Annotated in this window: 111 protein-coding genes, 1 tRNA gene, 2 pseudogenes and 2 riboswitches (2 of these 116 only partly in view); of the genes and pseudogenes, 51 read left to right on the top strand and 63 right to left on the bottom strand. The window is 64.9% G+C overall.

Annotated features, from left to right (window positions below; translation table 11 throughout):
- A protein-coding gene (locus JEY66_RS18790; RefSeq protein ID WP_026192958.1) for a hypothetical protein crosses the window boundary here: on the bottom strand, window positions 1-9 show its 5' portion. It extends 291 nt beyond the left edge of the window; only the first 9 of its 300 coding nucleotides appear in the window; the start codon lies at window positions 7-9; its stop codon lies off the left edge, out of view.
- An 87-nt stretch (window positions 10-96) separates the two neighbouring features.
- Between JEY66_RS18790 and JEY66_RS18785 the strand changes: the two genes are divergently transcribed.
- The gene (locus JEY66_RS18785; protein WP_018272329.1) at window positions 97-351 is read left to right on the top strand and encodes a hypothetical protein; all 255 of its coding nucleotides are present in this window, start codon (window positions 97-99) and stop codon (window positions 349-351) included.
- A 4-nt stretch (window positions 352-355) separates the two neighbouring features.
- Here JEY66_RS18785 and JEY66_RS18780 read toward each other — a convergent pair whose 3' ends face one another.
- Together JEY66_RS18780 and JEY66_RS18775 are read right to left on the bottom strand one after the other, a co-directional pair.
- Window positions 356-886 (bottom strand): gamma carbonic anhydrase family protein, encoded by a 531-nt coding sequence (locus JEY66_RS18780; protein WP_018272330.1) that lies wholly within the window; start codon window positions 884-886, stop codon window positions 356-358.
- Between the two features lie 192 nt (window positions 887-1078).
- Window positions 1079-1408 carry a DUF6949 family protein gene (locus JEY66_RS18775; RefSeq protein ID WP_016840676.1) on the bottom strand — a complete coding sequence of 110 codons (330 nt, stop codon included), beginning with the start codon at window positions 1406-1408 and terminating at the stop codon, window positions 1079-1081.
- A gap of 219 nt (window positions 1409-1627) precedes the next feature.
- Between JEY66_RS18775 and JEY66_RS18770 the strand changes: the two genes are divergently transcribed.
- The 3 genes from JEY66_RS18770 (at window position 1628) to JEY66_RS18760 (ending at window position 3729) form a co-directional block, all read left to right on the top strand.
- The gene (locus JEY66_RS18770; protein ID WP_026192959.1) at window positions 1628-2338 is read left to right on the top strand and encodes a hypothetical protein; all 711 of its coding nucleotides are present in this window, start codon (window positions 1628-1630) and stop codon (window positions 2336-2338) included.
- A 195-nt stretch (window positions 2339-2533) separates the two neighbouring features.
- Window positions 2534-2878, top strand: coding sequence for a hypothetical protein (locus JEY66_RS18765; RefSeq protein WP_170198527.1), 345 nt, complete (start codon window positions 2534-2536; stop codon window positions 2876-2878).
- A gap of 104 nt (window positions 2879-2982) precedes the next feature.
- Window positions 2983-3729, top strand: coding sequence for a sulfite exporter TauE/SafE family protein (locus JEY66_RS18760; RefSeq protein WP_018272332.1), 747 nt, complete (start codon window positions 2983-2985; stop codon window positions 3727-3729).
- 142 nt (window positions 3730-3871) lie between these two features.
- On the opposite strand, the gene JEY66_RS18755 is transcribed toward JEY66_RS18760, so the two are convergent.
- Window positions 3872-4084 (bottom strand): DUF3126 family protein, encoded by a 213-nt coding sequence (locus JEY66_RS18755; protein ID WP_021077729.1) that lies wholly within the window; start codon window positions 4082-4084, stop codon window positions 3872-3874.
- A 150-nt stretch (window positions 4085-4234) separates the two neighbouring features.
- A complete protein-coding gene (gene cysE, locus JEY66_RS18750) occupies window positions 4235-5062 on the bottom strand; it encodes a serine O-acetyltransferase (RefSeq protein WP_018272333.1) in 828 nt (275 codons plus the stop codon).
- Window positions 5063-5244: 182 nt separating this feature from the next.
- Here cysE and JEY66_RS18745 point away from each other — a divergent pair.
- Window positions 5245-6639, top strand: a pseudogene (locus tag JEY66_RS18745) (hypothetical protein); the annotation flags it as partial.
- Here the strand turns inward: JEY66_RS18745 and JEY66_RS18740 are convergent.
- Together JEY66_RS18740 and JEY66_RS18735 are read right to left on the bottom strand one after the other, a co-directional pair.
- Window positions 6640-7392 carry an alpha/beta fold hydrolase gene (locus tag JEY66_RS18740; protein WP_075969139.1) on the bottom strand — a complete coding sequence of 251 codons (753 nt, stop codon included), beginning with the start codon at window positions 7390-7392 and terminating at the stop codon, window positions 6640-6642.
- A 57-nt stretch (window positions 7393-7449) separates the two neighbouring features.
- Window positions 7450-8583, bottom strand: coding sequence for a hypothetical protein (locus JEY66_RS18735; RefSeq protein WP_018272337.1), 1134 nt, complete (start codon window positions 8581-8583; stop codon window positions 7450-7452).
- Window positions 8584-8817: 234 nt separating this feature from the next.
- Here JEY66_RS18735 and JEY66_RS18730 point away from each other — a divergent pair, with 234 nt between their 5' ends.
- Entirely contained in the window at window positions 8818-9063 is a 246-nt protein-coding gene (locus JEY66_RS18730) for a zinc-finger domain-containing protein (protein WP_018272338.1), read from the top strand.
- A gap of 7 nt (window positions 9064-9070) precedes the next feature.
- On the top strand, window positions 9071-10273 hold the full coding sequence (locus JEY66_RS18725) for an FAD-dependent monooxygenase (protein WP_018272339.1): 1203 nt from the start codon (window positions 9071-9073) through the stop codon (window positions 10271-10273).
- Window positions 10274-10312: 39 nt separating this feature from the next.
- On the opposite strand, the gene JEY66_RS18720 is transcribed toward JEY66_RS18725, so the two are convergent.
- Window positions 10313-10747 (bottom strand): hypothetical protein, encoded by a 435-nt coding sequence (locus JEY66_RS18720; protein WP_016843796.1) that lies wholly within the window; start codon window positions 10745-10747, stop codon window positions 10313-10315.
- A gap of 224 nt (window positions 10748-10971) precedes the next feature.
- On the opposite strand from JEY66_RS18720, the gene JEY66_RS18715 reads away from it, so the two are divergent.
- Window positions 10972-11058: transfer RNA gene (locus tag JEY66_RS18715), tRNA-Leu, on the top strand.
- A 564-nt stretch (window positions 11059-11622) separates the two neighbouring features.
- On the opposite strand, the gene JEY66_RS18710 is transcribed toward JEY66_RS18715, so the two are convergent.
- Complete coding sequence (locus JEY66_RS18710; RefSeq protein ID WP_026192960.1) at window positions 11623-13242, bottom strand: ABC transporter substrate-binding protein; 1620 nt, start codon at window positions 13240-13242, stop codon at window positions 11623-11625.
- A gap of 265 nt (window positions 13243-13507) precedes the next feature.
- On the opposite strand from JEY66_RS18710, the gene JEY66_RS18705 reads away from it, so the two are divergent.
- The 10 genes from JEY66_RS18705 to JEY66_RS18660 all read left to right on the top strand — a co-directional run bounded on the left by JEY66_RS18705 (window position 13508) and on the right by JEY66_RS18660 (window position 26105).
- Complete coding sequence (locus JEY66_RS18705; protein WP_026192961.1) at window positions 13508-14638, top strand: M20/M25/M40 family metallo-hydrolase; 1131 nt, start codon at window positions 13508-13510, stop codon at window positions 14636-14638.
- A gap of 91 nt (window positions 14639-14729) precedes the next feature.
- Window positions 14730-14836: riboswitch (glycine riboswitch) on the top strand.
- 3 nt (window positions 14837-14839) lie between these two features.
- Window positions 14840-14954, top strand: a riboswitch (glycine riboswitch).
- A 65-nt stretch (window positions 14955-15019) separates the two neighbouring features.
- Window positions 15020-16378, top strand: coding sequence for a D-amino acid dehydrogenase (locus JEY66_RS18700; protein ID WP_018272342.1), 1359 nt, complete (start codon window positions 15020-15022; stop codon window positions 16376-16378).
- Between the two features lie 160 nt (window positions 16379-16538).
- Window positions 16539-17480, top strand: coding sequence for an ABC transporter permease (locus tag JEY66_RS18695; protein ID WP_018272343.1), 942 nt, complete (start codon window positions 16539-16541; stop codon window positions 17478-17480).
- Window positions 17481-17483: 3 nt separating this feature from the next.
- Window positions 17484-18371, top strand: coding sequence for an ABC transporter permease (locus JEY66_RS18690; RefSeq protein WP_018272344.1), 888 nt, complete (start codon window positions 17484-17486; stop codon window positions 18369-18371).
- Window positions 18368-20032, top strand: a complete 1665-nt coding sequence (locus JEY66_RS18685) for an ABC transporter ATP-binding protein (protein ID WP_018272345.1) — start codon at window positions 18368-18370, stop codon at window positions 20030-20032. The genes JEY66_RS18690 and JEY66_RS18685 overlap by 4 nt, the downstream gene beginning before the upstream one ends.
- Before the next feature lie 245 nt (window positions 20033-20277).
- Entirely contained in the window at window positions 20278-21798 is a 1521-nt protein-coding gene (locus JEY66_RS18680) for a M81 family metallopeptidase (RefSeq protein WP_016846359.1), read from the top strand.
- Between the two features lie 7 nt (window positions 21799-21805).
- Window positions 21806-22978, top strand: coding sequence for a M20 aminoacylase family protein (locus JEY66_RS18675; RefSeq protein WP_018272346.1), 1173 nt, complete (start codon window positions 21806-21808; stop codon window positions 22976-22978).
- A complete protein-coding gene (locus tag JEY66_RS18670) occupies window positions 22971-24389 on the top strand; it encodes an amidase (RefSeq protein WP_018272347.1) in 1419 nt (472 codons plus the stop codon). Before JEY66_RS18675 ends, JEY66_RS18670 begins: the two co-directional genes overlap by 8 nt.
- 142 nt (window positions 24390-24531) lie before the next feature.
- Window positions 24532-25422: a crotonase/enoyl-CoA hydratase family protein gene (locus JEY66_RS18665; RefSeq protein WP_018272348.1), complete on the top strand. Its 891-nt coding sequence runs from the start codon at window positions 24532-24534 to the stop codon at window positions 25420-25422.
- Complete coding sequence (locus JEY66_RS18660) at window positions 25419-26105, top strand: esterase/lipase family protein (protein WP_018272349.1); 687 nt, start codon at window positions 25419-25421, stop codon at window positions 26103-26105. The genes JEY66_RS18665 and JEY66_RS18660 overlap by 4 nt, the downstream gene beginning before the upstream one ends.
- 97 nt (window positions 26106-26202) lie before the next feature.
- On the opposite strand, the gene JEY66_RS18655 is transcribed toward JEY66_RS18660, so the two are convergent.
- From JEY66_RS18655 to JEY66_RS18640, 4 genes are all read right to left on the bottom strand, one after another.
- Window positions 26203-27129, bottom strand: a complete 927-nt coding sequence (locus JEY66_RS18655; RefSeq protein WP_018272350.1) for a ketopantoate reductase family protein — start codon at window positions 27127-27129, stop codon at window positions 26203-26205.
- A 127-nt stretch (window positions 27130-27256) separates the two neighbouring features.
- Entirely contained in the window at window positions 27257-28234 is a 978-nt protein-coding gene (locus JEY66_RS18650) for an NADPH:quinone oxidoreductase family protein (RefSeq protein ID WP_018272351.1), read from the bottom strand.
- Entirely contained in the window at window positions 28234-28845 is a 612-nt protein-coding gene (locus JEY66_RS18645) for a 2-hydroxychromene-2-carboxylate isomerase (protein ID WP_018272352.1), read from the bottom strand. The genes JEY66_RS18650 and JEY66_RS18645 overlap by 1 nt, the downstream gene beginning before the upstream one ends.
- A 99-nt stretch (window positions 28846-28944) precedes the next feature.
- On the bottom strand, window positions 28945-29649 hold the full coding sequence (locus JEY66_RS18640; RefSeq protein ID WP_018272353.1) for a glutathione binding-like protein: 705 nt from the start codon (window positions 29647-29649) through the stop codon (window positions 28945-28947).
- A gap of 99 nt (window positions 29650-29748) precedes the next feature.
- On the opposite strand from JEY66_RS18640, the gene JEY66_RS18635 reads away from it, so the two are divergent.
- Window positions 29749-30771: a methionine synthase gene (locus JEY66_RS18635; protein ID WP_018272354.1), complete on the top strand. Its 1023-nt coding sequence runs from the start codon at window positions 29749-29751 to the stop codon at window positions 30769-30771.
- Between the two features lie 16 nt (window positions 30772-30787).
- Here JEY66_RS18635 and JEY66_RS18630 read toward each other — a convergent pair whose 3' ends face one another.
- The 3 genes from JEY66_RS18630 to JEY66_RS18620 all read right to left on the bottom strand — a co-directional run bounded on the left by JEY66_RS18630 (window position 30788) and on the right by JEY66_RS18620 (window position 32875).
- On the bottom strand, window positions 30788-31411 hold the full coding sequence (locus JEY66_RS18630; protein ID WP_018272355.1) for a hypothetical protein: 624 nt from the start codon (window positions 31409-31411) through the stop codon (window positions 30788-30790).
- A 177-nt stretch (window positions 31412-31588) separates the two neighbouring features.
- Entirely contained in the window at window positions 31589-32116 is a 528-nt protein-coding gene (gpt, locus tag JEY66_RS18625; protein ID WP_018272356.1) for a xanthine phosphoribosyltransferase, read from the bottom strand.
- A gap of 6 nt (window positions 32117-32122) precedes the next feature.
- Window positions 32123-32875 carry a competence/damage-inducible protein A gene (locus JEY66_RS18620; RefSeq protein WP_018272357.1) on the bottom strand — a complete coding sequence of 251 codons (753 nt, stop codon included), beginning with the start codon at window positions 32873-32875 and terminating at the stop codon, window positions 32123-32125.
- 225 nt (window positions 32876-33100) lie between these two features.
- On the opposite strand from JEY66_RS18620, the gene JEY66_RS18615 reads away from it, so the two are divergent.
- From JEY66_RS18615 to JEY66_RS18600, 4 genes are all read left to right on the top strand, one after another.
- Window positions 33101-34519, top strand: a complete 1419-nt coding sequence (locus JEY66_RS18615; protein WP_018272358.1) for a circularly permuted type 2 ATP-grasp protein — start codon at window positions 33101-33103, stop codon at window positions 34517-34519.
- Window positions 34520-34694: 175 nt separating this feature from the next.
- Window positions 34695-35639, top strand: coding sequence for an alpha-E domain-containing protein (locus tag JEY66_RS18610; protein ID WP_018272359.1), 945 nt, complete (start codon window positions 34695-34697; stop codon window positions 35637-35639).
- Between the two features lie 158 nt (window positions 35640-35797).
- Window positions 35798-36643, top strand: coding sequence for a transglutaminase family protein (locus JEY66_RS18605; RefSeq protein ID WP_018272360.1), 846 nt, complete (start codon window positions 35798-35800; stop codon window positions 36641-36643).
- Window positions 36644-36830: 187 nt separating this feature from the next.
- Entirely contained in the window at window positions 36831-37256 is a 426-nt protein-coding gene (locus tag JEY66_RS18600; RefSeq protein ID WP_018272361.1) for a carboxymuconolactone decarboxylase family protein, read from the top strand.
- 30 nt (window positions 37257-37286) lie between these two features.
- Here the strand turns inward: JEY66_RS18600 and JEY66_RS18595 are convergent, their stop codons facing one another.
- Genes JEY66_RS18595 through pdhA form a run of 3 tightly spaced genes read right to left on the bottom strand, consistent with a single transcriptional unit; the run spans window position 37287 to window position 40475 of the window.
- Window positions 37287-38384 carry a dihydrolipoamide acetyltransferase family protein gene (locus JEY66_RS18595; RefSeq protein WP_018272362.1) on the bottom strand — a complete coding sequence of 366 codons (1098 nt, stop codon included), beginning with the start codon at window positions 38382-38384 and terminating at the stop codon, window positions 37287-37289.
- A gap of 20 nt (window positions 38385-38404) precedes the next feature.
- Entirely contained in the window at window positions 38405-39385 is a 981-nt protein-coding gene (locus tag JEY66_RS18590) for an alpha-ketoacid dehydrogenase subunit beta (RefSeq protein WP_026192963.1), read from the bottom strand.
- On the bottom strand, window positions 39378-40475 hold the full coding sequence (gene pdhA, locus JEY66_RS18585; protein WP_129965125.1) for a pyruvate dehydrogenase (acetyl-transferring) E1 component subunit alpha: 1098 nt from the start codon (window positions 40473-40475) through the stop codon (window positions 39378-39380). Before pdhA ends, JEY66_RS18590 begins: the two co-directional genes overlap by 8 nt.
- A 169-nt stretch (window positions 40476-40644) precedes the next feature.
- On the opposite strand from pdhA, the gene JEY66_RS18580 reads away from it, so the two are divergent.
- Window positions 40645-40863 carry a hypothetical protein gene (locus JEY66_RS18580; RefSeq protein WP_016846381.1) on the top strand — a complete coding sequence of 73 codons (219 nt, stop codon included), beginning with the start codon at window positions 40645-40647 and terminating at the stop codon, window positions 40861-40863.
- A gap of 349 nt (window positions 40864-41212) precedes the next feature.
- Window positions 41213-41506: a GYD domain-containing protein gene (locus JEY66_RS18575; protein ID WP_026192964.1), complete on the top strand. Its 294-nt coding sequence runs from the start codon at window positions 41213-41215 to the stop codon at window positions 41504-41506.
- A gap of 111 nt (window positions 41507-41617) precedes the next feature.
- On the opposite strand, the gene JEY66_RS18570 is transcribed toward JEY66_RS18575, so the two are convergent.
- A complete protein-coding gene (locus JEY66_RS18570) occupies window positions 41618-43213 on the bottom strand; it encodes an ABC transporter substrate-binding protein (RefSeq protein ID WP_018272365.1) in 1596 nt (531 codons plus the stop codon).
- Window positions 43214-43523: 310 nt separating this feature from the next.
- Between JEY66_RS18570 and JEY66_RS18565 the strand changes: the two genes are divergently transcribed.
- Window positions 43524-44285, top strand: a complete 762-nt coding sequence (locus JEY66_RS18565) for a proteasome-type protease (RefSeq protein WP_018272366.1) — start codon at window positions 43524-43526, stop codon at window positions 44283-44285.
- Between the two features lie 12 nt (window positions 44286-44297).
- Entirely contained in the window at window positions 44298-45059 is a 762-nt protein-coding gene (locus JEY66_RS18560; RefSeq protein ID WP_016846385.1) for an SDR family oxidoreductase, read from the top strand.
- A 406-nt stretch (window positions 45060-45465) separates the two neighbouring features.
- Here JEY66_RS18560 and JEY66_RS18555 read toward each other — a convergent pair whose 3' ends face one another.
- Window positions 45466-46689 carry an MFS transporter gene (locus JEY66_RS18555; RefSeq protein ID WP_018272367.1) on the bottom strand — a complete coding sequence of 408 codons (1224 nt, stop codon included), beginning with the start codon at window positions 46687-46689 and terminating at the stop codon, window positions 45466-45468.
- A gap of 116 nt (window positions 46690-46805) precedes the next feature.
- Between JEY66_RS18555 and JEY66_RS18550 the strand changes: the two genes are divergently transcribed.
- From JEY66_RS18550 to JEY66_RS18540, 3 genes are all read left to right on the top strand, one after another.
- Window positions 46806-48062 carry a NupC/NupG family nucleoside CNT transporter gene (locus JEY66_RS18550; RefSeq protein ID WP_018272368.1) on the top strand — a complete coding sequence of 419 codons (1257 nt, stop codon included), beginning with the start codon at window positions 46806-46808 and terminating at the stop codon, window positions 48060-48062.
- A gap of 397 nt (window positions 48063-48459) precedes the next feature.
- Window positions 48460-49263, top strand: coding sequence for a hypothetical protein (locus tag JEY66_RS18545; RefSeq protein ID WP_018272369.1), 804 nt, complete (start codon window positions 48460-48462; stop codon window positions 49261-49263).
- A 234-nt stretch (window positions 49264-49497) separates the two neighbouring features.
- On the top strand, window positions 49498-50988 hold the full coding sequence (locus tag JEY66_RS18540; RefSeq protein WP_018272370.1) for a gamma-glutamylcyclotransferase family protein: 1491 nt from the start codon (window positions 49498-49500) through the stop codon (window positions 50986-50988).
- Window positions 50989-51368: 380 nt separating this feature from the next.
- Here the strand turns inward: JEY66_RS18540 and JEY66_RS45465 are convergent, their stop codons facing one another.
- Window positions 51369-51605: an MGMT family protein gene (locus JEY66_RS45465; protein WP_080650378.1), complete on the bottom strand. Its 237-nt coding sequence runs from the start codon at window positions 51603-51605 to the stop codon at window positions 51369-51371.
- A 372-nt stretch (window positions 51606-51977) separates the two neighbouring features.
- Here JEY66_RS45465 and JEY66_RS18535 point away from each other — a divergent pair, with 372 nt between their 5' ends.
- The gene (locus tag JEY66_RS18535; protein ID WP_018272371.1) at window positions 51978-52577 is read left to right on the top strand and encodes a sll1863 family stress response protein; all 600 of its coding nucleotides are present in this window, start codon (window positions 51978-51980) and stop codon (window positions 52575-52577) included.
- Between the two features lie 304 nt (window positions 52578-52881).
- Here JEY66_RS18535 and JEY66_RS18530 read toward each other — a convergent pair whose 3' ends face one another.
- Together JEY66_RS18530 and JEY66_RS18525 are read right to left on the bottom strand one after the other, a co-directional pair.
- The gene (locus JEY66_RS18530; RefSeq protein WP_018272372.1) at window positions 52882-53448 is read right to left on the bottom strand and encodes a cupin domain-containing protein; all 567 of its coding nucleotides are present in this window, start codon (window positions 53446-53448) and stop codon (window positions 52882-52884) included.
- 99 nt (window positions 53449-53547) lie between these two features.
- The gene (locus JEY66_RS18525) at window positions 53548-53838 is read right to left on the bottom strand and encodes an usg protein (protein ID WP_026192965.1); all 291 of its coding nucleotides are present in this window, start codon (window positions 53836-53838) and stop codon (window positions 53548-53550) included.
- 395 nt (window positions 53839-54233) lie between these two features.
- Here JEY66_RS18525 and JEY66_RS18520 point away from each other — a divergent pair, with 395 nt between their 5' ends.
- The 4 genes from JEY66_RS18520 to JEY66_RS18505 all read left to right on the top strand — a co-directional run bounded on the left by JEY66_RS18520 (window position 54234) and on the right by JEY66_RS18505 (window position 57391).
- A complete protein-coding gene (locus JEY66_RS18520) occupies window positions 54234-54548 on the top strand; it encodes a co-chaperone GroES (protein ID WP_018272373.1) in 315 nt (104 codons plus the stop codon).
- 45 nt (window positions 54549-54593) lie between these two features.
- Window positions 54594-56234: a chaperonin GroEL gene (groL, locus tag JEY66_RS18515; protein ID WP_018272374.1), complete on the top strand. Its 1641-nt coding sequence runs from the start codon at window positions 54594-54596 to the stop codon at window positions 56232-56234.
- 703 nt (window positions 56235-56937) lie between these two features.
- Window positions 56938-57153: a hypothetical protein gene (locus tag JEY66_RS18510; RefSeq protein ID WP_016840464.1), complete on the top strand. Its 216-nt coding sequence runs from the start codon at window positions 56938-56940 to the stop codon at window positions 57151-57153.
- 40 nt (window positions 57154-57193) lie between these two features.
- Window positions 57194-57391 carry a hypothetical protein gene (locus tag JEY66_RS18505; protein ID WP_018272375.1) on the top strand — a complete coding sequence of 66 codons (198 nt, stop codon included), beginning with the start codon at window positions 57194-57196 and terminating at the stop codon, window positions 57389-57391.
- A 17-nt stretch (window positions 57392-57408) separates the two neighbouring features.
- Here the strand turns inward: JEY66_RS18505 and JEY66_RS18500 are convergent, their stop codons facing one another.
- From JEY66_RS18500 to JEY66_RS18485, 4 genes and pseudogenes are all read right to left on the bottom strand, one after another.
- Window positions 57409-58146 carry a Crp/Fnr family transcriptional regulator gene (locus JEY66_RS18500; RefSeq protein WP_018272376.1) on the bottom strand — a complete coding sequence of 246 codons (738 nt, stop codon included), beginning with the start codon at window positions 58144-58146 and terminating at the stop codon, window positions 57409-57411.
- 337 nt (window positions 58147-58483) lie between these two features.
- Window positions 58484-61846: an adenylate/guanylate cyclase domain-containing protein gene (locus JEY66_RS18495; RefSeq protein ID WP_018272377.1), complete on the bottom strand. Its 3363-nt coding sequence runs from the start codon at window positions 61844-61846 to the stop codon at window positions 58484-58486.
- A gap of 227 nt (window positions 61847-62073) precedes the next feature.
- Window positions 62074-62478, bottom strand: a pseudogene (locus JEY66_RS18490) (SPFH domain-containing protein); the annotation flags it as partial.
- A gap of 113 nt (window positions 62479-62591) precedes the next feature.
- A complete protein-coding gene (locus tag JEY66_RS18485) occupies window positions 62592-63431 on the bottom strand; it encodes a LysR family transcriptional regulator (protein WP_018272379.1) in 840 nt (279 codons plus the stop codon).
- Between the two features lie 123 nt (window positions 63432-63554).
- Between JEY66_RS18485 and JEY66_RS18480 the strand changes: the two genes are divergently transcribed.
- Window positions 63555-64148 (top strand): cysteine hydrolase family protein, encoded by a 594-nt coding sequence (locus JEY66_RS18480; RefSeq protein WP_018272380.1) that lies wholly within the window; start codon window positions 63555-63557, stop codon window positions 64146-64148.
- Window positions 64149-64171: 23 nt separating this feature from the next.
- Here the strand turns inward: JEY66_RS18480 and JEY66_RS18475 are convergent, their stop codons facing one another.
- From JEY66_RS18475 to JEY66_RS18430, 10 genes are all read right to left on the bottom strand, one after another.
- Window positions 64172-65668, bottom strand: a complete 1497-nt coding sequence (locus tag JEY66_RS18475) for an AMP nucleosidase (RefSeq protein WP_018272381.1) — start codon at window positions 65666-65668, stop codon at window positions 64172-64174.
- A 108-nt stretch (window positions 65669-65776) separates the two neighbouring features.
- Entirely contained in the window at window positions 65777-66127 is a 351-nt protein-coding gene (locus JEY66_RS18470) for a DUF779 domain-containing protein (RefSeq protein WP_018272382.1), read from the bottom strand.
- 63 nt (window positions 66128-66190) lie between these two features.
- Window positions 66191-67708, bottom strand: coding sequence for an aldehyde dehydrogenase (gene adh / locus JEY66_RS18465; RefSeq protein WP_018272383.1), 1518 nt, complete (start codon window positions 67706-67708; stop codon window positions 66191-66193).
- Window positions 67709-68087: 379 nt separating this feature from the next.
- The gene (locus JEY66_RS18460) at window positions 68088-69044 is read right to left on the bottom strand and encodes a helix-turn-helix domain-containing protein (RefSeq protein ID WP_026192968.1); all 957 of its coding nucleotides are present in this window, start codon (window positions 69042-69044) and stop codon (window positions 68088-68090) included.
- A gap of 217 nt (window positions 69045-69261) precedes the next feature.
- Window positions 69262-70404, bottom strand: coding sequence for a DUF2778 domain-containing protein (locus tag JEY66_RS18455; RefSeq protein WP_018272385.1), 1143 nt, complete (start codon window positions 70402-70404; stop codon window positions 69262-69264).
- 427 nt (window positions 70405-70831) lie between these two features.
- Window positions 70832-71527, bottom strand: a complete 696-nt coding sequence (locus tag JEY66_RS18450) for a DUF899 family protein (RefSeq protein WP_018272386.1) — start codon at window positions 71525-71527, stop codon at window positions 70832-70834.
- A gap of 78 nt (window positions 71528-71605) precedes the next feature.
- Entirely contained in the window at window positions 71606-73108 is a 1503-nt protein-coding gene (locus tag JEY66_RS18445; RefSeq protein ID WP_018272387.1) for a glycosyltransferase family 39 protein, read from the bottom strand.
- A 7-nt stretch (window positions 73109-73115) separates the two neighbouring features.
- Complete coding sequence (locus JEY66_RS18440; RefSeq protein WP_018272388.1) at window positions 73116-74249, bottom strand: glycosyltransferase; 1134 nt, start codon at window positions 74247-74249, stop codon at window positions 73116-73118.
- 247 nt (window positions 74250-74496) lie between these two features.
- Window positions 74497-74703 carry a hypothetical protein gene (locus JEY66_RS18435; protein ID WP_026192969.1) on the bottom strand — a complete coding sequence of 69 codons (207 nt, stop codon included), beginning with the start codon at window positions 74701-74703 and terminating at the stop codon, window positions 74497-74499.
- 67 nt (window positions 74704-74770) lie between these two features.
- The gene (locus JEY66_RS18430; RefSeq protein WP_018272390.1) at window positions 74771-75142 is read right to left on the bottom strand and encodes a hypothetical protein; all 372 of its coding nucleotides are present in this window, start codon (window positions 75140-75142) and stop codon (window positions 74771-74773) included.
- A gap of 140 nt (window positions 75143-75282) precedes the next feature.
- Between JEY66_RS18430 and JEY66_RS18425 the strand changes: the two genes are divergently transcribed.
- Both JEY66_RS18425 and JEY66_RS18420 read left to right on the top strand, forming a co-directional pair.
- Window positions 75283-76116: a DUF72 domain-containing protein gene (locus JEY66_RS18425; RefSeq protein WP_026192970.1), complete on the top strand. Its 834-nt coding sequence runs from the start codon at window positions 75283-75285 to the stop codon at window positions 76114-76116.
- Window positions 76117-76126: 10 nt separating this feature from the next.
- Window positions 76127-76588 (top strand): DUF488 domain-containing protein, encoded by a 462-nt coding sequence (locus JEY66_RS18420; RefSeq protein ID WP_018272392.1) that lies wholly within the window; start codon window positions 76127-76129, stop codon window positions 76586-76588.
- Here the strand turns inward: JEY66_RS18420 and JEY66_RS18415 are convergent.
- From JEY66_RS18415 to JEY66_RS18390, 6 genes are all read right to left on the bottom strand, one after another.
- Window positions 76585-77502: a PhzF family phenazine biosynthesis protein gene (locus JEY66_RS18415; RefSeq protein ID WP_018272393.1), complete on the bottom strand. Its 918-nt coding sequence runs from the start codon at window positions 77500-77502 to the stop codon at window positions 76585-76587. The two genes, JEY66_RS18420 and JEY66_RS18415, sit on opposite strands and share 4 nt — an antisense overlap.
- Window positions 77503-77634: 132 nt before the next feature.
- Window positions 77635-78876 (bottom strand): adenylate/guanylate cyclase domain-containing protein, encoded by a 1242-nt coding sequence (locus JEY66_RS18410; RefSeq protein ID WP_080650437.1) that lies wholly within the window; start codon window positions 78874-78876, stop codon window positions 77635-77637.
- A 210-nt stretch (window positions 78877-79086) separates the two neighbouring features.
- The gene (locus tag JEY66_RS18405; RefSeq protein ID WP_016840430.1) at window positions 79087-80250 is read right to left on the bottom strand and encodes an ABC transporter permease; all 1164 of its coding nucleotides are present in this window, start codon (window positions 80248-80250) and stop codon (window positions 79087-79089) included.
- Window positions 80251-80295: 45 nt separating this feature from the next.
- Window positions 80296-81255 carry an ABC transporter ATP-binding protein gene (locus JEY66_RS18400; RefSeq protein WP_018272395.1) on the bottom strand — a complete coding sequence of 320 codons (960 nt, stop codon included), beginning with the start codon at window positions 81253-81255 and terminating at the stop codon, window positions 80296-80298.
- The gene (locus JEY66_RS18395; RefSeq protein WP_016840428.1) at window positions 81252-82049 is read right to left on the bottom strand and encodes an HlyD family secretion protein; all 798 of its coding nucleotides are present in this window, start codon (window positions 82047-82049) and stop codon (window positions 81252-81254) included. The genes JEY66_RS18400 and JEY66_RS18395 overlap by 4 nt, the downstream gene beginning before the upstream one ends.
- Complete coding sequence (locus tag JEY66_RS18390; RefSeq protein ID WP_018272396.1) at window positions 82046-82780, bottom strand: TetR/AcrR family transcriptional regulator; 735 nt, start codon at window positions 82778-82780, stop codon at window positions 82046-82048. Before JEY66_RS18390 ends, JEY66_RS18395 begins: the two co-directional genes overlap by 4 nt.
- Before the next feature lie 3 nt (window positions 82781-82783).
- On the opposite strand from JEY66_RS18390, the gene JEY66_RS18385 reads away from it, so the two are divergent.
- Window positions 82784-83923 carry a bestrophin-like domain gene (locus JEY66_RS18385; RefSeq protein WP_244620877.1) on the top strand — a complete coding sequence of 380 codons (1140 nt, stop codon included), beginning with the start codon at window positions 82784-82786 and terminating at the stop codon, window positions 83921-83923.
- Between the two features lie 29 nt (window positions 83924-83952).
- On the opposite strand, the gene JEY66_RS18380 is transcribed toward JEY66_RS18385, so the two are convergent.
- The gene (locus JEY66_RS18380; RefSeq protein WP_018272398.1) at window positions 83953-84363 is read right to left on the bottom strand and encodes a DUF2000 family protein; all 411 of its coding nucleotides are present in this window, start codon (window positions 84361-84363) and stop codon (window positions 83953-83955) included.
- 312 nt (window positions 84364-84675) lie between these two features.
- On the opposite strand from JEY66_RS18380, the gene JEY66_RS18375 reads away from it, so the two are divergent.
- Window positions 84676-85893: an NAD(P)/FAD-dependent oxidoreductase gene (locus tag JEY66_RS18375; protein ID WP_018272399.1), complete on the top strand. Its 1218-nt coding sequence runs from the start codon at window positions 84676-84678 to the stop codon at window positions 85891-85893.
- Window positions 85894-85940: 47 nt separating this feature from the next.
- Here the strand turns inward: JEY66_RS18375 and JEY66_RS18370 are convergent, their stop codons facing one another.
- From JEY66_RS18370 to JEY66_RS18330, 9 genes are all read right to left on the bottom strand, one after another.
- Complete coding sequence (locus JEY66_RS18370; protein ID WP_050994039.1) at window positions 85941-86297, bottom strand: DUF4189 domain-containing protein; 357 nt, start codon at window positions 86295-86297, stop codon at window positions 85941-85943.
- 272 nt (window positions 86298-86569) lie between these two features.
- Complete coding sequence (locus JEY66_RS18365) at window positions 86570-88174, bottom strand: NTP transferase domain-containing protein (protein WP_018272400.1); 1605 nt, start codon at window positions 88172-88174, stop codon at window positions 86570-86572.
- Window positions 88171-88884 (bottom strand): XdhC family protein, encoded by a 714-nt coding sequence (locus tag JEY66_RS18360; protein ID WP_016840421.1) that lies wholly within the window; start codon window positions 88882-88884, stop codon window positions 88171-88173. Before JEY66_RS18360 ends, JEY66_RS18365 begins: the two co-directional genes overlap by 4 nt.
- A gap of 2 nt (window positions 88885-88886) precedes the next feature.
- Window positions 88887-89210: an XdhC family protein gene (locus JEY66_RS18355; protein WP_018272401.1), complete on the bottom strand. Its 324-nt coding sequence runs from the start codon at window positions 89208-89210 to the stop codon at window positions 88887-88889.
- Window positions 89211-89238: 28 nt separating this feature from the next.
- Window positions 89239-90441, bottom strand: a complete 1203-nt coding sequence (locus JEY66_RS18350; RefSeq protein WP_026192974.1) for a vWA domain-containing protein — start codon at window positions 90439-90441, stop codon at window positions 89239-89241.
- 120 nt (window positions 90442-90561) lie between these two features.
- Window positions 90562-91470, bottom strand: a complete 909-nt coding sequence (locus JEY66_RS18345; protein ID WP_016840416.1) for an AAA family ATPase — start codon at window positions 91468-91470, stop codon at window positions 90562-90564.
- 48 nt (window positions 91471-91518) lie between these two features.
- Window positions 91519-92325: an FAD binding domain-containing protein gene (locus tag JEY66_RS18340; RefSeq protein WP_016840415.1), complete on the bottom strand. Its 807-nt coding sequence runs from the start codon at window positions 92323-92325 to the stop codon at window positions 91519-91521.
- Window positions 92326-92381: 56 nt separating this feature from the next.
- Window positions 92382-92867 (bottom strand): (2Fe-2S)-binding protein, encoded by a 486-nt coding sequence (locus tag JEY66_RS18335; RefSeq protein WP_016840414.1) that lies wholly within the window; start codon window positions 92865-92867, stop codon window positions 92382-92384.
- A gap of 168 nt (window positions 92868-93035) precedes the next feature.
- On the bottom strand, window positions 93036-93482 hold the full coding sequence (locus tag JEY66_RS18330) for an SRPBCC family protein (protein ID WP_016840413.1): 447 nt from the start codon (window positions 93480-93482) through the stop codon (window positions 93036-93038).
- A 210-nt stretch (window positions 93483-93692) separates the two neighbouring features.
- Here JEY66_RS18330 and JEY66_RS18325 point away from each other — a divergent pair, with 210 nt between their 5' ends.
- The 3 genes from JEY66_RS18325 (at window position 93693) to JEY66_RS18315 (ending at window position 96474) form a co-directional block, all read left to right on the top strand.
- Entirely contained in the window at window positions 93693-95048 is a 1356-nt protein-coding gene (locus tag JEY66_RS18325) for a 3-carboxy-cis,cis-muconate cycloisomerase (protein ID WP_026192975.1), read from the top strand.
- Between the two features lie 83 nt (window positions 95049-95131).
- Window positions 95132-95914, top strand: coding sequence for a 3-oxoadipate enol-lactonase (gene pcaD / locus JEY66_RS18320; RefSeq protein ID WP_026192976.1), 783 nt, complete (start codon window positions 95132-95134; stop codon window positions 95912-95914).
- 167 nt (window positions 95915-96081) lie between these two features.
- Window positions 96082-96474: a carboxymuconolactone decarboxylase family protein gene (locus JEY66_RS18315; protein WP_016840410.1), complete on the top strand. Its 393-nt coding sequence runs from the start codon at window positions 96082-96084 to the stop codon at window positions 96472-96474.
- Here the strand turns inward: JEY66_RS18315 and JEY66_RS18310 are convergent.
- A complete protein-coding gene (locus tag JEY66_RS18310; protein WP_016840409.1) occupies window positions 96454-96981 on the bottom strand; it encodes a hypothetical protein in 528 nt (175 codons plus the stop codon). The two genes, JEY66_RS18315 and JEY66_RS18310, sit on opposite strands and share 21 nt — an antisense overlap.
- Window positions 96982-97151: 170 nt before the next feature.
- On the opposite strand from JEY66_RS18310, the gene JEY66_RS18305 reads away from it, so the two are divergent.
- Window positions 97152-97910: a hypothetical protein gene (locus JEY66_RS18305; protein WP_016840408.1), complete on the top strand. Its 759-nt coding sequence runs from the start codon at window positions 97152-97154 to the stop codon at window positions 97908-97910.
- Between the two features lie 94 nt (window positions 97911-98004).
- Here JEY66_RS18305 and JEY66_RS18300 read toward each other — a convergent pair whose 3' ends face one another.
- Window positions 98005-98151, bottom strand: coding sequence for a hypothetical protein (locus JEY66_RS18300; RefSeq protein WP_016840407.1), 147 nt, complete (start codon window positions 98149-98151; stop codon window positions 98005-98007).
- 369 nt (window positions 98152-98520) lie between these two features.
- Here JEY66_RS18300 and JEY66_RS18295 point away from each other — a divergent pair, with 369 nt between their 5' ends.
- The 6 genes from JEY66_RS18295 (at window position 98521) to JEY66_RS18270 (ending at window position 104809) form a co-directional block, all read left to right on the top strand.
- Window positions 98521-99438 (top strand): ABC transporter permease subunit, encoded by a 918-nt coding sequence (locus JEY66_RS18295; protein ID WP_018272404.1) that lies wholly within the window; start codon window positions 98521-98523, stop codon window positions 99436-99438.
- A gap of 10 nt (window positions 99439-99448) precedes the next feature.
- The gene (gene livM / locus JEY66_RS18290) at window positions 99449-100774 is read left to right on the top strand and encodes a high-affinity branched-chain amino acid ABC transporter permease LivM (RefSeq protein WP_026192977.1); all 1326 of its coding nucleotides are present in this window, start codon (window positions 99449-99451) and stop codon (window positions 100772-100774) included.
- Window positions 100771-101604: an ABC transporter ATP-binding protein gene (locus tag JEY66_RS18285; protein ID WP_016843131.1), complete on the top strand. Its 834-nt coding sequence runs from the start codon at window positions 100771-100773 to the stop codon at window positions 101602-101604. Before livM ends, JEY66_RS18285 begins: the two co-directional genes overlap by 4 nt.
- The gene (locus JEY66_RS18280) at window positions 101601-102350 is read left to right on the top strand and encodes an ABC transporter ATP-binding protein (protein WP_018272406.1); all 750 of its coding nucleotides are present in this window, start codon (window positions 101601-101603) and stop codon (window positions 102348-102350) included. Before JEY66_RS18285 ends, JEY66_RS18280 begins: the two co-directional genes overlap by 4 nt.
- Window positions 102351-102516: 166 nt before the next feature.
- Complete coding sequence (locus tag JEY66_RS18275) at window positions 102517-103635, top strand: branched-chain amino acid ABC transporter substrate-binding protein (RefSeq protein WP_018272407.1); 1119 nt, start codon at window positions 102517-102519, stop codon at window positions 103633-103635.
- Between the two features lie 178 nt (window positions 103636-103813).
- Entirely contained in the window at window positions 103814-104809 is a 996-nt protein-coding gene (locus tag JEY66_RS18270) for a P1 family peptidase (RefSeq protein WP_016843134.1), read from the top strand.
- A gap of 126 nt (window positions 104810-104935) precedes the next feature.
- Here JEY66_RS18270 and JEY66_RS18265 read toward each other — a convergent pair whose 3' ends face one another.
- A complete protein-coding gene (locus JEY66_RS18265; RefSeq protein WP_016843135.1) occupies window positions 104936-105733 on the bottom strand; it encodes an EF-hand domain-containing protein in 798 nt (265 codons plus the stop codon).
- 252 nt (window positions 105734-105985) lie between these two features.
- Between JEY66_RS18265 and rpe the strand changes: the two genes are divergently transcribed.
- Entirely contained in the window at window positions 105986-106687 is a 702-nt protein-coding gene (gene rpe, locus JEY66_RS18260) for a ribulose-phosphate 3-epimerase (RefSeq protein WP_018272408.1), read from the top strand.
- 13 nt (window positions 106688-106700) lie between these two features.
- Here the strand turns inward: rpe and JEY66_RS18255 are convergent, their stop codons facing one another.
- The 6 genes from JEY66_RS18255 to JEY66_RS18235 all read right to left on the bottom strand — a co-directional run.
- Window positions 106701-108179 carry a serine/threonine protein kinase gene (locus JEY66_RS18255; RefSeq protein ID WP_018272409.1) on the bottom strand — a complete coding sequence of 493 codons (1479 nt, stop codon included), beginning with the start codon at window positions 108177-108179 and terminating at the stop codon, window positions 106701-106703.
- 5 nt (window positions 108180-108184) lie between these two features.
- Window positions 108185-108925, bottom strand: a complete 741-nt coding sequence (locus tag JEY66_RS18250; RefSeq protein WP_018272410.1) for a metallophosphoesterase family protein — start codon at window positions 108923-108925, stop codon at window positions 108185-108187.
- A 346-nt stretch (window positions 108926-109271) separates the two neighbouring features.
- The gene (locus JEY66_RS18245) at window positions 109272-109865 is read right to left on the bottom strand and encodes a TetR/AcrR family transcriptional regulator (protein ID WP_016843140.1); all 594 of its coding nucleotides are present in this window, start codon (window positions 109863-109865) and stop codon (window positions 109272-109274) included.
- The gene (locus JEY66_RS45145; RefSeq protein ID WP_016843141.1) at window positions 109862-109996 is read right to left on the bottom strand and encodes a hypothetical protein; all 135 of its coding nucleotides are present in this window, start codon (window positions 109994-109996) and stop codon (window positions 109862-109864) included. Before JEY66_RS45145 ends, JEY66_RS18245 begins: the two co-directional genes overlap by 4 nt.
- Before the next feature lie 626 nt (window positions 109997-110622).
- A complete protein-coding gene (locus tag JEY66_RS18240; protein ID WP_016843143.1) occupies window positions 110623-111231 on the bottom strand; it encodes a hypothetical protein in 609 nt (202 codons plus the stop codon).
- A protein-coding gene (locus tag JEY66_RS18235) for a hypothetical protein (RefSeq protein WP_026192978.1) crosses the window boundary here: on the bottom strand, window positions 111224-111797 show its 3' portion. 101 nt of this gene lie beyond the right edge of the window; the window shows 574 of its 675 coding nt (coding positions 102-675); the start codon falls outside the window, past its right edge — the gene reads right to left on this strand; its stop codon occupies window positions 111224-111226. The genes JEY66_RS18240 and JEY66_RS18235 overlap by 8 nt, the downstream gene beginning before the upstream one ends.

Raw genomic sequence — 111797 nt, 5'->3', positions numbered from 1 at the left:
TTTGCGCATGGCAATTCTCCCTTGCGGACGTCAACGGGTCCGCAAAACGCCGGTTCCCGCAGGCGTTGGAGCAATACAGTTTGGGAGCAATGCAATTTGCGCAAGCTGATCGAGTTTGACGACGACACTTTCGACAAGCTGAAGCAGCTCGGGCGCGACCGGATGGCGACCTTGCAGGAGCTCGCCGACGAGGCTTTCGCCGACCTGCTCAAGAAGCACGGCATTCCGATCGACCTGAAGGATGCGCTGCGCAAGAGCGCAAGACTTCAGGAGGCAACGAGACCGCAAGACGCAGCGAAGCCTCGCACCACGGCAGCAAACGCCGCGCGCAAGCGCGGCCGCAAGCGCTGAGGCCTCAGCCGATCTTCTTCAGTCCCGCTTTGTATTGCGGACCCCTGATCGCGTAGGACTTCGCCGGCCGCGACAGCGCTTCGGCCTGCGCCGCGTCAAGCGTACGCACCACGCGCGCGGGCGCACCGATGATCAGGGAATTTTCCGGAAACTCCTTGCCTTCGGTGATGACGGAGCCGGCACCGACCACGCTGCCGCGCCGGATCCGCGCGCCATTCATCACGATCGATCCCATCCCGATCAGCACGCCGTCTTCCAGCGTGCAGCCGTGGACGATCGCATTGTGGCCGATGGTGACGTTGTTGCCGATGCTGAGGGGAAAGCCGGGATCGACGTGCAGGGTGGAATTGTCCTGGACGTTGGAGCCCTCGCCGATCTCGATCCACTCATTGTCGCCGCGCAGCACGGCGCCGAACCAGATGCTCGCGGCGGACTTGAGGCGGACCTTGCCGATCACAACGGCATTGTCGGCGATGAAGTAGCTGCCGTCGGCGGGAAGATCGGGCGCCTGCCCGTCGAGTTCGTAGATCGCCATTGAGGTCTCCCTGGAGCGTTTTCGAGCGAAGTGGACACCGGTTCGCGTGAAGAAAACGCGTCGAAACGAAAATCCAGAGCTTCGGTTTCTGATTCAATCAGAACCGAAGCTCTGATCGCAGGAGACCTTGGCACGACGGCCGACATGGTTTCAAGCAAGCGCGACCGTGATCGGCCGCGGATCATGATCGGATCAGGCCAGCACGCCCGCAGCGCGCAGCGTCATCACGAAGAAGGTGCCCGACATCAGGCTCCAGAAGCCGGAGATGACGGTTGCCATCATCACGAATTCGAAGCGACGGCGCTCGATGCGTGCCCCGCGCAGCGTGTTGCGCATGATGATGAACGGTGCGGCGAAGACGAGGAACGGGACTGCGGCGAAGGTCTTCGGCGCCACGCCCTCCTGCAGCAGGCCGAAACCGGCCGGGCGCTCTGCCATCGCCTGGTAGCCGTTGGCCAGTGCGCCCGCGAGCGCAAAACCGATCAGGAGCGAGAACAGGGAATTCAAGGTATCGGGCGACATCGGAACTTCCGCTACGCAACAGGCCACCTGCCCTGCTTCGCAGAATTGGCCGCCGGCCGCCACATCATCCTTAAGGAAAGGTTAACCGGACAGGTCAGGCGCGACGTTTGCGCATGGCCATTCGGTCCCGGATTCCATTGGAATCGTACGGAAATTCCCCGCCACGTGGCATATTCGGCAGATGATTCGGCCACTCCCGACCTGATCTATGCCCTGCTCATGACGCTTCTCTCGACCGCCCAGCATCTCGCCCGCGACACCCGCCGCAACCCGCGCGCGCATCTCGTTCCGATCATCGCCTCGGCCGTCATCGCGGCCGGCGCGATTGCGCTCGTCGCCTATCTGCTGTGGCCGACCTACACGACCATCCCGCCGAGCGATCCGTCGCGGCTGCCGGTGAGCGTCGGCGGCACGCTGTTCAACGTGCCGACCATGGCCGTGCGCATGAAGATCCAGCGCCACTCCGGGCCGCAGGAGCGCGTCGATTTGAGCTTCCTCTATCCGTCGCTGGACGCGCCTGCCGCGCCGAAGCACTACAGCGCCGATACGGTCGAGGACAAGGTGCAGCCGATCGACAGGATCTTCGTGTCGATCGCGGCGCACCACGATTCACTGGCGCCGGACATGCGCCTGCGCACGATCTATCCGCGCTATCTCGACGAGCGCGCAAACACCGATGACGGCCTGACGGCGCGCGCGTTCCGCGACGGCACGCCCTATGGCGGCGAGGAGCTGTTCACGGCGAGCGAGCCGCAGCTGACCGCGCGCTGCACGCGCGATACCTCGACGCCCGGCATGTGCCTCAGCGAGCGGCGCATCGACGGCGCCGACCTGACCTTCCGCTTTCCGCGCAGCTGGCTCGCGCAGTGGCGCGACATCGCCACCGCGATGAACCGTCTCTCCGCGCAGATGCACAGCGCGAAGGGATAGCCGCCTCTTCGCCACCTGTTCGAAGCAAGGCGCCGCCGGATGACAGGCTCCGCGAGGCATTCCGTGGCAGCACCGGTCGACGCATGTTGCGTTTGTCGCCTCGCTGGACTAAAATTTGCTTAGGGGAAGTACGGTCTCCCCTTGAGGCTTCGGTCCAAGACTGTGCAACGCTCGACTCGTCGAGGGCATATGCACATGGACGAAAGCAAGCCAGCAATTCCTTCCAGCCAATTTCCCTTGTGGTCTGCGTCTTCGCGGACCTCGGCGGATATCGATCCTGCCGCCGCAAGGTCAGACGAACGCGTCGCCGGCCGGCGGCAAGATTGCTCCGGGCCAACGCCGCCGGGCGGGAACGATTGCTCGGATGAATCTCTCGTCGCCGTCTATCACTGGAACGGAGAAGAGGTCCGGCAAGGATTTCTCATTGCGCTACGTGCAATGGGAATCGCGGGATTCGATCAACTTCCCGAGCCGGCGGAGCCTCTCGAGTCCGACAGCGTGACGGTGTTCGATCAAATCACTCACGGAGAAGCGAAATAGCAAGCCGGTAACCGCCAAATCAGCAAGCGCGGGGATCCGCATCCTCCCCATCAGATGGACCCTCCATCCAAGTGTGCGTCACCTCGCTTTTGGAGGAGCGACCGATGGATGAGATGGGACTCGTTCTTTTTGCAGTCGCCGCCTTTGCCGGCGGGTTCGTCAGCGGCTTTTCCGGGTTTGCGATGGGGCTCGTCGTGTCCGGTGTGTGGCTGCATATCATCACGCCGGTCCAGACCGCGGCGTTGATCGCGGGCTACGGCCTGCTGACACAGGGTTATGGCATCCTGAAATTGCGTCAGGCGCTGAACTGGCGCGCCATCTGGCCGTTATCCCTCGGCACGACGATTGGCATCCCGACCGGGGTGGTCTTGCTCACCTACCTCAGCCCCGTCCATTTGCGATTTGGTGTCGGCACCTTGCTGGCGCTTTACGCGATCTACAGTCTGGCGCGACCGGCATTCAAGCCGATGAAGATCGGTATCATGGCGGACATCGCCATCGGCCTCGTCAACGGGCTGGTCGGCGGCCTCACCGGGCTTGGTGGCATCGTCTCGACCATTTCCTGCCAATGGCGCGGCTGGACGAAAGACGTGCAGCGCGGGGTGTTCCAGCCGGTCCTGTTCGCCGCCTTTGTGGTGATCTCGATTTCGATGGGCATCACCGGCGCCTTCACGTCGGAAACCGTGAAATTGTACGGCCTGGGTCTGCCGTTTCTGCTCGCCGGATTGTGGAGCGGCTTCAGGCTGTACGGAAAGATCGATGACGAGATGTTCCGCAAGGCGGTGCTGGCGCTGTTGCTGCTCGCCGGCCTGTCGCTGATCGTGCCACCGCTGGTCTCAGGCAGCGCTTGAGTCGTTTGCCCTGGACCCGGCAGCCGGCTTGTCTGCCATCGCGGAGCCTGGGCTTGGGGGATCGGTTGATCCGCGCTGCACGCGCCGATGCTCACCGGCGCGGGCGATCATACGCCGGCGCCGGTGGCAGCGAGAGGCAGTCCTACTCGGCCAGATCCTCTTCCAGGATCGCCATCTGGAACTGGAACGAGCGATCATCGTCCTCGTCGTCGACGAACAGCACGCCGATGAACTCCTCGCCGATATAGACCTCGGCCGAGTCGTCCTTCTTGGGCCGCGGCACCACGCGGATCTTGGGATTGCTGAACACGCGTTTGAGATACGCGTCGAGCTTCCTGACTTCCTGAACGTCCACGGCCGTCTCCAATCGGGTCGATGATTTTCGGGGGAGTTTTAGGACGAGACGGCAAAGATCGCCAGAGCCTTTTCAGGCTTTGGCGACGTGATGTTGCGCACACGACTCTTGTTTGGGCGCGTTTTCGCCGCGATCAGAAAGCGAGTGAAATCAAAGCCCGATCGCGCTGAGCATCTGGTCCATGGTGCGCGACGGCTCGGCACAGCCGGCTTCGCCGACGATTTTCGCCGGCACGCCCGCAACCGTGACGTTGTGCGGCACGGGCTTGACCACGACCGAGCCGGCCGCGATGCGCGCGCAATGACCGATCTCGATATTGCCGAGGATCTTGGCGCCGGCGCCGATCAGCACGCCGTGGCGGATCTTCGGATGGCGATCCTCGTTCTCCTTGCCGGTGCCGCCGAGCGTGACGCCATGCAGGATCGAGACGTCGTCCTCGATGACCGCCGTCTCGCCGCAGACGAAACCGGTGGCGTGATCGAGGAAGATGCCGCGGCCGATCCTGGCGGCCGGGTTGATGTCGGTCTGGAACACCGCCGAGGAGCGGCTCTGCAGATAGAAGGCAAAATCCTTGCGGCCCTTCTGATAGAGCCAGTGCGCGAGACGATGGGTCTGCAGCGCGTGAAAGCCCTTGAAGTAGAGCAAGGGATCGATGAAGCGCGAGGTCGCGGGATCGCGGTCATAGACGGCGACGAGGTCGGCGCGGAAGGCGTTGCCGATGTCGGGCGCATCACGCAACGCCTCGCCATAGGTCTGGCGGATCAAATCGCCCGACAGCGCGGCGTGATCGAGCCGCTCGGCAATGCGATGGACCACCGAATCTTCCAGCCGCTCATGATGCAGCACGGTCGCATAGATAAAGGATGCGAGCTCCGGCTCGCGCCGCAGGATGTCCTCCGCCTCGCCGCGGATTCGATCCCAGATTGGATCGAGCGCCGCAAGCTTGCCTCCCTGCGGATTGACCTGATGAACTGCCATAGCTGCTCTCGCAATTCGGTTGTTCTGATGTGCGTTATAGCACGATGGACCCAGCGCGTCCCGGGATGGCTCGGTACGGTAAACCCCAGCCGAACACCCCCGGGCCGGCGTCTAGGGGAATTGGTCGGGATTTTGCCGAAATCAAGCCGTGCTTCTGCAACTATTGGCGGATTTCGTCCCCAGTGTGGTTTTGGGCATGGTCGGCCCCAATAAAAGGGGGAAACATCATCAATACTCGGAGTTTAGGTGCCCGCCTGACCGATGCACGGTCGGTCTGGATCGCGACCATTGCCATCCCCCTCCTCCTGCTCGCCCCTGCCTTCTGGAACGGCTATCCGCTGCTTCAGTGGGATACCGGCGGCTATCTGGCGCGCTGGTATGAGGGCTACCTGGTGCCGAGCCGGTCCACGGTATTCGGCATCTACCTCCATGTCGGCGAGACATCGGATTTCTGGCTCAACCTCGGCATCCAGACCCTGGCGACGCTGTGGATCCTGCAGCTGACGCTGCGCGTGCTCGGCCTCGCCCGGCCGGTCCGGCTGATCGCGATCAGCCTCGCGCTGATCGCAACCACCGCCCTGCCCTGGCTGGCCAGCATGCTGCTGACCGACATCTTCGCCGGCCTTTCGGTGCTCGCGCTCTTCATCCTCATCCTGCACGGCGAACGAATCTCGACGCTGGAGAAGGCGGTGCTGTTCGGGTTCATCGCGTTTTCGGCCGCCACGCACAGCGCGACGCTGGCGGTGCTGCTCGGCCTGTGCTGCGTCGGCTGGATGCTGCGTCCGCGGCTCGGCCGGCGCATCCCGGTCGCGGGCCTCGTGCAAGGCAGCCTGACCACCGTCGCCGGCGCGGCGATGCTGCTGGCGGCGAACTTTGCGCTGTCCGGACAGCTGGCCTGGACGCCCGGCGGCTATGGCGTCGCCTTCGGCCGCATGCTGCAGGATGGCATCGTTGCGCAATATCTGCGCGATCATTGCGCGACGGAGAAGCTGAAGCTCTGCCCCTATCGCGACGAGTTGCCGCCGACCGCCGACGACTTCCTGTGGGGCCACAGCATGTTCAACACGCTCGGCCGCTTCAAGGGACTGAATGACGAGATGGGCTACATCGTGCTGCGCTCGCTGGCCGAATATCCGGAATGGCAGGCCAAGGCAGCGCTGACGGCAACCGCCGACCAGCTCATGCATGTCGCGACCGGCGAAGGCAGCAACGGCTGGATCCCGCATACCTACGGCATCATCGAGCGCTACATCCCGAGACAGGTCGCGCCGATGCGCGCGGCGCGGCAGCAACGCTGGCACCTCGACTTCACCGCGATCAACCGCATCCACGTGCCGGTCGCGCTGGGCTCGATGCTCCTGGTCGTGATCCTGTTCGGCCGCGGCCTGTGGCAGCGGCGGCTCGACGATCTGACGCTGCTGGCGGGCACGGTCACGCTCGCCTTGCTCGGCAATGCCTTCGTCTGCGGCGTGATCTCGGGGCCGCACGACCGCTACGGCGCGCGCATGGTGTGGGTCGCGACCTTCGTGGTGCTGATCGCGGCCGCGCGCGCCTTCGCCAGGGATGAAGCCGGCGATCTATTTTCGCCGCGACAGGAAGTCGATGACCCCGGTCTTGTAGACCTTGTCGCCGACCGCCCGCATGTGATCGCGGTTCGGAATATCGAGCACCTCCGACCCCGGAATGATCCGGCCAAGCGCTGACGCCGAGCCCGCGATCTCGTCCTTGCTGCCGACCGCGATCAAGACCGGCACGCGGATGCCGGCCGCCTCCTCGCGCGTCATCAGGCGGCGCGAACCGCGCAGGCAGGCGGCGAGCGCGCGGCGGTCGGAGCGGGTCTGGTCGGCAAAGGCGCGGAAGGTACGGCCGACCGGGTCGGTGACATCGTCGAGCGCCGGCGCCTCCAGCGCCAGCGCGACCGTCTCGCCGGGGCCGCCGCCCTCGATCAGTCCGATGCCGATCCCGCCGAGGATCGCCGAGCGCACCCGATCGGGATTCTCTCGCGCCAGGATCGCCGTCATCCGCGAGCCCAGCGAATAGCCCATGATGTCGGCGGGCGCGATTCCGAGATGGTCCATCAGCGCGATCACGTCGCCGGCCATGGTCGCGATCTCGTACTGCGCGGCATCGTAGAGCTTGGCGGATTCGCCGTGGCCGCGATTGTCGAGCGCGATCACCCGACGGCCGGCCTTGACGAGATCCGAGACCCAGGTCGGGTAGATCCAGTTGACGTTCTTGCTCGAGGCAAAGCCGTGCACCAGCACGATCGGTTCGCCCGCGCCTTCGTCGATATAGGCAATTTCAACATCGCCGTGATGGAAACTCGGCATCATGCATTCCGTTTCTTCTTGGGATTTGCGATTGGCGATCGACAGGCGACCGCAAGCCTAACCTTGGGCGGGCATACTCGCCAAGGTAGCCTGCGCGGCCATCTGCCGCTTCAGGCGCAGCGCCTTGCTTCGTCTGAGCCACCAGGCGGTGGCCCGTTCGGTAGTGGCCTTGATCGACGACAGGAAGCCGAACAGCGCCAGCAGCGCGCCGAACAGCCACATGGTGAGATTGAATGTGCCGGCGGCCAGCAGCAGCGCGCCACGGCCGAACAGCTTCAGGATCGCACGGGTCTGGCCGCCCTTCACCTCGGCGATCCGCGCCGCCCGCGCGATCTCCTTCGGGTTCTCGGCGACCTTCAGCGTATCCCGCGCAGCGCGAACCCCGGCCGCCTCGCCGATGCGTCCGACGTCCTTGGCGACGCGCACCAGCGCGCCGGCCTTCTCGGCCCGGAACGCCGCGCGGATCGCGGTTGCGGTTTCCACCGGCCGCAGCACCGAGCCGGATGCGACCGCCTCGCGCAGCGCCGGCTGGTCGACGACCTCGCGGGTCGAGCGCCCGGCCCATTCGATCATCCCCTCGCTCAGCCGCCCGGCCTTGCGCGTATCCTTGACCAGCGTCAGCCCGGCGCGCAGCGGCCCGGCGCCGCCGACCGACACATAGGTTGCCGCGGTCACCGCAAGCCCGGCGGCCGCGAGGCCGAGCACCAGCTGGTCGGTGTCCTCTCCCATCACGAGGTGCTTGCCCTCGCGCACGATGTCCCTGACATCGCCGAACACGAACAGGTCGCCGGCGACCGTGCCGGACAGGCTTGCGACATCGTCGGCATTGCCGGTCACCAGACCGGTGGCGAACCCTTTGGCGAAATGCATGCTGGATGATTGCTCGGCGCGCGCGTCGTCGACGCGCTTGGTGAGATCATCACTGAGCGCGATGTTCTTCTCGCCGGCGAGTTCGACAAAGCTCATCGCAAGGTCGGCATCGCCGGAGGCCAGAGCCGCCTCGATATTGTCCGAGATCAACGCCGGGTTGTTGCGCAACACGGAATTGAGCCTGATGTCGGCGAGCGCAGCGGGATCGTCCCGCGCCGCCAGCACGGTGCCGGCATCACGGGCGTGCGGCCAAATAGCCGCGCCCACGGCAGCACTTGCTGCCACGCCGACCACCGCCAAGCTGACGCGCACCCGATTCATTCCGCTAAAACCTCTAGTTTTACTCGCCTTGGAAATAGTGTGCCGTTTTTGCGACACAACGGCTCCGACCAAAGGAGGGCTTCTCTGGGACGACAAGATTGTGTCGAATTTGCATGAGCAAATGAGCCATCGGGGCTCTAGGAATCAACTGTTCCCGCCAGTATGGTGCGCGGCATTTCGCGATGCCGCATGCTGTTGATTGCGTCTGCCCATCGTTGCCATCAAGGTGAGAATATGTCCGACCACGTCGTCCCGCACTTCCATAACGATGCCGGTGTCTCGGTGATCGAAATCGGATCGCAGGAGTTCATGTGCGTCGGCGCCAACCCGCCGTTCGACCACCCGCACGTGTTCCTCGACCTCGGCAACGACAACGAGATCATCTGTCCGTACTGCTCGACGCTCTATCGCTTCGCGTCCGACCTCGCGGCCGGCGAAGCGCGGCCGCCGGAATGCGTGCTGAAAGACAAGGTCGCCTGACCGCTCCGTGGCGCTGACGCGAACCGTCATCGTTGCAGGCGCCGGGATCGGAGGACTGACGGCGTCGCTGACACTGGCGGCACAGGGCTTTCGCGTCGTCGTGCTGGAGAAGGCCGAACGGCTCGAGGAAGCCGGCGCCGGCATCCAGCTCTCTCCCAATGCGAGCCGCATCCTGGTCGAGCTCGGGCTCAAGGAACCGCTTGCGCGTCGCGCGGTCACGCCTGAATCCGTCAGCATCCTGAGCGCGCGGGCTGGTGGCGAGATCGCACGGATGCCGCTTGGCCAGGCCGCCGAGTTCCGCGCCGGCGCACCCTATTGGGTGATCCACCGCGCCGATTTACAGGCCGCGCTGCAGGCCGCCGCGAGCGACCATCCCGATATCGATCTGCGGCTCGGCTGCCAGTTCGAGGATGTGACCAAGCATGCGCGAGGCCTCACCGTCGTCCAACGCCGCGGCAATTCACGGCAGGAGGAATTGGCCGTTGCGCTGATCGGCGCCGACGGCATCTGGTCGTCGGTGCGCGGGCATTTGTTTCCGGACGTACAGCCGCAATTCTCCGGCCTGATCGCCTGGCGCGGCACGCTGGACGCCACTGCCCTGCCGCGTGAATACACCGCACCGCACGTGCAGCTCTGGATGGGACCGGACGCGCATCTCGTCGCCTATCCCATCTCGGCCGGACACCAGATCAACGTGGTCGCGATCGTATCGGGCACCTGGAACCGGCCGGGCTGGAGCGAGCCCGGCGACATCAACGAGATCAAGGCTGCATTCGCCACCGCGCGCTGGCCCGCGACGGCGCAGACGCTGATCGGCGCGGTCGACGGCTGGCGCAAATGGGCGCTGTTCACCCTGCCCGACATCGGCCGCTGGAGCGAAGGCGCGGTGACGCTGCTCGGCGATGCCGCGCATGCGATGCTGCCGTTCGCCGCGCAAGGCGCCGGCATGGCGATCGAGGATGCGGCCGTGCTCGCCAAGGCCTTGAGCGACAGCACCGGGGAAAACACCGCAGGCATTCCCGCCGCGTTGAAGCGCTACGCACGGATGCGGCGCGGGCGCGTGCTGAAAGTGCAGCGCCTGGCGCGACAGCAGGGCCGCATCTATCATCTGCGCGGGCCGGCGGCGATCGCGCGCGATCTGGCGATCCGCGCCATCGGTCCGGAGCGGATGCTGGCGCGGCAGGACTGGATTTACGACTGGCGCGCCTGAGCTCGGCCAATCACGACCAGCTCGTCCGGACACGCCGGCCTAGTGGACGAGGCCCCGTGGCGCGCGCGGGCCCTTCGCCGCCGGCGTGGGAGCAGCGGGTGCCGCGGCCGCAGGCGTGTCCGGCGTGCTTTCATGGCACCTGCCTTTGCGCCAGGCCTCATCCGCCAGCTTCTGCTGGGAGTGGATCGAGATCAGCTCGTTGCGATAGACCATCTCGGAGACGACAGTCCCGCCGACGCCGGTCTCCGCCTTGGCCATCAATTTTTCCTGATCCGCCGCGCGGGTCTTGAGATTGCTGCGCTCGTTCTCGAGCTGCTTGCAATCATAGAGCTCGTACTTGGCGGGATCGGCGAATGCCGAAGGTACGGTGTCGCCGATCTGCGCGCAGCCGGACACGCCCGCGGCCGAGGCGAGCAGCGCAATGACGGCCGCCGCGCGCGACAGCTTCAGGCGGCGTGGGAAACGAACAGACATTCAGCTTTCTTAACCGGACAGTGTTGAGATTGCCTAAAGCAGCCACCGGTGTCCGGATTGAGGCTCAATCGCGGCAGCGCGCTGCTTATCCCAATGCTCGGCCGCCGAGGCAAATGGAATTGCGGGCCGCCGCTTAAGCCTTTGAAAGCTCACCTGTTAGCTCCGGATAATGACAATTCCACTCCGCGCCCAAACGCGCTAGAAATCGGCGCGCCTGGCGCAACGCGGACGTGGCGGAACTGGTAGACGCAAGGGACTTAAAATCCCTCGATGGCAACGTCGTGTGGGTTCGAGTCCCACCGCCCGCACCAACCTTCGCATGCCGTGCGCACCCGAGCGGGCCAGCGTCGTGTTTTCCGGCTGTGGCGCAGTTCACACGCCGCGGTCGCTGACTGTCGTAGTCTTACCCGCATTGGAAATTCCGGCCGCGCATTTTCGCGGCTGTTGCATTGTGAAATCAATTTGGTCGGAGATAGGCGATGGAGATTGCAAACTGCAATCGGATTGCGAAGAACAATCGGATTGCGACCGGCATCGGACCGACGCAGCTCACGAGCCTGTCGAGCCCGAGCAGCATGAGACCAGACCACGGCGACTAGCGGTCGCCCGTTCGGAACCCGTGCCCTGCGTATTCGTTGTCATGCCGCAATTGGAGCATGACGATGCCGAACGACGATCCATCCGCGCAGCGCGCAACCGACCAACCCGATCAGCGCAAGGAGCGCCCCTCCCCGCCGCACAGCGCGCCACCAGGCGGGCCACCGCTTAGCGACGGACTGGAGCAGCTTCGCGACAGCCACACCTGACAAGCGACAGCGCGAAAAGAAAATGGCCGGGACAAGTCCCGGCCATTTGTTTTGCGTCAAGCCGCAAGCTTACTCGGACTTGTCGATGTTCCAGAAGATCGGCGTTGCCGGGCCGTCGAGCACGCCGGTGAGCGACTTCCGCCATGCGCTCGGAATGGTGTACTGGCCGAGCGGAACGTAGATCACCTGATCGTAGGCCTCGGTCTGGATTTCCGCGGCGATCTTCTTCTTTTCCTCGGCCGAGCCGGCGCGTGCGAACTTGTCACGCAGCTCCTCGATCTTCGCGTCTTCGGCCCAGCCGAACCAGCCGCCATTCTTGCCGCGACCGGTGATCGACGCGTTGACGATCGGATCGGAGACGTCGGCCGCGACCCAGTTGGTGAAGAACATGTTCCAGCCGCCTTCCTTCGGCGGCTTCTGGCTGGCGCGGCGGGTCACCACGGTCTGCCAGTCGGTGGCCTGCAGGTCGACCTTGAAGCCGGCCTCGCGCAACTGCTGCGCAGCCACGACCGGCTGGGCCTTCAACGTCGTGACGTCGCCCGGTGCCATGATCACCACGGGGGTGCCGTCATAACCGGACGCGGCGAGCGCCTTCTTGGCTTCCGCCAGGCCGTTGCCCTTCACCAGCGTTTCGGCCCCGACGTCGGTCTCGAGCGGCGTGCCGCAGACGAAGAAAGCGCCGCAGATCCTCTGGTACTTGGCGTTGCCGACCAGCGCGTCGAGCACGTCCTTCTGGTTCATCGCCAGGAACGCAGCCCGGCGCACCTTCGGATTGTCGAACGGCGGATAGAGGAAGTTCATGCGTCCGAGGGTCTGGAAGCCGAACTTGTTCAGGACGTCGATCTTGAGATCCGGATTGGCTTCGAGCACCGGCAGCATGTCGAACGGAAGGTTCTCCATGAAATCGATGTCGCCGGATTGCAACGCGTTCACCGCGGTCTGCGCATCGGCCATCGTGACCCACTCGACGCGGTCGACCTTGACCACCTTGCCGCCCGCGGTCCAGCTCGCCGGCTCCTTGCGCGGCACGTAGTCCTTGTTCTTCTCATAGACCGCCTTCACGCCCGGCTGGAATTCCGCCTGCACGAATTTGAACGGTCCGGAGCCGATCTGTTCCGGGATCGGCTTGTCCGGCGGCGTCTCGGCAAGACGCTTCGGCATCATGAACGGCACGCGCGACGACGGCTTGCCGATCGATTCCAGCACGAGGCCGTAGGGTTCCTTCAGCTTCAGCGTGATGGTCTTGGCGTCGGTCGCCTCCAGGCTCGCGACGAAGTCCATCAGCTTCTGGCCCATGCCGTCGACCTTGCCCCAACGCTGCAGCGAGGCGACGCAGTCTTCCGCGGTGACCGGCGCGCCGTCGTGCCACTTCAGGCCGTCGCGAAGCGTGAACGTGTAGGTCAGCTTGTCGTCGGAGACCTTCCAGTCCGCCATCTGCGGCTGGATCTTGAAATTGGAATCCGTCGCCAGCAGCGTGTCATAGATCATGTAGCCATGATCGCGGGTGATGTAGGCCGTGGTCATGATCGGATCGATGACGCGCAGATCCGAATGCATCACCGCGGTGATGGTCTTGCCCGCGGCCATCGCCTGCGGTGCGAATGACAATTCCTGCGGCGCGAACGACAGCGCGAGCGCCGTCAACGCGGCCGCTAGCGTGCGGTGTTTCCAACGCGAGATAGGGAACATGCAAACTCTCCTGACGTGTAACTGGTCAAAGCCGGCTTATTCGTTATGCACGCGGTTCGTTATTTAGGCGAACTAACATGCTGTATGGCTTGTGAAATCGAGACTTGCACCAAGCGCCAAGCGCGTCAATCGGTTTCAGGCCGCATCGGACGTACACAAACGAATGAGGCCGCACGCCAGATTTTGGCTTTACAAAATCGTCGGCTGAGATTTTCGTAACGCGCGCGCGATGCCGGCGCCGTCAGAACAACAAGAGAGAACAACGATGAACCCAGCCAATCTCCCCTTTGATTCCGAAACGATGCTGCAGGGCCTGCGCAGCTGGGTGGAATGCGAAAGCCCGACCTGGGACGCCGCCGCGGTCGAGCGCATGCTCGATCTCGCCGCCCGCGAGATGGCGATCATGGGTGCGACGATCGAGCGCATCGCCGGACGCCAGGGCTTCGCGGGCTGCGTCCGCGCCCGTTTCCCCCATCCGAAACAGGGCCAGCCCGGCATCCTGATCGCCGGCCATCTGGACACCGTTCACCCGGTCGGCACCATCGAGAAGCTGAAGTGGCGGCGCGAAGGCAACAAGTGCTTCGGGCCGGGCATCTTCGACATGAAGGGCGGCAACTACCTGTCGATCGAGGCGATCAGGCAATTGGCGCGCGCCTCCTTCACCACGCCGCTGCCGATCACGGTGCTGTTCACCCCCGATGAAGAGGTCGGCACGCCGTCGACGCGCGACATCATCGAGGCGGAAGCCGCGCGCAACAAATACGTGCTGGTGCCGGAGCCCGGCCGCCCGAACAACGGCGTCGTCACCGGCCGCTATGCGATCGCGCGCTTCAATCTGGAAGCCACGGGCAAGCCCAGCCATGCCGGTGCAACGCTGTCTTCCGGGCGTTCCGCGATCCGCGAGATGGCGCGGCAGATCATCGCCATCGACGGCATGACCACCGAGGACTGCACCTTCTCGGTCGGCATCGTGCATGGCGGCCAGTGGGTCAATTGCGTCGCGACGACCTGCACCGGCGAAGCGCTCAGCATGGCCAAGCGCCAGGCCGATCTCGATCGTGGCGTCGAGCGCATGCTGGCACTGTCGGGTACCGCCAACGACGTCACCTTCAAGGTGACGCGCGGCGTCACGCGCCCGGTGTGGGAACCTGATGCGGGCACCATGGCGCTCTACGAAAAGGCAAAAGGCCTTGCGGCAGCGATGGGTCTCGATCTGCCGCACGGCAGCGCCGGCGGCGGCTCGGACGGCAACTTCACCGGCGCGATGGGCATCCCCACGCTCGACGGCCTCGGCGTTCGCGGCGCCGATGCGCATACGCTCAACGAGCACATCGAGGTCGACAGCCTCGCCGAACGCGGCCGCCTGATGGCGGCACTGCTGGCGACGCTGGACTGACATCGATTGCACTGCACAACACGTTGGCACTGCCGGATCGAAATTTAGCCTTGTCCATTTTTAAGGCTTCGCCTACGGTCCGGCCGTCCAACGCGACGATGCGGGAGAGATCGAAGCGACAACATTCGTGTTGTTGCCTTCGGCGCCGACGGAGCAACCGCCCCGGAAACTCTCAGGCAAAAGGACCGTATCGTCAGGACGATCTGGAGAGAGACGAACATGGCCGCACATCAAGGGCCGTGACGTCCACCGAAGGGGATAGTTCGCTTCTGGCCCCGGCCCGATGCGGATCAAGCTCTCAGGTACCGTGACAGATGGGGCGCCGATGCCGGTTTCACCGGTGGTTCGGCGACTCTAACCCACGGGAGCCTGACAACTATCATGCCACACATCGCGATCATCGGCGCCGGCATCACCGGCGTAACGACGGCCTATGCCCTGCTTGAACGCGGCTACAAGGTGACTGTCCTCGACAGGCATCGCTACGCCGCGATGGAAACCTCGTTCGCCAATGGCGGACAACTCTCCGCCAGCAACGCCGAAGTCTGGAACAGCGCTGCGACCATCCTCAAGGGGCTGCGCTGGATGCTCAGAAGCGACGCGCCGCTGCTGATGAACCCGAAGCCGAGCTGGCACAAATATTCCTGGATCGGCGAGTTCGTAGGCCACATCACGCGCTATCGCGGCAACACCATCGAGACCACGAAGCTCGCCATCGAAGCGCGCAAGCATCTGTTCTCGATCGCAGAGCGCGAGAATATCGCCTTCGATCTCGAGCGCCGCGGCATCCTGCACGTCTATCACGACAAGGCCGGCTTCGAAGCCGGCCTCAAGGTCAACACGCTGCTGCAGCAGGGCGGGCTCGACCGCCGGCCGGTGACATCGGACGAAATCCGCGTCATCGAACCCGCGCTGCAGACGGCCTGCTATGGCGGTTTCTTCACGCCGTCGGACGCAACCGGCGATATCCACAAGTTCACCCGCGGCCTCGCCGACGCCTGCGTCCGCCGTGGCGCGAGCTTCGTCCATGAAGCCGACGTCGACACGATCGCACGCGGCGATGACGGCTTCCGCATCGGCTGGAACGAAGCTGCTTCACATGAAGCTGCGGTCGCGACGCGGCATCAATTGCAAGCGGACGGGATCGTGATTTGCGCAGGCGTGGCGAGCCGCCACTTCGCCAGCCTGCTCAACGACCGCGTCAATGTCTATCCGGTGAAGGGCTATTCGATCACGGTGCAGCTCGATGCGCCACAAAGCCGGAACGCCGCCCCAACCGTCAGCCTGCTCGATGAAGCTGCGAAGATCGTCACCAGCCGGCTCGGCGCCGACCGCTTCCGCGTCGCCGGCACCGCCGAGTTCAACGGCTTCAACCGCGACATTCGCGCCGACCGCATTCAACCGCTGGTGGACTGGGTGCGGCATCATTTCCCAGAGATCGATACGTCGAAAGTCGTGCCATGGGCGGGCCTGCGCCCGATGATGCCGAACATGATGCCGGTGGTTCGCGCCGGACGGATTCCGGGCGTGTTCTACAACACGGGTCACGGTCATCTCGGCTGGACGCTGTCGGCGGCGACGGCGCAGATGGTGGCCCAGGCGATCGACGATTGGCGCGACCTCGACACGCCGCCGATGGCGCCGTCGTTCGGTGCCGGGCTCGACGTGCCTGCCAACGCGCGCAAAGCTGAAATCAATCCACCTTCCAGTGGACTGCTTCGAACTTCACCGGAGGAATAATCGCGGCCCACAGGACTGATTAGCTGCACCGCAAAATCCGCAGCACCGATGGCATGGGACTTGCTCAAGTTCTACCGTGAGTCTGCTACCATCTGTGCTACGGTCTGGTGTGCAACGGTCCCGCTGGGGACTTCATCGACCACAACCCAACGGATCAAATTTGCTCGGATATCTGCTTCGCCGCATCCTCGCCGCCATTCCCGTGATGGGCGTGGTGGCTCTGTTCGTGTTCCTGTTGCTGCGGCTGACGCCGGGCGACCCGGCCGCCATCCTCGCCGGCGACAACGCGACGCCCGAACAGCTCGAACGTATCAGGACCTCGCTTGGTCTGAACGAGCCGATCTACATCCAGTTCTATACCTGGGTCGCCAAGTTGCTGCACGGCGACCTCGGCGTCTCCCTGATCTCGAACAAGCCGATCCTCGAGATGATCGGCCCGCGTCTCGAGCCGTCGATCTCGGTCGCGCTGGCCACCATCATCCTCTCGATCCTGGTGGCGGTGCCGCTCGGCGTGATCGCGGCGTGGAAACACGGCACCTGGATCGACCGCTTCGTGATGGGACTGTCGGTGCTCGGCTTCTCGGTGCCGGTATTCGTGATCGGCTATGTGCTGATCCAGATCTTTGCGATCGATCTGCGCTGGGTTCCAGTACAGGGCTTCAAGAGCATCTCGGCCGGCTTCGGCCCGTTCTTCGAGCGCATCATCCTGCCGACCTGCACCCTCTCCTTCATCTACGTCGCGCTGATCGCGCGCATGACGCGGGCCTCGATGCTCGACGTGCTCGGAGAGGATTACGTGCGCACCGCGCGGGCCAAGGGCATCGGCGAGACCGGCGTGCTGCTGCGCCACGCGCTGCGCAACGCGGCCGTGCCGGTCATCACGGTGATCGGTTCCGGCTTCGCGCTGTTGATCTCCGGGGTCGTCGTCACCGAAAGCGTGTTCAACCTGCCCGGCATCGGCCGCCTCACCGTCGATGCGGTGCTGGCGCGCGACTATCCGGTGATCCAGGCGATGATCCTCTTGACGTCGGGTATCTATGTCGCGGTCAATCTGTTGATCGACCTCGCCTACACCCTGCTCGATCCTCGTATCCGGTACTGAGCAATGGCGATCGAAACCCTTCCCGAATCCTCTATTCCCGTTACCCGGCCGTTCCGCGTCAAGTTCGGCTTCCTCACGTCGACGCCGATCATCGCAGTTGCGACGATCTGCCTCGCCCTCATCATCCTGATGGCGATCTTCGCGCCGCTGCTTGCGCCGCACGATCCCCTGCTACTGACGCCGTCGCAGCGGCTGAAGCCGTCGAGCGCGCAATATCTGCTCGGCACCGACGCCTATGGCCGCGACCTGTTGTCGCGCATCATCTACGGCGCACGGATCTCGCTGGTGATCGGGCTCGGCGCCGCCGTCTGCTCGATCGCCATCGGGCTTCTGATCGGCCTCGTCGCCGGCTTCTTCCGCTGGGTCGACGCGGTGCTGATGCGCGTGATGGACGGCTTGATGGCGATCCCTGCCATCCTGCTCGCGATCGCCGTGGTGTCGCTGTCGGGCGCCAGCATCTGGACCGTGATGGTCGCGATCACCATCCCCGAGATCCCGCGCGTGGCACGGCTCGTGCGCTCGGTGGTGCTGACCGCACGCGAGGAGCCTTATGTCGAGGCCGCGATCTCGCTCGGCACCAGCCTGCCGAAGATCATGTGGCGGCATTTGATGCCGAACACCATCGCGCCCCTGATCGTGCAAGGCACCTATGTCTGCGCGTCCGCGATCCTGACCGAGGCGATCCTGTCGTTCCTCGGCGCCGGCATCTCGCCGGAAACGCCGACCTGGGGCAACATCATGGCCGAGGGCCGCGCCTACTTCCAGGTCAAGCCGTCGCTGATCTTCTGGCCGGGGCTGCTGCTCTCGATCGCCATTCTCAGCGTCAACCTGATCGGCGACGCCGCGCGCGACGCGCTCGATCCCCGCATGAAGCAGCGTGAGGGCAAGTGACCAATACCAACTCTTCCAACGTCGTCCTCGACATCAACAACCTCGTCGTCGGCCTCGGCCGCAAGACGGACGCACATCGCATCATCGACGACCTCTCGCTGCAGGTACGTGAAGGCGAGACGCTCTGCCTGGTCGGCGAAAGCGGCTCCGGGAAGTCGGTCACCTCGCTCACCGTGATGGGCCTGTTGCAGAAGGGCACGCTGGTGCCGTCCGGCGGCAGCGTCAAGCTGGTCGGCGAGGAACTGCTCACCGCCAGCGACCGGCGGCTGCGCCAGCTCCGCGCCACGCGGATGGCGATGATCTTCCAGGAGCCGATGACCGCGCTCAATCCCGTGGTGCCGGTCGGCCGCCAGATCGACGAGGTGCTGCGCGCCCACACCGATCTCGACGCCCGCGCGCGGCGCCAGAAGATTTTGGCGATGATGGAGCATGTGCGGCTGCCGGACGTGGGGCGCATCTTCTCCTCCTACCCGCACCGCCTGTCGGGCGGTCAGCGCCAGCGCATCATGATCGCGATGGCATTGGTTCTGGAGCCGAAGCTCCTGATCGCCGATGAGCCGACCACCGCGCTCGACGTCACCACGCAGAAGCAGATCCTCACCTTGATCCGCGACCTGCAACGCGATCACGGCACCGCTGTTCTGTTCATCACCCATGACATGGGCGTGGTGGCCGAGATCGCAGACCGCGTCGCGGTGATGCGACACGGCCGCCTGGTCGAAACCGGCCCGCTGCAGGACGTGCTGCGCAATCCGAAGATGGAGTACACCCGCAACCTGTTGTCCTCGGTGCCGAGCCTGGTGCCGCGCGCGCCGCGCCCGGAGACGACCGAGCCGGTGGTGCTGGAAGCCAACGAGCTCAGCAAGGTCTACCGGGAGCGGTCGCTGTACGGCAAAGCCCGCGAGGTCGCCGCCGCCAGCAACGTTACCCTCACCTTGCGCAAGGGCCGCACGCTCGGCATCGTCGGCGAAAGCGGTTCCGGCAAGTCGACGGTCGCGCGCTGCATCGTCCGCCTGATCGATCCGACCTCGGGCGGGGTGCGCCTCGCCGGCCGCGAGATCTCCGACCTGTCGCGCCGGCTGCTGCAGCCGCATCGCCAGAAGATCCAGATCATCTTCCAGGACCCCTACCGCTCGCTCAATCCGCGCGTCACCGTCGGCGAGAGCATCGCGGAAGGCCCGGTCAATTACGGCATGCCGCGCAAGGATGCGCTGGCGCGCGCGCGCGAGCTGCTCGAGCTCGTCCATTTGCCGCCCGACGCGATCTCGCGCTATCCGCACCAGTTCTCCGGCGGCCAGCGCCAGCGCATCGCGATCGCGCGCGCGCTGGCGCTCGATCCCGACGTGCTCGTCGCGGATGAGGCGGTGTCCGCACTCGACGTCTCGGTGCAGGCGCAGGTCCTGGACCTGCTCGACGAAATCCAGCGCCGGCTGGGCATCGCGCTGCTCTTCATCACGCATGATTTGCGCGTCGCCGCACAGATCTGCGACGACGTCGCCGTGATGCAACATGGCCGCGTCGTGGAACAGGGACCGGCCGCCGAGGTGCTGACCAATCCGCAACAGGCCTATACCCGCGCGCTGCTCGATGCGGCACCCGGACGCGGCTGGGATTTTGCAAATTTCCGCCCGGTTTCGGAAGGCCTCGTGGCAACGGCCTAAGTCTTTAGCCTTAGCCTCACGACGTACCCTTGGGCCTTTCAATACGCCCATAGGGCATGCAAATCCGGAAGTGCTCCACGGCTTGCGCTTGGCGCGACGACACGCTTAACGTCGCGCGCTAGGGCATGGCCCGGACGGTGGACACCGATCCTCCCGAAAGATCAGGCTCCAACCAACGAGACGAGATCGCGGTGCGAACCGTTCCAATCGCATCATGATCGAAGAAACGTATCGAGACCAACTTGATGACCCGCATTGCCGTGGGCGGCTTCCTGCACGAGACCAATACCTTCGCACCGACGAAGGCAACCTATGACGATTTCGTGCATGGCGGCGGCTGGCCGTCGATGACGCATGGCACAGACGTGCTCAAGGTCATGCGCAAGATCAATGTCGGCCTCGCCGGCTTTGTCGAGGCGGCGGAAGCCAACGGCTGGGAGCTGGTGCCGACGATCTTCGCCGCGGCGAGCCCGTCGGCACATGTCAGCAAGGACGCGTATGAGCGGATCGTGACCGAAATGGTCGACGGCATCGCCGCGGCCGGACCGATCGACGCCGTCTATCTCGACCTGCACGGCGCCATGGTCACCGAGCATTATGACGATGGTGAAGGCGAAACGCTGGCCCGCGTGCGCAAGGCGATCGGCAACGACCTGCCGCTGGTGGCGAGCCTCGATCTGCATGCGAACGTTTCACCAAAGATGATCGAACATGCCGATGCGCTGATCGCCTACCGCACCTATCCGCATGTCGACATGGCCGAAACCGGCCGCGCCTGCGCCCGGCATCTGGCGCTGATGCTCAAGTCCAGGCAGCGCTTCGCCAAGGCATTCCGGCAACTGCCGTTCCTGATCCCGATCAGCTGGCAATGCACCAACGACCAGCCCACAAAAGGCATCTATCAAAAGCTCGCCGCGCTCGAGAGCGACGCGGTGCCGACGCTGTCGTTTGCGCCGGGCTTCCCCGCCGCCGATTTCAGGGATTGCGGGCCGAGCGTGTTCGCCTATGGCCGGACCCAGGCCGAAGCGGATGCCGCCGCCGACAAGGTCGTCGCCCTGGTCGAGAGCCATGAGGATGATTTCGACGGCCGGATCTATTCGCCCGACGAAGGCGTACGGCTGGCGATGGAACTGGCGAAATCGGCCAGCAAGCCGATCATCATCGCCGATACCCAGGACAATCCCGGCGCCGGCGGCGATTCCGACACGACAGGCATGCTGCGCGCGCTGGTGCGCAACAGAGCGAGCGCCGCAACCGGCGTGATCTACGACCCGCAATCCGCGAAGGCCGCGCACACCGCCGGTGTCGGGGCATCAGTCACGCTCGAGCTCGGCGGCAAGTCCGGTATCCCCGGCGACGCGCCGTACAAGGAGACTTTCGTCGTCGAACAGCTCTCGGATGGAAAATTCGTGGCTCCCGGTCCCTATTTCGGCGGCCGCGACATGGATATGGGCCCCTCGGCCTGCCTGCGGGTCGGCGACGTCCGCGTCGTGGTCGGCTCCTACAAGGCCCAGCTTGCCGACCAGGCGATGTACCGCTACGTCGGCATCGAGCCGACGGCACAGAAGATCCTGGTCAACAAGAGCTCGGTGCACTTCCGCGCCGATTTCGAGCCGATCGCCGAGAAGCTGCTGATTTGCGCCGCTCCCGGCGCGATGCCCGCCGATACCGCCACGCTGCCGTGGAGACATTTGCGTCCCGGCATTCGTATCAAGCCGAACGGCCCCGCTTTCACACCCACCTCCCCATCACGCACAAACGGATAGAGAGACCATGCCGACCATTGAGCGCATCGACAGTTTTGCCGACGAACTCACCGCCATCAGACGGGATCTGCATGCGCATCCCGAGATCGGCTTCGAGGAGGTCCGCACCTCAGGCATCGTCGCCGACAAGCTCGCGAGCTGGGGCATCGAGGTGCATCGCGGCCTCGGCGGCACCGGTGTGGTCGGCGTGCTCAAGGGCAAGGGCAACGGCACCAAGAAGATCGGCCTGCGCGCCGACATGGACGCGCTGCCGATGGAGGAGAACACCAATCTGAAGTGGCGCTCCACAATTCCCGGCCGCTTCCACGGCTGCGGCCATGACGGCCACACCACGATGCTGCTCGGCTCGGCGCGCTATCTCGCCGAGACCCGCAATTTCGACGGCACCGTGCACTTCATCTTCCAGCCGGCCGAGGAAGGCCTCGGCGGCGCGCGCGCCATGATCAAGGACGGCCTGTTCAAGCAGTTCCCCTGCGACGAGGTCTATGGCCTGCACAACGCGCCCGATCTGAACCATGGCGAGATCGCGATCCTGCCGGGCCCGGCGATGGCCGCAGCCGACTTCTTCGACATCAGGATCCAGGGCTACGGCGCCCATGGCGCGATGCCGGAGCGCTCCAAGGACGCGGTCGTGATCGCCATGACGCTCGGACAGGCGTTGCAGTCGATCGTCAGCCGCAACGTCGATCCGCTGCAGGCTGCGGTGCTGTCGATCACGCAGATCCATTCCGGGTCGGCGTACAACGTCATTCCCGGCGAAGCCTGGATGTGCGGCACGGTGCGCTGCTTCTCCGACGAGATCCGTGAGCTGATCCGCAAGCGCATGCGCGAAATCTCCGCCGGCTTTGCAGCGGCATACGGCGCCGAAATCTCGGTCGAGATCCGCGACGGCTTCAGCGTGCTGGTGAATCAGGAAGAACAGTCCCGTGTGGTCGAGGAAGTCGCGCGCACCGTCGTCGACCCCGCCAAGGTGATCACGCGCTCGACGCCGAAGATGGGCAGCGAGGATTTCGCCGACATGATGCAGGCCATTCCCGGCGCCTATTTCTGGGTCGGCCATGACGGCTCCGTGCCCGTTCACAATCCCGGTTACGTTCTCGACGACAAGATCCTGCCGATCGGCGCCAGCATGTTCGCCCGCATCATCGAGAAACGCATGCCGGCAGGTGCGCATGCATAAGCCCAAAGGGGACGCCATCACGTCGCTGCACGATCTCTCCGCCGTCGACCTGCTCGCCGGCTATCGTGCCAAGCAGTTCTCGCCGTCCGAGGTGCTGGAGGAAATCATCTCCCAGGTCGCGACCTGGGAGCCGCACATCAAGGCGCTGTATCTGTACGACCCGGAAGGGGCGCGGAAGGTCGCCAAGACCTCGACCGAGCGCTGGCAGCAGGCCGAGCCGGCCGGCACGCTCGATGGCGTTCCCGCCACCATCAAGGACAATGTCGCGACCAAGGGGCAGCCGGTGCCGCTGGGCGCGGCGAGCGTCAAGCTGGCGCCCGCGGAGAAGGATGCACCGCCTGCGGCGCGGCTGCGCGAGGCCGGCTGCGTGATCTTCTCCAAGACCACGATGCCGGACTACGGCATGCTGTCGTCGGGCCTGTCGTCGTTCCATCCCCTGACCCGCAATCCCTGGGATGTCAGCAAGAACCCCGGCGGCTCGAGCGCCGGCGCGGGCGCGGCAGGTGCCGCCGGCTACGGTCCCTTGCATCTCGGCACCGATATCGGCGGCTCGGTGCGGCTGCCGGCCAACTGGTGCGGCCTCGTCGCATTGAAGCCGAGCCTCGGCCGCGTGCCGATCGACCCGCCTTATGTCGGCCGTGTCGCCGGTCCGATGACCCGCACCGTCGACGACGCCGCGCTGATGATGAGCGTGCTGTCGCGTCCCGACCGCCGCGACGGCATGAGCCTGCCGGCGCTCGAGGTGAACTGGAAGGCGCTGGAGAAGTCGCCGCGCAAGCTGCGCATCGGGCTGATGCTCGACGCCGGCTCCGGCCAGAAGGTCGAGAAGGAGGTTCGCGAGGTCGTCGTCAAGGCGGCGAAGGCGTTCGAATCCGCCGGCGCCGTCATCACCGAGATCGACGGCATCCTGACGCCCGAGATGCTTGAGGGGCTCGACAATTTCTGGCGCGCCCGGACCTGGGACGAACTGTCGAAACTGTCGCAGGCCGAGCGCGGCAAGACCCTGCCCTACATCCTCAACTGGGCAGAGGCCGGCGCAAAGCTCTCCGGCGTCGATGTGGTGCGCGGCTTCAACCAGACGATGGCGATCCGCGCGGCCGCCGCGAAATTGTTCTGCGAAGTCGACTACGTGATCTCGCCGGTGTCGCCGGTGGTGAATTTCCCGGCGGAGTTCGCCGCACCGCTGAACGATCCCGCAAAGCCGTTCGAGCACATCTGCTTTACCGTGCCGTGGAATATGTCGGAGAACCCCGCGCTGTCGATCAACGGCGGCTACGACAAGAAGGGCTTTCCGATCGGCGTCCAGATCATCGGTCGCCGCTTCGACGACATCGGCGTGCTCGGCATGGGCAAGGCGTTCGAAGGCCTGCGCGGCCCGCAGAAGCCGTGGCCCGCGCCGCCGAAGAAGTAAAGCAGCGCCTCAACGCAAGTCAGGATGCGCGGGGGCCAAGCCTGCGCATCCCTCTTCTTCACAAGGGATGATTGCCGGGTTAACTGGATGGAGACGCGCGCCAGCGCCGTTCATTCAAGAAAACCGAGAGGAAATCATCCCCATGGCGTATGAGACGATCAAGTACGAGGTCGCCGAGCAGATCCTGACCATCACGCTGAACCGGCCCGACAAGCTCAACGCCTTCAACGCCACGATGCAGCAGGAGCTGATCGACGCGTTCGACAAAGCCGACAAGGACGACGACGTCAGGGCGATCATCGTGACGGGTGCGGGCCGCGGCTTCTGCGCCGGCGCCGATCTCTCCTCCGGCGCCAACACGTTCGACCGCGATGCACGGCGCGGTCCGGTCAAGCGCAATGCCGACGGCAGCGTCGACTACAGCGATCCGCAGGTGCGCGACGGCGGCGGGCAAGTGACGCTGCGGATCTTCAAGTGCCTGAAGCCGGTGATCGCCGCGGTGAACGGCCCGGCGGTCGGCATCGGCGTCACCATGCAGCTTGCGATGGATATCCGCATCGCCTCCGACGCCGCGCGCTTCGGCTTCGTGTTCTCCCAGCGCGGCATCGTGCCGGAAGCCGCATCGAGCTGGTTCCTGCCGCGCATCGTCGGCATTTCGCAGGCGCTGGAATGGTGCTACTCCGGCCGCGTCTTCCCGGCGCAGGAAGCGCTCGCCGGGCGGCTCGTCAGCAAGGTGGTGCCGCCCGATGACCTGTTGCCGACCGCGCGCGCGCTCGCCAAGGAGTTCGCGGCCAAGACCGCGCCGGTGTCGGTGGCGCTGATCCGCCAGATGATGTGGCGCATGATGGGCGCCGACGATCCGATGGAGGCGCACAAGGTCGACAGCCGCGGCATCTATGCCCGCGGCCGCTCCGACGACGTCAAGGAAGGCGTGGTGTCGTTCCTGGAAAAGCGCCCCGCGCAGTTCAAGAACAAGGTCTCGTCGGACATGCCCGACTATTTCCCGTGGTGGCAAGAGCGCGACTATAAGTGAGCGAACGGCGTCAAGCGGCATCCACGCTTGACGGCGTCGTCCTGCTGCACGGCATCAGCAGGACGGCGCGCTCGTTTCGCAGGATGGAGCTGGCCCTGAGGACTGCCGGCTTTGCCACCCTCAATCTCGACTATGACAGCCGGCGCAAGGGTCTCGACGCGCTGGCCGAGGACATCCATCCTTCGCTCGATCAATTCGCGCGCAGCCTCGACGGCTCCGTGCATTTCGTCTGCCATTCGATGGGCGGGCTTCTGGCGCGCGTCTATCTGGCAAGGCATCGCCCGGCGCGGCTCGGCCGCATCGTGATGCTGGGCACACCGAACGGCGGCAGCGAGATCGCCGACCGCCTGAAGAACCTCGCGGCTTATCGCGCCTATTTCGGTCCGGCCGGCCAGCAGCTCGTCACCCGCCGCGATGCGGCGACCAGCGCGCTGCTGCCGTCGATCGATTATTGCGCCGGCATCATCGCCGGCAACCGCTCGGTCTATCCGATCACCTCCGTCGGCCTGCCGCGGCCGCATGACGGCCGGGTGTCGGTCGCCAACACCAGGCTCGACGGCATGGCCGATCACATCGTGATCCGCACCTCGCATCCCTGGCTGGTGCGCAACGCCGAGGCGATCGCGCAGACCATCGCGTTCTTGCAAGAAGGGAAATTCAGCACAAATCGTCAGGTGGACTAAAGCGCGATGTGATTAGGTTGAATCGTCATCGCGCTTTAGCTCTTTGTTTGAGCATGATCTTTTCGGAAAACCGCTTCGCACTTTTCCGGATCATGCTTTAGGCGTGGGCGTTACCCATCCTGTGCAGCTTGAGCATGGCATAGACCGCATTGTTGGCTGGCGTCGGAATGCCAAGCGGGCGGGCGAACTCCACCACCTTTCCGGCGAGCCAGTCGAGTTCGAGCCGGTTGCCGCGTTCGAGATCGTGCAGCATGGAAGCCTTGAAGGTGGGTGGCGAGGCTTCTGCGAATTTCATTCTGTCCTCGGCAAAATTCTCCGGAATGGGAACGCCCCTGGCACGTCCGACCGCCACCACCTCGCTCATCAGGCTGTAAAAGAACGCTCGCGTATCCGGGTCGGCCAGGATCGGCCCCAGCGGCTGGCGAGTCGTTGCGGTCGCGCCTGATAGTCCGACGAGGAATACGAATTTCTGCCAGCGCTCCCGGTCGATCCCGTCGGACACCGAGATGTCGATTCCGGCCGCTTGAGCGGCGTCGGCAAAGGCCTTGAGGCCCTCATCGGGCTTGCCGTCGGTTCTGCCGCAGACCATGCGCGCGAACTGGCTCGTGTGGGTGACGACGCCAGGCGCGGACAGCACCGTAGCAATATAGGCACTTCCGGCGACCACATTGTCGGCGCCGAGAATCGGGGCGATCCGCTCCGCACTATCGACGCCGTTTTGCAACGGGATCACCCGGGTGCGGGATCCGACCAGGGGGAGAGACAACCTGGCTGCCGTCTCGCTGTCCCAAAGCTTGACCGCGAACAGAACGATATCGACCGGGCCGACCGCGGCAGGATCATCGGTCACGTTGGGTTCGGGCAAATGAAGATTGCCAAGCACGCTCTCGACCTTGAGACCGTTTTTTCTGATCGCCTCGAGGTTGGAGCCGCGTGCGATGAAGAACACGTCGTGCCCTGCCGCAGCCATACGTGCTCCGAAATAACCGCCGAGGGCACCGGCCGCCATCACAGCGATACGCATGTCATCCTCCACGCTGCCACGACACTCAGCCGGCAGAGGATATCACGCGACGGACCCGGGTTCGATTCCCTGGACGTCAGGCCCATCGCGTCATTTGGCTGCACTGCAGAATTTGAGCGCTGTGGTTTCACGGCCTCGTCAGCAGCGCCACACGCCCGATCGCCTTGCGCTCGATCAACAGCCGCATCGCCTTCGCGTAGTCTTCCAGCGGCAGCCGGTGCGAGATATTCGGCCGCACCCGGCCGGCCTCGGCCCATTCGCTCAGCGCCTTGAACCTGACCTCGCCGAGCGCGGGATCCTTCCGCACCGCCTCGCCGGCGCGAACGCCGAGCACGCTCGCACCCTTGATCATCAACAGATTGGTGCGGGCAAGACCGATGCCGCCGGTGAAGCCGACGACGAGAATGCGCGCGCCCCAGTTGATGCAGCGCATCGAATTCTCGAACACCTCGCCGCCGACGGGATCGAACACGACATCGGCGCCGCGACCGTCGGTGAGGCGCTTGACCGCATCGCGGAACGGCTCGCGCGCATAGAGCACGAGATGGTCCGCGCCGCGCGCCCTGGCGATCGCAAGCTTTTCCTCGCTCGAAGCCGCGGCGATCACCGTGGCGCCGAGCAGCTTGCCGATCTCGACCGCGGCAAGCCCGACACCGCCGCCAGCGCCATGCACCAGCAGCACCTCGCCCGGCTTGATCTGCCCGCGGTCGATCAGCGCATGATAGGCGGTGCCGTGCGCGGCCAGGAAGGTCGCGCCTTCCGCGTAGTCGAAGGTTGGCGGCACCGGTACGAGTTGCGACGGCGTTGCAACCGTCTCGTCGCAATAGGCGCCGAAGCGCATCTTGACGATCACCTTGTCGCCGACGGCGACGCCGGCGGCGTCATTGACCTCGACGACATCGCCGGCCGCTTCCGAGCCCGGCGTGAACGGCAGCGGCGGCTTGAGCTGGTACTCTCCGGCGGCCATCAGGATGTCGGGAAAGTTGATCCCGGCGGCGCAGATCGCAACCCGCACCTGGCCCGGCTGCAACGGCACCGAGGCAAAGCTCTCGAGTTGAAGACGTTCGGGCGGCCCGAGCTCGCGGCAAACGACGGCTTTCGGCATCAGGCGGCCCGCGCCTTGAGGCGCGCCAGCGCCTCGCGGATCAGCGGCAGGCGATCGTTGCCGAAATACATGTCGGTCTTGTCGAGATAGATCGTCGGCGAGCCGAAGCCGCCGCGCGCCATCACCTCCTCGGTGTTGGCCTTGAGCTGATCCTTGATCGCCTGGTCGCCGATGCCGGCCAGGAATTTTTCAGGATCGATCCCGAGCTTGCTGCAGATCTCGGTCAGCACCGCATCCTGCGAGATGTCCTTGTCGTCACCCCAATAGGCCTCGAACACGGCGCGCGCGAACGGCACCATTTTCTCGTTACCGAGAAGGATGCAGCCGCGCATCGCCTTGACGCTGTTCACCGGGAATACGGTCGGCGGCATCTTGATCGCAAGGCCGGCCGAGCGCGCCCAGTCGGCGAGATCCTTCTTCATGTAGCGCGCCTTCAGCGGCACCGGCTTCTCGCGCTGCGCGTAGACCGACGGATTGACGGTGTTGAAGATGCCGCCGACCAGGATCGGCCGCCAGGTGATCGGCGCGTCGAACTCCTTCGCGATCGACTGGATGTTGTGCCAGGCGAGATAGGTCCACGGGCTGGAGCAGTCGAAGAAGAATTCGATCATGGCGTTTCCCTTTGTCTATTCCACATTCATTCTCGTCATTCCGGGATGCGCCGCAAGCGGCAGAGCTCGCGACTGTGTCGCGCCACGGAATAACAAGCATCATTTCTTCTCGACCAATTCCTTCGCACGCTGGCCGAACATGTTCTTGCGTGACTCCTCGTCAAACGGCTCCTTGACGAATTTTCCGATCGCAAGCCCCGCCTGCACCTGCGGGCGGGCGCGCACCGTCGCGTACCAGCGCTTGATGTTCGGGAAATCGTCGAGGGTAAAACCCTGCGCCTTGTGGGTCATGGTCCAGGGGAAGCAGGCGATGTCGGCGATCGAATAATCGTCGCCGGCGATGTAGGCGCCGGTCTTGCCGAGCTGGCGGTCGAGCACGCCGTAGAGCCGCGCGGTCTCGTCGCGGTAACGTTCGATCGCGTAGGGAATCTTCTCGGCCGCATAGAGCGCGAAATGGCCGTGCTGGCCGAGCATCGGCCCGAGGCCGCCCATCTGCCACATCACCCATTGGATGACGTTCGACCGCGCACGCAACTCCCGCGACAGGAAACGGCCGGTCTTGTCGGCGAGATAGATCAGGATCGCGCCGGTCTCGAACACCGAGAACGGCCCGCCGCCGTCCGCCGGCGCATGGTCGACGATGACGGGGATCCGGTTGTTCGGGCTGATCGCCAGGAATTCGGGCCGAAACTGCTCGCCGGCGCGGATGTTCACCGGGATCACCTTGTAGGGCAGCCCCAGTTCCTCCAGCATGATCGAGATCTTCCAGCCGTTCGGCGTCGGCGCGTAGTGCAGATCGATCATCGGCGTTCTATTCCCCATCACAAAGACTTTTGTTGTTCTGTACCTCCACCTTAGGACATGGCACACAGGCGCTCAATCAGAACCCGCCGGGAGGCACCCATGCTGTTTCCAACCACGATCGCAGGCTCGCTGCCGAAGCCGGAATGGCTCGCTGAACCGAATATCCTGTGGGCGCCCTGGAAGTCGGAAGGCGCCGAGCTCGCCCGCGCCAAGCGCGACGCCACCATTCTGGCGATCAAGCTGCAGGAGGATGCCGGCGTCGACATCGTCACCGAGGGCGAGCAGGCGCGCCAGCATTTCGTGCACGGCTTCCTGGAGCGGATCGAGGGCATCGATTTCGCCCACAAGGTCGAGATGGGCATCCGCAAGGACCGTTACAAAGCGATGGTGCCGCAGGTGGTCGCGCCGCTGCAGCTCAAGGGCCGCGTCCACGAGGGCGAGGCCCGTGCGGCCCGCGCGCACACCAGGAACCGGCTGAAATTCACCATGCCCGGCCCGATGACGATCATCGATACCATCGCCGACAAGTACTACGGCGACCGTGTGAAGATGGCCTTCGCTTTCGCGGAGCTCTTGAATCAGGAGGCGAAGGCGCTCGAGGCCGACGGCGTCGACATGATCCAGTTCGACGAGCCCGCCTTCAACGTCTACATGGACCAAGTGCGCGACTGGGGCATCAAGGCGCTGGAGCGCGCCGCCCAAGGCCTGACCTGCGCCACCGCCGTGCACATCTGCTACGGCTACGGCATCAAGGCCAACACCGACTGGAAGCAGACGCTTGGCGGCGAGTGGCGGCAATACGAGGAGACCTTCCCCGTCATCGACAAGAGCACGATCCAGCAGGTCGCGATCGAATGCCGTAACTCGAAGGTGCCGATCGAACTGCTGGCGGCGCTCCCCGGCAAGATCGTGCAGGCCGGCGTGATCGACGTCGCCAGCGACGAGATCGAGACCGCCGAGGACGTCGTCAAGGTGATCGAGGCGGTCGCCAAGCACGTGCCGAAGGGCAACATCATCGCGACCACCAATTGCGGCATGGCGCCGATGCGGCGGGACATCGCCGAAGCCAAGCTGATCGCGCTGGGCGCCGGTGCCAAGCTGGCGCGGCAGCGGCTGGCGTAACGACCACGCCGGGAGATCAACTTAGAACGGCCATCGCGCTCGGATGCAACACGGGCCGGTAGCCGGCCTGGAAGGCGCGCACCGTCGATGGCGGCGTCAGCAGCATGGCCGGCTCCGGTACGTCGGCCCGGCTGTAACCGGCGAACGACCAGCGCAACGTGGCGCCGTCGGCGACGAGGTAGCTCTCCCCGCTCGCCTGCACCATCGTCCCGTCGGGCAAGTCGCGCAATCGCGTCGGCAGCGGATGCAGCCGCTTCTTGCCGCGGTCGAGCCGCTCGGCGTGCAGCACCGCATCCATCGCCTTGGCGCTCAGATCGCTCACGCCGTTGCGCTGCTCCCAGCAGCCGCGAAACCGCTTGGCATCGTTACGGCGGCAGTAGAAGCAGGGCCGGTGTCCGGCCGCGAACGCGGTGGCCTCATCGAGGAAGAACAGTTCGGTCCAGCTCTGCCGGCTCATCACCTTGCGCCGCCGTCCCCTGAACTCGCAGACGCAGGTGAGCCACGCCGGGCTCGACCAGCGCTTGTTCAGCAGCGTGCGCGTCGCGGGATCGTGGATGATACCGCGATTGCCGGTGAAGGTGCCGCGATGTTCTGAGGCGACGATGTCGCCGGTGGGCGTGACGCGGTTTTGCAGGGGCATGGTCTTCCTTCCCCCTCGCCCCGCTCTTGCGGGGTCGAGACAAGCGCAGCTCGCTCTTAGAGGGTTGGGGTGAGGGGCTGCTTCCGCAAAGATAGTGAGAGACGAACTCGCCGTGAGTCCCCCTCACCCGATCGCTCCGCGATCGACCTCTCCCCGCAAGCGGGGCGAGGTGACGATCTACGCCGCCCCGTCACGGATCGGCGGCTGGAACGACAGCGCGGTGTCCCAGGGGAAGAAGATCCAGGTGTCCTGCGACACCTCGGTGATGTAGGTGTCGACCAGCGGGCGTCCCTTCGGCTTGGCGTAGACGGTTGCGAAATGCGCGTCGGGAAGCAGCTCGCGCACCAGCCTGCCGGTCTTGCCGGTATCGACGAGGTCGTCGACGATCAACAGTCCCTTGCCGGTGCCGCCGCCGAGCTTGGCGGTCTGCTCCGAAATGCCCTTGAGCACTTTCAGATCGCCCTGCTTGTCGTGGTCGTAGCTGGCGACGCAGACGGTATCGATCACCCGCAAGCCGAGCTCGCGCGCCACGATTGCCGCCGGCACCAGCCCACCGCGGGTGATCGCGATCACCGCTTGGAACGGGCCGACCTCATTGAGCCGCCAGGTCAGCGCCCGGCAATCCCGGTGGAATTGATCCCACGAGACCGGAAACGGCCTGCCGGCCCGCTCCTGCGCACTCGGTTCAGAATTTCGTTCAACCATATCGTCTCAACCCGCCGGTTTCTTCTGCGCGGCCTGCACTTGCTTCAACATCTCCTTCACGGCGGCCATTGCCGCTGCGAGCTTTTCCGGATCGCGCGAGCGCACCACCAGATTGGTGTTCGGCTTCTGGTTCTCGTCCTGGAACGGATAGCTGCCGATGATGGTGTCGGGATTGGCTTCCGCGATCGCCCGCAGCGGGCCGCCGATGTCGCCTTCCCGTGCATCGGCGCGGACCGAGTCCGACAGCATCCGCACGCCGGACTTCAGGCTCGGCGCCACGATGTCCATCATCGCCTGCATGATGCTGGGGATGCCGGCCATCACGATGACATTGCCGAGCTTGAAGCCCGGCGCCAGGATGGTCGCGCTCTGGATCAGCTCGGCGCCGTCAGGCACCCGGGCCATTCTGAGCCGCGCCTCGTTGAGGTCCTGCTCGCTCCAGCGCTCCCTGAACCGCGCCACCACCTCGGGGTGATGGTGGATATCGACCCCGAACGCCTTCGCCACGCTGTCGGCGGTGATGTCGTCATGGGTCGGCCCGATGCCGCCGGTGGTGAACACGTAGGTGTACCTATGCCGCAGCGCATCAAGGGCGGAGACGATGTCGGCCTCGTCATCGGCGACGACGCGGACCTCCTTCAGGTCGATGCCGATGTTGGTCAGGTATTCGGCGATGAAGCCGATGTTCTTGTCCTTGGTCCGGCCGGACAGGATCTCGTCGCCGATCACCAATATCCCCGCCGTGACGATCTCGCTCATGGTCTCATTCCCTAACTTGATCCCCTGACATTGCCGATCCAATGCCTTGATGTCACGGGGTTTTGCCGCCGAATTAAGCAGACCTCAGCCGGTTTTTCGGGCAGGCCTTCCACCTCACCCATAGCAAATGCCGCAAGCCAATGCATATCGCGCTGGCCCGCCCCTTGCTACCATCCCATCAAGTCATGCACTGTGTCACATGGCTTGGGAGGGCAGTCGGGCTATATGGCAGTCGCGTTCGATGAGATGAATGGCCTCGGCGAGGATCTCCGCCCGGCCTACCAGGAGCTCTCCCGCTGGCTCAAAGAGACGCCGCCGGATGCGCTCGAATATCGACGCCAGGAAGCGGAGCTCTTGTTCCGCCGGATCGGCATCACCTTCGCGGTCTATGGCGATGCCGAGGCCCAGGAGCGGCTGATCCCGTTCGACGTCATCCCCCGCATCATGTCGGCGACCGAGTGGACGCTGCTGGAGAAGGGTCTCAAGCAGCGCGTGCTCGCGCTCAACATGTTCTTGAAGGACATCTATCACGGCCGCGACATCCTGCGCGCCAACGTCATCCCCGAAGACCTGATCTTCCAGAACCCGGTGTTCCGTCCGGAGATGAACGGCCAGGACGTGCCGCACGACATCTACGTCCACATCGCCGGCATCGACATCATCCGCACCGATCCCGATAATTTCATCGTGCTGGAGGACAATGCGCGCACGCCATCCGGCGTGTCCTACATGCTGGAAAACCGCGAGATCATGATGCGGCTGTTTCCGGACCTGTTCGCGCGGCACCGCGTCGCGCCGGTGGACCGTTATCCGGACGAGCTGCTGTCGGCGCTGCGCTCGGTCGCGCCGCACAGCGCCTCCGCCGAGCCGACGGTCGCGCTGATGACGCCGGGCGTCTACAACTCGGCCTATTACGAGCACTCCTTCCTCGCCGACAAGCTCGGCATCGAGCTGGTCGAGGGGCGCGACCTCATCGTCAAGAACGACGAGGTGTTCATGCGCACCACCGAGGGGCTGAAGCGGGTCGACGTGATCTACCGCCGCGTCGACGACGATTTTCTCGATCCCCTGACCTTCCGGCCGGATTCCGCGCTCGGCGTCCCCGGGCTGATGTCGGCTTACGCCGCCGGCAACATCACGCTCGCCAATGCGGTCGGCACCGGCATCGCCGACGACAAGGCGATCTATTCCTACATGCCCGACATCGTGAAGTTCTACCTCAGCGAGGAGCCGATTCTGAAGAACGTGCAGACCTGGCGCTGCCGCGAACCGCAGGATCTGTCCTATGTGCTCGACAACCTCGACGACCTCGTCGTCAAGGAGGTGCACGGCTCCGGCGGCTACGGCATGCTGATCGGCCCCGCCGCCACCAAGGCGACCATCGAGGCGTTCCGCGACAAGCTCAAGCGCGAGCCGGAGAGCTTCATCGCCCAGCCGACGCTGGCGCTGTCGACCTGTCCGACCTGCACCGACAAGGGGCTGGCGCCGCGCCATGTCGACCTCCGCCCGTTCGTGCTGACCGGCTCTAACCACACCACCATCGTGCCCGGCGGGCTGACCCGCGTCGCCCTGAAGGAAGGCTCGCTCGTCGTCAATTCGAGCCAGGGCGGCGGCACCAAGGACACCTGGATACTGAGTGAGTGATTTGAATCGAAGCATGACGCGGAAGTACCCCCTCCCCCTGCAAGGGGGAGGGTCGGGGTGGGGGTCGGCCGCATACGCCGAATGGAGAGAGGACCCCCACCCGGCGCTACGCGCCGACCTCCCCCTTGCAGGGGGAGGTGAATTCAGAACACGTTTCGTTTTGTAGGACCTCCACATGCTGTCGCGCACCGCCGAAAACCTGTTCTGGCTGGCCCGTTATGTCGAACGCGCCGAATATCTGGCGCGCACCATCGATGCGACGCTGCGCGTCACCGCGCTGCCCGCGGCCTATGTCGGCAAGACCAATGAGTGGGATTCCGCACTGCTCACCGCCGGCGTCGGCGCGAGCTTCTACGATCACTATGAGGAAGCCAACGAGCGGAACGTCATCGAATATCTCTCCTTCTCGTCGGAAAATCCGTCCTCGATCAAGAACTGCATCGAGGCGGCGCGGCTCAATTCACGCTCGGTGCGGACAGCACTGACGTCGGAGATGTGGGACACCATCAACTCGGCCTGGATCGAACTGCAGGCGGTCTGGAACAAGGGTCCCGCCAACCGCGAGGAGCTGGCCAAATTCCTGCGCTTCGTGCAGGAAACCTCGCTGCGCTTCGACGGCTCGGCCTACCGCACCATGCTGCGCAACGACGCCTACTGGTTCTCGCGGCTCGGGGTCCATCTCGAGCGCGCCGACAACACCGCGCGGATTCTCGACGTGAAGTATCACATGCTCCTGCCCGAGGAGGAGCATGTCGGCGGCCCGCTGGACTACTATCAGTGGACCTCGATCCTGCGCTCGGTGTCGGCAACGACTGCCTATCACTGGGTCTACCGGGAAACCCTGAAGCCCTGGCTGATCGCCGACCTGTTGATCCTCAACGACACGCTGCCGCGCTCGCTTGCCAGCTGCTACAGCAACCTCGTGCGCAACCTCGACCAGATCGGCGTCGCCTATGGCCGCCAGGGCGCCTCGCAACGCCATGCCCGCGGCATCAGGAACCGGCTCGAGCACAGCAACATGGACGATATCTTCCAGCACGGCGTGCACGAATTCATCCAGGAATTCATCGCGGACAACTCACGGCTGGGTGAGATCATCACCAAACAGTACCTGATCTGACCGATACGGCCGAAAAACGCTCAAATTGTCGTCATGGCGGGCCAAAAGCGCGAAGCGCGTCTTCGCATGGGTGTCCCGGCCATCGACGTCTTGCTTTCGCGGCCGATTAGGACGAAAGACGTCATGCCCCGAAAAACCGACTGAACTCCGGTTGAGCCATGCGCCTGCGGATAGCCCATACCACCACCTATCGCTACGAGCCGGCGGCCTCGGGCGTAATCCAGATTCTGCGCATGACGCCCGGCAGCCATGACGGCCAGTATGTCGCGGATTGGCAGATCGACGTCTCGACCGATTCCCGGCTCGACACCCACGAGGATGCTTTCGGCAACGTCACCCATGTGCTGACGCATGGTTCGATCAGTGACCTCACGATTCATTGCGAAGGCCTGATCGAGACCCAAGACACCGGCGGCGTCCTGAAGGGCACCGACGAGCGGTTTCCGCCGAACCTGTTCCTGCGCGCGACGCCACTGACCGACCTCAACCCGGCGATGACGGCCGTCGTGCGCGAATTGCGCACGGAGGCCGGCGGCGACGTGCTCGGCTTCCTGCACGCGCTGATGGCGCAGATCTACGAGCACATGACCTTCGACGAGGACCCGACCAACAGCGCCACCTCGGCCGCCGAGGCGTTCGCGCTGAAGCGCGGCGTCTGCCAGGACTACGCTCACATCCTGATCGCCTGCGCCCGCGCCGGCGGTGTTCCGGCGCGGTTCGTCTCCGGCCACTTCCTGCGCTCCGACGGCATGGTCAACCAGCAGGCCGGCCACGCCTGGGCCGAGGCCTTCGTGCCCGATCTCGGCTGGGTCGGCTTCGACGCCGCCAACGGCATCTGCACCACCGACGCCCATGCCCGCGTCGCGATCGGCCTCGACTATCTCGGCGCCGCCCCGGTCCGCGGCACCCGCTATGGCGGCGGCAACGAGACGCTGACGGTCGCGGTCAAGGTCGACCAGGCCGGCCGCCCCGGACAGTGGCAGAGCCACCAGACGCAGTCGTAGGGCTGATCCCGCTCCGCGTCTGTCATTGCGAGCCCACGGGCCGCGCGAACGCGCGCCCGATGACAGGCTCCGCGAAGCAATCCATCTGACCGTTTGCGGAGGCAAGGATTGCTTCGTCGCTTCGCTCCTCGCAATGACGGCAGGGGTGCTATGATCGCTGCTTCAAACCACACCAGCGAGACAAGCCATGGCCACCGTAAAGTTGCTTTCCGACGACGAACTCCCGGCGGAGGCACGTGCCGTCTTCGACGACATCCGCAAGACGCGGAACTCGGACTTCATCAACAATTTCTGGCGCGCGCTGGCGCATGATCCGAAGACCCTGCGGCGGACCTGGGAGAGCATCAAGGAGGTGATGGCACCGGGCGCGCTCGATCCGAAGGTCAAGGAGATGCTCTATGTTGCGGTCTCGGTAGCCCACGGCTGCAGCTATTGCATTCACTCGCACACCGCGAGCGCCCGCGCCAAGGGCATGACCGACGCCGAATATCAGGAAATGCTCGCCATCGTCGGCATGGCCGCCGAAACCAACCGGCTGGTCACGGCGCTCGGCGTGCCCGTCGACGAGGCCTTCCTCGTCGACGCATCTGCGGGACGAAGCCAGGAGCCCTGACGGCCCAGCCTGTCTCGCTAATGAGTGATGTCACGAAATGCGCTCAACGTCGGATTTGAGGACAACCAGGAAACGGGCAGCTTCGCCGCCCGTCACCACCCGATGATCGAAGGTCAGCGATAGCGGCAGCGTCCGTCGGACCGCAACCTGCCCCCGAAGCGCGACCACGCGCTCCGAAATCCGCCCGGCGCCGACGATCGCCGTCTGCGGCGGCACGATGATGAGATTAGCAAACCGGCCTCCAATCATGCCGAAGTTCGACAACGTGATCGTCGCACCGCGCAGTTCCTCCGGGGGTATCGCGCGCGCGATTGCGTCGGCTCGCAGACGGTCGAGTCCGGCCCGCAAGTCCGATACGCTCCGCTCCGCGACATTGCGCAGCACGGGAACGATCAGGCCGCCGCCGGTGTCGACGGCGATGCCAAGATCGATGCGCTCGATCAGGCGCCGTTCTCCCGTACCGGAATGATACCAGGCATTGAGCGCGGGCTCTGCCTTGCAGGCAGCGGCGATCGCCCGCGCCAGCCGGATCGTCACGTCCTCGCCCTGCCGCCAATCGTCGATGTCGGCTTCATCGGTGACCGTCGCGGGGACGATTTCCGCATGCGCTGCCGTCATGCGTTGGGCCATCGCGCGGCGCAAGCCGCGCAGCGGCTCGGCGGGTCCGCTGTGAGACATCCGCTTCGCCGCCCTCTCGACATCGGCCCGCGTGATGGTGCCGCCGGGCCCGGTCGCCTCGACGAGATCGAGCGCGACGTCAAGCTTGCGCGCAAGGGCGCGTACTGCCGGAAACACTTGGGCTCCCTGCCCGCCGGGCGGCGAGGCAGTTGCTGGCGCCGGCGGTTGCTCGCCGGTGTCGAGTTCACCCACAATCGTGCCGGTGTCCTGCCCGGCGTCCTCGGCAAACTCGACGAGCGGCGCGCCGACCTTCACGATATCGCCCTTGGCACCGAACAGGCGCGCGATGCGTCCGCTCGACGGCGCCGGTATCTCGACCACCGCCTTGTCGGTCTCGACCGAAACGAGCGGCTGATCGGTCACGACGTGATCGCCCTCGTTGACGTACCAGGTGACGATCTCAGCTTCTTCAAGACCTTCACCAAGGTCCGGCAACGTGAACTGGCGCATGGCACAAGGTCCGTTGGTGTTCAGTTGTACTGGTACGCCTTTCGGGCTGCGGTCACGATGCGTCCGACCGACGGCATGTAGCGTTGCTCAAGGCGGGCCATCGGGATGATCGTGTCGTAGCCGGTGACGCGGGTCACGGGTGCGAGCAGCGAGGATAGTCCGCGCTCGGCGATCATGGCTGCGATCTCCGCGCCAAATCCGCCCGTGTGCGCGGCCTCGTGCACGATGACGCAGCGCCCGGTCTTTGCGACCGACCTGAGCACGGTGTTTTCATCGTAGGGCTTGAGCGTGGCGAGGTCGATAACCTCGGCAGCGATGCTCTCGTCGGCGAGCGCGTCCGCTGCGGCCATCGTTTCCTTCAGCATCGCACCCCAGCTGATCAGGGTGACGTCGCGACCTTCCCTCTCGACAAAGGCGCGATCCGTCGGCAGGGCTTCGCCGTTGTCCTCGACCTCGCCTTTCACGGCGCGGTACAACCGCGTCGGCTCCAGGAACACCACCGGATCGGGATCGCGGATCGCGGCGAGGAGAAGTCCATAGGCGCGCTCCGGCGACGAAGGCATCACGACACGCAAGCCCGGAATGTGGGCCAGCATCGCCTCAGTGCTCTCGGAATGATGCTCGGGTGCTCGAATGCCGGCGCCATGCGGCGTGCGCAGAACCATCGGACAAGTGAGCCGTCCCTGGGTACGGTTGCGCATCCGTGATGCGTGGTTCACCAGCTGATCGAGACAGGGATAGATAAATCCCATGAACTGGATTTCGCCGACCGGCTTCAGTCCCTGCGCGGCCATGCCGACGCAAAGCCCGCTGATCAGGAGTTCGGCAAGCGGCGTATCGAGGACGCGCTCCGGACCGAAGCGCTCCTGCAAGCCGACGGTCGCGCGGAAGACGCCGCCATTGACGCCGACATCCTCGCCGAGCACGACCACATCGGGATCATCCGCCATCGCGCGGCCGAGCGCCAGATTGATGGCTTCGACCAACGTGACCTCAGGCATCGTCCTCTCCCGCGAGTTCGCGACGCTGCGCGGCATACGCCTCGGGCAGATCGGCATAGAGGTTGTCGAACATGGTTTCTGCCCGGCGCGGCGGCGTCTTCAGATAGCGCTCCACCGCCGCCTCGATGCGCTCATGGCACTCGGCGGCAAGCCGCTCCTCGTCCGCCTTGGTCCACATCTTCCGACCGACAAGATAGGACCTGAGGCGCGCGATCGGCTCTTCCTTCCAATGCGCCTGGACTTCTTCGGCCGAACGATAGCGCAATGCATCATCTGACGTCGTGTGATCGCCGAGCCGGTAGGTGACCGCTTCGATGAAGTGAGGGCCCTTGCCGTCGCGGGCAGCGGCAATGGCCTCCTCGGCCGCGGCGCGCATCGCCACCACGTCACTCCCGTCCACCTGCTCGCCGCTGAACCCTGCGCCGATGGCCTTCTGCGCTAGCGTCTCGGAACCCGTCTGCAGACGCAACGGCACCGATATGGCCCATTGATTGTTGGTGGCGACGAACACGAGCGGCAGTTTGTGAACGCCGGCGAAATTCATGGCCTCGTAGACATCGCCTTTCGAGGTGGCGCCGTCGCCGAACATGCAGACGGCCACGCGCGGCTCCTTGCGCAACTTCAGGGCATAGGCAACGCCGGCGGCATGCGGCGCCTGTGATCCGACGGGAACGCAGAACGGGAAATCGTGGCGCGGACCGGAGAAGTCATTGCCTCGCTCGTCGCCGCCCCAGAACAGCAGAATCTCCTCCAGCTTGACGCCACGCCAAAGCAACGCGCCGTTGTCGCGATAGGAGGGCAACAGAACGTCATCCTCCCGCATCGCACTCGCGATGCCGACCGACACCGCCTCCTGGCCGAGCGAAATGGCATAGGTTCCCAGCCGACCCGTGCGCTGCAATGCAACAGCCTTTCGGTCGAACAGCCGCAAGAGCACCATCGACCGGTAAAGTTCGACCAGCAGCTTGGCATCGGTGGCGAAGGCAGGAAGCGGCCGCTCTATCGAGCCGTCGGGCGCGAGGTAATTGCGGCGACGCACCTCAAAGCGCGCAATGACGGGGAGCTCTTCGTTCGCTCTTTTGCTGGCCACGCGCTCACTCCAGGAGCGGTTCTGCCTCCCACTTCAGATATTTGGTGTTCGGGCCGCGACGATGCAATAGCGTGGCAGCATCGCTCCTGGCGCGCGCGTCAGCGGCCGGGTCGTGAGGATCGATCGACAGGATCCGTGAAACAGCGCCGCGACTGCGGTATAAGAGCGCATGGCAAATGGTCAGGTTGTCCTCGTAAAAACTGCGCCGTTGGACGGCGGCCCGCCTGTTCGCTCGGTTTTCTTCGTGGCTGAAGGAGACGCGGCAAAGGCCACGGCAATTATTGCGGACATGATGGCCCCGAATGAAACGGTTGAAGCGTGGGGGCCGCTTCCCGAAGCAGCTGTCAAGGCGCTCGGGCTGAAACCCGGTGACTACACCCGCACCTGACTCGCATCGGATAACTGTCCGGCGCGCCAAGGTCTGCGGCCACATCCTTGCGCAGAGGGTGCGATCTTGACGCGGCGCCCTCGCTACGCGAGGCCACCGCGATCCCGATCACAACGCGGGGAGCCCTCTTTATCGAGCAAGGGACATGGCGTAATCTGCAGCAAGCTGCCCTTACGGGACGGGCCGACGTCGCCGTTTGAAGGAACGGGCAGCGGTTAGGCCGTCGGCGGGCATCGCAGTCTGAAAGCAGCGCCTGCCTTATGTGGCGCTCCCTCAACTTCAACATGAAGCAGGTTGGCCTGCCGCGCGCGCGGCAGACAAGGGCAGTGCTTAACCCTTGGAGGACGACATGGCGACATTCATATTGAGGATCGACTGGACCGACCAGGGAATTCGTAATGTCAAGGAAGCGCCCAAGCGCAGCCGAGCGGCGAAAGAACTCGCCAAGACGCTAGGTGTCGAAATCAAGGAGGTCTATCTCACCTCCGGCGAGCATGACATCCTTCTCCTCGCCGAAGCACCGCTCGGCGACAACATCACAAAACTCGCGCTTGCCCTCAGCTCTCTGGGAAACATACGGACTTGCACCTCACGGGCCTGGCCCGAGGCGGAGTGGACCAAGCTGATATCCGAGCTCCCGTAGCGACGTCGGATATCCCGATGGATCTCTACGCGGCCTGACTGACGGGCGCCGTCGCAAAGACGAAGCGTCCGAGGGCGACGGCGCACGTCGTCGCCCGCGGGCCACCACGCGTTACTTGTCCAGCCAGACATCCTCGAAACGCAGATTGTTGTACTGGCTGTTGTCGTGCGGGTGGAAATTCTTCACGTAAGGCTGCCAGCAATTGCCGGCCGATGAGTGCAGGATGACCGGCCGCGCGGCGTCGTCGACCAGCAGGCGCTCGATGTCGAACACGATCTTGCGGCGCTTGTCCTTGTCGACCTCGCGCGACTGTGCGGCGAGTAGTTTGTCGACTTCGGCGTTGCAGTACTGGGTGTAGTTGCGCTCGGAGTTGCAGGAATAGTTCTCGACCAGATTGCCGTCGGGATCGTCGACGCTGACGCCGGTGACATTGAGGCCAATGGTATAATCCTTGCGCTGCAGCCGCGAGTACCAGCGCGGCGTATCCAGGATGTCGAGCTCGGCTGTGATGTAGATCTTCTTGAGCTGGTCGGCGAGGATCACCGCCGGGTCGCGATAGGTCGGCAGATTGCGGGTCTGGATCTTGATCGACAGCGGCTTGGCGTCGCTGTAGCCGAGCTTCTGCATGATCGCCTGCGCCTCGGCGAGGTTCTTCCCGGTATCGGGACCGTAACCCATCAGCGTCGACAGGATCTCCGGCGGCATGCCCCACTCGCCTTCGGGCTTGGCCTGCATCGCGCCGCCGAGCCGGCCGCTGCCCTCGAACAGGATGCTGTTGAAGGCCTTGCGATCCAGCGCCAGCGACATCGCCTTGCGGATATCCGGATTGTCGAACGGCGGATTGACCCGGTTGACCAGCAGATTGATCTGCAGATTGGTCGACGTCATCTCGCAGATCGCGTTCGGCGCCCGCGCCTTGACGTCCTTCATCAGGGGAATGCTGACGTCGGACGGAAAGGTGATGTCGTAGTCGCCGGTCGCGAACGCCAGCATGCGCGTGGCGCGGCTGTCGATCGAGCGCACCGTGATCTCGTCGAGATACGGCCGGTCCTTCTTGAAGTAATCGGGATTGCGGACGAGACGAATAGAGTCACCGCGCCGGAACTCGACAAACTTGAACGGCCCGGTGCCGACCGGTTTGGTGCGCATCACCTGCTGCGGCACGTGGCAGGGATAGACCACCGAGAAGGCGCTGGCGAGCAGCGCCAAAAGACCGGGCTGCGGTTCGGTCAGCTCGAAGGTCGCCTCATCGTCGCCGTTGATACTGACGTCCCTGAGCTTCGAGTACCAGACCTTGCGCGGGTTGCGCTTGAAGTCCTGGGTCTCGCTCTTGCCGATCAGCATCCGCCAGGTGCACTGCACGTCCCTGGCGGTGAACGGCTGGCCGTCATGCCACTTCACGCCGTGCCGCAGCTTGAAAGTGAGCTTTGTGTCGGTCTGGTCCCACGACCAGCTCTCGGCGAGATCGGGGATCACGGTGTCGATCGATTCGTGCACCTTGGCCGGATCGAACACCACGAGGTTGTTGAAGACGGCCGCGAACGGCATCACCGAGGCGATGGTGGATTCCTCGAGCAGCGAGGTCGAGGGCGGATTGTCGTTGTGATAGAGTCGGAGCGTGCCGCCCTTCTTCTGCGCCGATGCAGGGCTCGCGGCCATCGCCGCGATGCCCAGTGCCGCGACGAATGCAGACAGTTTGAGCGACATTCTCGCCTCCCGGAATTTCTTTGTTTGTTGTCGGTTGCGGGCAGTCGACCACAACGCAATGTGCCTCGCAATCACAGTAGGCGCAGATCATTGCCGGCTGCGCGCAGCGCAGAGCGAGACCGGGTCGCGCACCGGCGCCTCGAGACGGGCCACGCCGGAACACCGCCCTGGCCGGCCGCTTCCGCGATCGGGACCCGGCCCTTTTGACGGGCTGCGGCAATGTCCCGTCACGGGGAATTGGGGTTGGATGCATCCGCGAAATTGGCTACTAGTTTCCCGCCGAGAAACTCGGACCGTCTGAGGACTTGAAATGACCTATTGCTGCGGAATTCTGGTGCGCGACGGGCTCGTCATGATCGCCGATACCCGCACCAATGCCGGCCTCGACAACGTCTCGACCTTCCGCAAGCTGCACATCTTCGAAAAGCCCGGCGAGCGCATCATGGCGATCGCCAGCGCCGGCAATCTGGCGATCAGCCAGTCGGTGCTGTCGACCCTGACCGAGGGTATGGAAAATCCGGACACCGGCGAACTCGAGACGCTGATGAACGCGCCGACCATGTTCCAGGCGGCGCAGCGGATCGGCCGCGCCATCCGCTCGGTGCACGCGACCGAGGGCGATGCGCTGCGCGCCGAGGACATCTCGTTCGACGTCTCGTTCCTGTTCGGCGGCCAGATCAAGGGCTCGCGGATGCGCCTGTTCATGGTCTACACCGCCGGCAACTTCATCGAGTGCACCACCGACACGCCGTACCTGCAGATCGGCGAGCACAAATACGGCAAGCCGGTGCTCGACCGCGCCATGCATTACGATGTCGAGCTCTATGAGGCGCTCAAAACGGGGCTGATCTCGATGGATTCGACGATGCGCTCCAATCTCGGCGTCGGCCTGCCGATCGACGTCTTGGTGGTGCGCACCGATGCCTGCGAGGCCGATCTCAACCACCGCATCGAGGCCGGCGAGCCCTATTTCCACGACCTGCGCTCGCGCTGGTCGGCGGCGCTCCGCGCGGCGCACCAGAACATTCCACGCCCACCCTACAAGAACGAAACCGAAGCAAGAACCAAGTAAGAGGAAACTCGGATGACTGAGGCAACCAGCAAGATCGCACTCGTGACCGGCGCCGGCACCGGCGTCGGACGCGCCGCGTCGCTCGCTTTGATGGACAAGGGCTACACCGTGGTGCTCGCCGGGCGCCGCATGGAGATGCTGGAAGAGACCGCCAAGCTCGGTCCCGCCGGCAAGAGCCTGTGCGTGTCGGCCGACATGGCCAACCCGGCCGCGATCGCCGCGCTGTTCGACAAGGTGAAGGCGACCTATGGCCGGCTCGATGTGCTGTTCAACAACGCCGGCATGGGCGCGCCGCCGGTGAACTTCGAGGACCTGCCGCTCGAGCAGTGGCAGGCCGTGGTCAACACCAACCTGACCGCGCCGTTCCTGTGCACCCAGCATGCCTTCCGCATCATGAAGGACCAGAAGCCGCGCGGCGGCCGCATCATCAACAACGGCTCGATCTCGGCGCACGCGCCGCGGCCGTTCTCTGCCGCCTACACCTCGACCAAGCACGCCATCACCGGCCTCACCAAGTCCTCCAACCTCGACGGGCGCATGTATGACATCGCGGTCGGCCAGGTCGATATCGGCAACGCCGCGACCCCGATGACCGACCGCATGGTCAACGGCCCCGGCGTGCTGCAGCCGGACGGCACCACCAAGCACGAGCCGCGCATGGACGCCAAGGCGGTCGGCGATGCCGTCGCCTACATGGCCGGCCTGCCGCTCGACGCCAACGTGCTGTTCATGACGGTCATGGCGACCAAGATGCCGTTCGTGGGCCGGGGCTGATCTTCTCATCCCTGCTTGCGGCAGGGCTATCACGACGGCCGGCCGGGCTTGTCCCGGCCGACCGTCGCCGGGGCGCGCCGCCAAAATATCGAAAACAACCCATGCAAAGGAGCCAGTAGGCTGCCGGCGCTCGACGCGGCGACTTGACATGTCGGGCAACTCAGGGGTATTTTTCCATTATTCCGAAATCGCGTAGGCGCTCGTTCACCTTGCTCAGTGTCATCACCCGCGCATGCGGGTGATCCAGTATTCCAGAGACCGCAGTGCTTGAGCCGAGAGGCTGCGGCGTACTGGATCGCCCGGTCCATGTGCGCAATTGCGCACAGGCCGGGCGATGACAGCGTGGACGAGGATATGGCCTCACGTCCTCTCAGGATGAGGCTGTGTCTGCGGATGCAGAACTCCCCTACTCCAGCTTCTCGACGTCCCGCAGCGTCGGGAACAGCTTCATCCAGAGCAGCGCGACCGCGACCGTGGCGACGCCGCCGAGCACGGCCGACGGCACGGCGCCGAGCAGCGCCGCGGTGACGCCGCTCTCGAACTGGCCGAGCTGGTTCGAGGCGTTGATGAACAGGAAGTTCACCGCGCCGACGCGGCCGCGCATCTCGTCGGGGGTGGCAAGCTGCACCAGCGAGAAGCGGATCACGACGCTGATCGTATCGGCGGCGCCGAGCACCGCGAGCGCCAGCGCCGACAGCCACATCCAGTGCGACAGCGCGAACACCACCGTCGCAACGCCGAACACGATCACCGCCTGGAACATGCGCATGCCGACGCGGCGGTTGATGGTGTGCCGCGCCAGCACCATCGTCATCAACAGCGCGCCGACCGCGGGCGCAGCGCGCAGGATTCCGAGGCCGAGCGGACCGGCTTGCAGGATGTCGCGCGCATAGATCGGCAGCAGCGCGGTGACGCCGCCGAACAGCACCGCGAACAGGTCGAGCGAGATGGTGCCGAGGATCGCCGGATTGCTGCGCACGAAGGTGACGCCGGCAAACAGATCGTCCGACGACCCGCCGTTCTTCACCGGCGCCTGCTGCAGCCGGCCGATGCCGCCGGTGAGCAGCGCGCCGAACAGCCAGAACACCATCATGATGCCGTAGGGCGCGCTCGGCATCAGGGCATAGGCGAAGCCGCCGAGCGCGGGTCCGGTGATGGTCGCGACCTGCGCCGCGCCGCTCGAGATCGCGGTCGCCCGCTGCAGCGAGCCTTGCGGCGCGATCAGCGGCAACAGCGCGGCGGTCGCCGGACTCTCGAATGCGCCGGCGATCCCGAGCACGAAGGTCGCGACGAAGATCTGGATCTCCGAGATGGTGCCGGCAAAGGTGCTCGCGGCGAGAAACAATGCGGTCAGCGCCTCCGCGATCTGGCAGGCCTGCACCACGCGCTTGCGCTCGAAGCGGTCGGCGGCGTGGCCGGCGACGAACACCAACAGCGCCGTCGGCAGAAACTGCACCAGTCCGACCATGCCGAGGTCGAATGCGCTGCCGGTCAGATCATAGATCTGCCAGCCGATCGCCACCGCGCCGATCTGGCTGGAGAAGCGCGACAGGCTGCGCGACGACAAGAAGAACAGGAACGGTCTGTGGCCGAACAGATCGCGGGCGCCGGCCGGCGTGGCGGAGGACATGGGTGATTGCGTGGCCGAGCGCCTGCAACTTGTCAATGGCGACCAGATGAACGCGCAACAGCATTGCGCTGCGCGAGACCCCTGCCCATAATCGCGTGAGTGTTCTTGGGGGCGTAATGCTGCAGTTGCAATCGGCGTTCGGCGTGGTGGCGTTGCTCTTGATCGCCTGGGCGCTGAGCGAGAATCGCCTGAAGGTGTCGCTGCGCCAGGCGGCGATCGGGCTCGTCGTCACGCTCGTCACGGCGCTGGTGCTGATCAAGGTGCCGCTGGTGACGCAGGCCTTCGGCGCGATCAATGACGCGGTCGGCACGATCGCGGCCGCGACGCGCGCCGGCACCGCCTTCGTGTTCGGCTATGTCGGCGGCGGCCCGGCGCCGTTCGATCCCAAGGCGCCGGGCTCGGATTTCATCCTCGCCTTCCAGGCGCTGCCGATCGTGCTGGTCATGAGCGTGCTGACGACGCTGTTGTTCTATTGGCGCGTGCTGCCGCCTGTTGTGCGCGGCATGGCCTGGCTGCTCGAGCGCACGCTCGGCGTCGGCGGCGCGGTCGGGCTCTCGACTGCGGCCAATATCTTCCTCGGCATGGTCGAAGCGCCGCTCTTCATCCGCCCCTATCTGGCGCAGCTCACCCGCAGCGAATTGTTTCTGGTGATGACCGGCGGCATGGCCGGGATCGCCGGCACAGTGCTGGTGCTGTACGCCACGCTGCTGGCGCCGCTGATCCCGGATGCGGCCGCGCATTTCGTCATCGCCTCGGTGCTCGGCGCGCCGGCCGCAATTTTGGTGAGCCTGATCATGGTGCCGGAAACCTCGGACAAGCGCACCGGCGGATCGCTCGACAATCCCGATATCCAGGTGTCGTCGACGATGGACGCCATCGTGAAGGGCACGGCCGCCGGGCTCGAGCTCTTGATGAACATCATCGCGATGCTGCTGGTGCTGGTCGCGCTGGTGTATCTGGCGAACGCGATCATCGGCCTGCTGCCGGAGATCGGCGGCGCGAAGGTTTCGCTGCAGCGGCTGCTTGGTTACGTCATGGCGCCGGTGTGCTGGCTGATGGGCCTGCCCTGGCCGCAGGCGATTACGGCGGGAAGCCTGATGGGCACCAAGACCGTGCTGAACGAGCTGATCGCCTATGTCGACCTGTCGAAGCTCGGCCCCGACACGCTCGATCCGCGCTCGCGGCTGATCATGCTCTACGCGATGTGCGGCTTTGCCAACTTCGCGAGCCTCGGCATCATGATCGGCGGCCTCGGCATCATGGCGCCCGAGCGGCGCCACGAGATCAACGCGCTCGGGCTGAAGTCGATCGTCTCAGGCACGCTGACGACCTGCCTGATGGGCGCGGTCGTGGGGATGCTGACGCAGCCGTAGCCGCAGTAGCCCGGATGGAGCGCTGCGTAATCCGGGGCGGTGCTGACCATGTGCACGAGTCCCGGATTTCGCTTCGCTCCATGCGGACTACGAAACCGGCGTGCCCGCAAGGGTACCGTGGGTACGAATCCCACCCCTTCCGCCAGTCAAGTCAAAAAGCCAAATAATTTCAGGGTTTGCCGATTTTCACTCACCAAACGACTAGCCATTGCCATTAAGCCAAATGCCTGACTGATCAGCGCGAACCTTAGCGGGTACCGCTGCGTCAACTTTCCCGCCGGTCCCCCCCCCCGCCGAAAGTCGAGTAGAGATTCCTTTTGAAAAGCCAGTCTCAACCTTGAGTGAAACGTGTGAGCCGGTGCAGCTTCTTGCCCCGCCCATCGCAGGTTGGTGAGAAATGATGACGTATTGGATAGAAAAACTCGTGGTGCCTCTCATATTGATGATGGTAGGCGGAATTGGCACGGTCATCTGGCAATACGTAACCTCGCCCGAAGCCAGCTTTCTAGCGGCCAACGTGAGGTGGGTATCCGTGCCAAACCCGTTGTACGGAATGGACGGAAAGGCGGTAGGCGAACTAGAGAAATCGATCGCAACAGCATTTGGCATAGTTGGCCCTCTCTCCGGACCGTTTAGATTTGAGAGGGAAATGCGCGTCGCCGTCATTACCATTAGCAACGTAAGCAGCGTTCGTTCGAAACCAGTTGAAGTAATTGCGAAGGACGATTCATTTCTCTACTCGCGCCAAGCGACACCGGGCGCAAAGGGCCTGACTAAAAAGATCATAGTCCAGCCCATCGATCCTTTGGAGTCTGTTCAAGTGTATGGCGTGATCAGCGGTTGGCCCTATTCAGTAAGCAAAAATATCTCCGCTGTATATGACAACAAACGCCTTCCTATTTTAGGAGAGGAGGTAGACCAAGAATACGGAAGCGTGTTGGCGACAATCGTTGCTGGAATGCCCTACTCATCCAGTGCGATTATGTTTGTCGGCTTTCTGGTGTTATTCATTCTGGTCATATCGATCCCGGTTGAGATATTGGCCTCTTTTTTTCCGACGCTTCGCGCGAAATGGACGAATGAGCAGCAACTAGCAAAAATGTTGAACACCATCGATATTGTCCAAAGGGAAGACCCGGCAAAACTTGAGAAAGCCAGAGCAAAGCAGAGATCGGCTAAACCGATAGGCGCAGACGCGTAGGCTCTATTGTTCAATTGCGGGGGTGATGATGCGCGCATAATGGCACGCCACCGAAAGCCAATAGAGGGTTAAAACTAAGCGAATTGGCGAGTCATATGGTGTGTCTGTTTTTCTTCGCGACATAATCGCAAGCAATTTGCGCCGGTTGCACAGCGAAGGCGGCAGATGATGTTTCCGCGGTATGGTCTATTGTTGAGGCTTCCATAACCCCTTCGAAATCGCTGTGTGACGATCATGTTGAAAGCTACCGAGGAGGAGATCGAGGAAGTCCGAGAATATTTTGAATGGCAAGCGCCGGACCTCGAGGTAACTTTCATGCAGAAGGTCTACTCGGAGGCCGTCGGGAACACCCGTCACGACGTGTGGGATATCCATACCAACAAGGATCGCTGGTGGGTGATCACTGGCGGCACGAATCTTTACTCTCAAGAGCAATTCCCAAGTATGGACCTTGCTCTGACCTTCCATATTGGCCTGATCATCCGCGTCCCGCGCACGGAAGATCAACAGGAGGACGACCTACGTATCCTACCGTTCGGTCGGGTCTTCGAGAAGATGGAAGAAGCCGGCGCCGCCTTGACACAAGCTCAGAGCCTCACCGATTATCAGGCTGTTGGCGTCCGCTGCCGAGAAGCGCTACTCGAACTGATCGGCGTCGCGCAAGATTCGGCAATGTGGACCGACAACCCACCGCAGCGTGCGAACTTCCGCGCGTGGACAGAAATCATCTGCAACGATCTTCTGCCGAGCGACACGAACAAAGAGCGTCGTGGGGCGGTCAAAAGTGCGCTGGAGTCCGCATGGACGTTCTCTAACTGGCTGACGCATTCAAAGTCCGCTACCTGGCTTGATGCCGACATGGCGCACGTATTAATCCAGCTTGCCTGCGGAATGGCGGCTCGGTTGATCATTCGTGCATTGCGCGGTGTACCTGAAGAATGCCCGAACTGCGGCCTGCCGCATCTCGAACCACAACACGCAGAAAACGCAGCCGCGCCCAACATACTCTGGGAACGGCCGCACTGCGCAGATTGCGGATGGAGCGGCAGGCCCATCCCACTCCTCAATCTTGAGGACGGACAACCGATTATCACTCGCGAGGGTGAAGAGTCCGAAGAGCCCAGCATAATGACAGTTCCGCTGCGCAAGATTGTTAGGCCCGGCGATCCGCCGATCGAGCCGCTAAAGAAGAGAGAAGCCGGGCCACCGGAGCCGGTCGTCTATTTTGCCTACGGATCCAACATGTGCACCGCCCGGCTGCGTGAGCGCACGCCGAGCTGCAAGCCACTCGGCATTGCTACCCTGCCCGGTCATACGCTTCGCTTCCATAAGCGCAGCAGGGACAAGTCTGGAAAGTGCAACGCATTTGCTAGTGGCAACAACGACAACGTAATCGGGGTCCTCTTCAGCTTCGATCCATCCGAGCGCGCCACGCTAGATGCGGCGGAAGGCGTCGGCAGCGGCTACGAGCACGCAATTGTCACGGTCATCAACGAGAAAGGTCGCAGGCGAAAGGTCCTTACCTATCGCGCAACCCCTGAGCACATCGACGACAACCTCAAGCCCTACAGCTGGTACAAAGATTTTGTCCTCTCCGGAGCTAGGGAACACGGCTTGCCGCCCGACTATATTGAAAAGCATATCCAGTCTGTAGAAGCGATCGATGACCCCAATGCGACACGCGACAAGAATGAGCGGGCCAAGCTGGGAAGTCCCGAGCTGTGATGCTACGAATTCGGCGCGCGTTATCGATCCGGACCGGCAGCGCAACTCCGAGACGATTTCCACAGACATAATGGACTACGGTGGTTAGTCGCTTGGTGAGTGGGCACGCCTATTGTGTTGAAAGTTATGTTCAACCGGCGGAAGGCGCGTCCGCCCTTCGGGACGTTCTCCGGACGCGCTGTGTACGGCGCGACGAGATCAACGCGCTCGGGCTGAAGTCGATCAGGCACGCTGACGACCTGCCTGATGGGCGCGATCGTGGGGATGCTGACGCAGCCGTAGACACAGTAGCCCGGATGGAGCCAACGGGTCGCGCGAACGCGCGCCCGATGACAGGCTCCGCACAATCCGGGGCGGTGCTGACGCGGTGAAGCTCCCTGTCAGGATCGTTGTTGGGCCGGTCGACGGCGCGGACGAACGTCGCCGCGCATTGAGCCGTCGCTTGCAATAACGCGATGACAGGGGATCGATGGGTCGTAATTCGTGCGCATTATGGCACCAACCGCGCGTGCAGCTTTCGAATTGCCGGCCTTAGCAGCGACAGCTTTGTACGACATGGTCTTCCCCTTTGGGATCTTGCGCACGATGTCGCGAGCCTTATCCGAAAAGGTTTTCATAGGCGAAGTGTAGCAGATTTCTTTTTGCTTGCGGTTGGAACGAGCGCGTCGCGCTGGCACGGAAGATTCGACCGGACGTGCCGGTGTTAGTTTCGAAATGCGCGTCGCCGTCCTAACATTGTGGGCAGCTATTGGCCCCTGGCGTCGTTTACCGCGCAGTGCCGGCGTGGACGCAAACGGAGCATTGCGGACATCGACCGGCGGCTCCGCCCGATGCGATTCGACGTGAATGACCCATTTCGGACCTCCCAACTTCTTAGGTGAAGTCGGGTCAGACCGAGGATCACTCCTGGGTTTGATGTTGACTTGCATCAAAAACAGGTGGGCGCGGCATGTTACTCAGCAAAATGGGGCATACGAGGAGATAAGCAAATGGTGACGCAAAGCAATCCCCACTTCTTTACAATTTGGGCCAAGGAGCGTCTCGATGAAATGGACGCCGCAGTGACATCGCTTGAAGGCAAGGTAGCCGAGGTGCAGGCCGATGTCCGCGACAAGGCTGAGAAGATTCTGGCTGAACTGCGCAAGCAGCGTGATGACTTCCGGGACACCATGAAGAAGCAATCGGAAGCTAACGAGGCCGCCTGGATCCAGGCGAAGGCAAAACTAGAGGATGACTGGCGCTCGTTCGAGGCCGAGGTCAGGAAATATGTCGAGAGCTTCGGCAAGCAAATCGAGCACCAGCAGGCGATGTTTAAGCTTCAAGCCGATGCCCAATTGAAAGCGTGGCGCGAAGCGGCCGACAAACTTGGCAGCGATGCCAAAAAATTCGCTTCTGAGCGTCGGGGCGATATTGACGCCGCCGTGAAGCGTATGAACGCCGATGCAGTCGAGGCGGAGAAAAAACTTGAGAAGTTGAACCAGGCGGGGACCCAGTCATGGTCCGCACTTATGGCAGCTTTGACGGAAACGCGTGCTGCCTTCGATCGCGCCAATGAGGCGGCACGGGACGCGTTCAAGCGAGCTGCCTGATCAAAGCACACTGGTTGGACTCAGAGAGACCGCCGCAAGGCGGTCTTTCTTTGGTACTCTACGAGGATCAAGAAATGACATTTGGCGGACTTCCGAAATTGGCCCATCGCGACATCTTGCGTTGCCGCACGAACTTGGTCGCTATCGGGGCAAAGCGGACGTAGAGTCACGCCGACGGTTTTATGGGTACACGGCCAAGAAAATCGTCATGCCCGGGCTTGACCCGGGCATCCATCGACCAGGAGAATCTCGCGAAGCAGGATGGATGGCCGGGTCAAGCCCGGCCATGACGGCCGCGAAAAGCCTACGCCTTCAACTCCACCGTCTTGAACTCGGCCGGCAGGATCACCTCCAGCAGTTCGACGTCGTCGGAGTAGTCCAGGATCATGTGCCGGATGCGCGGCGGCTGGGTCCAGGCGCTGCCTTGCTGCATCAGGGTCTCGCCCTCGCCTTCCATGTAGGTCTTCACCCAGCCCTTGAGCACGTAGACCATCTGGAAGTCGACATCGTGGAAGTGCAGCTTCGACACTTCATCGGGATTGCACGGTCCCTGCAGCCGGATGACGTGTGCCTGCGCGAGGCCATGCGAGGCGGCGGCGATGCCGAGGTCGCGGTACTTGGCATAGGCGCGCAGCCCGTCGGCCTTGAAGTCCTCTTCGCGGTGATGGCTGATCGCGACGCGCTGCTTCGGCCGCGCCTTGGTTGCAGCTTTCGCTGCGCTCTTCTTCGCCGCCGAGACGCGTCCCTTCGACTTGATGGTCTTGCGCGCGGACGATTTCGCGGACGTCTTCTTGGTGCCGGCGCCGAGCCCCGACCATTTCTTCTTCACCGCGGTCTTGGCTGCCGATCTTGATGCCGTCTTCTTGGCCATTGTTCGCCTCCCGTCTTTTTGTGACGGAGAGAGGCTAACACAAGTCGCGCGCCGCGAGGCGAGCAAAGGCGCACAGCGCGCTTTTGCTCCCTTGCCCGCTCAGTGCAGCCGGAACACGCCGTCGACGGCGCGCAGCTCGGCCGGCTTGACCAGCTTCGAATGCGCCACCGTCACCGAAAACAGCGGGCCTTCGAGCTTCGCCTGCCAGAACGCGAGGAAATCCTGCAGCGCCGGAAATTTCGGAAACAGGTCGTAGTTCTGCCAGACATAGGTCTGCAGCAACGAGGGGTGATCGGGCATCCGATAGAGGATTTGCGCCGTCGTCAGCCCGTACCCCAGCAACTGCTTCCGGAAATCGTCGGAAACAACCCCACCAACTCGCGAGACCATGCCAACCTCCTGTGACGGAGCGCATTCACGTGGTGGCCGACCTCCCCCGCCGGACCACCGGCAATGGATGCGCTCACATGAGAGAAATGTGACGCACGCGACTAACCCATCTCAAGCCTAAATGTTTAATAGGTTGTTGAAATTTCTTGCGTTGGCAGCAGCTTACCGCATCTGCTAATAGCCCCCGCGCCCTCTCCCTGGCGGCATTAAGGATGTCGAAATGATCTCGGCATCCCTTTGGCAGGCGGCACTTACGAGTGCCAATTTTTCTGCTAGAGGCACTTGCCCGCCGCCAAGGCTTGGCCTATCTCCTGCCTAGTCAGTCTGGCACTCGCTGGGCTGGACTGCTAACTCTCCAAAAATCTACAGCATCTACAAATGTTTAGGAGGACTGCATGAAATTCCGTCCGCTTCACGACCGCGTCGTGGTCAAGCGTATCGACGCCGAAGAGAAGACTGCTGGCGGCATCATCATTCCGGACAGTGCCAAGGAAAAGCCCTCGCAGGGCGAAGTCATCGCCGTTGGCCCGGGCGGCCGCGACGAAGCTGGCAAGCTGATCCCGATCGACCTCAAGGTCGGCGACCGCGTCCTGTTCGGCAAGTGGTCCGGCACCGAGGTCAAGATCGACGGTGAAGACCTGCTGATCATGAAGGAAAGCGACATCATGGGCGTGCTCGACGTCCCCGCTTCCAAGAAGAAGGCGGCCTAAGCGCCTCCTCCCTCCCCAGGCAAACCATTCCAAGGAAAAATTCAGATGGCAGCTAAAGAAGTCAAATTCTCCGTCGAGGCACGCGACAAGATGCTGCGCGGCGTCGACATCCTGGCCAACGCGGTGAAGGTCACCCTCGGTCCGAAGGGCCGCAACGTGGTGCTCGAAAAGTCGTTCGGCGCTCCCCGCATCACCAAGGACGGCGTCACCGTCGCCAAGGAGATCGAGCTCGAGGACAAGTTCGAGAACATGGGCGCCCAGATGGTGCGCGAAGTCGCCTCCAAGTCCGCTGACGCGGCCGGCGACGGCACCACCACCGCGACCGTGCTCGCGGCTGCGATCGTGAAGGAAGGCGCCAAGTCGGTCGCCGCCGGCATGAACCCGATGGACCTGAAGCGCGGTATCGACCTCGCGGTCGAAGCCGTCGTTGCGGACCTCCAGAAGAACTCGAAGAAGGTCACCTCGAACGAGGAGATCGCCCAGGTCGGCACCATTTCGGCCAATGGCGATGCCGAGATCGGCAAGTTCCTCTCCGACGCCATGAAGAAGGTCGGCAACGAGGGCGTGATCACGGTCGAGGAAGCCAAGTCGCTCGAGACCGAACTCGACGTCGTCGAGGGCATGCAGTTCGACCGCGGCTACATCTCGCCCTACTTCGTCACCAACGCCGACAAGATGCGCGTTGAGATGGACGACGCCTACATCCTCATCAACGAGAAGAAGCTCTCCTCGCTGAACGAGCTGCTGCCGCTGCTCGAGGCCGTGGTGCAGACCGGCAAGCCGCTGGTCATCGTCGCCGAGGACGTCGAAGGCGAAGCCCTCGCCACCCTCGTCGTCAACCGCCTGCGTGGCGGCCTGAAGGTCGCGGCCGTCAAGGCTCCGGGCTTCGGCGATCGCCGCAAGGCCATGCTGCAGGACATCGCGATCCTGACCGGCGGCCAGGCCATCTCGGAAGACCTCGGCATCAAGCTCGAGAACGTCACGCTGCAGATGCTCGGTCGCGCCAAGAAGGTGATGATCGACAAGGAGAACACCACGATCGTCAACGGCGCCGGCAAGAAGGCCGACATCGACGCCCGCGTTGCCCAGATCAAGGCGCAGATCGAGGAGACCACCTCGGACTACGACCGTGAGAAGCTGCAGGAGCGTCTCGCCAAGCTCGCAGGCGGCGTCGCGGTGATCCGCGTCGGCGGCGCGACCGAGGTCGAGGTGAAGGAGCGCAAGGATCGCGTTGATGACGCGATGCACGCGACCCGCGCGGCTGTCGAGGAAGGCATCGTCCCGGGCGGCGGCGTCGCCCTGCTCCGTGCCTCCGAGCAGCTCAAGGGCCTGCGCACCAAGAACGACGACCAGAAGACCGGCGTCGAGATCGTGCGCAAGGCGCTGTCGGCTCCCGCTCGCCAGATCGCGATCAACGCCGGTGAAGACGGTTCGGTGATTGTCGGCAAGATCCTGGAGAACAAGGCCTACAACTACGGCTTCGACTCCCAGACCGGCGACTATGCCGACCTCGTCAAGAAGGGCATCATCGACCCGACCAAGGTCGTGCGCACCGCGATCCAGAACGCTGCCTCGGTGGCCGCGCTCCTGATCACCACGGAAGCGATGGTTGCCGAGCTGCCGAAGAAGAACGCCGGCGGCCCCGCGATGCCTCCGGGCGGCGGCATGGGCGGCATGGACTTCTAAGCGACGAAGTCGTCCCGGACGCGGTGCAGCGCGAAGCGGTGCACCGCAGAGCCGGGATTTCGCTCAACGACAACGAAATGCAGAACCCCGGCAGCGATGCCGGGGTTTTTGTTTGGGCAAGCTCGCTTACTGCAGCGCGGCCAATGCGGATGCTTTGCACAACCTCACGCTGAGACAGGAGCCTCACGCGGCTCCCAGCATGCACGTTATGCACAACACTCTCCGTAAACATACGTTGGTCTGAGTTGACAATTTCAAAAAAATTTTGCGCGAGAGTCGCAAACCGAACCGACAGCGTCATCTTCGTCCCGCACAGTAAGCTCGGGACGAGATCGAACTTCACTCTCAAAAATCCGAATCGAGCACGGAGCGTCAGCTCCCGTGACGCGGGCGAGCGTTGCGGAGAATGCTTTCACTTGCGAGGGAGGCTGTACGGTGGGCGAAAGCGAAGAGGTTTTCTGCCGAGCCGCCTGAAGAAGCGGCGTTGAAGTCACATTGAGGATTCGTTCAAGGAGGGACCTGGCCGGTTGGAAGAAGCCCACTGACGAGCATGCAGCCCCCACTGCCGATGCTCCGTCAACCGCCGCAGGTGCGCGATGCCCCCCAACTACCCCGCGCACCGATCTGGGGCCAATCCAACCGGCCGGACTATTCTGCAAGGCAAAAGGCAAAAAGCAAAAGGCAATATGGGAGGGAGGCGCTCATGGGCATGGTGATGGTCAGATGTCCGCAAACCGGACACGCGATTTCCACCGGAATCAAAACCGATCGCGAGAGCTTTCGACGCAGCACCGTGTTCTTCGCGCGCACCCCCTGTCCGTTTTGCCGCGCGGATCACGCCTGGTTTGCGCGGGACGCGTGGGTCGATGAGCCGAGCATCCGCGTGCGGCGACGCCGCGGCGGCGGTTCGCCGGCCTGAAAATGGCCGCCACTTTTGACGACCGCGATGGAGGGACACCATGGCGCAGGTGCAGATCTCGACGGAAACGTCTGCCTGGCTGCTGCAGGCCAAGGACTTTCTCGACGAAGCGCGACGGCTGAAACCCGGTCTGAAGCGCAATGAGTTGCGCGAGACCGCAAAGGTGCTGCGCGAGATTGCGAAGCTCGAAGAGGCATCCTCCCCCGCACGGGAGCTTGATCGGCGGCCGGGAAGCTGACCGCACCGGGGACACGCTCACACGGCGTCGTCCGCCTCGATTTCCGGGATGCGCGGATCGTTGGCCGACGCCATTCCTCGCGTTCGAACCTTGTCGCCCGAGAAGATCTCCTCGGCTTCGAGACGCATGACGCGATGGCATTCGCACGCCGCCGCCAAGAGCCGCGCCCGATCGATCTCGATCTGGCCTCGTTGATCCGACCTGATCGCGCCGCGCTTGCGCAGGTTGCCCATCAGCAAGGTCACCGTTGTTCGTCGCACGCCGAGGATTTGTGACAGCGCGTGCTGGGTCAGCGGGAGGACGTCGCTGTCGACGCGGTCGCGAAGCTGAAGCAGCCAGCGCGCCATCCGCGCCTCGACCGGATGGAGCGCATTGCAGGCGGAGCCGAGCTGAAACTGGATCAGCATCGATCTGACATGCTTCTGGATTGCCTGCCGAATCCCGGGACTGCGGCCGAAAGCGGCATGAAAGCGCGCCGCCGGAACCCGCGAGGCGGTACCAGCCGCACGAACGACGGCGGTAATGCCTGACGGCGAGGCTCCAAGCACCGAAAGACTGCCCACCGCCCCTTCGCATCCAACCACACCGGTCGCGACCGTGTGCCCATCCGCCATGTCGATCATCAACAGGATCGCGCCGCTGTGAGGAAAGAAGACGTAGTCGATCTCGTCACCGGCGCGCGCCAGGACTGCATCCTGTTCGAGCGCAACGGTCTCAAGTTCGGGTCTCAGGAGGTCCAGATCCGCCGGCGACAATGTCGCGAGAAGGCGATTACGAGTTCCACCGGAAATGCTCACCTGCGGGAACGTCAAGGGTCGCACAGCATACTCACTCAAACACAGGATCAAAAACAAATTCCAAACGCTTGACCGCAAGGCGGAATTCTCTGCAGCAGCGCTTTTTAAAGTAGATGCAAATGCGCCAGCGGACGCAATAGCAAAATGCGCATCGCCGCCACCGTAGAACTTCGGGAACCCAACAGTTCCAGTTTCGCTTCGCAAGCGCCGCGCGCGAAATCCGAACCTGCTCTTTCACCACCCGCGCGAGGAGGAAGGTGGCGGACGCGGTGTGACCGTTCCGCTGCGGCACCCGTCAAGACGCGCGCGAGTGGCGGTCCGGCCACTGATGCGCCTGCGCGAGCAGTTCCTGCGCGTCCTTGATCTCGGCAAGATCGAGCGCCGCATCGAAGCCGGCGAGCACCGGCGCCAGCAATCGAGATATCTCCTCTGCCCGGCCGCTGCGGCTGTAAAGACGTGCAAGTCCCAGCGCGCCGCGCAGCTCGAACGTCCTGGTCTGCTGCCTTCGCGCAATCTCGAGGGCGCGGCGGAAGGCGCCCTCGGCGCCGGACATGTCAGGGCTGACGCGGCGCGACCGCAGTTCGCCCTGCACGCGGTAGAGCTCGGCATCCAGCCAGTGCTGCCCGGACTGCTCAGTCGCCTCGATCAACCCATCGATGATGTCGAGCCCGGCATCGACATGCCCGGCCTCCGCATTCGCCACGGCAATGTGCAATCCCCAGAACGGTTCACAGAGGTAGCAATCGTTCTCGTGAAGCAACGTCCAGCCACGCTGCATCTCAGCGAGACCTGCGGCCCGGTCGCCGGCACGCCACTTCTCCAGACCATTGAGATAGGTGCCGGCGGCGACATACAGCGGCATCGTGTGGTCCTGCGCCAGGCCCAGGGCAAGGATCGTCTCGGTCTGGCGCAACCTGCTGCCGCACAGCCCGTCGAAGACGGCCTTGTGAACCAGCGCATTGGCGCGCGCGAGCGCGCGCTGTTTCCCGGCGACGTTCACCGCTGCGCCCGCGAGCTGCCGGGCCCGATCGATCTCGCCACGCGGCCAAAGCACCAGGGCGAGAAATCTCATGATGACGAACGGCAAGTCGAGCGTCGAGGCCTTGAAGGTTGCCGGATCCGGCTCGGTCGCATAGGCCGCGAAGGCCTGTTCGAGATGGATGCCCGCGTTCAGGTACTCGCCCGCGAACCAGGCGGTCACCCCGCTGGTCCAGCGCGCCACGATTGCCGCCACCGGCGAATCCGGATGCCGCTCCGCTGCGCCCATGATCGCCTCCGCCAGCTCTCGCATCGGCGCGAGCTCGCCGTGGGTCAAGCAGGCGTTGAAGAGGCCCGACTGGATCGGCGCGAGCTCGATTGGATCATCGACATCCGAGGCGAACTGCCGGGCGCGCGTCCAGGCGGCCACCGTCTCGGGGGCGCTGTGCCCAAGACTGCCCCGCAGCGCGCGGCCGTAGGCGATTTGCAGATGGAGCCGGCCGATCATCCGAGCCGGCTCGTCGGGCAGTTGATCGGCGATCGCGACCGCCTTGCCGAGATGCGCGATCGCCTCGCAATAGGCCGAGCGCTTCAGTGCCTGCTGACCGGCCTTGCGCCACCACGCCAGCGCGGTCTCGCCGAGCCCTGCCTCGGTGAAATGGTAGGCAACGACTTCCGGCTCGATCTCGGCCATCTCGGCAAACTTGTCGCGCAGCACATCGCCGATATGCTTGTGAAGCAATTGCCGGCGGCTCTTGAGCAAGCTCTCGTAAGCCGCCTCCTGGACCAACGCATGCTTGAAGCTGTAGCTTGCATCCGGCGGCACGCCCCGGCGCAGCAGCAACTCGGCCTCTTCGAGCTGGGCAAGCGCCGCGGCAAGCGTCAGATCATCGCGCCCCGCCACGCTGCGCAGCAGCGCATATGAGAACTCACGGCCGATCGCAGCGCCGATCTGCGCCACCTCCTTGACCGGGGCCAGCCGGTCGAGCCGGGCCATCAGCGAATCCTGCAGCGTCGCCGGGATCGCCAGCGGCGGCAGCGGATTGTCGAGGCGATAGCGCCCGGCAGTCTCGACCAGCAGCCCCGACTCCATGACCATCTTGGTCAGCTCCTCGACGAACAGCGGGACACCGTCCGTCCGCTCGACGATCTGCGTCATCATCTCGCCGGGCAGCAACCGGCCGACGGTCACCTGCTCGATCAGCGCGCGGGTGTCCTGCCGGTCGAGCCGATCGAGCCGCAGCAGGCTGACATTGGCGAGCCCCGCCCATGGCGGCTCGAACTCCGGCCTGAACGTCATGAGCATGAGGATCGGCAGTCCCCTGATCCGGTCGACCGCGAGGTCGAGCAGTTCGAGCGACGTGGCATCGGCCCAGTGCACGTCTTCACAGACGACAAGCACCGGCTGCTGCCGGGCAAGGCCCTCGAGCTGGTCGAGCAGCGCTGCGAATGTCTGCCGCCGCTGCTGCGCCGGGCTGAGGCCGAGCGGCGGATAGCGCTCGCCGGTCGGGATCGACAGCAGCGCTGCGATCAGCGGTGTCACGGTGGGCACGTGCTGCGTGCCGAGCGCCAGCATGGCTTCAAGCTTGTCCAGCTTCTGCTCCGGCGCATCCTCCGACCTGATGCCGGCGGCACGCTCGAGCTGGGCGACAAACGGGTGCAGCGCGCTGTTGGTGTGATAGGGCGAGCATTGATACCGCACACGGCGGTGTGTCCCGGGCGCCAGGCTGTCGGAGAGCATCGCCACGATGCGCGATTTGCCGATACCCGCTTCGCCCGATATCAGCACCGCCTGGCCCTGGCCCTGCCACGCCAGTTGCTGGCGCGACAACGCAAATTCGATCTCCGCCTTGCGGCCGACGAAGCCGATCGAGCGCGCGGTGCGCACCGCCTCGAAACGGCTTTCCGATGCCGGCTCGCCTTCGACGGCCCACACCGCGATCGGCTCGGAGATGCCCTTGACCTCGCGGCGGCCGAGGCTGCGCAGCGTGAACAGATTGCCGAGCAGCCGCCGGGTCGAGGCCGCCACGACGACCACGCCCGGCTCCGCCAGGCTCTGCAGCCGCGCCGCGATGTTCGGCGCATCGCCGACCAGCGCCTGCTCCTCCGACGCGCCGCCGGAGACGAGGTCGCCGACCACGACAAGCCCGCTCGCGATCGCGATCCGAACCGCAACGCCCTCTTTCGCGCGGGTCTCGAGCTTGCCTATTGCGGCAATGACGTCGAGGCCGGCGCGCACCGCGCGCTCCGCATCGTCCTCGTGGGCACGGGGATAGCCGAAATAAGCCAGGATGCCGTCGCCGATAAATCTGGCAACGGCGCCGTCATATGTCGTGATCACCTGCGCACAGGCTGCGCGATAGGCGCGGATCACCTCCCACATGTCCTCGGGATCGAGACGTGCCGACAAGGCCGTCGAGCCGACCAGGTCGCAGAACATCACGGTGAGATGGCGGCGCTCGGCATCGTGCGGTGAAACCGGCGCGGCGATCAGTTCGGCTTGATTGAGATCGGCGATCGCACGCAGCATCTTGCGGCGATGGCCGAGCAGGACGCCGAGCCTGTCGAAGTCTTCATCCGTCAATTCGGGAAGAACGCCGAGGTCGATCCCGTTCTCGGCAAAACGCAGCGCGTATTGCCCAAGTCCCAGCTTCTCGAGCCATTCCGCAATCTGCTGCACTGGCTTCACCGACGGGTTGACGGCTGGCCGAATGGACCACGGTGCGCAAACGTTATCGCAATCTGCCCGGGGTGGCACCTCTGTTTTGCGGCCCGGAGCAGCACATGCGAATTGCGCCGATAGCGGTGCCCCGGTACAGCCGTCCTGCACGCTAACATTCATAAGAATGCCAGCGGCCCGTGCCGGCGCAAAAAGCGAAGGGCCGCCCGTGGGCGGCCCTTCTTGTCTTACGCGCTCTCGGGCGCCTTGAGGCGGACCAGCTTGGTCAGGAGCGCATCGAGGCCCTGTCCCTCGCCGGCATGCAGGTCGATGCGGCCGACCTTCTCGACCAGACGCTCGAGCGACTCCAGCTCCTTGAGCCGCAGCAGCAGAGGGTTCTCCTCCATCAGCCTGGCGGTGTTCAGGAGCGAACGCGTCGCCGCGGTCTCCTCCTGGCGACGGATCAGGTTAGCCTTCGCCACCCGCTCCGCCTCCACCACCTTGTTGACCAGCTCGCGGATCTCGCCGAGCAGGATCACGTCCTTCACGCCGAGCTCGGTGACCTCGACGCCGCTGTCCGCGACACGATCGCGGACGAAGTCGCGAAGCTCCGTATCGAGCGCCGTCTTCGCAGACGGCACCTCGTCCAGCGTGCTGGCCGGCCACCGCCTCGTCCGTGTTGCAAGAGGGCTGCGTGTGATTTTTTCATGACGGGGCGGTGCTGTGACCCAGGCGTCGCAGCACGTCCCGCCAATGCGAGGGCACCTCACCCCTTCTGCGCGGCATCCTGGAAGCAGGCGCGCAGCCAGTCGATGGTGACGCGCGTTGCCGTGTCGCGCTTGAGATGGTTCTGCACCAGGAGCCAGACGTCGCGTCGCTTCGGCAGCAGCGTGGCGCGCAGACGGCGGTCGGTCAGCAGATCGGCACAGCTGTGCTCCGGCAACACGCCGACTGCGTGATGCGACTGGATCAGCGTTTGGATGATGCGGACATTGTCGGTGACGCAGCGCGCGCGAAGCCGCTTCGCGCGCAGGAACTGCATTTCCGGAATCCCTCCGAGCTCGTCGGGATAGGCGCACAGCATCGCTTCTCCCGCCGTTGTCGCGGCCGGCTCGAAGAAATACGACCTGACCTCGGCGAGCTTCGAGATCGCAAAGTCGCCCTTGTCGGGCTTGCGCAGGCGGATCGCGAGATCGGCCTCCCAGCGCGAGAATTTTACGTTGTCGCTCGACGTCAGAAACTGCAGCGTCAGGCCCGGATGGGCGCGCAGGAATTCACTTGCGCGCGGCGCCAGCACCTCCTCGGCGATCGCACTGGTGGAGGCGATCCGCAGCCGCCCGACCGGACCAGGCAGGCTTCCGCCGATCCGGCCGATCTCCTCGGCATGCGCGGCCATCGCCTCAATATGCGCGAGCACCATGTCGCACTGCCGGGTCGGCTTGCGGACGCCATCGACGGCCTCGAACAGGCGCAAGCCGAGCGCGCGCTCGATCCGCGCCAGCCTGCGCCCGACCGTGGTCTCGTCGATGCGCAGCCGCGCGCTGGCGCCCGCATAAGTGCCCTCGTCCCTGACCGCCGCGATGATGCGAAGATCGTCCCAGTTCATGGCGGCAGGCTACATCGTGCGACCGCCACCTGCAATAACGCAGCCACCGGCTGCAATATCCCTGCATAACAGCAGGCCGAACCCGGGCTATGTTTTCGGCGACACATCCGCTGGAGAACGACCATGACATCAGCCAAGACATTGATGCAGCTTGCCGGTATCGACCTCACCCCGCCCCGCCTCGGCGACAGCTGCCTGGTGCTGATCGATATCCAGAACGAATATCTCGCAGGTCCCCTGGCGCTGCCCGACGCCAAGCCGGCGATTGCGCGCGCCGCCGCATTGCTCGCGCGCGCCCGGGAAAGCGGCGCCGCGATCATCCACATCGCGCACAAGGGCCAGCCGGGCAGCCTGTTCGACCGCACCGCCGAGCGTGGCGCGATCGTCGCGCCGCTGGCGCCGCGGCCGGGTGAGATCGTGATCGAGAAGCAATTGCCGAACGCGTTCGCCGGCACCGACCTCAACGCGCAGCTCGCCGCGACCGGCCGCAAGGAGCTGGTGCTCGCCGGCTTCATGACGCATATGTGCGTGAGCTCGACCGCCCGCGCCGCGCTCGATCTCGGCTTCCGCACCACGATCGACGCCGACAGCTGCGCCACCCGCGACCTGCCCGACGGCGTCGGCGGCACGATTGCCGCAAGGCTCATTCACGACGTCGCGCTCGCCGAACTGTCCGACCGCTTCGCGATCATCGCCCGCGGCAACGCGCTCGCCTGAGCGCTGATCCCCGCGGCGCTGCGCTACTGAAACGCGACCTCGGCAAAGCTGCGCAGCTTGCGCGAATGCAGGCGTTCGGATTCCTGCTGCTTGAGCCGCTCCAGCGCCTTGAGACCGATCTCAAGGTGCTGGCCGACGCGCTGGCGGTAGAATTCACTGGCCATGCCTGCGAGCTTGATCTCGCCATGCAGCGGCTTGTCGGAGACGCAGAGCAGCGTGCCGTAGGGGACGCGGAAGCGATAGCCGTTGGCGGCGATCGCCGCCGATTCCATGTCGAGCGCGACCGCGCGCGACTGCGACATGCGCCGGATCACCTGCGGCCCGCTGATCTCCCAGTTGCGGTTGTCGACGCTGGCGACCGTGCCGGTGCGCATCAGCCGCTTGAGCTCGAAGCCGGAGAGCCCGGTCACCTCGCCGACCGCTTCCTCGAGCGCGACCTGCATTTCCGCCAGCGCCGGGATCGGCACCCAGAGCGGCAGCTCGTGATCGAGCACGTGGTCGTCGCGCACATAGCCGTGGGCAAGCACATAATCGCCGAGCCGCTGCGTGTTGCGCAGTCCGGCGCAGTGCCCGATCATCAACCAGGCATGCGGCCGCAGCACCGCGACGTGATCGGTGATGTTGCGCGCATTGGACGGACCGATGCCGATATTGATCAGGGTGATGCCGCGATAGCCGGGCCGGACCAGATGAAAGGCCGGCATCTGCGGGACGCGTTCGGACGGGGTCCCGGTGCTGCCGCCGCCGAGCCGCGCATTATGCGTCATCACATTGCCGGGCGCGACGAAGGCCTCGAGACCGGCCTCGCCCGACGCAAGCCGCTGCTGGGAGAGCTGCACGAAGGCATCGACATAGAACTGGTAGTTCGTGAAGATCACGAAATTCTGGAAGTGCTCCGGGTCGGTGCCGGTGTAGTGGTAGAGCCGGCGAAGGGAGTAATCGACCCGCGCCGCGCGGAACAGCGCCAGCGGCTCCGGCGCGCCCGGCGTCAGCTCAAACGTGCCGTCGGCGATCGCATCGTCCATCGCAGCGAGATCGGGCGTATCGAAGATGTCGCGCAGCGACCGGGTGAACGCCGAACTGTCGGCGATGGTCAGCGCCGCCTCGATATTGATGTCGCGGCGGTAAGCGAAATGGATCGGGATCGGCTCGTGCGACTCGCCGATCTCGACCGCCACGCCATGGTTCTTGATCAGGAGCCCGATCTGCTCGGTCAGATAGGTCCGGAAGATATCGGGCCGCGTGATGCTGGTCTCGTGGATGCCGGGTCCTGCGACGAAGCCGTAGGCAAGCCGCGAGTCGAGCCGCGCATGTGACGAGGTCGTGATGCGGACGAACGGATAATGCGCCCGCACCCGCGTCGTGAACGGCACGCCGTTGACATAGGCCTCGAAACGATTGCGCAGGAAGCCGGTGTTGCGCTCGTAGATCTCTTCGAGACGGACAACCGCGGCTGCGGCATCGACGAACGCTTCGGTCGTGATCGGCGGCGGGGTTTCGATGGAGGGTGTGGGAGACATGTTCGCTTTGCACCAGATCCGTTGCCGAGCTTGGACTCGCCCTGGATCAGCACAATATAGCGACAATAGCCCTCAGTTCCAGTTCGACGCCGATCGCGCCAAGTTGCCTTACTCCGCCTCGCGGAGCGGCAACGCGCAGATTTCGGACCGGGTCAGGAACCGGCGCTCGCGCCCGTTGTCGAGCGAGAACATGCCGCCGCGGCCGGGAACGACGTCGATGATCAGATCGGTGTGCTTCCAGGCGTCATATTGCGCGCCGCTGATGTAGAACGGCGCGCCGCCGATCTCGCCGAGCTTGACGTCGTGGTCGCCGATCAGGAATTCGCCTTGCGGATAGCACATCGGCGACGAACCGTCGCAGCAGCCGCCGGACTGGTGAAACAGCACCGGCCCGTGATCGGCGACAATCTCGGCGATCAGCTCCAGCGCGGCCGGTGTCGCGGTCACCTTGTCAGCCATCGCGGCCTCCGTGATGGAGCTTCGGCGGGACACCCCGCCGAAGCCTGTCGCGTCTACAGGATCCTAGAAGAAGCCGAGCTTCTTCGCGCTGTAGCTCACCAGCATGTTCTTGGTCTGCTGGTAATGGTCGAGCATCATCTTGTGGTTCTCGCGGCCGACGCCGGACTGCTTGTAGCCGCCGAACGCCGCATGCGCCGGATAGGCGTGGTAGCAATTGGTCCAGACCCGGCCGGCCTGGATGGCGCGGCCGAAGCGATAGCAGCGATTGGCATCGCGGCTCCAGACGCCCGCGCCGAGGCCATAGAGCGTGTCGTTGGCGATCGAGAGCGCTTCCTCGTCGGTCTTGAAGGTCGTGACCGACACCACGGGCCCGAAAATCTCCTCCTGGAACACGCGCATCTTGTTGTTGCCCTCGAACACGGTCGGCTTGACGTAATAGCCGCCCGATAGTCCGCCGCCGAGATTGTTGCGCTCGCCGCCGGCCAAGACCTTGGCGCCCTCCTTCTTGCCGATGTCGATATAGGAGAGGATCTTCTCGAGCTGTTCGGAGGAGGCCTGCGCGCCGATCATGGTGGTCGGGTCGAGCGGGCTTCCTTGCGTGATCGCGGCCACGCGCTTCAACGCGCGCTCCATGAAGCGGTCGTAGATCGATTCGTGGATCAGCGCACGGCTCGGGCAGGTACAGACCTCGCCCTGGTTGAGCGCGAACATCACGAATCCTTCGATCGCCTTGTCGAAGAAATCATCGTCTTCCGCGCAGACGTCCTTGAAGAAGATGTTGGGCGACTTGCCGCCGAGCTCGAGCGTCACCGGGATCAGGTTCTGCGAGGCGTATTGCATGATCAGCCGGCCGGTCGTGGTCTCGCCGGTGAAGGCGATCTTGGCGATCCGGTTCGATGAGGCCAGGGGCTTGCCGGCCTCGAGGCCGAAACCGTTGACGACATTGAGGACGCCCTTGGGCAGGAGATCGCCGACCAGTTCGAGCCAGGTCATGATCGACGCCGGGGTCTGCTCGGCGGGCTTGATCACGACGCAATTGCCGGCGGCGAGCGCCGGCGCCAGCTTCCAGGTCGCCATCAGGATCGGGAAATTCCAGGGAATGATCTGCCCGACGACGCCGAGCGGCTCATGGAAGTGATAGGCGACGGTGTCGTGATCGATCTCGGAGATCGAACCCTCCTGGCCGCGGATCGCGCTGGCGAAATAGCGGAAGTGGTCGATCGCGAGCGGTATGTCGGCCGCCATGGTCTCCCGGATCGGCTTGCCGTTGTCCCAGGTCTCGGCGGTCGCGAGCTTCTCGAGATTGGCCTCCATCCGGTCGGCGATCTTGTTGAGGATCAGCGAGCGCTCGGCGACGCTGGTCTTGCCCCAGGCGCCCTTGGCGGCATGCGCCGCGTCGAGCGCGGCCTCGATATCCGCAGCATCCGAGCGCGGGATTTCGCAGATCGGAAGTCCCGTCACCGGCGAGACGTTGTCGAAATACTTCCCGGAATGGGGCTCGCGCCATTCGCCGCCAATGAAATTGCCGTAGCGCTTGGCGAACGGCGCCTTGAGCACGGACTGCATGTCCACCTTGTTCATGTGTTCCTCCGTTGGCACGCCGATGCACACGGCGTTGGCCGGAACGCTCGGTCAAATCAGGCAGACAGAACAGGGGCTCGCCCCAAGGGCCACGAGGGAACTGTCGCAAATCTGAGACAGAGTGCGCCGCAAATTGGCGCGGGCGCATCGATAAGATCAGGTTGAGCTGGAATAGCGTCGAAGGATCACCTCTCCCTTGGGAGAGGTCGATTTGCACAGCAAATCGGGTGAGGGGTTCCGGTCTATCGAGAGAGCAAGAGCCCTCACCCGGATTGCACTGGACGATGCTTCGCATCGCCAGGAGCAATCCGACCTCTCCCCGGTGGGGAGAGGTGAATCGAAGCCGCGGCGAGCCGATTCAACCAAAGGTCATTGCGCGCTAACGGTGCAAGCCAAGCTGCTTGAGCTTGCGGTGCAAGGTCGCCCGGGACATGTCGAGGTCCCTGGCGGCCTTCGACACATTGCCGCCGGCGCGCGCCAGCGCACGCTGCAACGCTGCACGTTCCGCGGCAGCCAGGTCACCCGCGTCGCGAGTCTCGCCGATCAGGTCGGCCGCCGGCAATGGCCGCGCCAGCGACGCCGCGTTGAGGCCGAGCGCGCGCCGCGCAGCCCGCGTCGCACCGATCACGAGATCGTCGCGATCGACCGCCAGCAACGAGTTGACGGCGCGCTCGCTTTTGGGCGTCAGCAGAATCCGCGCGTCGGGAAACGCGCGGCGAAAATTCTCGGCCTCGATCGTGCGGGCGGCGTCGGTGACCGTGGTCGCGATCAATCGGGAAAATCCGCCGGTCAAATCCGCCCGGCAGGAGGAAACGTCGAGCGCGGCGGCAAGCTCGCCGTGTTCGTCGAAGATCGGCGCGGTGGTGCAGAACAGTCCGGAATTGCGAGTGAAGAAGTGCTGCTCACGGTCGATCGACAGCGGGCGCTTCTCGACGATGCAGGTGCCGATGCCGTTGGTCCCCTCGTATTTCTCGCTCCAGACCGCGCCGGTCCAGAGCCCCCAGGCGTCAAAGGTCGCATCATCGGCACCCGCGCCGCGCCGGTCGACGACGACGCCGTCGCGGTCCGCGAGCAGCACCGAGCAGCCGACCCCGCCCACGGCAAGAAACAGCCGATCGAGCGTGCTCTGGGCGACTTTCAGGAATCCGCCGAGCCGCTGCTGCGCAGCGGCGATGTCGGCCTGGCTGAGACGATGCGACGGCAGGCGGCTCGCCGGATCGAGCGCGTGCAGATGGCCGGAACGACGCCACGACGCCGACAGGTCGGATGGCGCTCCGCCCCCTGCCAGCACGTCGAGAACCTTGTCCGTATGCATGACGCCAGGCGATCGGCTCATGCTTCCCTCCCTGCCACCGGGGTTCTATGACCCTCGGGAGCGCGGCGCTGTTGACCCTGGCACCCTTGTATGCGGCAGGATATAGCGCGCCCCACGGCCTTTCAAGGGATGGCAACCGGGACCTTCGGACAGGAACTGACGATGGAGCGGCGGCCGTTCGAGGCAGTTGACCGCGGGACAGGCCAAGGGGACAGGCGTCCCCTCCAGCAGAATGCGCCTACTGAATCCGCGCCAGCACCGCGAGACGGCGGATGCCCTTGTTACGGTAGGCGTCGAGGAACGCGTAGTAGTCCTTGAACGAGACGCAGCCGTTGGAGTCGCCGTTCGGACCGAGCATGAAGGTGTGCGCGAGCAGGCCGACGCGGTTGAAGATCTTGCCTTCGCCCCCGATCGGATTGAGCCGCAGCGCCGGCACGCCGTGGAACAGCGCCTCGCGCGGCTTGAGTTCGTAGATGTGCGGCGGCGTCACGCCGACCATTTTCAGATGCGACGATCTGGGATCGTCCAGCCGGGAGCCGAGGCCCGAATGCGCCTCGAGGCGCGTTCCGTCGGGCAGGTACACGGTCCTGGCCGAGATGTCGTACACCGCGGTCTGGCGGTCATAGGGCGGCGAGCCGCCGAGCATCGGGTTCTGGTCCAGCGTCGAAGGAATGCTGCCGGTCACGTTCGCATCGGCCGAGGCGAAGGAGAGCAATCCGCCGCTCGACTCCCGCTTGCCCCACAGTTTTTCGACCATGGTCTGCCGCTCGTTCGATGCGATCGACATCACCGCGGCCTTGGCGCGCGCGGCCATGTCACGGACGCCGCTGGACTTGGTCGCCTGCTTGGCTTCGGCAGGCTTCGCCTCGGACGCCTTATCGGCACCCTTGGGCTGAACGTCCGCAGCGGGATCGTTGAGCGCCACCTTCAAATTGGCGGCGGCCTGCTTCTTGGCGGCTTCGACCGACTTCGGCGCCGGCAATGGCTTCGAAGTCTCGGCGAGCTCTGCGGAGGCGACCGCCCTCGCCGCTTCGGCGAGCTTGGGCGCAGCGGCCTGCTTGATCGGGTCGATCTGCGATGCGGCGTCAGCCACGACGCTGGACGCCACGCCCTCGGGCGAGGCGGCCGCAAACCGATCGTTAAACATAAGCGACGATGCCGCGGCTTCCGACTTCGCGACCTCGGTCTTCGCGGGCGCCGCCGGTGCCGGCCTCAGGGACGCGAACACCTCGTTGAAGGCAGGCGTCGGCCGCGCAGCGACCGCGACAGGCCGCTTCACCACCGGCGCATCGAACGACGCATTGCCCACCGACGGATAGACGCTCGCCGCAAAGATGTTGGCGTAGACGGTCCAGGCGCAGCCAAGCACCAGCCCCGCCACCGCGGCGCTGCCGAGGAAATGCTGTGGGAGGATTTTTCGGGAAGATTTCTTGCGGCTTGGCGCCCCAAGAACATACGCACTCGCACTCGTACCCATACGCCCGGCGCTCAAAACAGGTCCACCTTTGTCCCTCACTCGACGCGGGGTCGAACGGGTGTTCGGCTCAACGTCGCGCGGGGGCACAGACGGCCATTAAGGCGACTTTTAGTTAAATGCGACTTAACCGGATGCGATCCCCTGCAGCGCGGGAAGTGCCTGTGGCGTAGGGCTTTTTTAAGATGACATTGGACCGCCGAAGCGGCTTTTCTGTCCCATCATGGGACATTCCGGCATGCTGCTCCAACGCAGCATGCCGGAATATATTCAGGGGAGAATTTCCTTGCCGATCGCCCCGTAATCGCGCGGGGATCGCGCAAAAACCATCTCCTCAATAGGAGAGCTTCGGATACCAGTCCGTGCCGCGTCCCTCTGGCGTGGTGTCGAGCACCGTCCACAGCGGATCCATGTCCGGCGCGCCGCGCGGGTCCTGGCCGGGGTCCATCGTGCCCGCCCCCATTTCGCCGGCCCAGAAATGACGGATCGTGCCGTTGTGGCGCGTGAAGACATTGTAGCCCGGCAGGTCGCTGTCATCCTTGCTGACATAGTCGCGCGTGTAATCACCCGACGCATCCGAGTAGATCCTGTGACGCGTCCAGCCGCGCGCCTTCTTCGCCTCGATCAGCCGTGCGATCGGCGAGCGCGCCACGAACACGAACGACACGCGCTGCTCGATATCGGACAGCTTCTCCTCCCATGTGCCCATGAACGATGTGCACATCGGACACGGCTTCTCGCGCTGCGGGCCGTACATGTAGCTGTAGACGATCAGCGTCGGCTTGCTGCCGAACAGATCGGCGAGCGAGGCCGCGCCGGACTCGCCGGTGAACTCATAGGGCTTGGTCACCTCGCCGCCGGGCGGCAAGGCGCGGCGCAGCTCGGCGACGCGCTCGATATGCCGGCGCAGCTCGATCTCTTCGACAAGCAGCGCCTGGCGGGCGCGGCGATACTCGGCGCTCTCATTGGGAAAGCGCCTGACATTGGTCTTGGCGAGTTCGGCAGCAGGCTTGAGAACGGAACTGGTCATGTTGGAACCTCGCGTGGTTGACGGGCTGTCTGGAAGACGACCCGGACCCGGACGATCCGACACTTAACGGCGAGAGTTTTACTGCAGTTCCGGCGGCGGGGAACGGTCGAAGACCTCGCCCTTTGCGCCCTCCAGCAGGTCGAGCGCGTAGGTCTCGATGGTCAACGGCCCCCGCATGCGCTTGGCCTCGGCCACCGTTTCGACGCGGGCGAAATTGTCGCGCAACGAGGCCGGCATTGCCTGCTCGACCTCGTGCACATAGAGCAGCTTGCCGGACAGCTGCGCAGGGCCCGGTTCGGGCAAGTTGACCCAGCGAATGCGCTGGCCCTGCTGGGCGACGCAGGTGCCCTTGGGGAGATAGAAGGCGAGCCAGCCCGTGGTGCCGTAGTCCGCCGCCAGTACGCAGCTCGCGCCGGTCCGCACGCGCGCCGCTTCGATCTCGTCCGCCAGCTCCTGCCAGCCGACACCGACGCTGCGCACGGTGGCGTCGCGGCGGTAGCCCGAGAGCAAACCGGTGTTGGCCTGCACGATCAGCAGCGCGAACAGCACGACGCCTGTGGGCGCGGCCCAGCGCCGGCAGAAGTCGATCGTGCGCTGCTCGCGCGGCGCCCACTGCACCTGGACTGCCGCGACCGCGGCCGCCACCGCAAAGGCGGGATAGACCGGCGCGAACCAGTTGGCCTCGACCCGCGCATGCAATGCGTGCCAGGTGAAGTAGACCACGATGGTCCAGAACATCGTGTTGACCAGCACGCGCGCCTCCATCGCGCCGGCGCGGCGCCGATAGAGCGCGTAGAGGCCCATCACGCCGAGGATGAACACCAATGGCGTTGCGAACGCAAACTGGGGCGGGATCAGCTCGGCGATGTAGGTCGGCCGGAAATCCTCGATCCGCGCGCGGCCCATCTGCTTGATGAACGACACCCAGTGGTGATCGGCATTCCACAGGATGACGGGGCTGAACAGGCCGGCCGCAACCAGGCCGCCGAGATAGAGCCAGGGCGAGAGAAACCAGCGCCGCAGCTTCGGCACCGTCGCAAGCCAGATCAGGATCGCCGGACCAAAGAACAGCGCGGTGTATTTTGACAGCAGCGCCGCGCCGGCGCCGGCGCCGACCGCAAGCCACCAGGCGCCGCGGCCGCTCTCCAGTACCTTTGCGAGCGCGTACAGCAGGAGGCTGGCAGCGACCAGCAGCGGCGCATCCGGCGTCACGATCAGCGTGCCGACGGCGGCCATCAGCGTGACATTGAGCAGGATCGTTGCGCTCGCCGCGATGCGCCGGCCGCCGAACAGGATCTCGGCCGCCCGGTGGATCGCCCAGCTCATCGGCAGTGCGAGCAGGATCGACACCAGCCGCACGCCGAACGGCGTATCGCCCGCGATCATGGTGCCGAGCCGGATCACCACCGCGACCATCGGCGGATGGTCGTAATAGCCGCCGGCGAGCGACTTCGACCACATCCAGTAATAAGCTTCGTCGAAGGTCAGCGGCGTCCATGCGGCGGCAGCCAGTCGCAACACGACCAGCGCGCACACCGCAAGCGCGGTGTTTCGGGCAAGCCGCGCCTCGTTCGCGTTCATGCCGCCGTCATCGCTTGCGCCAGACGAACAGCCCGGACATCGCGTAGTTCCACACCACGCCCATCAGCGCGCCGGCTGCGCCCGCCAGCCACCAGATCGGCTCCTGGTCGTAGACCGAGAACGCGACGCCGACATTGGCGAGCAGACCGACGCTGCAGACCAGATAGAACAGCAGCAGGCCGCGCAGGATGCCAAAGCCCTTCAGCCGCTGGTCGCGGTAGGTCAGGAAATTGTTGAGGATGAAGTTGCTGGTCATGGCGACGATCGCACCAGTGGCCTGGGCCTCCGGGAATGGCGCCTTGAACAGTTCGAGCGCGATGAACAGCACGGTGAGGTGCACCACCAGGCCGAGCCCGCCGACGGCTGCGAACAGAATGAAGCGCAGCGAGATCAGATCATTGGTCAGCTTCGCCAGCACCAGGCCGAGGAAGTCGAGCGCGACCATGGAGTCGAGCTTGCTCTCGCCATGCTGGCGGGCACCGAAGGTGTAGGGAATTTCGACCGCGCGCAGCTTGCCCTCCGCCGTCGCCACCACGTCGAGCAGGATCTTGAAGCCTTGCGTGGACAGCTGCGGCGCGAGCTGCTCGAACCGGTCGCGGCGGATCATGAAGAAGCCGCTCATGGGATCGGCGATCTCGACCTTCAGCGCGCGGCGCGCGATCTCGGTGGCAAAGGCGCTGGCGCCGGCGCGCTGCTTGTTGAAGCCGTCGGCCTTGTAGCCCTCGATATAGCGGCTGCCGACCACGAGCTCGGCCTCGCCGCTCTGCAGCAGCGCCACCATCCTCGGCAGCTGGCTCTCGTCATGCTGCAGGTCGGCGTCCATCACCGCGGCATAGGGCGCGCTCGATGCCAGGATGCCCTCGATGCAGGCGCCGGACAGGCCGCGCCGGCCGATCCGGCGGATGCAGCGCACGCGGGAGTCCTTCCGCGCCAGCGCGCGCACCACGTCCCAGGTTCCGTCGGGCGAATTGTCGTCGACGAAGATGACTTCCCAGGACACGTCCTTCAGCGTCGCGTCGAGCCGGCGATACAGCACCGTGACATTGTCACGTTCGTTGAAGGTCGGGACGACCACCGAAAGCTGCGGCAAACTTGCCGCCTGCGATGAGGTTTCGGGGCCCGGCTTGATGGCTTCGTTCATGAGCGCCAGCGTATAGCCGCAGCCTCACCCGCTGCCAAGGCAGGCCGACCCAAACGCACGCTCGGAAAGCGGGAAAACGGGGCAAAACACCCCTCAAAATGCCAACGACCACGAACAAGGGGCGCGCGTACATCCGGCGCAGCCATCAATGTCGTGGTCGTCCCAGCGCCGGAGCCCTGAAGCTGCAACGTCGCCGTTATGACCTAGTTAGGTAGCCCCCATGCGATCCGCAAGGGGCGCGGAGGCGCTAGTTGTTGGGGACTTCCCGGATCACCGGGCCGCGTGGCGCCGGGGCCACCGGCGCCGCCTCGGCGGCAGGAGCCGCCTGCGGCTGCGCGGCGGACCGGGTCGGGTTACGGAGTTGGCTCGGCGACGGCCCGTAGATGAACGCCGCGGCCAGCGCGACGGCTGCAACCAGTGCGCCCAAAAAGCCTGCCGTCGATTGTGAGCTCATGCCGATCATCCCCTCGCCTGCGCGGATTGATATCAAAAATCGGCCGGCCGCAACAGGATTTGGGAACCTATTTCGCCGCGGCCTTGCGCCGGGTGAAGGCGGTCACGATGTCCTTCTGCGCGAGCTCGATCGCGCGGTTGGCGGTCGTCAGGTTCGCGTCGGCATCCTGTTTCGGAAATTGCAGCGACAGGAAGTCGATCAGCGACACCCGGAAGTTCTGCCGCTCCGAGGGACATACATTGGCGATCAGCGAGGTGAATTCCTGGTCCGACATCGCCTTGTTGCTGTCGCGGGGATATTCGCGGGCGAGACAATTCCAGTAGGCGTCGCGGCCGGTGATCGCGAGCTTGTGCGCATCGTCGACCTCGTCGGCCATTGCAGCGGACGATATCGCGGCGGAGGACGTGATCAAGAGGGCGGCCGCAACCAGCATGCGCATTTGTTGTTCTCCATTTTGGCGCATCGTAGCGAAGAGCGACGGCGACGATAAGCACCGCCGCGCCGATCTGGCAAACTGGCCAATCACGATTATTTTGACTAGTCTTCTTTCCTGTTCCCTCCCTCACGATGAGTGCAGTCGTGGCCAAAGCTCCCACCAAGGCGACCAAGACCAAGACAGATGCAGGCAACATCTATATCGGCATCGGCGGCTGGACCTTCGAGCCGTGGCGCGGGGTGTTCTATCCGGAGAAGCTCGCGCAAGCGAAGGAGCTGTCCTATGCCGCCTCCAAGCTGACCTCGATCGAGATCAACGGCACCTATTACGGCTCGCAGAAGCCGGAGAGCTTTCGCAAATGGGCCAGCGAAGTGCCCGACGGCTTCATCTTCTCGCTGAAGGGACCGCGCTTCGCCACCAACCGCCGCGTGCTCGCCGAGGCCGGCGATTCGGTGAAGCGGTTCTATGATTCGGGCGTGCTGGAGCTGAAGGACCGGCTCGGGCCGGTGCTCTGGCAGTTCGCGCCGACCAAGAAGTTCGACGGCGCCGATTTCGGCAAGTTCCTCGAGCTGCTGCCGCGCAAGCTCGACGGCCGCGCGCTGCGCCACGTCGTCGAGGTCCGCCACGACAGTTTTTGCGTGCCCGAATTCGTCGCCCTCATTCGCGAGCACGAGGTGCCGGTGGTGTTCGCCGAGCACGGCAAATATCCGGCGATTGCCGACGTCGCGAGCGACTTCGTCTATGCCCGGCTGCAGAAGGGCAATGACGAATTGAAGACCTGCTATCCGCCGAAGCAGCTCGACGCCTGGGCCAAGCGGTTTCAGGACTGGGCCGGCGGCGGCGAGCCCGACGACCTGCCGAAGGTCGACAAGGCCGCGCCCAAGAAGGCGCCGCGCGACGTGTTCGCCTATGTGATCCACGAAGGCAAGGTCCGCGCGCCGGCGGGCGCGATGGAATTGATCGAACGGGTGAAGTGAGCGAGAACCGATGGCGAAGGCGAAAAGGCTGTTCACCATCGGCTACGAGCAGACGCCGTCCAAGGCGGTGCTCGACGAGCTCGAGCAGGCGGGCGTCAAGCTGCTGGTCGACGTCCGCGCGGTCGCGTCCTCGCGCCGGCCCGGCTTCTCCAAGAGCCAGCTCGCCGCGGGCCTCGACGAGCGCGGCATCGGCTACGTCCATCTGCGCGGCCTCGGCACGCCGAAGAGCGGACGGGAGGCGGCGCGCAGCGGGCAATATGCGCTGCTGCACAAGATCTATTCGGCGCATCTGAAGACGGCGCAGGCCAGGGAAGAACTCGACGAGCTGTCGGCGCTGGTCAAGCAGTCCGGCCCGGTCTGCATCCTCTGCTACGAGCGCGACCACGAACACTGCCACCGTCGCTGGATCGCCGAGATCATCGAGGAGCGCGACGGCGTCAGGATCGAGAACCTGGCGGCGCCGCAGGTCTAGCCTGCCTCGCCCGGCACATTCAGCGTCCCCTCCATCATCTTCACGCAGCCGCCGCCGACATGCACCGAATTGATCGCGCCGGCCTGCTTGCGCACCCGCGTCAGCAACAGGCTCGGCCGTCCCATGTCGACCCCCTGCCCGATCCGCAGCCGCAGCTCGCCATCGCGCGCCGGATCGATATCGGCGAGCAGCGCCGCGCAAGCCGCGGTCGCGCTGCCGGTCGCGGGATCCTCGGACAGGCCGCTGGCGCCCGGATGGAACATGCGCGCTTGCAGGTCGAGCGGCTGCTCGCTCGCCGGCACGTCACGGGTGTAGAAATAGACGACGTCGCGGCCGATCTCGGCCAGCGTCCTGGCGAACGCCGCCGCATCCGGCCGGGCGCGCTTCAGCGCCTCGCGCGAGGCGATCTCCACCACCAGGAACGGCAGCCCGACCGAGACGACCTGCGGGGCGTGCCGATCGGTCTTCGCGTCAGCCGCCGTCAGCGACAGGCACGCGGCGGCCGCGGCCGCGCTCACCTCATTGGTCCGCTGCAACGCCTGCGGCGCCGTCAGCTCGGCCCCGATCACATTGCCGCCATCGGACAGGATCTCGACCGGCACGAGGCCCGCCTTCTCCTCGAACCTCAAGCGCGCCGGCGCCTTCGCGGCCCGGCTCGCCAGCACGAAGGCGGTGCCGACATTGGGATGGCCGGCGAACGGAATTTCCGAGCGCACCGTGAAGATGCGAACCTGGGCGTCGTTCGCCTTGTCCTGCGGCGGCAGCACGAAGGTCGTTTCGGAATAGTTGAACTCGGTCGCGATCGCCTGCATCTCTTCGGTCGACAGCCCTTCGGCGTCGAGCACCACGCCGAGCGGGTTGCCGCCGAAGGCGCGGTCGGTGAAAACGTCGACGGTGATATAGCGCCGCTGCATCTTGCTTGTCCTTGTGCTCCGGTCATTCCAACGGCGTTATCGTAACACGGTCGCAACGACGCCCTTCAGAGCACTCGGTACAATCGCGGGCAAGTCAGAAGCAGACAGCTCGCGCGGTTTGCGAGTGAACGCCTACCCCAGCTGCCAGACGTGCACCGGGTGCTCGTAGCCGCGCACCGGGATCTCGCCGCGCGACACCGCGTCCTTGCAATCGTCGCCGAGTGCCTCGCGCACCGCGGAGGAAATCAGGAATTGCGAGCCGAGCTCCTTGTTCAGCGCCTCGAGCCGCGCGGCAAAATTCACGGTATCGCCGATCACGGTGTACTCCTTGCGCCGGGGCGAGCCGATATTGCCGGCGACGACCTCGCCGATGTGGATGCCGATGCCGATGCGCAGCGGCCAGCTTGACGCCGCGTTGGTGCGCTCGTTCGCCGCGAGCATTTCGCGCGCGGCGGCGACCGCCTGATGCGCGGCGTCGCCGGTCTCGAACGGCGCACCGAACAGCGCGAGAAAGCCGTCGCCCAGAAACTTGTTCACGATGCCGCCATGGCGATCGAGGATATCGACCAGCACTGCAAAAGCGCCGTCGAGCCTGTCCACCACCTCCTGCGGCGAGCGGGTGCGCGCGCCGGCCGTGAAGCTGCGGAAATCCACGAACATCACGGCGACGCGCCGGATGTCGCTCCCGGTGCCGGCGCCCTCCGTCATCAGACGTTCGACCACCTGCGGCGAGACGTGCTGGCCGAACAGATTGGTGATGCGATCGCGCGCGGTGGCGGCCGCGATGCTGGCCGCGAACTGCCGGCGCAGCTGCATGCCGACCGCACCGGCCAGCACGCCGCAGATCAGGATGATCGCGCTGCGCGCGGCGTGATAATAGATGCTGGTCTCGGCCGCGCCGCCGCCCGAGGGATGGAAGAACACCGCCATGTAGAACAGCTCGGTCGCCGCGACGAAGCCGGTGAAGGTCGAGAGCCAGAAGTCGAGCCGCAGCGTCGACAGGATGATGAAGACGAAATAGATCAGCGGCGCCACGAAGCCGAGCGCCTCCTGCGGCCCCATGCTGTTGATGTGCAGCGCCAGCACGACGGTCGGCAGCGACGTCTCGACCAGCACGCCGATGTAGCGCCGGACCACTGGCAGGTCGCGCCCCTTGCGCATGTGCCAGCTGATCGCCCCGTGCACCCAGAACTCGAACAGGATCAGCGGAATGGTGACGTAGAAGACGTAGACGGGGCTGAGGTTGCCGTGCCAGACGCGGCTGACCACGTCGGGCGCAAGGAAATACACCAGCAGGCTGATCGCAGCGAGGGTAGCGGCGGTGCCGATCAGCACCTTGATGCGGAGCAGCTCGGTGGTCATCACCTCGTGCATCAGGGCGTGATGGAAGTCCGTCGCGACCGCCGTGCTTGCCTTGTCTGGAAATTCCGTCAATCCCTTACTCCCGTCATTCCGGGGCGCGAAGCGAACCCCAATTCACACTTGCGAATTGTGGAAGCTCGAGATTCTCTGGTACGCAATTGCGTACCATAGTTCGCCTTCTCGAGGCCCCCGGAATGACGCTCAGTGACAGCCATACTAGCCTCAATCGAGCGTGCGGCGGAAGCGCGTCACCGCGATCGTCATGGCGAACAGCATCAGGGCGACCAATGCGACGGTGTCGTATTGCAGGTTCGGCATCGCCGCCCCCTTCAGCATGATGGCGCGCACGATGCGGATGAAGTGGGTCAGCGGCAGGCCTTCGCCGATATATTGCGCCCAGACCGGCATGCCAGCGAACGGAAACATGAAGCCGGAGAGCAGGATGCTCGGCAGGAAGAACATCATCGAGAGCTGCATCGCCTGCAGCTGGTTCTGCACGATGGTCGAGAAAGTATAGCCGATCGACAGGTTGGTGGTGATGAACAGCGTGGTCAGCAGCCCCAGCAGCGTGAGGCTCCCGAGCACCGGCACGCCGAACAGCAACACGCCGATGCCGATGATCAGCCCGGCCTGGATGAACCCGACCATCACGTAGGGGATGATCTTGCCGAACATCACTTCGACCGGCCTGATCGGCATCGACAGCAGGCTTTCCATGGTGCCGCGCTCGATCTCGCGCGTCACCGACAGCGCGGTGAAGATCAGCATGGTCATGGTCAGGATGGTCCCGACCAGCCCGGGCACGATGTTGAGCCGGGATTCCGCCGCCGGGTTGTACCGGGCATGGGCACGGATCTCGAACGGCATGTCCGGGGGATCGCCGATGTGCAGATCATGCGCCAGCGCCGATTGCACCAGCGGCCCGAGCGCGCCGAGCGCCGAGCCCGCCGCGACCGGATCGGTGGCATCGGCCGCGACCAGCAGCGCCGGCTTGTCGCCACGGCGCACCGCGCGCTCGAAGCCGCGCGGGATCTCGACGCCGAACAGCACCTTGCCGGATTGCAGCAGCTCATCGAACTGCTCGACGTTATGCACCTCGCGCGTGAAGCGGAAATAGGCGGTATTCTCCATCGCCTTCAGGATCGAACGTCCGAGGTCCGAATCCTCCTGCAGCAGCACTGCGGTCGGCAGATGACGCGGCGTGGTGTTGATGGCGAAGCCGAACAACAAGAGCTGCATCACCGGGATGATGATGATCATGGCGAAGGACACGCGGTCACGGCGCAGCTGGATGAATTCCTTGACCAGCATCGCGTAGCTGCGCCGCCAGAAGCCGAATGCCGGCTCCCTTGTCTTTCCGGCCTGGATCGTATCCGTTGCGCTCATCGGAACCTATCCTTGAAAATTATCCTTGAAAATTATCCTTGGAAGCTATCCTTGGAAGTTATCCTTGGAGCGCCCCATCAGGTCGATGAAGACGTCTTCGAGCGACGGCTCGCTGGCCTGCCAATGCCATTTCGAATTGTCCCGATAGGGCGCGATCGCGGCCTCGAGCGCCGCCTTGTCGCGACCCGAGACGTGCAGGCTGGTGCCGAACGGCGCCGCCATGTCGACGCCCGGCTTGCCCGCCAGCTCGGCCATCAGCCCGTTGAAATCCTCGCCGGTCACCGTCCAGGTCGACAGCTTGGACTTCGCGATCACCTCGTCCACGGTGCCATGCGCCAGGAGATGGCCGTAGGCGATGTAGGCGATCTCGTGACAGCGCTCGGCCTCGTCCATGTAGTGAGTCGAGACCAGCACGGTGAGGCCTTCGGCGGCAAGCGCGTGGATCTCGTTCCAGAAATCGCGCCGCGCTTTGGGATCGACGCCGGCTGTCGGCTCGTCCAGCAGCAGCAGTTGCGGATTGGGCAGCGTGCAGGCGCCGAGCGCCAGCCGCTGCTTCCAGCCGCCGGACAGTTCGCCGGCGAGTTGCTCCTCGCGCCCCTTCAGGCCGATGCGCGCGATCATGTCGGCCGCGGCGCCGCGCGCGTCCGGCATGCCATAGAGCCGCGCCACGAATTCGAGATTCTCGCGCACCGACAGATCCTGGTACAGGCTGAAGCGCTGCGTCATGTAGCCGACCTTGCGCTTGATCTTGTCGGCATCGCGCCGGATGTCGTAGCCGAGGCAGGTACCCTCGCCGCTGTCGGGCGTCAGCAGGCCGCACAGGATGCGGATGGTGGTGGTCTTGCCGCTGCCGTTGGGACCGAGGAAGCCGTAGATCGAGCCGCGCTTGACCTGCATCGACAGATCATGGACGACCTCGCGTCCGCCGAACGACTTGGTCAGGCCCTTCACATCGATGGCGATGGAGGGTGCGTCGGACCGCGCGCTGGTGGAGCCGCCGTTCATCTGCGGTCCGCCACCGGCGTCTTGGGGGTGGTCTTGGGATTGAGGTAGATGCTGATCGGCTGACCGACGCGCAGCACATCGGGCCGGCTTGGCCGCGCCTGGATCAGATAGACCAGCTTGTTGCGCTCATCGAGGCTGTAGATGACCGGCGGCGTGTATTCCGCGGTGGTGGCGATGAAGTAGATCTTTGCCGTGAGGTCGGCGGCGCAATTGTCGCAGGTCACCCTCACCTCGTCGCCGAGCGCGAGCTTCGGCAGCTCGGTCTCCGGCACGAAGAAGCGCAGCTTCATGTTGCCGGGCGGCATGATCGACAGCACCGGGCGCTGCGCCTGCACCATCTCGCCCTCGCGGAAATAGATCTGCTGGATCGAGCCCGCGATCGGCGCAAAGCCCTTGCGGCGGTCGAGCCGGGTCTGCGAGGTGTTGACCCGCGCCTCCGCAACGCGCAGCGCCGAGACCGCGGAATCCAGGCTAGCCTGGGTGCCGGCGCCGGTGCCGCGCAGCGAGGCGGCGCGGTCATAGCTCTGCCGCGCGTTGGCGAGGGTCGCGTTGTTCTGGTTGAGATCGGCGCGCTGCAAATCATCGTCGACCGAATAGAGCAGATCGCCGGGCTTGACCTCGTCGCCCTCGCGCACGTTGAGCTTGATGACGCGGCCGGATTCATCGGGGCTGACGAAGATCATGTCGGCCTCGACCCAGCCCTGGAAGCCGGGATCGCGCTTCTCCTGGCAGCCGGCCAGCGCCGCCGCCAGGGCCACTGCGGTCACGAGCTTCATGATGCGCGAGCCGGTCATGTCTTGCTCCGTTCGCCGAAGATCAGATCGAGATGAACCTTGAACATCGCGAGGGCATCGAGCGGCGCGTGCCGGGCAAACAGGCTCTGCCAGATCACCGCGACGATCGCGGGCGCCACGACGAGCTGGGGAAACTGCGCGAGCTGGCGCTGCCTGATCTCGCCGCGCGTAATCGCGAGCTGGATCAGCGCCTGCATCGCGGCCATCCCCTTCGACACCACCTCGCGGAAATAGAAGTCGGCGATCGCCGGGAAGCGCGGCCCTTCGGAGACGATCAGGCGGACGATGTCGCCGCGCCGGGTCGACACGATCTCGCGGATGAAGGTCTCGGCAAACCTCTCCACCGCATCGCGCACCGGGCCGGTGATGGTGGGCGGCGCGGCCATGCGATTGACCAAAGGCACGACGGCGGTGCGGATCAGCTCCTCGAACATCGATTCCTTGTCCTTGAAGTACAGATAGAGCGTGCCCTTGGCGACGCCCGCCCGCTTGGCGACATCGTCGAGCCGCGTCGCGGCAAAGCCGCGCGCGATGAACTCGTCCATCGCCGCCGCGACGATCGCAGCGCGCCGCTCCGCCGATTTCTCGGCGCGGTTCGCGGCGGGCTTCGGCTCAGGCAGCTTTGCCGAGGCCACCTTCGGGATCCTCGCCGCGGCAGCCCGGATCGTGGTGGTCCGGCGCTTGGCAAGCCGGGAGCGGGTCGCTCTTTCGATGCGCTTTGTCATGACCATAATATGACTGACCAGTCAGTCATTGTCAATGCGTTCAGGGAAAACGTCTGCCGGCCGGAAGCGTTCCTGCCGGCCTTCGCGGCTTCTTTGGGTGCGCATCGGTTCGCGATCTCGTGCCGCAAATGCCCGAGTTTGCTGCTTTATTTCCGTCTCTCGGGAGAACAGATGGCGCAGGAAAAGTCGGTTGCCGATCGTACCCACGGGCCCTGTGCAACAAGAAGGCGCAGGGGCGGCACCACAGGTGTAACCGGAGCAATCCGGCTTTCCCTGCGCGATGCGCTACGGCTCACTTCGTGCTCTCCCCGGCAAGATCGGGGGGATTTTGATACAAGCGATCGGCTGGGGGAAACACCTATGAGCGATTGGCTACACAACCTTTCTGTGCCGTGGATGGCCTTCATCGTCTTCGGCTTCACCTATCTTGTTGCCATTCTCATTTTCGCAGGCGTTGCGATCCTGTCGACCAAGGAGCGCGCAACGTCCTTCAAATCGATCTCTCCCGGCATGTTGCCGGTGCTCGGCATCCTTTTCGGCCTGTTTGTCGCGTTCACCGCGGCACAGGTCTGGAGTGACAGCGATCGCGCCGCCGCGGCGGTGAGCCGCGAAGCCAGTTCGTTGCGCGCGGTCATCTTGCTCGCCGGCGGCCTGCCGCCGGAGCAGGAGGCGCGCCTGCGCGGCCTCGTTCGCGACTACATCGAGGAAACGGTCGCCGTGGAATGGCCGATGATGGCGCGCCAGGCCGCATCGCTCAAGGCAGCGCCTGCCGCGCTGACCGCGGCGTTGCGGCTTGTCGTGTCAACGCCCGCGCAAAACCCGGGCCAGCAGACGACGCAGCACGAGATCATCACCAATCTGAATTCGGCACTCGATGCCCGACGACAACGGATCATCGTCAGCCAGACCGAAGTCGACTCGATCAAATGGTGGTGCCTCTACCTTCAGGCCATCTGCGAGCTATTGGTCATCGCCCTTGTTCATTGCGACAACCGGTTGGGGTCCGCCATCGCGATGGGACTGTTCGCGACCGGCGTGGCCACATCGGTTCTGCTGATCGCCGCGCACGATCGACCATTCACCGGTCAGATATCGATTGCGCCGACGCCGCTGCTGCAGATCATGCCGGACAAGGAGGCGAGCCGATAAGCGCCGGACTGCGCTACGCGCGCTGTCCGCTACGTGTGAAACTTCAGCCCGTCGAGGACCTTGTCGACCACCTTGCGCTCGGCGCGAATGGCGAGGCCGACCAGATTGAGCTCGCTGCGCGCGACCGCCTTCACCACCTCGCGGTTGGCGGCGTCATGCGTGGTCCTGAACATGTCCTCGGTGTAAAGCGCCGGCTGCACGTTGCGCGCCAGCGCGCGCTCCAGCGCCCGCGACAGCGCAGGCCCGTCGGCGCCGTAGATCAGGATCGGCTGGCCGATCAAAGAGAGATATCTGGTCCCCGAGCCGTCCTCGTAATTCTCGCCGATGCATTCGGGAAAGGAAGCGGCGATGCCGCCGGCAAGAAACGACGCCACGTTGAGCTTCTGCCAGACTTCCAGGTCGGTGCGGATCACGACCGCGATCTTGGTGTCGAACTGCATGGCGATAAATCTATCCGCAGGTTGACGACAAATGCCAGTTCTGACCGCGCATCCCTCATCTGCCCGCCAGGTGCTGACGTTAGTTTCTTAAGCAACCCACGTGCGGACCCTGCCCGCCTGAACGGCGACATCGCGGCTGGCGAAGCTGATATCGCTGCGGCGAAGAAGCTCCACCCACACGTCGACCGCTAGCCGTGCGACGTCGCAAAGGCTCGGCGCCCGTGCCGGGGCGGAAAGCAATAGTCAGGTCCTGCGCCGCGTAGTAGGCTTCGGGCGTTCGATGACCATCAGCATATTTCAGGGCATTGCATCATGATCAGCAAGGCCGATGTTGTTGTTATTGGTTCGGGCGGATTGGGCGCGGCCACAGCCTATTATCTGAGCAAGCGCGGCGGTCTCAGCGTCGCCCTTGTCGACAAGCATGCGATCGGATCGCAAACCTCCCCCCGCGCGGCAGGCATGGTGAGTTGCGCACGCAAGAGCGACTTGATGATTGGCCTCATCAAGGACGCATGCCGCAAGATCGAGGCGTTCACGGAAGAAACCGGCCAGCCGCTCGACTGGGTGCATTCGGGCAGCCTGAAGGTTGCGCGCCGGCCACAGGACGCCGAAGTGATCGAGGACGACTTCGAGCGCGGACGCCGCACCGGCCTCGATGTCGAGCTGATCTCTCCGGAACAGGCGAGCGGTCTCAATCCGTTCTTGCAGCCGACGGGTGTCGTCGCAGCGATGCGGATCGGCGACGACCGGTATTTCGACCCGGCGCAGGTTGCCGTCGGTTTCGCCACAGCCGCCGCGGCCAACGGTGCAACCTTGCTGCCGAAGACCGACGTGCGCGCCGTCAACATCGTCGGCGGCACCGTGATCGGCTTGACCACCGCGAACGGCGTCATTGAAAGTCCGGTTGTCGTCGATGCGGCCGGTGCGTGGACGCGGCAGGTCGCGGAGGCGAGCGGGATTCGCGTGCCGCTGGTGCCGACCCGGCAGCAATTGATCGTCACCGAGCCTTTGGATGGCGTCCGTGCCGACTTGCCGATGATCCGCATCATGGATGCCGCGGTTTATGCCCGCCCGTGTCAGGGCGGTTTCCTGTGGGGTGTCTACGAGGAAGCGCCGCGCTTCTTCGACATGCAGTCGCTTGGCGCCGGCTTCGACGTCAAGGACATGCCGCTCGACATCGGAGTGCTTCATGCCGCCGCCGATGAGGTCAAGGACCAGCTCCCGTTCCTGCAAACCGCCAAGGTGCGGGAGTTTCGCGGCGGCATTCCGACCATGACCGCCGACGGCCATCATATTCTCGGCCCAGCCATTGGCGTGGCCGGCTTCTATTTTGCAAGCGGGTGCAACGTCGCCGGTCTGTCGATCTCGCCGACCGTCGGCGAGGCGCTTGCGGCCTGGATCGTGGACGGCAACCCGCCCGTCGATCTATCGCCGATGTCGGTCATGCGGTTCAAAGATCAATCGTGGTCTGAAGATCAATTGGAGCGCGACGCCGCCTGGCAATACCGGCACTTCTATGGCGCCGTCTGAGCGCGCGGCAGCGCGCTTTGCCCACCAGGCGGATTGCGGCGACTGCCCTACCCCTTGGCGTCGCAGGCCCAGGCGCGGATCACGCATTCCTTGCCGCCATAGTCGTAGCACTTCTTGGTCGCGGCATTGAGCGAGCTCGAGATATTCGGCGCCACGGCATAGCCATGGGCGCCGCAGGGATTTTTCATGTCGATCGAGAGCGCGGCGCAGGCCCGCTTCATGGTCACGGTGGTGCAATCGCCCTTGCACTGCTTCAGCGCCGCGGCACGCGCCGCGCCTTCCGCCGGATAGTCATAGGCCTGGCCGTAAGCTCCGCACTTGCCGACCGCGAACGCGCCAGCCGCGCGCGCCTTGGGCACGAAGGTTTCCACCGAGAAACGCGTGGCGCCGAGCAGCAATGTCAGGACGAGAATCGTCAGCGCGCGACGCTGCGCGGCGGCGGTCGAAATGATCAAGCGGAAATCCCCCAAGGCCCGGCGCGGACTGTACGCAGGGGTCGTTTCCAGATGGTGAATGACGGGTTGAGGGCGAGTTCTATCCACTCGTCGTCCCGGCGAAGGCCGGGACCCATAGCCACCGATGGTGATGATTGCGCGAGGCTCTGGCCGCTGTCCCACCAACAACAACGATTGGTGGTAATGGGTCCCGGCCTTCGCCGGGACGACGCGGATAGTGTTTAGCCCCGCCGCGCAGCTTCCAGCGCCTGCGGCGTGTCGATGTCGAGGAAGGCGCTGTCGCCTTCGACCGGGACCTCGGCGACCACCTCGGCATGCTTGGTGATCAAGTGACGGGCGCCGATGTCGCCGTCGAGCGTCATCAGTTCCTTGAAGAAGCGCCGCGACCACAGCACCGGATTGCCGCGGCGGCCCTCGCTGACCGGGACCGCGATCAGATGGCCGCGGTCCGGCGCGAAGGTCTCGATCAGGCGGTCGATCAGCTTCGCATCGATCAGCGGCATGTCGCCGAGGCAGACGATCGCGCCATCGGCGCTGTCGGACACCGCCGCAATGCCCGCCTTCACCGAACTGGCGAGGCCGCCCGCGAAATCCGGGTTGCGGACGAACTTGACCTTGAGGCCATCGAGCGCCTGCTCGACCAGTTCGGCCTGATGCCCGGTGACAACGATCACCTCGGAGGCCTTCGACGCCAGCGCCTGCTCGGCGACGATGCGCGCGAGCTTCTTGCCGTCGAGCTCGGCGAGCAGCTTGTTCGGGCCACCCATCCGGGTCGAGCGGCCGGCGGCGAGCACGATCGCGGCGACGTTGCGGTTGCCTTCGGTGTCCGGCACGGTGCGCGGCTGCGGCCGCGTCACGATCTCCATCAGAAGTCCCCCGACGCCCATACCGGTGAGATCCGACCGCTTCACCTTGATGCCGGCGAGCAGCCGCATCAAGACCCAGTCGAAGCCGTTCTCGACCGGCGAGCGCGCGCAGCCCGGCGCGCCAAGCACCGGCACGCCGCCGGCGCTGCCGATCAGCAGCAGATTGCCCGGATCGACCGGCATGCCGAAATGCTCGACCGCGCCGCCGATCTCGGTGATCGCAGCCGGAATCACGTCGCGGCGGTCGGCGATCGCGGACGCCCCGAACACGATGACGAGCTCGGCGCCCAGCCCGAGCAATTCCTTGATCGAGGCGGCGAGCACGGTTTCGTCATGCGGCACGCGGCGCTCGGCGATGATGGTGGCGCCGGCCGGCGCGAGCCGCTCGGCGGTGACGCGCAGCGTCTTGTCGATCACCTTCGGCGCGAGGCCCGGCAGCAGCGTCGAGACCACGCCGACCTTCCGGATCACATAGGGCGCGATCCGCAGCGTATCCTTACCGGCGACCGCAACGGCGGCATCGCGTAAGCGCCCCTCGACGCCGAACGGGATCAGCTTGACGGTCGCGATCATCTCGCCTTCGACCACCGGCTTGAACGCGGCAAGGGTTGCGAAGGTGATGGCCTCGTCGACGTCGTTGATGCGGTCGACCGCGGCGCGATCGATCACCAGCACGCCGGGGCGCGCCGCGAACAGGTTGGCGCGGCCGGTGAAGGCGCGCTCGACATTGACGCCCTCGCCCGCCACCGCCTGCGCGATGCTGGCGGCCGCGGCGTCCTCGGAGACGTCGCCCTCGTCGAGCCGCACCACGACGATCTCGTCGACGCCGGCCTTGGTCAGCGCCTCGACCTCGGCGGGGCCGATCGTGGTGCCCTTTTTGAGCACCAGCGCGCCCTGGCGGAGGGTGTGAACGGTGACGCCGCCAATCGCGTCGGCCGGACTGGCGGGACCGAATTTCATGCCGCTTCTTCTTTTTGCTTGGAGTTTTCTTTCGGAGGCAGGCGCAGCTGCGCGGTGATCTCGGCCATGATCGCGACCGCGATCTCCGACGGCGACACCGCGCCGATGTCGAGGCCGATCGGCGCGTGGATGCGCGCGATGTCGCTGTCCCTGGCGCCTTGCGCGCGCAGCCGCTCGGCGCGCTTGGCGTGGGTCTTCCGCGAGCCGAGCGCGCCGATATAGAAGCAGTCGCGGTCGAAGGCGTGCAGCAGGGCCGGATCGTCGATCTTCGGATCGTGCGTCACCGCGACGAAGGCCGTGTAGTGATCGACATTGAGCGGCGGCAGCGCGACGTCGGGCCATTCGGCGACCAGCGGCACGTCGGGGAAGCGCTCCGGGCTCGCAAACGCGGTGCGCGGATCGACCACCGTGACGTCATAGTCGAGCGAGCGCGCCAGCGGCGCCAGCGCCTGGCTGATATGGACCGCGCCGATGATCACGAGCTTTGCGGTCGGCGCGTAGACGTTGAGGAACAGTTTCTTGGTCCCGACCTCGACATTGCCGCTCTTGCCCATCCGCAGCTGCTTTGCGAGTTCGGCCCGCAGCGGATCGGCGGCGATGTCCGCGGCCTTGACCAGGCGCTGCTCGCCATTGGCGGTGTCGGTGACGACGATCACCGGGCGGCGCGCGGCGCGCTCGGCGTTCAGTTCTTTCAGGATCTCGAGCTTCACGGCTAACCGACCTTCTCGACGAACACGCGGATGGTACCGCCGCAGGACAGGCCGACATTCCAGGCCGTCTCGTCGGCGACGCCGAATTCGAGCATTTTTGGCTGGCCGCTCGCGATCACGTCGAGCGCTTCCGTCACGACAGCGCCCTCGACGCAGCCGCCGGAGACCGAGCCGAGAAACGTGCCGTCGTCATTGATGACGAGGCTCGAGCCGGCCGGGCGCGGCGCCGAGCCCCAGGTCTCGACCACGGTGGCAAGCGCCACGCCATGGCCCTCTTTCTGCCAGGTCTCGGCGGCCTGCAGGATGTCTTCGTCGCGGTTCAGCATGGCGGCCTCCTGTGAAATCGGATGCTTCTTAGGCTACAGAGCGGATCAGGCTGCGGTGGTGCGCCGGCGGCGGGGACGACAGAGCCCCGATCAAGCCCTTGATGGACGTCAAGTTATGCACCGGGCGAAATTCGTCAACGTGGGGCAACATCATTTTGATGCCCTGCGCCTTGGCCTCGAAGCCGGAGTAGCGCAGCAGCGGATTGAGCCAGATCAGGCGGCGGCAGGAACGGTGCAATCGGTCCATCTCGAAGGCCAGTTTGGCATCAGCCTCCCGTTCTAGTCCATCGGATATAAGGAGGACGATGGCGCCCTGCCCGAGCACCCGGCGGGCCCAGAGCTGGTTGAAGCTGTGCAGCGAGGTCGCGATCCGCGTCCCGCCGGCCCAGTCCTCGACCGAGGACGAGCAGCTCGCCAGCGCCTCGTCGGGGTCACGGGCCCGCAACGCCCGCGTCACATTGGTCAGGCGGGTGCCGAACAGGAACACCGAGACCCGCTTGCGGGCGTCGGTGATGGCATGCAGGAAGTGCAGGAACAGGCGGGTGTACTCGCTCATCGAGCCCGAGATATCGAGCAGCGCCACGATCGGCGCCGGCTTCTCGATCCGGCCGAGCTTTCGGATATCGATAATCTCGCCGCCGGTGCGCAGCGAGTTGCGCACGGTGCGGCGCATGTCGAGCCGGAGGCCCCGCGCATCCGGCTGGTAGCGACGGGTCACGAGCTCGGCCTGCGGCAGCCGCATCTTGGCGATCTCGCGCGTCACCTCGGCGATCTCCGCCGCGGTCATCTGCGCAAAATCCTTCTTCTGCAGCACCTCCTTGTCGGAGACCGAGAGCTTGAGCTCCTGCTCCTGGGCCTGCGGCCGCTCCTCGCTCCGCGCCGGCTGGGCCATCGCCTCCTGGACGCGGCGCGAGGCCGGCGGCGGCTTCTTCCTGGCGTGGTCGGGCAGCGGCACCGAATCCAGCATGCTCTTCCACTCCTCGGCGGCGCGGAAGAACAGTTCGAAGGCCTGGCGGAAGATCAGCGCGTGCTCATGGCGCTTGACGAAGATCGCTTCCAGCGTGGCGTAGAAGTCGCCGCGATGCCCAACCTCGATCAGCTGCAGCGCGTCGAGCGCATCGATCACCGAGCCCGGTCCGACCGGGAGCCCGGCCGCCCGCAGCGCGCGGGCAAAGCCGATCACGTTGTCGGCCATGTGGCCGGTCGGAGGCGCGAGGTGGTTGATCGCCATCGTGATCCATTTCCCGTCGTTCCGGGGCGCGCGCGAAGCGAGCAAACCCGGAATCTCGAGATTCCGGGTTCGATGCTGACGCATCGCCCCGGAATGACGGACGTTGTTATGACGCGCGACTTACGTCTCGCTCGTCGCTTCCTTCAATGTCTTCTGCAGCGCATCGCCCTGCATGCGCGCGATGTCGTCCTGATACTTCAAGAGTGCGCCCAGCGTGTCGCCGACCACCTGCGGCGTCAGCGAGCGGGCGTCGAGCTCGGACAGCGCGGTGGCCCAGTCGATGGTCTCGGCAACGCCCGGCGACTTGTAGAAGTCCTGGTTGCGCAGCGCCTGCACGAAGCGGACGACCTGCTGCGACAGCTTTGCGGAAATGTTCGGCACCCGCGACTTGACGATCGCGAGCTCGCGCTCGGCGGAAGGATAATCCACCCAGTGATAGAGGCAGCGCCGCTTCAGCGCGTCGTGAATCTCGCGCGTGCGGTTCGAGGTGATGATCACGATCGGCGGCGCCGGCGCCTTCACGGTGCCGAGCTCGGGGATCGTGACCTGGAAGTCGCTGAGGATTTCCAGCAGATACGCCTCGAACGCCTCGTCGGCGCGGTCGAGCTCGTCGATCAACAGTACCGGAGGACCTGCGACGTCGGGCTCGAGCGCCTGCAGCAGCGGCCGCTTGATCAGGAAGCGTTCGGCGAAAATGTCGCTCGCGAGCTGGTCGCGATCGGTGTCGCCGGAAGCCTCCGCAAGGCGGATCGCGATCATCTGCGCCGCACTGCTCCACTCGTAGACGGCGGAGGCGACGTCGAGGCCTTCATAGCATTGCAGGCGGATCAGCTTGCGCCCGAGCGCGGCCGACAACACCTTTGCGATCTCGGTCTTGCCGACGCCGGCCTCGCCTTCGAGGAACAGCGGCCGGCCCATCCGCAGCGCGAGATAGGTCACGGTCGCAAGCGACCGTTCGGCGAGATAGCCGCGCGAGGTCAGGAGATCCTCGAGCGCATCGACGGAAGTGGGTAACGCCGATGCACTCATGGAACAGCCAGTCTTCGAACGAGAGTGAGCAAGGTCACGCCTTGGTACTTAGTCCTTGGCGTTCGCGGTTTCCACCGCCCGGCGCGTCAAAACGCCGATCAGATGCGCGCGGTATTCCGCACTGCCGTGCAGGTCGCTGTTCAGCCCGTCGGCCGAAACCGCGATGCCGTCGAGCACCTTGTGCGAGAAGCGCTTCTTAAGAGCGTCCTCGAACGCGGTGACGCGGAATACGCCGTCGGAGCCCGCACCGGTGACCGCGACGCGCACGTCGGACGGACGCTTGGCCACGAACACGCCGACCAACGCATAACGCGAGGCCTGGTTACGGAACTTGACGTAGGCCGCCTTCTTCGGCAGCGGGAACATCACCTTGGTGATGATTTCGTCGGCTTCCAGCGCGGTCGAGAACAGGCCCTGGAAATACTCCTCGGCCTTGAGGCGGCGCTTGTTGGTGACGATGGTCGCGCCCAGCGCCAGCACCGCGGCCGGATAGTCGGCGGTCGGGTCATTGTTGGCGAGCGAGCCGCCGATGGTGCCGCGGTGGCGCACGGCGGGATCGCCGATCAGGCCGGCCAGTTCGGCCAGCGCCGGGATCGCCTCGCCCACGACCGCGGAGTTCGCGACCTCGGCGTGCTTGGCGGTGGCCCCGATGACCAGCGAGCGGCCCTTCATCTCGATGGTGTCGAGACCTTCGATATGGGAGAGGTCGACCAGATGCGGCGGGCTGGCGAGCCGCTGCTTCATGACCGGCACCAGCGTGTGACCGCCGGCGATCAGCTTGGCGTCCTCGTTCTTCACCAGGAGATTGGCGGCCTGCCGCACGGTGCCGGGACGGTGATATTTGAATTCGTACATTGGAATGTCCTGATCGCGGTCGCGATGAATTGCTGATTACGCGAGGCCCGACTTTGTTAGGCCAAGTCCGACTTCGCCATCGCCTTGGCGCCGGCGGCGATCGAAGCGACGATATTCTGGTAGCCGGTGCAGCGGCACAGATTGCCTTCCAGCTCCTCGCGGATCACCTCGTCGGAGAGCTCGTGGCCCTTGCGATGGACCAGGTCGACCGCGGTCATGATCATGCCCGGCGTGCAGAAGCCGCACTGCAGGCCGTGATGCTCGCGGAAGGCCTCCTGCATCGGATGCAGCGGCGCGCCATCGGCCGCCAGCCCCTCGATGGTCTTGACCTCATGACCGTCCGCCATCACCGCAAGCGTCGTGCAGGACTTCACCGCCTTGCCGTCCAGATGCACGACGCAGGCGCCGCACTGCGAGGTGTCGCAGCCGACATGGGTGCCGGTCAGCCGCAGGTTTTCGCGCAGAAACTGGACCAGAAGGGTACGGGGGTCGACATTCGCGTTCACGGGGTTGCCGTTCACGATCATTGAAATCTTGGCCATCAGCACTCTCTTATCTGCGCCACCGCATATCGGCGAAGCAGGCGGTTTTAAATCATTCCAGACGGCATAATATGGGCGCGCCCCGCGATGGGCAACCTTTCGAGCCACCCATCCAGGACATAACGGCAAGACATGGCCGGACCTGAATAATCCAGCCGAAAGGCGGAGCTAACCCTGCACCGCCTTGGCGAAATTTGCAAAGAATTCATCGGCCAGCTTCTTGGCGGCGCCGTTGATCAGGCGCTGGCCGAGCTGGGCGAGCTTGCCGCCGATCTGCGCCTCCACATTGTAGCTCAGAAGCGTGCCGCCATCCTTGTCGGCAAGGCCAACGGTGGCGCCGCCCTTGGCAAAGCCGGCGACCCCGCCCTCGCCTTCGCCTGAGATCTTGTAGCCGTTCGGCGGGTCGAGATCGCTCAATGTGACCTTGCCCTTGAAGCGGGCGGAGACCGGGCCGACCTTCATCTTGGCGGTGGCGCGGAAGCCGCCCTCGTCGGTCTTCTCCAGCTCTTCGCAGCCGGGAATGCAGGCCTTCAAAACTTCGGGATCGTTGAGCTTGTCCCACACAGCCTGGCGCGGCGCTGCAAGCTGGACTTCGCCGGTCATTGTCATGGCCATGGGGGACCTCCTCGATCGCTAGAACCTTTTCCCCCAAGTAAAGCAGCCGGGACACAAAGGAAAGGGCACCTTCGGAGGATGAGCGATGCATATTCGCAACCGCAGCAAACCAAGCCCACCGTTCACGAAATCGCGCAATCCCCGCTGTTGAAAATGCAGGCAGCCCCGGGGCATTGGCAGCGACGCGCGACAGTGGTTAGGTCGCCGGCCATGAGCACAGCCCTTTCTCCCCTGCTTGCGCCGATGCTGTCGAGCGCCGCGATGCGCGCGGTGTGCGACGACGCCGCCACGCTGCAGAACATGCTGGATTTCGAGGCCGCACTGGCCCGCGCCGAGGCGGCCTGCGGGGTGATTCCCGCAGCTGGCGCGGGACCGATCGGCAGCGCCTGCAAGGCCGAATCGTTCGACCTCGCCGCGCTGGCCGACGCCGCGACGCGGTCCGGCAATCTGGCGATCCCGCTGGTGAAGACCCTGACCGCCAACGTCGCCAAGGCGGATGCCGAGGCGGCGCGCTACGTGCATTGGGGTGCGACCAGCCAGGACGTCATCGACACCGCGACGATGCTGTCGCTGCGCGCGGGGATCGACGCGCTGCTGGCCGATCTCGACCGCGCCGTTGCCGGCTTCGCCGGGCTTGCGCGCGCCCATCGCAACACCGCCGTGGTGGCGCGGACCTGGCTGCAGCACGCATTGCCGATGCCATTTGGGCTGAAGCTCGCCGAATATGCCGCGGTGCTGCATCGCTCCCGCAAGCGGCTGCTGCGCCTGCGCCGCGAGACGCTGGCGCTGCAATTCGGCGGCGCCGCCGGGACGCTCGCCGCGCTTGGCGACAAGGGCTTAGCGGTCGCCGCGCAGCTTGCGCAAGAGCTCGATCTGCCGCTGCCGGATGCGCCCTGGCATACCCATCGCGACCGCATCGCCGAGGCCGCGTCGGTGTTCGCGATCCTCGCGGGCAGTTGCGGCAAGATCGCGCGCGACGTGTCGCTGATGATGCAGACCGATGTCGGCGAAGCCTTCGAGCCCGCGGGCGCCGGCCGCGGCGGCTCCTCCACCATGCCGCACAAGCGCAATCCCGTCGCTGCCGCGAGCGCGCTGGGGGCTGCGACCATGGCGCCGAACCTTGCCGCCACGATCTTCGCCGCGCAGGTGCAGGACCATGAGCGCAGCGCCGGCCCGTGGCACGCGGAATGGCCGACCTTGCCGGGCCTGATGCTGGTGACCTCGGGCGCGCTTGCCGCCATCGTTGATCTCGCCGAAGGGCTCGAGGTCGATGCGGCGCGGATGCGCGTCAATCTCGATGCGACTCAAGGGTTGATCATGGCGGAAGCCATCACCTTTGCGCTCGCCGACAAGATCGGCAAGAGCGACGCCCATCATCTGATCGAGGCCGCCAGCAAGCGCGCGGTCGCGGAGAAGAAGCATCTGCGCGAGGTGCTGTCGGCGGACGCCAAGGTCACCGCACATCTCGACGCGAAACGCATCGCGGAGCTGTTCGAGCCGATGGCCTATCAGGGCGCCTCGCAAGCGCTGATCGACCGCCTGCTGGCTTCACTGGATGACAAATAGCGACGATGTCGTTGCCGGACAAAAGCGCAAAGCGCGTCTTCGCGCAGATGACCCGGCAAGCGCATGACGAGAGGGACAAGACGATGCCGATGATCAACGCCGACGGGTGCCTGCTCAACGTCCAGGTGGACGGCCGCGACGGCGGACCGACCCTGATGCTGTCGAACTCGCTCGGCTGCACCCTGCAGATGTGGGAGCCGCAGATGAAGGCGCTGACGCAGATGTTCCGCGTCATCCGCTACGACCGTCGCGGCCACGGCAAGTCCGGTGTGCCCGCCGGCCCCTACTCCATGGAGCGGTTCGGCCGCGACGTGCTGGCGATCCTCGACGACCTCAACATCGAGAAGGTGCATTGGTGCGGCCTGTCGATGGGCGGCATGGTCGGACAGTGGCTGGGAGCGAATGCCCCGGAACGATTCGGCAAGATCATCCTGGCCAACACCGCCTGCTACTATCCCGATCCGACCAACTGGCTGAACCGCATCAAGGCGGTGAAGGAAGGCGGCATCGCCGCCGTCGCCGACACCGTGATTGCCGGCTGGCTGACCGCCGATTTCCGCGAGCGCGAGCCGGAGACCGCGGCGCGCATGAAAGCAATGCTGGTTGCCTCGCCGGTCGAAGGCTATCTCGCCTGCTGCGAGGCGCTGTCGACGCTCGACCAGCGCGCGCTGCTGCCCAGGATCAAGAGCCCGACTTTGGTGATCGCGGGCAAGCAGGACATGGCGACGCCAGTGTCGGCGGGCGAAATGATCCGCAGCGGCATTCCCGGCGCCAGCATGACGCTGCTCGATGCCGCGCACATTTCCAATGTCGAGCAGTCGCACGCCTTCACCGAAGCCGTGGTCGGCTTCCTGACGCAGCGGTAACGGTCATCGTCATTCCGGGACGATGCGAAGCATCGAACCCGGAATGACCAAATCAGCACGTAGCCCGGATGCAGCGAAGCGAAATCCGGGACAAGTCTTCGGCCGACGCTGAACCCCCCGGATTGCGCTGCGCTCCATCCGGGCTACGATTTCATGAGGAGACATCCATGGACGACAATCAGCGCCGCGACGACGGCATGACGCAGCGCCGCAAGGTGCTCGGCAATGAATGGGTCGACAAATCGATCAAGAACCGCAACGCGTTCAACACCGACTTCCAGGACCTGATCACGCGCTATGCGTGGGGCGACATCTGGACCCGGCCGCATTTCGATCACCGCACCCGCCGCGTGCTTGTGATCGGCACCATGGTCGCGCTCGGTCAGTGGGACGAATTCCGCCTGCATGTGCGCGCGGCGCTCGCCGAGGGTGGCTTCACGCCCGACGACATCAAGGAGATCCTGCTGCAGCAGGCGATCTATTGCGGCGTGCCCGCGGCCAATCACGCGGTCAAGGAAGCCGGCGCGATCATTGCCGAGCTAGGGCTGCTGAAGGGATAGCTCGCTCGCAGGCGCGCCCGCCTCGGCGACGGGCGCCTCGACGGCTCGCTTCGGCGAGGTCTCGAACAGCATCACGATCGCGGTGCCGAGCAGCATCAGAAGCTCGGACGCATGCATGCGCATTGCTTCGACCTCGCCGACCTTGGAGGCCATCATCATGCTGGCGAAGCTCAGCACGCTGCCGAGGCAGAGCGCCACCGCGAGCGCCTCGTCGGCGCCGCTGCTGCTCTTGCGCAACGGCGAGAACGCTGTCATCGCGAGGAAGACCGCGAAGAACGCCACCACGGTGATCCGCGCCAGCGCGAGCAGCCATGCGAGCCGCACCGTCGCCATCTTGCCGAGGTGCAGATAGTCGCTGGCATAGAACGCGATCGACACGCTCGGCCGCTCATAGAGGCCGTGGATCGGCGACACCATGATGCTGAAGGCAATGATGCTCCAGACCGGAATGAAATAGGCCGCAAGCAGCGCGCCGTTGAAGGAGCTGATCCGCCAGTTGTTCGACATTGCCGCTTCCCGTGCTTCCCGCGCCTTATCCGATTGGCGACGATTCAGGGCGCGAGCTAACGCCGATCAATTGCCGCCAGCAATTTAAACCCTTTGTTAAGGTTAAGCGCGATGCGATGGTTCCGGATCGATGCGATCGGCTCCCGTGCCGACCGAAAATTGGGGGTAAAATGACCGAAAGAACGCGCGTTTTCGTCGCAACGCCCTGCTACGGCGGCGATCTGAAGATGGCCTATGTGCTGTCCGCCCTGAAGCTTCAGGCTGCGGCCACCGCCCGGGGCATCGACATCCAGTTCCATCTGATCGGAAACGAATCGCTGATCGTGCGCGCCCGGAACGAACTGGCCCACCAATTCCTTGCATCCGGCGCCAGCCATCTCCTGTTCATCGACGCCGATATCGGGTTCGAACCCGAGTCCGTCTTCCGGCTGCTGGATTGCGGCACCGATGTTTCGGCCGCGGCCTATCCGCTCAAGCACATCGATTGGGCCAAGGTGCAGCGGGCTGCGGAGGCCAAGCGAAGGAACCTCGCGTCATCCTCGCTGGACTATGTCGTCACATGGGAGGGCGACCAGATCACGGCGCGCGGCGATGGCTTCGCCAAGGTCCGATATGCCGGAACCGGCTTTCTCATGATGAAGCGATCCGCCCTCGTCAGGCTGTGCGACGCCCACCCCGAACTCAAATATCGAGCGAACCACAAGAGCAACGACTTGAACACCGGCGACCTGGTTCGCGCCGACCTCGACCGCGTCTCGCTGTTCGAATGCATGATCGACAAGACGACCGGCGAGTATTTGTCCGAGGATTACGCGTTCTGCCGGCGCTGGATCGACCTCGGCGGCGAAATCTGGCTCGACCTTCGAAGCGAGCTCACGCATTTCGGTTCATACGCCTTCCGCGGCCGCTTCGCCGACCAGTTGGCCTGAACCAGACAGGCCCAGGCTCCAGCTGGAAAACCTGAACAAGGAAGGCCTCGCCTTTCGGCGAGGCCTTCCTGCTGGTTCGGCTCAATTGTCCGAATTAGCGCTCCGGATTGGGCTTCTGGCCCTGCCGGCCCGGATCCTGCTGTTGCTGGCCGGGCTTCTGGCCGCCGCCCTGCTGCTGCTGGCCGGGCTTCTGACTGGGGTTCTGGTTGGGCTGGCCCGGATTCTGATTTGGGTTGCTCATTCAGCTACTCCCTTTGCTGTCATCAAGCTGGGGACAACGCGCACGTCGCAAGCGCGGTTGCTCGGGGAACAAGGGTTCCGGCGTGATCATTGCAAGGCAAGGCCATGTCGGCCCTGTGACATCGGAACCGCATCCGCCAAACTAGTTATGTACAAGCCCTTTCTGCTGCTGCCACGCTGTTGCCGCGGCCGGGGTTCCACTGTTAGAAAACGACACGACGCGACGGATCAGGCTGCCGGGGCCCTCGCCGCGTCACCCTCGACGTGGCGTTTTCGAGCGAAGTGGGAACCGGTTCGCGTGAAGCAAGCGCGTCCAGATCAACACGAGAGCCTGGTCGGTTCTCAACCGAACAGGCTCTGACGGCAGCGTATGGATTATTTCGCCCAGCAATTGATCAACGGCCTCGTGCTCGGTTCGATCTACGGCCTGATCGCCATCGGCTACACGATGGTCTACGGCATCGTCGGCATGATCAATTTCGCGCATGGCGACATCTTCATGATCGGCGGCTTCATCGCGCTGATCTCGTTCCTGGTGCTGGTGTCGCTCGGCCTCACCGCGATCCCCCTGATCCTCCTGATCGTGCTGCTGGTCTCGATGGCGATCACCGCGCTCTATGGCTGGACCATCGAGCGCATCGCCTACCGGCCCTTGAGGCATTCGTTCCGCCTCGCGCCGATGCTGTCGGCGATCGGCATGTCGTTCGTGCTGACCAACTTCTCGCAGGTGTCGCAGGGCGCGCGGGTGAAGCCGGTGCCGCCGATCATCACCGGCGGCTACACGCTGCATGAAGGCTCCCAGGGCTTTGCTGTGCAGCTCTCCAACATCCAGATCATGGTCGTGCTGGCCACCATCGTCGTGCTGGCGCTGTTCACCTGGCTGGTCTCGCGCACCCGGCTCGGACGCGACATGCGCGCCTGCGAGCAGGACCAGACCATGGCCGCGCTGCTCGGCGTCGACGTCGACCGCACCATCTCGATGACCTTCGTGATCGGCGCCGCGCTCGCCGCGGTCGCAGGCATGATGTATCTCTTGTATTACGGCCTGGTCGATTTCTTCATGGGCTTCGTCGCCGGCATCAAGGCGTTCACCGCCGCGGTGCTCGGCGGCATCGGCTCGCTGCCGGGCGCGATGCTCGGCGGGCTCGCGATCGGCCTGATCGAGACGTTCTGGTCGGCCTATTTCTCGGTGGAGTACAAGGACGTCGCCGCGTTCTCGATCCTGATCGTGGTGCTGATCTTCATGCCGACCGGCCTGCTTGGCCGTCCCGAAGTCGAAAAAGTCTGACAGGCACTTCGTGAGCGCGACCTCAGCCCGCCCCTCGCACGCCGCGCAGCCCTCGGGCAGCGCCTTCATTCTCAAGAAAGCCCTGATCAGCGCCCTTGTTGCGCTGGTGCTGTTCTCGCTGATGATCGGCGTTCGGACCGAGGCCGGGCCGCAGGGCGGCTTGATCTACTGGACGCGGTTCGGCGACCTCGCAGCCCTCGTCGGCGCGGTGTTCGGCGGCAGCATCGTCGTCGAGCTGCTGCGGCAATGGTGGGGACCGGTCGACAAGGACCGCATCGTGCCGAAGCCGGTGCAATCAGCGATGTCGTTCGCCGGCCGCTGGCTGGCGCCGGCGCTCCTGGTGTTCACCTTCCTCGTGCCTGTCATCTTCTACAACCAGCGCTACATTCTCGACCTGTCGATCCTGGTCCTGACCTATGTGATGCTGGGATGGGGATTGAACGTCGTGGTCGGCCTCGCCGGCCTGCTCGACCTCGGCTATGTCGCGTTCTACGCGGTCGGTGCCTATTCCTACGCGTTGCTTGCCACCAATTTCGGATTGTCGTTCTGGGTCTGCCTGCCGCTTGCCGGCATCCTGGCGGCGTTCTGGGGCGTGCTGCTCGGCTTCCCGGTGCTGCGGCTGCGCGGCGACTATCTCGCGATCGTGACGCTCGCCTTCGGCGAGATCATCCGCCTCGTCATCATCAACTGGCAGAGCCTGACCGGCGGCCCCAACGGCGTGTCGGGAATTCCCCGCCCGACCATGTTCGGCATTCCGCTGACGGCGGGTGATGACGGGCTCGCCGCCAAGCTCGGCATCGAATTCTCACCGACCCACCGCCTCGTCTTCCTGTTCTACCTGATCCTGGCGATGGCGCTGATCACCAACTGGGTGACGATCCGGCTGCGGCGGCTGCCGATCGGCCGCGCCTGGGAGGCGCTGCGCGAGGACGAGGTCGCCTGCCGCGCGCTCGGCATCAACACCACGACCACCAAGCTGACGGCGTTCGCGACCGGCGCGATGTTCGGCGGCCTCGCCGGCGCGTTCTTCGCCACGCGGCAGGGCTTCATCAGCCCGGAATCCTTCACCTTCCAGGAATCGGCGCTGGTGCTGGCGATCGTCGTGCTCGGCGGCATGGGCTCGCAGCTCGGCGTGGCGCTCGCCGCGCTGACCATGATCGGCGGCTTCGAGCTGTTCCGCGGCCTCGATCAATACCGCATGCTGGTGTTCGGCATGGCGATGGTGCTGCTGATGATCTGGCGGCCGCGCGGGCTGATCGGCCATCGCGCACCGACCGTGTTCCTGGAACGCAACCAGGCGATCTCGTCCGACCTCGTCAAGGAGGGCCACGGATGAGCGGCGACCACATCCTCACCGTCGACCGCCTGATGATGCGCTTCGGCGGCATCGTCGCGGTCAACGAGCTGTCCTTTGCGGCCGAGCGACGCAAGATCACCGCGCTGATCGGGCCGAACGGCGCCGGCAAGACCACCGTATTCAACTGCATCACCGGGTTCTACCGGCCGAGCGGGGGCGCGATCCGCCTCGCCCATGACGACGGCCGCACCATCCAGCTCGAGCGGCTGAACGATTTCCGCATCTCCAAGCAGGCCAAGGTGGCGCGCACCTTTCAGAACATCCGGCTGTTTCCCGGCATGACCGCGCTGGAAAATCTGATGGTCGCCCAGCACAACGCGCTGATGCGCGCCTCGGGCCTGACCCTGCTCGGGCTGCTCGGCCTGCCGTCCTGGCGCGAGGCCGAGCAGCGCGCCATCGATCTGGCGCGGACCTGGCTCGCGCGCGTCGGCCTGCTCGACCGCGCCGACGATGCAGCGGGCAACCTGCCCTATGGCGACCAGCGCAGGCTCGAGATCGCGCGCGCGATGTGCACTGAACCTGTGCTGCTCTGTCTCGACGAGCCGGCAGCGGGACTGAACGCGCGCGAGAGCGGCGGGCTGAACGAGCTGCTGCTGTCGATCCGCAACGAACAGGGCACCTCGATCCTCCTGATCGAGCACGACATGTCGGTCGTGATGGAGATCTCCGATCACGTCGTGGTCATGGATTACGGCGTCAAGATCGCCGAGGGCACGCCGCAGACGGTGCGCGACGATCCCAAGGTGATCGCCGCCTATCTCGGCGCCGACGAGGAAGAGGCGATCGCCGTGATGGAGAGCGGCACGTGAGCGCGGCACAGGCAACGACACCCCTGCTCGCGGTGCGCGGCGTGCGCGCGGCGTATGGCAAGATCGAGGCGCTGAAGGGCGTCGATATCGAGATCAATCGCGGCGAGATCGTCGCCCTGATCGGCGCCAACGGCGCCGGCAAGTCGACGCTGATGATGACGATCTTCGGCCGGCCGCGCGCCCGCGCCGGCGCGATCGAGTTCGACGGCCGCGACATCACCGGCGTGCCGACCCACGAGATCGCGCGGCTGCGCATCGCGCAATCGCCGGAGGGCCGGCGGATCTTTCCGCGCATGAGCGTCGCGGAAAACCTGCAGATGGGCGCCGATGCCACCGAATGCAGCGAGGCCGAGCGCGCAGCCGGGCTGGAGCGGGTGTTCGCGCTGTTCCCGCGCCTGAAGGAACGCGTCGCACAACGCGGCGGCACGCTGTCGGGCGGCGAGCAGCAGATGCTGGCGATCGGCCGCGCCCTGATGAGCCGGCCCCGCCTGCTGATGCTGGACGAGCCCTCGCTCGGCCTCGCACCGCTGATCGCGCGCCAGATCTTCGACGCCATCCGCACGCTGAACCGGCAGGACGGCCTCACCGTCCTGATCGTGGAGCAGAACGCCAACCATGCGCTGAAGCTCGCCCATCGCGGCTATGTCATGGTCAACGGACTGATCACGCTGGCCGGAACCGGCGCCGAATTGCTGCAGCGCCCGGAAATCCGCGCCGCCTATCTGGAAGGCGGCCGCCGCGGCTAGCTGCGCGTTCCGTGCCGCCACCGCGAGCAGGATGCAGCTGATGCAGCGTCGATTTGCCTGAAAATTGCCGGTGACTTCGCCGCGAAATCAGCTGAGAATGCCCGCGGTTTTGGGGCCCGGCGCGCCGGGCCCTTCCGCAAGAGGCAACGACCACGAGGGACGTCTCATGAAATCACTGAAGCTGATCGGCCTGGCATTGGGCGCTTCGTTCGCATTCTCGGCGAGCGCGTTCGCGCAAGACATCACCATCGCAGTCGCGGGCCCGATGACGGGCTCCGAATCCGCCTTCGGCCGGCAGATGAAGAACGGCGCCGAGCAGGCGGTCGCCGACATCAACGCCGCCGGCGGCGTGCTCGGCAAGAAGCTCGCGCTGGAAGCCGACGACGATGCCTGCGATCCGAAGCAGGCGCGCTCGATCGCGGAAAAGATCGGCTCTTCGAAGATCCCGTTCGTGGCCGGCCATTTCTGCTCGTCGTCCTCGATCCCGGCCTCCGAGGCCTATGCCGACGCCAACGTGCTGCAGATTACCCCGGCCTCGACCAACCCGCTGTTCACCGAGCGCAAGCTCTGGAACGTGGCGCGCGTCTGCGGCCGTGACGACCAGCAGGGCCTGGTCGCCGCCGACTACATCATGAAGAACTACAAGGGCAAGAACGTCGCGATCCTGAACGACAAGACCACCTACGGCAAAGGCCTCGCCGACGAGACCAAGAAGGCGCTGAACAAGGCCGGCTTCCAGGAGAAGATGTTCGAGTCCTACAACAAGGGCGACAAGGACTTCAACTCGATCGTCTCGCGCCTGAAGCGCGACAACATCGATCTGGTCTATGTCGGCGGCTACCATCAGGAAGCCGGCCTGATCCTGCGCCAGATGCGCGACCAGGGCCTGCAGACCGTGCTGATGGCGGGCGACGCCATGAACGACAAGGAGTTCGCCTCGATCACCGGCCCCGCCGCCGAAGGCACGCTGTTCACCTTCGGCCCCGACCCGCGCAACAAGCCGACCGCGAAGGCGATCGTCGAGAAGTTCAAGGCCAAGAACATCGACCCCGAGGGCTACACGCTCTACACCTACGCCGCGATGCAGGTCTGGACGCAGGCCGTCGCCAAGGCCGGCTCCACCGACGCCAAGAAGGTGATGGACACCATCAAGGCCGGCGAGTGGGATACCGTGCTCGGCAAGATGGCCTTCGACGCCAAGGGCGACATCAAGGCGATCGATTACGTCGTTTACAAGTGGGACGCCAAGGGCAACTACACCGAGATCAATCCGAAGGGCTCTTGAGCCTCTCGCGCGTCTGATCCAATCAGAGATACGAGAACGCCCCGGTCCGCCGGGGCGTTTTTTTGACCGGATGCCTGCAAGTCTTACCGCACGTCTCCGTCCGCCCGCGCCCGACGGTTGATGCATCCGTCGCGGCTGCTATACCGGATCGATCGGACAGCAGGCGGATGGACCCATCGTGAAAAACCTTCTCACCGATATTGCCGGCGTTGCCGTCGGCCATGCCGACGATCCAACGGTCGCCTCCGGTGTCACCGCCATCCTGTTCGAGCGGCCGGCGGTCGCCTCGATCGATGTCCGCGGCGGCGGTCCCGGCACCCGCGAGGAAGCGCTGCTGTCGCCGCACAACGTCGTCGAGGCGATCGACGCCATCGCGCTGTCCGGCGGCTCGGCGCACGGGCTCGATGCCGCCGGCGGCGTGCAGGCCTGGCTCGCCGAGCGCGGCCGCGGCTTCCGCATCCGCGACGCGGTGATCCCGATCGTGCCGGGCGCGATCTGCTTCGACCTGCTCAACGGCGGCAACAAGGCGTGGGGACGCTTTCCGCCCTATCGCGATCTCGGCTACGCGGCGGCCAATGCCGCCTCTGATGCCTTCGAGCTCGGCAGCGTCGGCGCTGGCCTGGGCGCGACCACGGCCAATCTGAAGGGCGGCCTCGGCTCGGCGTCCGACGTGACCGACGACGGCGTGACGGTCGCGGCGCTCGCGGTGGTCAACGCGGTCGGCAGCGTCACGGTCGGCAGCGGCCCCTGGTTCTGGGCGGCGCCGTTCGAGGTCGGCGGCGAGTTCGGCGGGCGCGGCCTGCCGCCCGCGTTCACGCCGGACATGCTGAAGGCGAGGCTGAAGGGCGGCGCCGACGCCAGCGCCGCCGAGAACACCACCCTCGTCGTCGTGGTGACTGATGCGCAGTTGACGAAGCCGCAGGCGCGGCGGCTTGCGATGATCGCGCAGACCGGCATGGCGCGCGCGATCTATCCCGTGCACGCCCCGCTCGACGGCGACGTGGTGTTTGCCGCCGCGACCGGCGCCAAGCCGATCGATCCGCTGTTCGGCCTCACGAGGCTCGGTGCGCTCGCCGCCAACACGGTGGCGCGCGCCATCGCCCGCGGCGTCCATTCAGCGACCGCGCTGCCATTCGCCGGCGCGCTGCCGAGCTGGCGGGACAAATTCGGCTAGATCATCGCGCTTCTGGCTCTGCCGTCATTGCGAGCGAAGCGAAGCAATCCATCTGTCCGCACACGTGGACAGATGGATTGCTTCGTCGCTCCGCTCCTCGCAATGACGGAAATTACCAGTCTCGTCTTAGGCGCTGACGGAAATCGCGGCGAAGTCCTGCGCGGAGATCGCCTTCGCCTGGCGCTGGATCAGCTGTTCGACGATATTGTAGGACGAGGCCGCGTTGAGGGTCACGGAGGACGCGGCCGGCGTCGTCATCGACACCTTCGAGCCGTCGGCGTAGGTCGTCGTCGTGGTGGTCGAGCCGTCGCTGTTGGTCACCGACGTCGCGGTCGCGCCGTCCAGCGCCTGCATCAAGGGATCGGAGCTCGATCCGCCCGCGCCGCTGCCGGAGCCGGATCCATCGGTCGAGCCACTGGTCATGTGATGGCGATGATGGCCGCCGCTCTTGTGGCCCTGCAATGCCTGGGACATCTCGTCGAGGCTGACGCTGCCGTCGCCATTGCTGTCGAGCTTGGAGAACACGTCGTCGGCCTGCGCGGTGTTGGTGCCGCCGGCGCCGAGCGCGTTCTCGAATTCGGACTGGGTGATCTTGCCGTTGCCGTCGGCATCGATCTGCGAGAACAGGTCCTTGAGCGCATCCGAGCGGCTGGCTGCCGTCGCGCTGTTTGAAACCGCGGTCTGCGACTGGCTTTGCGCGGAAATCAGCGCGCCCATGGTCAGCGGCGAAATCTGCGCGGAGCCGCTGCCCGAGCCGGTACCGGTGCTGCTGCCGGTCGACGTCGAGGTACCGGTCGAAGGGGCGAACAGGCCGGTGGTCTGCCCTCCCTTACTGGAGCTGCCGGTCTGGGTCGTCGACTTCGACGACATCAGCGAGCTCAAGAGGTCAATGGCCGACGACGCAGCGCCAAGGGCGAACAGCATGGCAATACTCCAACCGGGCCGCGCCTTGGCGGCTCAAACGCTGGTCAGTGGCCGAGCAAGGGGCGTGCCATGGCAAAAACCCAGTAAAACCAGGCTCCCCGCGTCGAAACGGGTTCCGCGCACCCGGCAAGAGCTGCCGCCGGCGGAAGAATTTTCCGGTCGCGGAGCGCCGTCCGCTCGCATTGCCCGTCACGCGTCCGCATGTTAGGCGGACTCACCCGTCGCCCCCTGAAGTCTTCCGGAACAGCTGACATGACTCAGTCATTCACCCCGCGTCCCCTCGTTATCGCTCCGTCGATCCTGGCGTCGGATTTCTCAAAGCTCGGCGAGGAGGTCCGCGCCGTCGACCAGGCCGGCGCCGACTGGATCCATCTCGACGTGATGGACGGACATTTTGTGCCGAACATCTCCTACGGCCCCGACGTCATCAAGGCGATGCGGCCGCACACCAGGAAGATCTTCGACGCCCACCTGATGATCTCGCCCTGCGACCCCTACCTGGAGGCGTTCGCCAAGGCGGGCTGCGACCACATCACGGTGCATGCCGAGGCCGGCCCGCATTTGCACCGCTCGCTGCAGGCGATCCGCGCGCTCGGCAAGAAGGCCGGCGTCTCGCTCAATCCGGCAACGCCGGCGAGCGCGATCGAATATGTGCTCGACCTGATCGACCTCGTGCTGGTCATGTCGGTCAATCCCGGCTTCGGCGGCCAGGCCTTCATCCGCTCGGCGATCGGCAAGATCAGCGACGTCAGGGCGATGGTCGCGGGCCGCCCGATCGACATCGAGGTCGACGGCGGCGTCGCGCCCGACGTCGCGGGCCAGCTCGCGGCCGCCGGCGCCAACGCCTTCGTCGCGGGGTCCGCCGTGTTCAAGGGCGGCACCGTCGAGGCCTACAAGGCCAACATCGCCGCGATCCGCCATGCGGCGGCCGAGGCGCGCGGCGAAGCAATCTGATGATCCGGAGAAACTAGAACAACGCGGGCGGCGTGACCGCGGCATTGGCCGCCTGGTCCGCCGCTTCGCCGCCCTCGCCGTCGTCCGCTTGCGAGGCCAGCCGCGACGGCCGCACCACGGTCACCGTGCACGACGCTTCCCCCGCGACCCTGGCGGACACGCTGCCGAGCAGCGCACGCCGCAGCGAGTTCTGCCGCGCGCCGATGATGATGTGGTCGACCAGATTGACCGCTGCGAATTCCAGGATCGCGGCGGCGGGATCGATCGCCTCCAGCACATGCACGGTCAGCCGCCCTTCCTCGAGCCCGAACGGCCGCGCCCAGTGCTGCAGCGCCACCAGGCGGTCGACATGCTTGTTCTGGCCCTGCTCGTCATGGCTGCTGTCGATCGCCAGGCGATTGAGCTTCAGCACGTTGACGCAAGCGAGCCGCGCCGACGGCGAGGTCGACAGCACCCGCTCGGCGGTGACGCGGATGGTGTCGTTCAGCGCCTCGGCCCCCTCGCCGACATCGAGCGCGACGGCAACAATCGGGCTCGCGGCGAGCTGGGCTGCGACATCAGACTTCGGCCGCGGCGGCACCGCGCCGAGATTGAAACGGCGGCGCCAGACCGTGCCGAGCGGATCGCGGCTCAGCCGCTGCGCCCGCGCCGTCAGCTTCACCTGATCGGGATGGCCGAGATCGAAGGCAAGCTGCGCCGCGGTCGGATAGCGCGCCACGGGATCGATCTCCAGGCAGCGCAGCACGATCTCCTGCAGCCATGGCGGATAGTCGGGCTTCAGCTGGCGCGGCGGATAGGGGTCACGCCACAGCCGCCGGCGCATGCCGCGCAGGCTTTCGGTCTCGCCGAACGGGCGGACGCCGGTGGTGAAGAAATAGAGCAGCACGCCCAGCGAAAATAAATCGCTGCGCGGATCGTCGCGTACGCCGAGCAGGCGCTCCGGCGCCATGTAGGGCGCGGTGCCGTAGGGCAGGCGAAACTCTTCCTGCAGCAGGTCGGGCAGATGCCGGTGATGCGAGAGGCCGAAATCGATCAGCACCGCCTCGCCGCGCTCGCGGAACATGATGCTGCTCGGCTTGATGTCGTGATGGATGACGTTCTGCCGATGCAGGCTGGCGAGCGCAGTCGCGACCTTGCCGCCGATCACCCTCACCTCCTCATACGGCATCGGCAGCTCGCCGAGCCGCTTGTAGAGCGTCTGCCCGGGGATGCGCTCCATCACCACATAGGCCTGGCGCTCGAAGTCGCCGGTGCCAAAACAGGCCGGCACATGCGGCCCCGACAGCCGCGGCAGGATCATCTGCTCCATCTCGAAGCTGACGATCGCGGCCGGATCCTCGCCCTCCGAGGTCAGCGGCACCTTCATCAGCAGCGGCACGGTGATGCCGGGATGGGTGACGCTCCACAGCGTTGCCATGCCGCCGCGGTGCACGCGTTCGCCGATGGTGAAGCCATCGATGTCGGCACCCGCCTGCATCGCCAGCGCCGCCATCGGCATCACCGGCCGAGCGGCAGACGGTCGGCGAGCCAGTGCGGCAGGCCGTTCGCCTTGATCAGCGCCGCCGCGGTCGCGACGTCGTAGGGCACGCGATGATAGATGATCTCGCGGCTTATGGTGTCGAACATCGCAAACGACGCTGCGGGATCGCCGTCGCGCGGCTGGCCGACCGAGCCGAGCACCGCAAGCCAGCGCCGCCCCGGCAGCAACTGAACAGCGATGCCCGAAGTCGGAACGAAGCTCGTCATCTTGGCGGTCGAGGACATCGAATAGAGGCCGGGACGATGGATGTGGCCGCAGAACGTGATCTGCAGCTCGGTTGCCATCATGCTGCGCGCGGCGTCGGCGGTGTCGCGAACATAGCGCCATTTCGTGGGCTCCGAAGCTTCGGAGTGCACGTAGAGCCTGTTGTCCTCCTCTCGCGACATCGGAAGCCCGGCGAGGAACTGCTTCTGCTCGCCGCTGAGCCGGCCGCGGGTCCAGTCGATCGCGGCCTTCGCCTCGGCATTCATGGTGTCGCTCGGCACGCCGATCGCATTGTCATGATTGCCGCGCACCGCGATCGCACCCTTGGCGACGAGGTCGATCACCGTATCGACGGCCCATTCGGGATCGGCGCCATAGCCGACGATATCGCCGAGACAGATCAGCCGCTCGGCGCCGCGCGCATGCGCAGCGTCGAGGCAGGCGGCGAAGGCCTGCCGGTTGGCGTGAATATCGGCGAACAGTGCAAGCCGCATCGTGGTCCGCGTTGCTGATCCCTGTCCGATATCAAGCACACGCGGCCCCGGGCTCGCAATCGGGCCGAGGGTGGCAGCGAAAGCCAGTTGGCACGCGACCGCGCAATCTCCACGGTCACAGCCCGCGGTTTACCCCTCTCCCCAACCCTCCCCCGCAAGGGGGGAGGGAGCCCGACCGGCATGCTCACCTGACTGAGTTACAGTCTGGGCACGGCGTCGCGGATTCAAAACGTCGGTAACGGATGTGAGGGGAGCATTAGCGGATGGGTTCCCTCCCCCCTTGCGGGGGAGGGTTAGGGAGAGGGGTGCCGCTTGCTCCGTTGTGTGAAGAAGCGCGAGCACCGAGCTACTGCTTGCAGACCCGCAGGCCCTTCAGCAGCAGGGCCAGCAGCGCGTCGATCCGCGACGGGCATTCGGGCTTGGCCCATTCCTCGGCATGCGCCGGGTGATGGTAGCGGACGGTGGCGTCGAACACGGCACGCGCGGTCGCCTTCACATTGTCGATCTCGAACACGCCCTGCGCGACACCGTCGGCCAGGATTTTCGCGATCAGATCGACCTGCTTGTCCTTGTAGGCTTCCACCACTTCGCGCGCGTCCTGCGCCAGCGCAAGGTAGGTCGCGAACATCTCGGGATCGTCGCAGACTTTCTTCTGCTTGATCGAAAAGGCAGTGCGCAGCCATGTCTCCAGCCGTTCCGGCGCCGGGCCTGAGCCGGCTGCGATCTTGCACAGCGGCTCGTTGGCGCGGTCGAGCCAGCGCTTGGCGACAGCATCGCGCAGCGAGGCCTTGCTGGGGAAGTGACGGTAGACGCTGCCGTGGCTGACATCCAGCGCACGGGCAACGTCGACAACGGTGGCCTTGCTCAGCCCAAAGCGCCTCAAGACATCCTCAGTTGCCTCGAGGATCCGCTCGGGTGTCAAAACCACCGCCTCGTTCATGCGTTTACCGTCTGGTTATCGCTGTCCTGCCCGCGGGTGAACTTGGCGGCCTGGGCGGCCAGGTGGCGGGCGACGCGAAGATTGAGCCACTGTTGAATCTGGGCGGTCAATTGAAAGATTTCTATGGTCATGGAGGTAGTCCTTCGAGGTAGTCAAATTAAGTCCGGCTCCCCGGCCAAACGCCGGAACAGCCACTGGGCGCCCTCCTCCCTTGGGGCTGATCAGTATATACACCATCTCGCTGACAGATTTCAATATCTGTCAGACAATATTTTGTGAAATGACAGCCGTGGCCCCCCGGAAGGGCCCACCCCTGGCTTATGGACGCTACAACGTTCCGTGAGCAGCCAGGGCGATCTGCCAGTCCGCGCCTATGTCTCGTTCAGGGCTACCCAGGAGAGGTTTGCATGGACCGGCCAATGACCTTGAAGGAGATCGCCAAGATCACCGCGGGCGCGGTGGTCTCGCTCGTCATTGTCGGGTGGCTGATGGTTCTCGCGATCGCATTTCTGACGGTGCTGTAAGCCCGCCCCGCCGCGCCGGCCTCTCACCGCGCCTTGCCGCGGAATCGAAAGGGGCCGCTTCACGCAGCGGCCCCTTTGCCGGGAAAAATGGCTTGGGGATAAAATCTAGCCCCGGTTAATCCCAAGACTACACACTTCAGGGAATTGAGGAATTCCGGATGATTACTGTCCATCCCGCTGACTGATTATTGCCGATCCCTATTTTTGTGCCACCCTCCTGGGTAGGCATCCTGCTATTGCTGCTCGTCCTTGGGCGGCATCCGGGGCGGCGGCAGCGGCGTGAACACCGACCCTTGCGCGCCGGCCGGCGGAGCCACGAACGTCCCCGTGGTGGAATCGCCGCCGGTCGTCTCCACGATCGTCTTCGGCGTGATGTACTCCCTGACGAAGTCCATGATGGTGCCGTCGCCACCGCCGAAATCCGCCGCCCGCCCGCCTTGCGGATGCCCGGCCTTGATCTCGTTCTCGGCGGTGTGGGTCTGCTCCGCCAACGCCTCGCTATAGGGAATGCGGAAAGCGCGCGGGATCGCGCTCGGCCGGTTGTCCTCGTCAAGCTCCTCGACCCAGAGATAGATCGAGCCCGGATCGCCCTCCAGCGAATGCGGCTCCACGATCCGCGTCGACAGCAGCTTGAAATTCGCCGGCAGTTTTTCCGCGGACGCCCAGCCGAGCAAACCGCGCATGCCGCCGAAGCTGACGAAGTAGAAGGCGCTGGTCACGACGATGACGACGGCCTTCAGCGACCAGTGCAGCCGCGCATAGACCAGCACGATCAAGAGCAGCGCACCGACCACCGCGTATGCGACCGCAAGCGTGAGAATGACCGACTGCAGACTAATCACGGCGGAGCACCCTGACGCCGGTTTTCGGATCCATGTCGGCGCCGTTGCGCCAGCTGCTGCGGAAGGTCTCGAGCAGCGATTTCGGCCGCCGGTCCACGTTGATCACCTTGCCCTCGGCGTCGAGACGAAACCTGACCGCGGTCTTCTCGTCGCCGGTGTGATCGACGGTCAGCTTGTCGTCGAAGATCACCTGCGCCGTCGGATTGAGCTTCTGCACCTTCACATTGGCCTGCACCGGCTCGCCGGTCGTCGCCTGGAAATGCGAGACGTTGACGGTGTATTCGCCGGCGACGATGCCGCGCAAGGTGACGATCTCCTCGCGGATTGGCGAGGCGATCTTCTTGCCGTTGACGATGATGAAGTCGTTGGCGCCGCCGCGGTCGTCGCGATCGAGCGTCAGGAAGCCGGCCTCGCGATGCCGGTACCAGGCGATGTTGCCGGCCGGATCCTGCACGAACAGGTCGAGATCGTCAGGATGGTTGTCCGGCCAGTCCATCGTGATGATGAACTCCGCCTTGGATTCGATCTTGCCTTCCTTGGAATCCGGCGACACCGCAAGCAGCGCC

The sequence above is a fragment of the Bradyrhizobium elkanii USDA 76 genome, assembly GCF_023278185.1.
GTDB classification, from domain to species: Bacteria; Pseudomonadota; Alphaproteobacteria; order Rhizobiales; family Xanthobacteraceae; genus Bradyrhizobium; species Bradyrhizobium elkanii.
Note: the sequence above shows the minus strand (reverse complement) of the source record. Positions and strands in the feature narration are given on the sequence as shown.

Bases quoted from the DNA above. Each gene is read 5' to 3' on its own strand.
- JEY66_RS18780 (WP_018272330.1), bottom strand. From the start codon at position 886: ATGGCGATCTACGAACTCGACGGGCAGGCGCCCGATCTTCCCGCCGAC.
- JEY66_RS18775 (WP_016840676.1), bottom strand. From the start codon at position 1,408: ATGTCGCCCGATACCTTGAATTCCCTGTTCTCGCTCCTGATCGGTTTT.
- JEY66_RS18770 (WP_026192959.1), top strand. From the start codon at position 1,628: ATGACGCTTCTCTCGACCGCCCAGCATCTCGCCCGCGACACCCGCCGC.
- JEY66_RS18765 (WP_170198527.1), top strand. From the start codon at position 2,534: ATGGACGAAAGCAAGCCAGCAATTCCTTCCAGCCAATTTCCCTTGTGG.
- JEY66_RS18760 (WP_018272332.1), top strand. From the start codon at position 2,983: ATGGATGAGATGGGACTCGTTCTTTTTGCAGTCGCCGCCTTTGCCGGC.
- cysE (WP_018272333.1), bottom strand. From the start codon at position 5,062: ATGGCAGTTCATCAGGTCAATCCGCAGGGAGGCAAGCTTGCGGCGCTC.
- JEY66_RS18740 (WP_075969139.1), bottom strand. From the start codon at position 7,392: ATGCCGAGTTTCCATCACGGCGATGTTGAAATTGCCTATATCGACGAA.
- JEY66_RS18735 (WP_018272337.1), bottom strand. From the start codon at position 8,583: ATGAATCGGGTGCGCGTCAGCTTGGCGGTGGTCGGCGTGGCAGCAAGT.
- JEY66_RS18730 (WP_018272338.1), top strand. From the start codon at position 8,818: ATGTCCGACCACGTCGTCCCGCACTTCCATAACGATGCCGGTGTCTCG.
- JEY66_RS18720 (WP_016843796.1), bottom strand. From the start codon at position 10,747: ATGTCTGTTCGTTTCCCACGCCGCCTGAAGCTGTCGCGCGCGGCGGCC.
- JEY66_RS18710 (WP_026192960.1), bottom strand. From the start codon at position 13,242: ATGTTCCCTATCTCGCGTTGGAAACACCGCACGCTAGCGGCCGCGTTG.
- JEY66_RS18705 (WP_026192961.1), top strand. From the start codon at position 13,508: ATGAACCCAGCCAATCTCCCCTTTGATTCCGAAACGATGCTGCAGGGC.
- JEY66_RS18700 (WP_018272342.1), top strand. From the start codon at position 15,020: ATGCCACACATCGCGATCATCGGCGCCGGCATCACCGGCGTAACGACG.
- JEY66_RS18690 (WP_018272344.1), top strand. From the start codon at position 17,484: ATGGCGATCGAAACCCTTCCCGAATCCTCTATTCCCGTTACCCGGCCG.
- JEY66_RS18680 (WP_016846359.1), top strand. From the start codon at position 20,278: ATGACCCGCATTGCCGTGGGCGGCTTCCTGCACGAGACCAATACCTTC.
- JEY66_RS18675 (WP_018272346.1), top strand. From the start codon at position 21,806: ATGCCGACCATTGAGCGCATCGACAGTTTTGCCGACGAACTCACCGCC.
- JEY66_RS18670 (WP_018272347.1), top strand. From the start codon at position 22,971: ATGCATAAGCCCAAAGGGGACGCCATCACGTCGCTGCACGATCTCTCC.
- JEY66_RS18665 (WP_018272348.1), top strand. From the start codon at position 24,532: ATGGCGTATGAGACGATCAAGTACGAGGTCGCCGAGCAGATCCTGACC.
- JEY66_RS18655 (WP_018272350.1), bottom strand. From the start codon at position 27,129: ATGCGTATCGCTGTGATGGCGGCCGGTGCCCTCGGCGGTTATTTCGGA.
- JEY66_RS18650 (WP_018272351.1), bottom strand. From the start codon at position 28,234: ATGCCGAAAGCCGTCGTTTGCCGCGAGCTCGGGCCGCCCGAACGTCTT.
- JEY66_RS18645 (WP_018272352.1), bottom strand. From the start codon at position 28,845: ATGATCGAATTCTTCTTCGACTGCTCCAGCCCGTGGACCTATCTCGCC.
- JEY66_RS18640 (WP_018272353.1), bottom strand. From the start codon at position 29,649: ATGATCGATCTGCACTACGCGCCGACGCCGAACGGCTGGAAGATCTCG.
- JEY66_RS18635 (WP_018272354.1), top strand. From the start codon at position 29,749: ATGCTGTTTCCAACCACGATCGCAGGCTCGCTGCCGAAGCCGGAATGG.
- JEY66_RS18630 (WP_018272355.1), bottom strand. From the start codon at position 31,411: ATGCCCCTGCAAAACCGCGTCACGCCCACCGGCGACATCGTCGCCTCA.
- gpt (WP_018272356.1), bottom strand. From the start codon at position 32,116: ATGGTTGAACGAAATTCTGAACCGAGTGCGCAGGAGCGGGCCGGCAGG.
- JEY66_RS18620 (WP_018272357.1), bottom strand. From the start codon at position 32,875: ATGAGCGAGATCGTCACGGCGGGGATATTGGTGATCGGCGACGAGATC.
- JEY66_RS18615 (WP_018272358.1), top strand. From the start codon at position 33,101: ATGGCAGTCGCGTTCGATGAGATGAATGGCCTCGGCGAGGATCTCCGC.
- JEY66_RS18610 (WP_018272359.1), top strand. From the start codon at position 34,695: ATGCTGTCGCGCACCGCCGAAAACCTGTTCTGGCTGGCCCGTTATGTC.
- JEY66_RS18605 (WP_018272360.1), top strand. From the start codon at position 35,798: ATGCGCCTGCGGATAGCCCATACCACCACCTATCGCTACGAGCCGGCG.
- JEY66_RS18600 (WP_018272361.1), top strand. From the start codon at position 36,831: ATGGCCACCGTAAAGTTGCTTTCCGACGACGAACTCCCGGCGGAGGCA.
- JEY66_RS18595 (WP_018272362.1), bottom strand. From the start codon at position 38,384: ATGCGCCAGTTCACGTTGCCGGACCTTGGTGAAGGTCTTGAAGAAGCT.
- JEY66_RS18590 (WP_026192963.1), bottom strand. From the start codon at position 39,385: ATGCCTGAGGTCACGTTGGTCGAAGCCATCAATCTGGCGCTCGGCCGC.
- JEY66_RS18580 (WP_016846381.1), top strand. From the start codon at position 40,645: ATGGCAAATGGTCAGGTTGTCCTCGTAAAAACTGCGCCGTTGGACGGC.
- JEY66_RS18575 (WP_026192964.1), top strand. From the start codon at position 41,213: ATGGCGACATTCATATTGAGGATCGACTGGACCGACCAGGGAATTCGT.
- JEY66_RS18570 (WP_018272365.1), bottom strand. From the start codon at position 43,213: ATGTCGCTCAAACTGTCTGCATTCGTCGCGGCACTGGGCATCGCGGCG.
- JEY66_RS18565 (WP_018272366.1), top strand. From the start codon at position 43,524: ATGACCTATTGCTGCGGAATTCTGGTGCGCGACGGGCTCGTCATGATC.
- JEY66_RS18560 (WP_016846385.1), top strand. From the start codon at position 44,298: ATGACTGAGGCAACCAGCAAGATCGCACTCGTGACCGGCGCCGGCACC.
- JEY66_RS18555 (WP_018272367.1), bottom strand. From the start codon at position 46,689: ATGTCCTCCGCCACGCCGGCCGGCGCCCGCGATCTGTTCGGCCACAGA.
- JEY66_RS18550 (WP_018272368.1), top strand. From the start codon at position 46,806: ATGCTGCAGTTGCAATCGGCGTTCGGCGTGGTGGCGTTGCTCTTGATC.
- JEY66_RS18545 (WP_018272369.1), top strand. From the start codon at position 48,460: ATGATGACGTATTGGATAGAAAAACTCGTGGTGCCTCTCATATTGATG.
- JEY66_RS18540 (WP_018272370.1), top strand. From the start codon at position 49,498: ATGTTGAAAGCTACCGAGGAGGAGATCGAGGAAGTCCGAGAATATTTT.
- JEY66_RS45465 (WP_080650378.1), bottom strand. From the start codon at position 51,605: ATGAAAACCTTTTCGGATAAGGCTCGCGACATCGTGCGCAAGATCCCA.
- JEY66_RS18535 (WP_018272371.1), top strand. From the start codon at position 51,978: ATGGTGACGCAAAGCAATCCCCACTTCTTTACAATTTGGGCCAAGGAG.
- JEY66_RS18530 (WP_018272372.1), bottom strand. From the start codon at position 53,448: ATGGCCAAGAAGACGGCATCAAGATCGGCAGCCAAGACCGCGGTGAAG.
- JEY66_RS18525 (WP_026192965.1), bottom strand. From the start codon at position 53,838: ATGGTCTCGCGAGTTGGTGGGGTTGTTTCCGACGATTTCCGGAAGCAG.
- JEY66_RS18520 (WP_018272373.1), top strand. From the start codon at position 54,234: ATGAAATTCCGTCCGCTTCACGACCGCGTCGTGGTCAAGCGTATCGAC.
- groL (WP_018272374.1), top strand. From the start codon at position 54,594: ATGGCAGCTAAAGAAGTCAAATTCTCCGTCGAGGCACGCGACAAGATG.
- JEY66_RS18510 (WP_016840464.1), top strand. From the start codon at position 56,938: ATGGGCATGGTGATGGTCAGATGTCCGCAAACCGGACACGCGATTTCC.
- JEY66_RS18505 (WP_018272375.1), top strand. From the start codon at position 57,194: ATGGCGCAGGTGCAGATCTCGACGGAAACGTCTGCCTGGCTGCTGCAG.
- JEY66_RS18485 (WP_018272379.1), bottom strand. From the start codon at position 63,431: ATGAACTGGGACGATCTTCGCATCATCGCGGCGGTCAGGGACGAGGGC.
- JEY66_RS18480 (WP_018272380.1), top strand. From the start codon at position 63,555: ATGACATCAGCCAAGACATTGATGCAGCTTGCCGGTATCGACCTCACC.
- JEY66_RS18475 (WP_018272381.1), bottom strand. From the start codon at position 65,668: ATGTCTCCCACACCCTCCATCGAAACCCCGCCGCCGATCACGACCGAA.
- JEY66_RS18470 (WP_018272382.1), bottom strand. From the start codon at position 66,127: ATGGCTGACAAGGTGACCGCGACACCGGCCGCGCTGGAGCTGATCGCC.
- adh (WP_018272383.1), bottom strand. From the start codon at position 67,708: ATGAACAAGGTGGACATGCAGTCCGTGCTCAAGGCGCCGTTCGCCAAG.
- JEY66_RS18460 (WP_026192968.1), bottom strand. From the start codon at position 69,044: ATGAGCCGATCGCCTGGCGTCATGCATACGGACAAGGTTCTCGACGTG.
- JEY66_RS18450 (WP_018272386.1), bottom strand. From the start codon at position 71,527: ATGACCAGTTCCGTTCTCAAGCCTGCTGCCGAACTCGCCAAGACCAAT.
- JEY66_RS18445 (WP_018272387.1), bottom strand. From the start codon at position 73,108: ATGAACGCGAACGAGGCGCGGCTTGCCCGAAACACCGCGCTTGCGGTG.
- JEY66_RS18440 (WP_018272388.1), bottom strand. From the start codon at position 74,249: ATGAACGAAGCCATCAAGCCGGGCCCCGAAACCTCATCGCAGGCGGCA.
- JEY66_RS18435 (WP_026192969.1), bottom strand. From the start codon at position 74,703: ATGAGCTCACAATCGACGGCAGGCTTTTTGGGCGCACTGGTTGCAGCC.
- JEY66_RS18430 (WP_018272390.1), bottom strand. From the start codon at position 75,142: ATGCGCATGCTGGTTGCGGCCGCCCTCTTGATCACGTCCTCCGCCGCG.
- JEY66_RS18420 (WP_018272392.1), top strand. From the start codon at position 76,127: ATGGCGAAGGCGAAAAGGCTGTTCACCATCGGCTACGAGCAGACGCCG.
- JEY66_RS18415 (WP_018272393.1), bottom strand. From the start codon at position 77,502: ATGCAGCGGCGCTATATCACCGTCGACGTTTTCACCGACCGCGCCTTC.
- JEY66_RS18410 (WP_080650437.1), bottom strand. From the start codon at position 78,876: ATGCACGAGGTGATGACCACCGAGCTGCTCCGCATCAAGGTGCTGATC.
- JEY66_RS18405 (WP_016840430.1), bottom strand. From the start codon at position 80,250: ATGAGCGCAACGGATACGATCCAGGCCGGAAAGACAAGGGAGCCGGCA.
- JEY66_RS18400 (WP_018272395.1), bottom strand. From the start codon at position 81,255: ATGAACGGCGGCTCCACCAGCGCGCGGTCCGACGCACCCTCCATCGCC.
- JEY66_RS18395 (WP_016840428.1), bottom strand. From the start codon at position 82,049: ATGACCGGCTCGCGCATCATGAAGCTCGTGACCGCAGTGGCCCTGGCG.
- JEY66_RS18390 (WP_018272396.1), bottom strand. From the start codon at position 82,780: ATGGTCATGACAAAGCGCATCGAAAGAGCGACCCGCTCCCGGCTTGCC.
- JEY66_RS18385 (WP_244620877.1), top strand. From the start codon at position 82,784: ATGACTGACCAGTCAGTCATTGTCAATGCGTTCAGGGAAAACGTCTGC.
- JEY66_RS18380 (WP_018272398.1), bottom strand. From the start codon at position 84,363: ATGCAGTTCGACACCAAGATCGCGGTCGTGATCCGCACCGACCTGGAA.
- JEY66_RS18375 (WP_018272399.1), top strand. From the start codon at position 84,676: ATGATCAGCAAGGCCGATGTTGTTGTTATTGGTTCGGGCGGATTGGGC.
- JEY66_RS18365 (WP_018272400.1), bottom strand. From the start codon at position 88,174: ATGAAATTCGGTCCCGCCAGTCCGGCCGACGCGATTGGCGGCGTCACC.
- JEY66_RS18355 (WP_018272401.1), bottom strand. From the start codon at position 89,210: ATGCTGAACCGCGACGAAGACATCCTGCAGGCCGCCGAGACCTGGCAG.
- JEY66_RS18350 (WP_026192974.1), bottom strand. From the start codon at position 90,441: ATGGCGATCAACCACCTCGCGCCTCCGACCGGCCACATGGCCGACAAC.
- JEY66_RS18345 (WP_016840416.1), bottom strand. From the start codon at position 91,470: ATGAGTGCATCGGCGTTACCCACTTCCGTCGATGCGCTCGAGGATCTC.
- JEY66_RS18340 (WP_016840415.1), bottom strand. From the start codon at position 92,325: ATGTACGAATTCAAATATCACCGTCCCGGCACCGTGCGGCAGGCCGCC.
- JEY66_RS18335 (WP_016840414.1), bottom strand. From the start codon at position 92,867: ATGGCCAAGATTTCAATGATCGTGAACGGCAACCCCGTGAACGCGAAT.
- JEY66_RS18330 (WP_016840413.1), bottom strand. From the start codon at position 93,482: ATGGCCATGACAATGACCGGCGAAGTCCAGCTTGCAGCGCCGCGCCAG.
- JEY66_RS18325 (WP_026192975.1), top strand. From the start codon at position 93,693: ATGAGCACAGCCCTTTCTCCCCTGCTTGCGCCGATGCTGTCGAGCGCC.
- pcaD (WP_026192976.1), top strand. From the start codon at position 95,132: ATGCCGATGATCAACGCCGACGGGTGCCTGCTCAACGTCCAGGTGGAC.
- JEY66_RS18315 (WP_016840410.1), top strand. From the start codon at position 96,082: ATGGACGACAATCAGCGCCGCGACGACGGCATGACGCAGCGCCGCAAG.
- JEY66_RS18310 (WP_016840409.1), bottom strand. From the start codon at position 96,981: ATGTCGAACAACTGGCGGATCAGCTCCTTCAACGGCGCGCTGCTTGCG.
- JEY66_RS18305 (WP_016840408.1), top strand. From the start codon at position 97,152: ATGACCGAAAGAACGCGCGTTTTCGTCGCAACGCCCTGCTACGGCGGC.
- JEY66_RS18300 (WP_016840407.1), bottom strand. From the start codon at position 98,151: ATGAGCAACCCAAATCAGAATCCGGGCCAGCCCAACCAGAACCCCAGT.
- JEY66_RS18295 (WP_018272404.1), top strand. From the start codon at position 98,521: ATGGATTATTTCGCCCAGCAATTGATCAACGGCCTCGTGCTCGGTTCG.
- JEY66_RS18285 (WP_016843131.1), top strand. From the start codon at position 100,771: ATGAGCGGCGACCACATCCTCACCGTCGACCGCCTGATGATGCGCTTC.
- JEY66_RS18275 (WP_018272407.1), top strand. From the start codon at position 102,517: ATGAAATCACTGAAGCTGATCGGCCTGGCATTGGGCGCTTCGTTCGCA.
- JEY66_RS18265 (WP_016843135.1), bottom strand. From the start codon at position 105,733: ATGCTGTTCGCCCTTGGCGCTGCGTCGTCGGCCATTGACCTCTTGAGC.
- rpe (WP_018272408.1), top strand. From the start codon at position 105,986: ATGACTCAGTCATTCACCCCGCGTCCCCTCGTTATCGCTCCGTCGATC.
- JEY66_RS18255 (WP_018272409.1), bottom strand. From the start codon at position 108,179: ATGGCGGCGCTGGCGATGCAGGCGGGTGCCGACATCGATGGCTTCACC.
- JEY66_RS18250 (WP_018272410.1), bottom strand. From the start codon at position 108,925: ATGCGGCTTGCACTGTTCGCCGATATTCACGCCAACCGGCAGGCCTTC.
- JEY66_RS18245 (WP_016843140.1), bottom strand. From the start codon at position 109,865: ATGAACGAGGCGGTGGTTTTGACACCCGAGCGGATCCTCGAGGCAACT.
- JEY66_RS45145 (WP_016843141.1), bottom strand. From the start codon at position 109,996: ATGACCATAGAAATCTTTCAATTGACCGCCCAGATTCAACAGTGGCTC.